114 protein-coding genes and 1 pseudogene (1 of these 115 only partly in view) are annotated in these 112,329 nt (G+C 57.7%); 19 read left to right on the top strand and 96 right to left on the bottom strand.

Going from position 1 to position 112,329, the window contains the following annotated elements; genetic code table 11:
- From AFK67_RS00555 to AFK67_RS00400, 32 genes are all read right to left on the bottom strand, one after another.
- Positions 1 to 216, bottom strand: partial view of a hypothetical protein gene (locus tag AFK67_RS00555; protein WP_038884255.1) — the 5' portion only. It extends 156 nt beyond the left edge of the window; 216 of the gene's 372 nt are visible here — the first part of the coding sequence; its start codon is at positions 214 to 216; its stop codon lies off the left edge, out of view.
- Positions 217 to 861: 645 nt separating this feature from the next.
- Positions 862 to 1,245, bottom strand: a complete 384-nt coding sequence (locus tag AFK67_RS00550; protein ID WP_038884259.1) for a DUF3592 domain-containing protein — start codon at positions 1,243 to 1,245, stop codon at positions 862 to 864.
- A 301-nt stretch (positions 1,246 to 1,546) separates the two neighbouring features.
- Positions 1,547 to 1,909, bottom strand: a complete 363-nt coding sequence (locus AFK67_RS00545; protein ID WP_032967406.1) for a hypothetical protein — start codon at positions 1,907 to 1,909, stop codon at positions 1,547 to 1,549.
- Between the two features lie 25 nt (positions 1,910 to 1,934).
- Positions 1,935 to 2,282, bottom strand: a complete 348-nt coding sequence (locus tag AFK67_RS00540; RefSeq protein WP_032967407.1) for a DUF3592 domain-containing protein — start codon at positions 2,280 to 2,282, stop codon at positions 1,935 to 1,937.
- A gap of 112 nt (positions 2,283 to 2,394) precedes the next feature.
- On the bottom strand, positions 2,395 to 2,760 hold the full coding sequence (locus AFK67_RS00535; RefSeq protein WP_032967408.1) for a DUF3592 domain-containing protein: 366 nt from the start codon (positions 2,758 to 2,760) through the stop codon (positions 2,395 to 2,397).
- Positions 2,761 to 2,778: 18 nt separating this feature from the next.
- Positions 2,779 to 4,974 carry a type VI secretion system Vgr family protein gene (locus AFK67_RS00530; RefSeq protein WP_167338458.1) on the bottom strand — a complete coding sequence of 732 codons (2,196 nt, stop codon included), beginning with the start codon at positions 4,972 to 4,974 and terminating at the stop codon, positions 2,779 to 2,781.
- Between the two features lie 141 nt (positions 4,975 to 5,115).
- On the bottom strand, positions 5,116 to 5,874 hold the full coding sequence (locus AFK67_RS00525; protein WP_007713439.1) for an ankyrin repeat domain-containing protein: 759 nt from the start codon (positions 5,872 to 5,874) through the stop codon (positions 5,116 to 5,118).
- On the bottom strand, positions 5,871 to 7,337 hold the full coding sequence (locus tag AFK67_RS00520; protein ID WP_007713441.1) for a Tle-like phospholipase domain-containing protein: 1,467 nt from the start codon (positions 7,335 to 7,337) through the stop codon (positions 5,871 to 5,873). The genes AFK67_RS00525 and AFK67_RS00520 overlap by 4 nt, the downstream gene beginning before the upstream one ends.
- Positions 7,338 to 7,460: 123 nt before the next feature.
- Positions 7,461 to 8,894: a serine/threonine protein kinase gene (locus AFK67_RS00515; RefSeq protein ID WP_007713444.1), complete on the bottom strand. Its 1,434-nt coding sequence runs from the start codon at positions 8,892 to 8,894 to the stop codon at positions 7,461 to 7,463.
- 30 nt (positions 8,895 to 8,924) lie between these two features.
- A complete protein-coding gene (gene tssH / locus AFK67_RS00510) occupies positions 8,925 to 11,540 on the bottom strand; it encodes a type VI secretion system ATPase TssH (RefSeq protein ID WP_038875648.1) in 2,616 nt (871 codons plus the stop codon).
- 218 nt (positions 11,541 to 11,758) lie between these two features.
- Positions 11,759 to 12,802 (bottom strand): type VI secretion system baseplate subunit TssG, encoded by a 1,044-nt coding sequence (gene tssG, locus AFK67_RS00505; RefSeq protein ID WP_007713450.1) that lies wholly within the window; start codon positions 12,800 to 12,802, stop codon positions 11,759 to 11,761.
- Positions 12,799 to 14,670: a type VI secretion system baseplate subunit TssF gene (tssF, locus tag AFK67_RS00500; RefSeq protein WP_038884269.1), complete on the bottom strand. Its 1,872-nt coding sequence runs from the start codon at positions 14,668 to 14,670 to the stop codon at positions 12,799 to 12,801. The genes tssG and tssF overlap by 4 nt, the downstream gene beginning before the upstream one ends.
- 2 nt (positions 14,671 to 14,672) lie before the next feature.
- Positions 14,673 to 15,242, bottom strand: coding sequence for a type VI secretion system baseplate subunit TssE (gene tssE, locus AFK67_RS00495; protein ID WP_007713455.1), 570 nt, complete (start codon positions 15,240 to 15,242; stop codon positions 14,673 to 14,675).
- Positions 15,235 to 16,074 carry a type VI secretion system accessory protein TagJ gene (locus AFK67_RS00490; RefSeq protein ID WP_007713457.1) on the bottom strand — a complete coding sequence of 280 codons (840 nt, stop codon included), beginning with the start codon at positions 16,072 to 16,074 and terminating at the stop codon, positions 15,235 to 15,237. Before AFK67_RS00490 ends, tssE begins: the two co-directional genes overlap by 8 nt.
- A 25-nt stretch (positions 16,075 to 16,099) precedes the next feature.
- Positions 16,100 to 17,104, bottom strand: coding sequence for a hypothetical protein (locus AFK67_RS00485; RefSeq protein ID WP_038884272.1), 1,005 nt, complete (start codon positions 17,102 to 17,104; stop codon positions 16,100 to 16,102).
- 18 nt (positions 17,105 to 17,122) lie between these two features.
- On the bottom strand, positions 17,123 to 17,917 hold the full coding sequence (locus tag AFK67_RS00480) for a PP2C family protein-serine/threonine phosphatase (protein ID WP_007713466.1): 795 nt from the start codon (positions 17,915 to 17,917) through the stop codon (positions 17,123 to 17,125).
- Complete coding sequence (gene tagH / locus AFK67_RS00475) at positions 17,914 to 19,851, bottom strand: type VI secretion system-associated FHA domain protein TagH (protein WP_038884274.1); 1,938 nt, start codon at positions 19,849 to 19,851, stop codon at positions 17,914 to 17,916. The genes AFK67_RS00480 and tagH overlap by 4 nt, the downstream gene beginning before the upstream one ends.
- Before the next feature lie 242 nt (positions 19,852 to 20,093).
- On the bottom strand, positions 20,094 to 20,474 hold the full coding sequence (locus AFK67_RS00470) for a T6SS amidase immunity protein Tai4 family protein (protein WP_007713471.1): 381 nt from the start codon (positions 20,472 to 20,474) through the stop codon (positions 20,094 to 20,096).
- 25 nt (positions 20,475 to 20,499) lie between these two features.
- A complete protein-coding gene (locus tag AFK67_RS00465) occupies positions 20,500 to 20,637 on the bottom strand; it encodes a hypothetical protein (protein ID WP_007713483.1) in 138 nt (45 codons plus the stop codon).
- Positions 20,638 to 20,685: 48 nt separating this feature from the next.
- Positions 20,686 to 21,168, bottom strand: coding sequence for an Hcp family type VI secretion system effector (locus AFK67_RS00460; protein WP_007713486.1), 483 nt, complete (start codon positions 21,166 to 21,168; stop codon positions 20,686 to 20,688).
- A 205-nt stretch (positions 21,169 to 21,373) separates the two neighbouring features.
- Positions 21,374 to 21,775 carry a Rap1a/Tai family immunity protein gene (locus AFK67_RS00455; RefSeq protein WP_007713489.1) on the bottom strand — a complete coding sequence of 134 codons (402 nt, stop codon included), beginning with the start codon at positions 21,773 to 21,775 and terminating at the stop codon, positions 21,374 to 21,376.
- Positions 21,776 to 21,815: 40 nt separating this feature from the next.
- The gene (locus AFK67_RS00450) at positions 21,816 to 22,250 is read right to left on the bottom strand and encodes a T6SS amidase immunity protein Tai4 family protein (protein WP_007713491.1); all 435 of its coding nucleotides are present in this window, start codon (positions 22,248 to 22,250) and stop codon (positions 21,816 to 21,818) included.
- Positions 22,251 to 22,256: 6 nt separating this feature from the next.
- Positions 22,257 to 22,676: a Rap1a/Tai family immunity protein gene (locus tag AFK67_RS00445; RefSeq protein WP_038884277.1), complete on the bottom strand. Its 420-nt coding sequence runs from the start codon at positions 22,674 to 22,676 to the stop codon at positions 22,257 to 22,259.
- 67 nt (positions 22,677 to 22,743) lie between these two features.
- Positions 22,744 to 24,243, bottom strand: coding sequence for a type VI secretion system contractile sheath large subunit (gene tssC / locus AFK67_RS00440; protein ID WP_007713493.1), 1,500 nt, complete (start codon positions 24,241 to 24,243; stop codon positions 22,744 to 22,746).
- 3 nt (positions 24,244 to 24,246) lie between these two features.
- Positions 24,247 to 24,771 (bottom strand): type VI secretion system contractile sheath small subunit, encoded by a 525-nt coding sequence (tssB, locus tag AFK67_RS00435; protein WP_007713494.1) that lies wholly within the window; start codon positions 24,769 to 24,771, stop codon positions 24,247 to 24,249.
- Between the two features lie 75 nt (positions 24,772 to 24,846).
- Positions 24,847 to 25,869 carry a type VI secretion system protein TssA gene (gene tssA, locus AFK67_RS00430; RefSeq protein WP_038884281.1) on the bottom strand — a complete coding sequence of 341 codons (1,023 nt, stop codon included), beginning with the start codon at positions 25,867 to 25,869 and terminating at the stop codon, positions 24,847 to 24,849.
- A 9-nt stretch (positions 25,870 to 25,878) separates the two neighbouring features.
- Complete coding sequence (tagF, locus tag AFK67_RS00425) at positions 25,879 to 26,589, bottom strand: type VI secretion system-associated protein TagF (protein ID WP_007729428.1); 711 nt, start codon at positions 26,587 to 26,589, stop codon at positions 25,879 to 25,881.
- Positions 26,590 to 26,605: 16 nt separating this feature from the next.
- The gene (tssM, locus tag AFK67_RS00420) at positions 26,606 to 30,223 is read right to left on the bottom strand and encodes a type VI secretion system membrane subunit TssM (protein ID WP_007729427.1); all 3,618 of its coding nucleotides are present in this window, start codon (positions 30,221 to 30,223) and stop codon (positions 26,606 to 26,608) included.
- A 2-nt stretch (positions 30,224 to 30,225) separates the two neighbouring features.
- Complete coding sequence (locus AFK67_RS00415) at positions 30,226 to 31,461, bottom strand: DotU family type VI secretion system protein (RefSeq protein ID WP_007729426.1); 1,236 nt, start codon at positions 31,459 to 31,461, stop codon at positions 30,226 to 30,228.
- 17 nt (positions 31,462 to 31,478) lie between these two features.
- The gene (gene tssK / locus AFK67_RS00410) at positions 31,479 to 32,822 is read right to left on the bottom strand and encodes a type VI secretion system baseplate subunit TssK (RefSeq protein WP_007729425.1); all 1,344 of its coding nucleotides are present in this window, start codon (positions 32,820 to 32,822) and stop codon (positions 31,479 to 31,481) included.
- 24 nt (positions 32,823 to 32,846) lie between these two features.
- On the bottom strand, positions 32,847 to 33,353 hold the full coding sequence (tssJ, locus tag AFK67_RS00405) for a type VI secretion system lipoprotein TssJ (RefSeq protein WP_007729424.1): 507 nt from the start codon (positions 33,351 to 33,353) through the stop codon (positions 32,847 to 32,849).
- 24 nt (positions 33,354 to 33,377) lie between these two features.
- Entirely contained in the window at positions 33,378 to 33,872 is a 495-nt protein-coding gene (locus AFK67_RS00400) for a YdgH/BhsA/McbA family protein (protein WP_007729423.1), read from the bottom strand.
- A 1,234-nt stretch (positions 33,873 to 35,106) separates the two neighbouring features.
- On the opposite strand from AFK67_RS00400, the gene tisB reads away from it, so the two are divergent.
- The 3 genes from tisB to emrD all read left to right on the top strand — a co-directional run bounded on the left by tisB (position 35,107) and on the right by emrD (position 37,116).
- Positions 35,107 to 35,196 carry a type I toxin-antitoxin system toxin TisB gene (gene tisB / locus AFK67_RS23595; protein ID WP_032803729.1) on the top strand — a complete coding sequence of 30 codons (90 nt, stop codon included), beginning with the start codon at positions 35,107 to 35,109 and terminating at the stop codon, positions 35,194 to 35,196.
- Positions 35,197 to 35,271: 75 nt separating this feature from the next.
- Positions 35,272 to 35,727 carry a GNAT family N-acetyltransferase gene (locus AFK67_RS00390; RefSeq protein WP_007729422.1) on the top strand — a complete coding sequence of 152 codons (456 nt, stop codon included), beginning with the start codon at positions 35,272 to 35,274 and terminating at the stop codon, positions 35,725 to 35,727.
- A gap of 204 nt (positions 35,728 to 35,931) precedes the next feature.
- Complete coding sequence (emrD, locus tag AFK67_RS00385; protein ID WP_071601011.1) at positions 35,932 to 37,116, top strand: multidrug efflux MFS transporter EmrD; 1,185 nt, start codon at positions 35,932 to 35,934, stop codon at positions 37,114 to 37,116.
- On the opposite strand, the gene AFK67_RS00380 is transcribed toward emrD, so the two are convergent.
- From AFK67_RS00380 to AFK67_RS00360, 5 genes are all read right to left on the bottom strand, one after another.
- The gene (locus AFK67_RS00380) at positions 37,019 to 38,116 is read right to left on the bottom strand and encodes a cellulase family glycosylhydrolase (RefSeq protein ID WP_032967554.1); all 1,098 of its coding nucleotides are present in this window, start codon (positions 38,114 to 38,116) and stop codon (positions 37,019 to 37,021) included. The two genes, emrD and AFK67_RS00380, sit on opposite strands and share 98 nt — an antisense overlap.
- 71 nt (positions 38,117 to 38,187) lie before the next feature.
- Positions 38,188 to 38,529 (bottom strand): DUF202 domain-containing protein, encoded by a 342-nt coding sequence (locus AFK67_RS00375; protein WP_007729410.1) that lies wholly within the window; start codon positions 38,527 to 38,529, stop codon positions 38,188 to 38,190.
- Complete coding sequence (locus AFK67_RS00370) at positions 38,519 to 38,866, bottom strand: YidH family protein (RefSeq protein WP_007729407.1); 348 nt, start codon at positions 38,864 to 38,866, stop codon at positions 38,519 to 38,521. The genes AFK67_RS00375 and AFK67_RS00370 overlap by 11 nt, the downstream gene beginning before the upstream one ends.
- A gap of 102 nt (positions 38,867 to 38,968) precedes the next feature.
- Positions 38,969 to 40,291: a 6-phospho-alpha-glucosidase gene (locus AFK67_RS00365; RefSeq protein ID WP_007729404.1), complete on the bottom strand. Its 1,323-nt coding sequence runs from the start codon at positions 40,289 to 40,291 to the stop codon at positions 38,969 to 38,971.
- On the bottom strand, positions 40,288 to 41,904 hold the full coding sequence (locus AFK67_RS00360; protein WP_007729402.1) for an alpha-glucoside-specific PTS transporter subunit IIBC: 1,617 nt from the start codon (positions 41,902 to 41,904) through the stop codon (positions 40,288 to 40,290). Before AFK67_RS00360 ends, AFK67_RS00365 begins: the two co-directional genes overlap by 4 nt.
- A 222-nt stretch (positions 41,905 to 42,126) precedes the next feature.
- Here AFK67_RS00360 and AFK67_RS00355 point away from each other — a divergent pair, with 222 nt between their 5' ends.
- Complete coding sequence (locus tag AFK67_RS00355; RefSeq protein WP_007729399.1) at positions 42,127 to 42,843, top strand: GntR family transcriptional regulator; 717 nt, start codon at positions 42,127 to 42,129, stop codon at positions 42,841 to 42,843.
- Between the two features lie 58 nt (positions 42,844 to 42,901).
- Here the strand turns inward: AFK67_RS00355 and ibpB are convergent, their stop codons facing one another.
- Positions 42,902 to 43,393, bottom strand: coding sequence for a small heat shock chaperone IbpB (gene ibpB, locus AFK67_RS00350; RefSeq protein ID WP_007729396.1), 492 nt, complete (start codon positions 43,391 to 43,393; stop codon positions 42,902 to 42,904).
- Positions 43,394 to 43,503: 110 nt separating this feature from the next.
- Complete coding sequence (ibpA, locus tag AFK67_RS00345) at positions 43,504 to 43,920, bottom strand: small heat shock chaperone IbpA (protein WP_007729390.1); 417 nt, start codon at positions 43,918 to 43,920, stop codon at positions 43,504 to 43,506.
- A 305-nt stretch (positions 43,921 to 44,225) separates the two neighbouring features.
- On the opposite strand from ibpA, the gene AFK67_RS00340 reads away from it, so the two are divergent.
- Positions 44,226 to 44,552 (top strand): YceK/YidQ family lipoprotein, encoded by a 327-nt coding sequence (locus AFK67_RS00340; protein ID WP_032967553.1) that lies wholly within the window; start codon positions 44,226 to 44,228, stop codon positions 44,550 to 44,552.
- Here AFK67_RS00340 and AFK67_RS00335 read toward each other — a convergent pair whose 3' ends face one another.
- The 8 genes and pseudogenes from AFK67_RS00335 to dgoR all read right to left on the bottom strand — a co-directional run bounded on the left by AFK67_RS00335 (position 44,553) and on the right by dgoR (position 53,109).
- Positions 44,553 to 45,803 carry a DUF3748 domain-containing protein gene (locus AFK67_RS00335; RefSeq protein WP_007729386.1) on the bottom strand — a complete coding sequence of 417 codons (1,251 nt, stop codon included), beginning with the start codon at positions 45,801 to 45,803 and terminating at the stop codon, positions 44,553 to 44,555.
- 61 nt (positions 45,804 to 45,864) lie between these two features.
- Positions 45,865 to 46,797, bottom strand: a complete 933-nt coding sequence (locus tag AFK67_RS00330) for a 2-hydroxyacid dehydrogenase (RefSeq protein ID WP_007729383.1) — start codon at positions 46,795 to 46,797, stop codon at positions 45,865 to 45,867.
- Positions 46,794 to 48,113, bottom strand: coding sequence for an MFS transporter (locus AFK67_RS00325; protein ID WP_007729380.1), 1,320 nt, complete (start codon positions 48,111 to 48,113; stop codon positions 46,794 to 46,796). Before AFK67_RS00325 ends, AFK67_RS00330 begins: the two co-directional genes overlap by 4 nt.
- A 133-nt stretch (positions 48,114 to 48,246) precedes the next feature.
- A pseudogene (locus AFK67_RS00320) lies at positions 48,247 to 49,583 on the bottom strand (MFS transporter).
- Positions 49,584 to 49,798: 215 nt separating this feature from the next.
- Positions 49,799 to 50,947 (bottom strand): galactonate dehydratase, encoded by a 1,149-nt coding sequence (gene dgoD / locus AFK67_RS00315; RefSeq protein WP_007729371.1) that lies wholly within the window; start codon positions 50,945 to 50,947, stop codon positions 49,799 to 49,801.
- A complete protein-coding gene (locus AFK67_RS00310) occupies positions 50,944 to 51,561 on the bottom strand; it encodes a 2-dehydro-3-deoxy-6-phosphogalactonate aldolase (protein ID WP_007729367.1) in 618 nt (205 codons plus the stop codon). Before AFK67_RS00310 ends, dgoD begins: the two co-directional genes overlap by 4 nt.
- Positions 51,545 to 52,429, bottom strand: a complete 885-nt coding sequence (locus AFK67_RS00305; protein ID WP_007729365.1) for a 2-dehydro-3-deoxygalactonokinase — start codon at positions 52,427 to 52,429, stop codon at positions 51,545 to 51,547. The genes AFK67_RS00310 and AFK67_RS00305 overlap by 17 nt, the downstream gene beginning before the upstream one ends.
- Positions 52,426 to 53,109 carry a D-galactonate utilization transcriptional regulator DgoR gene (dgoR, locus tag AFK67_RS00300; protein ID WP_007729362.1) on the bottom strand — a complete coding sequence of 228 codons (684 nt, stop codon included), beginning with the start codon at positions 53,107 to 53,109 and terminating at the stop codon, positions 52,426 to 52,428. Before dgoR ends, AFK67_RS00305 begins: the two co-directional genes overlap by 4 nt.
- A gap of 323 nt (positions 53,110 to 53,432) precedes the next feature.
- Between dgoR and AFK67_RS23040 the strand changes: the two genes are divergently transcribed.
- Complete coding sequence (locus AFK67_RS23040) at positions 53,433 to 53,606, top strand: DUF5431 family protein (protein WP_007729359.1); 174 nt, start codon at positions 53,433 to 53,435, stop codon at positions 53,604 to 53,606.
- A 19-nt stretch (positions 53,607 to 53,625) separates the two neighbouring features.
- Here the strand turns inward: AFK67_RS23040 and yidA are convergent, their stop codons facing one another.
- The 5 genes from yidA to dnaA form a co-directional block, all read right to left on the bottom strand.
- Positions 53,626 to 54,438, bottom strand: a complete 813-nt coding sequence (yidA, locus tag AFK67_RS00295) for a sugar-phosphatase (protein ID WP_007729357.1) — start codon at positions 54,436 to 54,438, stop codon at positions 53,626 to 53,628.
- A gap of 320 nt (positions 54,439 to 54,758) precedes the next feature.
- Entirely contained in the window at positions 54,759 to 57,173 is a 2,415-nt protein-coding gene (gyrB, locus tag AFK67_RS00290; RefSeq protein WP_032967657.1) for a DNA topoisomerase (ATP-hydrolyzing) subunit B, read from the bottom strand.
- Positions 57,174 to 57,201: 28 nt separating this feature from the next.
- On the bottom strand, positions 57,202 to 58,275 hold the full coding sequence (gene recF, locus AFK67_RS00285; protein WP_007732847.1) for a DNA replication/repair protein RecF: 1,074 nt from the start codon (positions 58,273 to 58,275) through the stop codon (positions 57,202 to 57,204).
- A gap of 173 nt (positions 58,276 to 58,448) precedes the next feature.
- Complete coding sequence (gene dnaN, locus AFK67_RS00280) at positions 58,449 to 59,549, bottom strand: DNA polymerase III subunit beta (protein ID WP_007732851.1); 1,101 nt, start codon at positions 59,547 to 59,549, stop codon at positions 58,449 to 58,451.
- A gap of 4 nt (positions 59,550 to 59,553) precedes the next feature.
- Complete coding sequence (gene dnaA, locus AFK67_RS00275; protein ID WP_038866323.1) at positions 59,554 to 60,939, bottom strand: chromosomal replication initiator protein DnaA; 1,386 nt, start codon at positions 60,937 to 60,939, stop codon at positions 59,554 to 59,556.
- Between the two features lie 299 nt (positions 60,940 to 61,238).
- Between dnaA and AFK67_RS23690 the strand changes: the two genes are divergently transcribed.
- The 8 genes from AFK67_RS23690 (at position 61,239) to AFK67_RS00250 (ending at position 66,751) form a co-directional block, all read left to right on the top strand.
- Positions 61,239 to 61,319: a hypothetical protein gene (locus AFK67_RS23690; RefSeq protein WP_418884790.1), complete on the top strand. Its 81-nt coding sequence runs from the start codon at positions 61,239 to 61,241 to the stop codon at positions 61,317 to 61,319.
- A gap of 229 nt (positions 61,320 to 61,548) precedes the next feature.
- Positions 61,549 to 61,689, top strand: a complete 141-nt coding sequence (rpmH, locus tag AFK67_RS21355) for a 50S ribosomal protein L34 (protein WP_000831330.1) — start codon at positions 61,549 to 61,551, stop codon at positions 61,687 to 61,689.
- 14 nt (positions 61,690 to 61,703) lie between these two features.
- Positions 61,704 to 62,063: a ribonuclease P protein component gene (gene rnpA, locus AFK67_RS00270; RefSeq protein WP_004386002.1), complete on the top strand. Its 360-nt coding sequence runs from the start codon at positions 61,704 to 61,706 to the stop codon at positions 62,061 to 62,063.
- Positions 62,027 to 62,284, top strand: a complete 258-nt coding sequence (gene yidD / locus AFK67_RS21350; protein WP_004386003.1) for a membrane protein insertion efficiency factor YidD — start codon at positions 62,027 to 62,029, stop codon at positions 62,282 to 62,284. The genes rnpA and yidD overlap by 37 nt, the downstream gene beginning before the upstream one ends.
- Before the next feature lie 2 nt (positions 62,285 to 62,286).
- A complete protein-coding gene (yidC, locus tag AFK67_RS00265) occupies positions 62,287 to 63,936 on the top strand; it encodes a membrane protein insertase YidC (RefSeq protein WP_007732862.1) in 1,650 nt (549 codons plus the stop codon).
- Positions 63,937 to 64,042: 106 nt separating this feature from the next.
- Positions 64,043 to 65,407 carry a tRNA uridine-5-carboxymethylaminomethyl(34) synthesis GTPase MnmE gene (mnmE, locus tag AFK67_RS00260; protein ID WP_007732866.1) on the top strand — a complete coding sequence of 455 codons (1,365 nt, stop codon included), beginning with the start codon at positions 64,043 to 64,045 and terminating at the stop codon, positions 65,405 to 65,407.
- A 211-nt stretch (positions 65,408 to 65,618) separates the two neighbouring features.
- Positions 65,619 to 66,320: a hypothetical protein gene (locus AFK67_RS00255; RefSeq protein WP_032967658.1), complete on the top strand. Its 702-nt coding sequence runs from the start codon at positions 65,619 to 65,621 to the stop codon at positions 66,318 to 66,320.
- Positions 66,317 to 66,751 (top strand): hypothetical protein, encoded by a 435-nt coding sequence (locus AFK67_RS00250; RefSeq protein WP_032967659.1) that lies wholly within the window; start codon positions 66,317 to 66,319, stop codon positions 66,749 to 66,751. The genes AFK67_RS00255 and AFK67_RS00250 overlap by 4 nt, the downstream gene beginning before the upstream one ends.
- Positions 66,752 to 66,933: 182 nt before the next feature.
- On the opposite strand, the gene AFK67_RS00245 is transcribed toward AFK67_RS00250, so the two are convergent.
- The 22 genes from AFK67_RS00245 to AFK67_RS00140 form a co-directional block, all read right to left on the bottom strand.
- Positions 66,934 to 67,359, bottom strand: coding sequence for a hypothetical protein (locus AFK67_RS00245; protein ID WP_007732884.1), 426 nt, complete (start codon positions 67,357 to 67,359; stop codon positions 66,934 to 66,936).
- A 289-nt stretch (positions 67,360 to 67,648) separates the two neighbouring features.
- The gene (locus AFK67_RS00240) at positions 67,649 to 68,926 is read right to left on the bottom strand and encodes an MFS transporter (protein ID WP_007732893.1); all 1,278 of its coding nucleotides are present in this window, start codon (positions 68,924 to 68,926) and stop codon (positions 67,649 to 67,651) included.
- 1 nt (position 68,927) lies between these two features.
- A complete protein-coding gene (locus AFK67_RS00235; RefSeq protein WP_007732897.1) occupies positions 68,928 to 69,881 on the bottom strand; it encodes a cysteine peptidase family C39 domain-containing protein in 954 nt (317 codons plus the stop codon).
- A 1-nt stretch (position 69,882) separates the two neighbouring features.
- Positions 69,883 to 70,146: an acyl carrier protein gene (locus AFK67_RS00230; protein WP_007677858.1), complete on the bottom strand. Its 264-nt coding sequence runs from the start codon at positions 70,144 to 70,146 to the stop codon at positions 69,883 to 69,885.
- A gap of 9 nt (positions 70,147 to 70,155) precedes the next feature.
- Positions 70,156 to 71,370, bottom strand: a complete 1,215-nt coding sequence (locus AFK67_RS00225; RefSeq protein ID WP_007732899.1) for an NAD(P)/FAD-dependent oxidoreductase — start codon at positions 71,368 to 71,370, stop codon at positions 70,156 to 70,158.
- A 10-nt stretch (positions 71,371 to 71,380) separates the two neighbouring features.
- Positions 71,381 to 72,673 carry a diaminobutyrate--2-oxoglutarate transaminase gene (gene ectB / locus AFK67_RS00220; protein WP_038884290.1) on the bottom strand — a complete coding sequence of 431 codons (1,293 nt, stop codon included), beginning with the start codon at positions 72,671 to 72,673 and terminating at the stop codon, positions 71,381 to 71,383.
- A gap of 33 nt (positions 72,674 to 72,706) precedes the next feature.
- Positions 72,707 to 74,047 (bottom strand): SidA/IucD/PvdA family monooxygenase, encoded by a 1,341-nt coding sequence (locus tag AFK67_RS00215; protein WP_007732904.1) that lies wholly within the window; start codon positions 74,045 to 74,047, stop codon positions 72,707 to 72,709.
- Positions 74,048 to 74,059: 12 nt separating this feature from the next.
- The gene (locus tag AFK67_RS00210; RefSeq protein WP_007732906.1) at positions 74,060 to 74,437 is read right to left on the bottom strand and encodes a nuclear transport factor 2 family protein; all 378 of its coding nucleotides are present in this window, start codon (positions 74,435 to 74,437) and stop codon (positions 74,060 to 74,062) included.
- A gap of 92 nt (positions 74,438 to 74,529) precedes the next feature.
- Complete coding sequence (locus tag AFK67_RS00205) at positions 74,530 to 74,928, bottom strand: rhodanese-like domain-containing protein (protein WP_007732908.1); 399 nt, start codon at positions 74,926 to 74,928, stop codon at positions 74,530 to 74,532.
- Positions 74,929 to 74,935: 7 nt separating this feature from the next.
- Entirely contained in the window at positions 74,936 to 75,811 is an 876-nt protein-coding gene (locus tag AFK67_RS00200; RefSeq protein WP_038884293.1) for an alpha/beta hydrolase fold domain-containing protein, read from the bottom strand.
- Positions 75,808 to 76,722 (bottom strand): type 1 periplasmic-binding domain-containing protein, encoded by a 915-nt coding sequence (locus AFK67_RS00195; protein WP_007732912.1) that lies wholly within the window; start codon positions 76,720 to 76,722, stop codon positions 75,808 to 75,810. The genes AFK67_RS00200 and AFK67_RS00195 overlap by 4 nt, the downstream gene beginning before the upstream one ends.
- The gene (locus AFK67_RS00190; protein ID WP_038884295.1) at positions 76,719 to 77,768 is read right to left on the bottom strand and encodes an NAD(P)/FAD-dependent oxidoreductase; all 1,050 of its coding nucleotides are present in this window, start codon (positions 77,766 to 77,768) and stop codon (positions 76,719 to 76,721) included. The genes AFK67_RS00195 and AFK67_RS00190 overlap by 4 nt, the downstream gene beginning before the upstream one ends.
- Positions 77,768 to 78,415: a cupin domain-containing protein gene (locus AFK67_RS00185; protein WP_038884298.1), complete on the bottom strand. Its 648-nt coding sequence runs from the start codon at positions 78,413 to 78,415 to the stop codon at positions 77,768 to 77,770. The genes AFK67_RS00190 and AFK67_RS00185 overlap by 1 nt, the downstream gene beginning before the upstream one ends.
- Positions 78,393 to 80,030 carry an amino acid adenylation domain-containing protein gene (locus AFK67_RS00180; protein ID WP_007732922.1) on the bottom strand — a complete coding sequence of 546 codons (1,638 nt, stop codon included), beginning with the start codon at positions 80,028 to 80,030 and terminating at the stop codon, positions 78,393 to 78,395. The genes AFK67_RS00185 and AFK67_RS00180 overlap by 23 nt, the downstream gene beginning before the upstream one ends.
- Positions 80,031 to 80,034: 4 nt before the next feature.
- Entirely contained in the window at positions 80,035 to 81,288 is a 1,254-nt protein-coding gene (locus AFK67_RS00175; protein WP_007732923.1) for an alpha/beta hydrolase, read from the bottom strand.
- A complete protein-coding gene (locus AFK67_RS00170) occupies positions 81,276 to 81,746 on the bottom strand; it encodes a GNAT family N-acetyltransferase (protein WP_007732925.1) in 471 nt (156 codons plus the stop codon). The genes AFK67_RS00175 and AFK67_RS00170 overlap by 13 nt, the downstream gene beginning before the upstream one ends.
- Complete coding sequence (locus AFK67_RS00165) at positions 81,737 to 82,201, bottom strand: hypothetical protein (RefSeq protein WP_007732927.1); 465 nt, start codon at positions 82,199 to 82,201, stop codon at positions 81,737 to 81,739. The genes AFK67_RS00170 and AFK67_RS00165 overlap by 10 nt, the downstream gene beginning before the upstream one ends.
- Positions 82,198 to 83,634, bottom strand: coding sequence for a methionine--tRNA ligase (locus AFK67_RS00160; RefSeq protein WP_007677817.1), 1,437 nt, complete (start codon positions 83,632 to 83,634; stop codon positions 82,198 to 82,200). Before AFK67_RS00160 ends, AFK67_RS00165 begins: the two co-directional genes overlap by 4 nt.
- Positions 83,635 to 83,727: 93 nt before the next feature.
- Positions 83,728 to 84,054 carry an AzlD domain-containing protein gene (locus AFK67_RS00155; protein WP_007677815.1) on the bottom strand — a complete coding sequence of 109 codons (327 nt, stop codon included), beginning with the start codon at positions 84,052 to 84,054 and terminating at the stop codon, positions 83,728 to 83,730.
- Entirely contained in the window at positions 84,030 to 84,752 is a 723-nt protein-coding gene (locus AFK67_RS00150) for an AzlC family ABC transporter permease (RefSeq protein WP_007732930.1), read from the bottom strand. The genes AFK67_RS00155 and AFK67_RS00150 overlap by 25 nt, the downstream gene beginning before the upstream one ends.
- Positions 84,734 to 85,216 carry a GNAT family N-acetyltransferase gene (locus AFK67_RS00145; RefSeq protein WP_007732933.1) on the bottom strand — a complete coding sequence of 161 codons (483 nt, stop codon included), beginning with the start codon at positions 85,214 to 85,216 and terminating at the stop codon, positions 84,734 to 84,736. The genes AFK67_RS00150 and AFK67_RS00145 overlap by 19 nt, the downstream gene beginning before the upstream one ends.
- Positions 85,200 to 85,946 carry a 2OG-Fe dioxygenase family protein gene (locus AFK67_RS00140; protein ID WP_007677810.1) on the bottom strand — a complete coding sequence of 249 codons (747 nt, stop codon included), beginning with the start codon at positions 85,944 to 85,946 and terminating at the stop codon, positions 85,200 to 85,202. Before AFK67_RS00140 ends, AFK67_RS00145 begins: the two co-directional genes overlap by 17 nt.
- A gap of 242 nt (positions 85,947 to 86,188) precedes the next feature.
- Between AFK67_RS00140 and AFK67_RS00135 the strand changes: the two genes are divergently transcribed.
- From AFK67_RS00135 to AFK67_RS00125, 3 genes are all read left to right on the top strand, one after another.
- Complete coding sequence (locus tag AFK67_RS00135) at positions 86,189 to 87,049, top strand: LysR family transcriptional regulator (RefSeq protein ID WP_007732936.1); 861 nt, start codon at positions 86,189 to 86,191, stop codon at positions 87,047 to 87,049.
- A 227-nt stretch (positions 87,050 to 87,276) separates the two neighbouring features.
- On the top strand, positions 87,277 to 88,026 hold the full coding sequence (locus tag AFK67_RS00130) for a 4'-phosphopantetheinyl transferase family protein (protein WP_007732939.1): 750 nt from the start codon (positions 87,277 to 87,279) through the stop codon (positions 88,024 to 88,026).
- Between the two features lie 30 nt (positions 88,027 to 88,056).
- On the top strand, positions 88,057 to 88,623 hold the full coding sequence (locus AFK67_RS00125) for an NADPH-dependent FMN reductase (RefSeq protein ID WP_007732942.1): 567 nt from the start codon (positions 88,057 to 88,059) through the stop codon (positions 88,621 to 88,623).
- A gap of 35 nt (positions 88,624 to 88,658) precedes the next feature.
- On the opposite strand, the gene AFK67_RS00120 is transcribed toward AFK67_RS00125, so the two are convergent.
- The gene (locus tag AFK67_RS00120; RefSeq protein WP_007732944.1) at positions 88,659 to 89,996 is read right to left on the bottom strand and encodes an NCS2 family permease; all 1,338 of its coding nucleotides are present in this window, start codon (positions 89,994 to 89,996) and stop codon (positions 88,659 to 88,661) included.
- Between the two features lie 169 nt (positions 89,997 to 90,165).
- Here AFK67_RS00120 and yieH point away from each other — a divergent pair, with 169 nt between their 5' ends.
- Entirely contained in the window at positions 90,166 to 90,831 is a 666-nt protein-coding gene (yieH, locus tag AFK67_RS00115; protein ID WP_038875797.1) for a 6-phosphogluconate phosphatase, read from the top strand.
- Positions 90,832 to 90,931: 100 nt separating this feature from the next.
- Here yieH and AFK67_RS00110 read toward each other — a convergent pair whose 3' ends face one another.
- The 6 genes from AFK67_RS00110 to pstS all read right to left on the bottom strand — a co-directional run bounded on the left by AFK67_RS00110 (position 90,932) and on the right by pstS (position 96,849).
- The gene (locus AFK67_RS00110; protein ID WP_081591135.1) at positions 90,932 to 92,098 is read right to left on the bottom strand and encodes an alpha/beta hydrolase-fold protein; all 1,167 of its coding nucleotides are present in this window, start codon (positions 92,096 to 92,098) and stop codon (positions 90,932 to 90,934) included.
- 113 nt (positions 92,099 to 92,211) lie between these two features.
- Positions 92,212 to 92,937 carry a phosphate signaling complex protein PhoU gene (phoU, locus tag AFK67_RS00105; protein WP_007754112.1) on the bottom strand — a complete coding sequence of 242 codons (726 nt, stop codon included), beginning with the start codon at positions 92,935 to 92,937 and terminating at the stop codon, positions 92,212 to 92,214.
- A 58-nt stretch (positions 92,938 to 92,995) separates the two neighbouring features.
- Positions 92,996 to 93,769, bottom strand: a complete 774-nt coding sequence (pstB, locus tag AFK67_RS00100; protein WP_007734335.1) for a phosphate ABC transporter ATP-binding protein PstB — start codon at positions 93,767 to 93,769, stop codon at positions 92,996 to 92,998.
- A 50-nt stretch (positions 93,770 to 93,819) separates the two neighbouring features.
- Complete coding sequence (gene pstA, locus AFK67_RS00095; protein ID WP_007734333.1) at positions 93,820 to 94,710, bottom strand: phosphate ABC transporter permease PstA; 891 nt, start codon at positions 94,708 to 94,710, stop codon at positions 93,820 to 93,822.
- On the bottom strand, positions 94,710 to 95,669 hold the full coding sequence (pstC, locus tag AFK67_RS00090) for a phosphate ABC transporter permease PstC (protein ID WP_007734331.1): 960 nt from the start codon (positions 95,667 to 95,669) through the stop codon (positions 94,710 to 94,712). Before pstC ends, pstA begins: the two co-directional genes overlap by 1 nt.
- Before the next feature lie 139 nt (positions 95,670 to 95,808).
- The gene (gene pstS / locus AFK67_RS00085; RefSeq protein ID WP_007734329.1) at positions 95,809 to 96,849 is read right to left on the bottom strand and encodes a phosphate ABC transporter substrate-binding protein PstS; all 1,041 of its coding nucleotides are present in this window, start codon (positions 96,847 to 96,849) and stop codon (positions 95,809 to 95,811) included.
- Positions 96,850 to 97,047: 198 nt separating this feature from the next.
- On the opposite strand from pstS, the gene AFK67_RS00080 reads away from it, so the two are divergent.
- On the top strand, positions 97,048 to 97,374 hold the full coding sequence (locus tag AFK67_RS00080) for a hypothetical protein (protein ID WP_007734327.1): 327 nt from the start codon (positions 97,048 to 97,050) through the stop codon (positions 97,372 to 97,374).
- An 88-nt stretch (positions 97,375 to 97,462) separates the two neighbouring features.
- Here the strand turns inward: AFK67_RS00080 and AFK67_RS00075 are convergent, their stop codons facing one another.
- The 15 genes from AFK67_RS00075 to mnmG all read right to left on the bottom strand — a co-directional run bounded on the left by AFK67_RS00075 (position 97,463) and on the right by mnmG (position 112,312).
- Entirely contained in the window at positions 97,463 to 98,080 is a 618-nt protein-coding gene (locus AFK67_RS00075) for a hypothetical protein (protein ID WP_007734323.1), read from the bottom strand.
- Between the two features lie 83 nt (positions 98,081 to 98,163).
- Positions 98,164 to 99,993 (bottom strand): glutamine--fructose-6-phosphate transaminase (isomerizing), encoded by a 1,830-nt coding sequence (gene glmS, locus AFK67_RS00070; protein WP_007734321.1) that lies wholly within the window; start codon positions 99,991 to 99,993, stop codon positions 98,164 to 98,166.
- A gap of 226 nt (positions 99,994 to 100,219) precedes the next feature.
- Complete coding sequence (gene glmU, locus AFK67_RS00065; protein WP_032967708.1) at positions 100,220 to 101,590, bottom strand: bifunctional UDP-N-acetylglucosamine diphosphorylase/glucosamine-1-phosphate N-acetyltransferase GlmU; 1,371 nt, start codon at positions 101,588 to 101,590, stop codon at positions 100,220 to 100,222.
- Between the two features lie 54 nt (positions 101,591 to 101,644).
- On the bottom strand, positions 101,645 to 101,941 hold the full coding sequence (locus AFK67_RS00060) for a hypothetical protein (protein WP_235047936.1): 297 nt from the start codon (positions 101,939 to 101,941) through the stop codon (positions 101,645 to 101,647).
- 292 nt (positions 101,942 to 102,233) lie between these two features.
- Complete coding sequence (locus AFK67_RS00055) at positions 102,234 to 102,653, bottom strand: F0F1 ATP synthase subunit epsilon (protein WP_032967707.1); 420 nt, start codon at positions 102,651 to 102,653, stop codon at positions 102,234 to 102,236.
- A 20-nt stretch (positions 102,654 to 102,673) separates the two neighbouring features.
- Complete coding sequence (atpD, locus tag AFK67_RS00050) at positions 102,674 to 104,056, bottom strand: F0F1 ATP synthase subunit beta (protein WP_004386167.1); 1,383 nt, start codon at positions 104,054 to 104,056, stop codon at positions 102,674 to 102,676.
- A gap of 26 nt (positions 104,057 to 104,082) precedes the next feature.
- Complete coding sequence (gene atpG, locus AFK67_RS00045; protein ID WP_007734312.1) at positions 104,083 to 104,946, bottom strand: F0F1 ATP synthase subunit gamma; 864 nt, start codon at positions 104,944 to 104,946, stop codon at positions 104,083 to 104,085.
- Positions 104,947 to 104,996: 50 nt separating this feature from the next.
- A complete protein-coding gene (atpA, locus tag AFK67_RS00040) occupies positions 104,997 to 106,538 on the bottom strand; it encodes a F0F1 ATP synthase subunit alpha (RefSeq protein WP_007734311.1) in 1,542 nt (513 codons plus the stop codon).
- Between the two features lie 12 nt (positions 106,539 to 106,550).
- A complete protein-coding gene (atpH, locus tag AFK67_RS00035) occupies positions 106,551 to 107,084 on the bottom strand; it encodes a F0F1 ATP synthase subunit delta (protein ID WP_007734310.1) in 534 nt (177 codons plus the stop codon).
- Positions 107,085 to 107,098: 14 nt separating this feature from the next.
- Positions 107,099 to 107,569, bottom strand: coding sequence for a F0F1 ATP synthase subunit B (gene atpF / locus AFK67_RS00030; protein ID WP_007734305.1), 471 nt, complete (start codon positions 107,567 to 107,569; stop codon positions 107,099 to 107,101).
- A 64-nt stretch (positions 107,570 to 107,633) separates the two neighbouring features.
- Positions 107,634 to 107,873 carry a F0F1 ATP synthase subunit C gene (gene atpE / locus AFK67_RS00025; RefSeq protein WP_000429386.1) on the bottom strand — a complete coding sequence of 80 codons (240 nt, stop codon included), beginning with the start codon at positions 107,871 to 107,873 and terminating at the stop codon, positions 107,634 to 107,636.
- 50 nt (positions 107,874 to 107,923) lie between these two features.
- Entirely contained in the window at positions 107,924 to 108,742 is an 819-nt protein-coding gene (gene atpB / locus AFK67_RS00020; RefSeq protein ID WP_007734303.1) for a F0F1 ATP synthase subunit A, read from the bottom strand.
- Positions 108,743 to 108,750: 8 nt separating this feature from the next.
- Entirely contained in the window at positions 108,751 to 109,131 is a 381-nt protein-coding gene (gene atpI / locus AFK67_RS00015; protein WP_007734302.1) for a F0F1 ATP synthase subunit I, read from the bottom strand.
- Positions 109,132 to 109,741: 610 nt separating this feature from the next.
- The gene (rsmG, locus tag AFK67_RS00010) at positions 109,742 to 110,365 is read right to left on the bottom strand and encodes a 16S rRNA (guanine(527)-N(7))-methyltransferase RsmG (RefSeq protein WP_007734300.1); all 624 of its coding nucleotides are present in this window, start codon (positions 110,363 to 110,365) and stop codon (positions 109,742 to 109,744) included.
- Positions 110,366 to 110,422: 57 nt separating this feature from the next.
- Positions 110,423 to 112,312, bottom strand: a complete 1,890-nt coding sequence (gene mnmG, locus AFK67_RS00005) for a tRNA uridine-5-carboxymethylaminomethyl(34) synthesis enzyme MnmG (RefSeq protein ID WP_032991329.1) — start codon at positions 112,310 to 112,312, stop codon at positions 110,423 to 110,425.
- Positions 112,313 to 112,329 lie beyond the last annotated feature (17 nt).

Genomic DNA, 112,329 nt, shown 5'->3' with positions numbered 1-112,329 from the left:
CACTGTAATTACAGCAACTATTTTATTATTTATTCTTTGAGCAGCGTCGGGCTTGATCACTGTCATCGTCGCCTCAACATCGACACCGTTTTCTTTTATATAGTCATCAAGTTTATCTGACTCTCTATTTTTAATAAAAACATAGGCAACAAACATCAAAATAAATAAAGGAATAATCCATGCAAGCTTAGGCATGATATAAGATAAAGTATTCATAATCCTTCGATTAACTAAAATTGGTTAAAACAGCAACATATTATGCGAGAATGGGGAATTTTTCTGTATCTCACATATGCACTTGAAATTTACCACCTATGCATTTCAATGCGGCGGCTCCACTCTTAACTTCGGACTATTAACTGAGACTCTCAATATGTCTGCCTACCCTGCCCATAATGTCCACTTTTTACTTTCGCTCTTAGTCAAAAATGAAATAAGCTTTTATCTTATCACCTTTATCTAAATACCTTACCTGAACCACGCACCCAGGCTGGATACGAGAAGCATAAAGTTGCGGATAGTAGATTTGAACCTGATTGTTTCCTCTCCCATATCAGCAGTATCAAATTTCACGATAAAATCACCGTTTATACTACCGGTTTCATTACTGCTTAGCTGTACAGATTTTAAAACCACTGCCGTAACAGTCGTTCCTTTTTTTCTATCGATGCATTATCATAAAAGGACTTTCCAACAGTATAAATAGCAATCCCAACCAACAGTATCCCGACAATAATTTCCTTTGGCATATTAACTCTTGTGATTTAACTGCGCGCATCTAACTCATCGCCTCAATTTAAAAACTCATGACATTTCTTGCCCTGATGTTATAGAGTAATCAACCATCCTTCACAGTAAACCTTACTTCATTTTGATAGAGGGGTTTTCAATTTCAATGATGACCAACTCTGGATTATCTTTGCTATATACAATAGGGAAGGTCTCGCCAAGGCTATATTTTTTCAAATCAGAAGTAAATATCACCGCAGTACCCTCATTTAAAATATCGCGTCCTTGATAAGTTTTATAACGGTAATGTAATTTAATATTTGTATACTGTGAAATCTTTCCAGTATAGCTTTCTACGTTAATGATTTCAGCCAATACATGAATACCATTACGACGAATATTATCTTTGTTTTTTTTGCTTCTAATATCCTTAACAATTACAGTTAATATTATTATCGCAATAACAGACAGAAATACAATCGCATAGCCTTTAGCAAAAGAAGACGAATCAAACATAATAAAAGATCACAGCAAGAATTAAACCACAAAAGAAGAGTGAACCGATGCAAAGTCAATGAATCCTTTACTGTATTCTTAGCAAGAGATTAAAGGCATTTATTTTTTATTTCATTTACTTAAAATCATCTTATTCTCGGCGTGAATGCACGTTTGGATACACCATAAAAGATAAAGCATCGGTTATTACCAGCCATCCAATATGTTCTATCACATCATTTAAATCACCATCTCATTAAAATTTTTCATTTCAAAAGGCCTCCATAAAGTTATTATGGATGTCCTTAAGTTTAATATTAATTTATAGTCCGCGCTCTTTTTCTTCGCTTAAAATCATCCATACCTTGTTTGGATCGCTTTCTTTATAATAAATCTCGACCTTCCGCTCTCTCTCAAGGACAGTAAGATCCAAAACTGAAACGAACTCAGTATGATCAGTGTTGATTTCAATATTATTTTTTGTAAAGAATTTTAGTGAAAAAATGCATTTTGGAGAACCAGCCCCTGATGAGCCTATTTGCCTGATATTAGTCACTAACGCCTCAGTTTTAATACCATTTCTTTTGAAGTCATCATGTACTGCGCCTGTATGAAAAACCAAATATACAATAAACCCTGTAACTCCCAGCGTAATAATAAGACCAAAATATTCAGTGAAATCCATTCACAAGCCCTTCATTTATAAACAATCATTCCATTTCAAACGGAACCAGGAAAACTTGCCTAGGATCTTTTGGCATGTAATATATAAATATTGTATTATTCCGCATAATTTTTATCAGGTTTTGTGGAGATATATATTCTTTCGCTGTCACTGTTACGGGACCTTGTTCTGATTCAAACTGAAGCTTCATTTTCATCTTTGTATTACCTGTTCCACTAGCACCGATTTTCTCCATGCTGAGTATTTTAGCTTCTGTGCGAATACCTTCTTTTTGGAACTTCTCATAAGAAACGCCAGTGTTATACACGTAAAGGAACATGCCGACTATTACAGCCACCATGACGATTATGGTAATTTCAAATGAGCCAGACATACAACTCCTTTTTTATCTAAACAAAGCCACAGCCTTTTTAAAATGCATCTTTATATTTTAATAAAAGACCATTTTCTAATTTAGAACATCCTATAATTTAACCCCCCAACCATTAAAGATATTTACTATCTTTTTCACTCTGAAAAATAAGCCATACCTTTTTAGGGTTCTCTTTTTTATAATAAATATCTACAACCTTATCCCGCTCAACCGGCATAAGATCCAGTGCTGAAACAACCTGAGTTTTTTGCGTTACAACCTCTTGACCACTTACATCTTTAAAGGTCAATGAGATAACGCACTTTGGTGAACCGGCACCAGACGAACCGACCTGTTTTATTTTGGTAACGGTTGCTACAGTTCTTATTCCGTTTTCTTTAAAATCAGATTGCTCTCGGTATGATTGGACACCTACATAAACCATAAAGCACAAAGCGCCAGCCATAACCAGTAATCCAAAATGCTCCGTGATAACCATATTTATTTCCTTGTTAAATCATAAGAAAGTTGAAAGCCGTGCTGCATGCAGCATAATACCATGCATCATTATTTTTGCGCCTGCTATATGTTCACCCCTTACTACAGAGTTTGCCCAATCGAATTTCTTACCGCTATACTCGGTAATACTATAACCAATGTTAGTTAAATTCAGACCCAAATTAAAAATATTAAAGGCGGTTGAAGCAGCGCTATATGTCTCCTGATGAAAGTGCGCATTACTTGATAAATAAGGCGAATCAACATTAACTTCCGTATCGCTTTTGATAGTGATTTTATCAGGAGATGAAATATGAATATGACCATTAGTAATTTTCTGGACCCAATTACCATCAATATTAACGTTGACATTCCCTTTGATGCTTTGCTCTTGCCCACCATCATTGATGGTTAAATAGTCACCCGTATCAATGGTAGTTGAGCGATTCCCATGAATAATATCTTTTTTAAGATCGGTTATCTCACTTTTGAACCCACCGCTAGTGACCATTAACGTCTTACCATTAGTTATAGTGGTTTCTTCGCCATTATTAAACGTCCTGGTTTCACGCTGATCGACTACAGTCGTACGCTTTTGCTTATAGTAAAACGAAGCATCGCCCGTCACTTCATCTTTTTGATCGCGTCCGATAGTGGTGGTGCGACAGCCATCAATCGCGACCGTTTTGTCGTTTTCTACCGAGATATTCATGTTTTTCTCGGCATGCATATCCAGCAACTCATCGCCCATCTTGTCTTCAAAGAAAAGATAGCTGGCATTGTCGCGATGCCCGTCTTTACTGCGTGTCATAAAGCCCATGCGTGTGGCATCACCGGGTAACTCCCACGGCGGCATGCTCGCCTCGTTGTACACGCGCCCCGTTATCAGCGGACGGTCCGGGTCGCCGTTGATGAAGTCCACCACCACTTCATCACCCACGCGCGGTATCTGCACGCCACCGAACCCCTGGCCCGCCCACGCGCTGGAGACACGCACCCAGCCCGAGCTGGTGTCGTCGCCCTTCGACAGACGGTCCCAGTGGAATTTCACCTTCACACGGCCGTATTTGTCCGTCCAGATACTCTCGCCCTGCGGACCCACCACCTTCGCCGTCTGCGGGCCGTACGTGCGCGGCCACGGCGTCTTCTGCGACGGGCGGTACGGCACGTCCGCCGGTATCACCTCAAAGCGCGTCTCGTGGATGGTGTTGCTGTCCGCCCCGCTCGCGTAGCGGTTCTCCTCGAAGTGGTAGTGCGCAACGGTAGTCAGGTACTCGCCGTTGTCGCCGAAGAACGGCGCGTTGCGCAGCACAAACGTGTGCCCCGGCGCGATGCCCAGCGCCGTCCCGCTGCCCTGCGTCTGGCGGTGCTCCACCTGCCACCGCTCCTGGCGGATGCGGGCGTAGAACTCCCCGTGGCCGTGCTCCACAAACCGGCCCGGCCAGTCGTAGACGTCGATGCTTCCCGGCTGCGGCGATTTCGGGTTCTGGCGTGCCTGGAACAGCCACGCGTTCGGCTTGCGGAAGTCGTAGTCGTCCAGGCTGTAGATGCCCGGCGTCACGCTGTCTTCCAGCGCCCACTGGCTGATGCCCTCTTCATCCGTGGTGCCGCCCGACGGCGTCACGTGGTACGGAATCGTCTCGTAGCCGGGGAACGGCTCGTACTGGCCCGGCGCGTCGGTGAGAATCAGCGTGTGGCGGTCCTGCTCGTGGCGGAAGTGGTAGGTGATGCCCTCCAGCTCCAGCAGGCGGCTCATGAAATCGAGGCTGCTCTCCTGGTACTGCACGCAGTACTCCCACACCCGGTAACTCCCCGACAGCCGCTCCTCGACGTTCACCCGGCTCTCGCCCAGCAGCGTCTTCACTATCTGCGGCACCGTCTGGCCCTGGAAAATACGCAGGTTGCGGTCGCGCTGCATCGGCCACAGGTCCGGCTCCACCGTCAGCTCATACGCCGCGTAGCGGGTGCCCGACATCTCCACGGCGGTCACCGCCACGCGGGTCACCTTGCCGTTGAGGTAGCGCGGCGTCATCAGCGCCTGCGTCGGGATGGTCACCGTCACCGGCTGGCCCAGCAGCGCGCTGCGCTCGGCGCGCGCATCCGTGCCGAGCAGCGTCAGGGTGAACATGAACGGCTCCGACAGCGACTCGCGCCCGGAGAGTTTCCAGAAAAGCAGCCCCTCGACCGGGAGCTGAACGGTGATTCGGTTAAGCATAATCTTCATTCCGTAATGTTTTATGCTATTGCGTAGGTAGCGGCAAAGCAGAAGGGATAAAACCCGCGCCATCAGAGACGACACCGCCTGCATGATCAGAAATCATGCAGGCGCGCGTCAGCGGGTAAGGCAGTGCGGGAATTATTTAACCGGCGCAGGCGGCCACTTCCCGCCATGCTCGATGAGCTTGTTTTTTATTTCGGTCAGTGTCTTATATTCGTCGCTGCCCGCTTTTGCCCGCTTCAGGAAACGCTCAAGCTGGTTGCCCATCGTCCAGCCGAATTTACCGTGGATCTCCGGGTCGGCGCCGCGTTCGAGCAGCAACATAACATGATCGTAGGCGTGAAAATCCAGCGCCTCGATAAGCACGGTATTGCCTAGCGAATCGGTGATGTTGATATTCGCGCCCGCATCCAGCATGGCTTTTAACGTTTCAGTGTTTTTGGCTTTGATGGTTTCAAAAATAATCGGCTCATGGAACGTTTTGTCTTTCGCATCCGGCGATAAACCGCCGTCAAGCATCGCCTTGATCCATTCACCGCTGTCCGCATTAAGAACAAATACCGCGGGGCTGCTTTGTCCCTTAGGACGCGGCTGAAGCGGATCGGCCCCCGCTTTAACCAGTGCGGTAATGATTTTTAACCGGGCAGAGGTTTTATCATCAATAGCATTTCCCAGTGCCCAGAACAGTAATGTCATTTCCTGCTGGCCGGGGGTATTCAGATCGGTTTGCGGCGCCTGTTTGTCCACTTCGCTGACATCGCCAGCTTCGATAGCCTTCGCAAGCGTCAGTTGCTGGCCGCTAAAATAATCCTGCGGATTTAAATCCATATCTTTCTTACACCCCTGAATCATGAAGGTAAAACACAGCGCGAGGCAGCCTACAAAAAGTTTTCTCACAGGCGACTCCCGATGATGGCGATATCTTCATCTTTTTGCTGCTCGATACAGTTAATAGCCTGGTCAATACCGTGGCGCTCCAGCGCGCTGCCGGTGCCACCGGGGAGATCATGCGGAATGCCCGCAGCGTTTGGACTGAGCGCAGAGACCCCTTCTTTGAGCAGAGTCGGTACGGGGAGGCCTTTCATTGTCTTAAGGTCTTCCCAGACATTCACTTCCTGCACTTTCGTCAGCAGCTCGCCCTCAACGCGATAGGCCTGGATATCATCAGCTTTACCAAGAACACTGCCGCCATATTTTTCCACGGTGCCGCTGTTGAGCCCTGCGGCGTTAAAGGTCCAGGCCGGTTTGCCGCTGGCCATGGCCGTGGCGGAGGCCAGACCGCCGCCGAGCGAGTGACCAGCGATATCCACGTTCTGGCCCGATTTCGCCAGCGTATCGCCAATGCCCACCGCACTCTGGTAATAGGTGGAATTTTTGCCCACCCCTTGCGCAAAGTTGTTTGACCAGTCCGCGCCGTTTTTGACGGGTGCCAGCTCACCTTTATTCCACAGCGAAGAGAGGTTATCGCCCACAGAGGCAAATTCCGGCTCCCTTGAGCCCCTGAAGACCACCGTCGGATTCATGTCGCTGCCAAAGACGGCAGGATCCGGCTTATAAACACGCGCCAGAAAATCCGGTGAAGCGGGATTGTCATACAGCATGCTGCTTTTCAGGCCGAGCTTATTCAGGGCCTCAGCGTCATTACTGATATCTGACCATCCCTCCGGCACACCGGGTGTGGCTTCCAGCGGGTTAACTGTCTTATAAACATTTCCCGCAAGCTTGGCTTTTTCGACGGCGATGTTGTTATCGGCAAGACGCTTCGCGGCAATCTGCGCATCGGGGTAGATACTGGCGTTGCCCTTGCTGATGAGATCCTTACGCGCCTGCCAGCGTTCCGCCTTGGTCATCGCTTTAAGCTGCGCGGCGGTCTGTTTCATGTCTTTGCCCGGCGTCGCCAGCTCAGGGCCCGCTGCAGCTTTCGATTTCACCACCTGCGCCGGTCTGACGGTCGGCGGCGGAAGCGTCCGATAGACACGCACCATCGAGCCATAACGAACGATGATACTGCCTAACGGGAACGACAGGGATCGCGGCGCGTAGGTGGGCGTCAGTTCCCCTTTCTGATTGATATAATAGAGTTCGGTCGTGGACGACCAGGGCCGCGAACTTTCATCAATCGCCACCAGGTTGCCATACCAGAACTCCTGCGCCACCAGCTTGCGCAGATCGCGTCCGGTTTGATACGGGCTGGAACGGGTCGTCGGTTGAAACTGATCGTAACGCGAAAACAACGAGCGCACGGTGTTATCCGGGACCGAGTTTACCCACTGCGCGGCGATATCAGGACGCATGATCCTTTCAAACTGCGCGGGAGGGACGTTTTCACGGAAAATAGAGACAATTTTGATGTGGTACATACGCTTTGTCCTGTAGCGGGTATTCGCCTGCCGGCATTAAGAGGAGAGAGCAAGCCGGAGTCAGGACGGGAGGCGTTGCGGGGAGGGCTGCGTAAGCGCAGCCCTGAACGCCTCCCGGCATCCTTATGGGTTCACAAGCCAGGTGCCTGGACGGGAAACATTAATCGTCTGGCTGCGCGACTGCCCGCGCCCTTTAATGACCAGCTGGAATTCGCCGGTCGGCAGTTGCAGCGAGGCGAAGCCGTTCTCGGCAGGCGTCACGGTCTGCGTTTTGCCGTTAAGCGACAGCTGTTCGCCGTCGTTCATGCGCACGTAGATCTGCGCCACCAGCGCGCCCTGCACCGGCGCGTTCTGCGCGGGCGCGGCTTCCTGTGTGGTCGTGGTCGCAGGCGCAGTCGTGGTGTTCTGCGCCGGCGGCGAAACCGGCTCCTGCTCGCGCGGAGCGCTGTCGTTGCTGGCCGTTTCCGGGGCCGGGTTATCCGCGCCGCCGCTGAACAGCAGTCCACCCGCAATCAGGCCCACCAGCACGCCCGCGGCAATCAGCCCCGGCACTTTATAGCGGCGCCAGCCGGTTTCAGCCGCAGGCTCCGCGGTGTCTTCTTCCACCGGCACCAGCATCGTGCCCGGCTTTTTCACGCTCATCACGTCGTCGAGCCCCGCGACCGACATTTCAATCAGCACGGCGAACTCGTCAATCGACTGCGGGCGGTCTTCCATTTTCAGCGACAGCGCGCGGTCAATAGCCTGCAACAGCGGCTGCGAATAGCCTTCCGGGCGCAGTTCGGCGAGCGGACGATAGCTGTCGGCGATGCTGCGCACCACGCTCACCGGCGGCGGCGAGCCCATGATCAGCGTATGCAGCACCGCGCCGAGCGCGTAGATATCCGTCCACGGGCCCTGCTCGCTTTCGTTGTCGTCGGTGTACTGCTCAATCGGCGCGAAGCCCGGACGCAGCATGGTCTCGGTCTCGTCGGAGATATTACCGATACTGCGGCGCGCGGAGCCGAAATCGAGCAGCACCGGCAGGCCGTTGTCCTGGATCTGGATGTTATCCAGGGAAATATCGCGGTGCAGGTAGCCTTCGTCATGAATCGTTTTGATAGCCCCGAACAGCATCGGCAGCATGCGGCGGATCCACGCCTCGTTGATCATCTCCGGATGCTGCTTGCTCAGGCGCGAGAGCGTCGTGCCGCTGTAGAACACGGTGCCCATGTAGGCGGTGTCGTTTTGCACCCAGAAGCGCAGCACGTGCAGCAGGTTCGGGTGGTTGAAGCGCGCCAGCAGGCGCGCCTCCTGGATAAAGCTGTTCAGGCCCGCGGTAAACGCCTTGCTGAAGCGGTCGCTGCGCAACACCAGACGCATGTCGTCATTACGCACCGCCAGCGACGACGGCATAAACTCTTTAATCGCAATGGTACGCTCAAGCTGATGGTCCCAGGCGCGATAGACAATGCCGAAACCGCCACCACCAATCACTTCCTTAATTTCAAACTCATTGAAACGGTAACCAATCGGCAGGGCGTTGGGTACAGTCCGGTTGTTTTCGTAATCCGTCATGTTTGGAAAACTCTCTGCTTGATGATGGCGTTACGCCGCAAACTGACACTGAAACTCACCCTGCTCAAAGGTGACGCGCAGACGGCGATATTTCTCGTCTTGCGCGCTGGCGGTGAGCAATATCTGGCTCATCTGCGGCAGCAGGGTGTTGGTAAGAATCGCATCGACCATACGGCCGCCGGACTCCACCTCGGTGCAACGCGCCACAATCTGGGTAATCACGCTGTCGTCGAATTCGGAAATAATACCGTGATTTTCCGAAAGACGACGCTGGATCCGCTTAAGCTGCAATTTCACAATCTCGGCCAGCATCGCGTCGCTTAACGGATAATACGGCACAACCAGCAATCGGCCCAGCAGTGCAGGCGGAAAAACCTGCAAAAGCGGCTGACGCAGCGCGCCGCTCAGCGCATCCGGCTCCGGCATCAGCTCCGGGTCGGCGCACATGGCGCTGATAAGATCGGTCCCGACGTTCGAGGTCAGAATGATAATCGTATTACGGAAGTCGATATGGCGGCCTTCGCCATCTTCCATCCAGCCTTTATCGAACACCTGGAAGAAAATCTCATGCACATCCGGGTGCGCTTTTTCGATTTCATCGAGCAGTACTACGCTGTAAGGACGACGACGAACTGCTTCGGTCAGTACACCGCCTTCGCCGTAACCCACGTAGCCCGGAGGCGCGCCTTTGAGCGTCGAGACGGTGTGCGCTTCCTGGAACTCGCTCATGTTGATGGTAATGACGTTCTGCTCACCGCCGTACAGCGACTCGGCCAGCGCCAGCGCGGTTTCGGTTTTACCGACGCCGGAAGGCCCGCAGAGCATAAACACGCCGACCGGTTTGTTCGGGTCATCGAGACGCGCGCGGGAGGTGCGCACGCGTTTAGCGATAAGCTCAAGCCCATGACGCTGGCCGATGACGCGCTGGTTCAGCGTGTCGGCGAGGTTCAGCACCGCGTCGATTTCGTTTTTCACCATGCGGCCCAGCGGGATGCCGGTCCAGTCGGAAACCACGGCCGCCACCACGTTGGCGTCCACCGCGGCGAACAGCAGCGGCGCGTCGCCCTGAACGGCTGCGAGCGCGTTCTGGCGCTCCGCCAGCGTCTCACGCAGCGCAGGCTGGGCTTCTTCATCAGCCATATGCAGCTCGGCGCGCAGGGCGATGATGGCATCCACCAGCGCACGCTCTTCTTCCCAGCGGGCGGTGAGCGCGTCGCGTTCGGCTTCCAGCGCGTCACGCTCGGCTTTCAGACGCGCCACGCGATCGCTGTCGCCCACGGCGACACGGGCTTCGCGCTCGGCGATTTCCGCTTCGACATCCAGCGCCGCGATACGGTGCAGGCAATCTTCTAACTGCGGCGGCGGCGCGCTCTGGCTGACGGCAACGCGGGCGCAGGCGGTATCCAGCAGCGCGACGGCTTTATCCGGCAGCTGACGCGCGGGGATGTAACGGTGAGACAGTTTCACCGCCGCGCTGACCGCTTCATCGAGCAGCAGCACGCGGTGATGTTTTTCGAGCGGTGATACGGTGCTGCGCAGCATCAGCACGGCTTTTTCTTCGTCCGGCTCGTGCACCTGCACGGTCTGGAAGCGGCGGGTCAGCGCCGGGTCTTTCTCAATGTATTTTTTATATTCCGCCCAGGTGGTCGCGCCGATGGTACGCAGCTGGCCGCGTGCCAGCGCCGGTTTCAGCAGGTTGGCGGCGTCGCCGGTACCCTGCTGGCCGCCTGCGCCGATAAGCGTGTGGATTTCATCGATAAACAGCACAATCGGCGTGGCGCTGGACTGCACTTCGTTAATCAGCCCCTGCAGGCGCGCTTCGAACTCGCCCTTCATGCCTGCGCCCGCCTGCAACATCCCGATATCCAGAAGCCACAGCTGAACGTTTTGCAGCGGCTCCGGTACGTCGCCTGCGGCGATACGCAGCGCGAGCCCTTCGACGACCGCGGTTTTACCCACGCCCGCCTCGCCGGTCAGCAGCGGGTTGTTCTGACGACGACGCATCAGGATATCCACCATCTGGCGGATCTCTTCATCACGCCCGACAACCGGGTCGATTTTGCCTTCGCGCGCACGCGCGGTGAGATCCTGGCCGTACTGCGCCAGCGTCCCCTGCTGCACCGGCGCGCTGCCGGCGGCGTCAGGGGCGGCCGCGACCGCCTGCTGGGCCTCTTTGCTGCCCGAGAAAATGGCGTCGAACTGCTCCACCAGCAGATCGGCGCTGATGCGGTTGAACTGGCTGGAGATGCCTTTCAGCACATTCGCGAGGTTAAAGGTTTTCAGAATGCCGATCAGCAGATGCCCGCCGCGAATGCGCGTCACGCCGAATTTCAGCGAGCCATACACCCACGCGCGCTCAACCGCGCTGTCGATATGCTCCGAGAGATCGGAAACGGAACTCGCGCCGCGCGGCAGGCGATCCAGCGCCGCCACGATATCCCGGCTCAGCGCCTCTTCATCCAGTGAAAAATGGCGGATCAGATGTTGTAAGTCGCCGTCCTGCTGCTGCATCAGCTGATGCAGCCAGTGCGCCAGCTCCACATACGGGTTGCCGCGCAGCTTGCAGAAGGAGGTGGCGCTTTCCAGCGAGGTAAACAACAGCGTATCCAGTTTGCCGAACAGTACGGCACGGCTGATTTCTGACATGATCGGTTCCGTTTGAAGATGATGAAGTGTGTGTCAGATAACAATGCCCTCCCCGGCCAGTTTCCGTTCAGGAAAAGGCGGATGACAGGACAGGCATGAATTCTGGTGTCTGGCTTACTTTACGCCCGGTTTTTTTCAGAAAAACGCAGGCGAACATGCGTTAAATTTTATTCCGCCTCACCCCGAAGATTTCAGAGAAAAAACGGGGCAAGGGGTGATTATCTTTCCGGGCGAAAAACCAGATCGCCGCGGGGTTGCGGCGTGGGCTGTTTGCCAAGCCAGGCGCTGTAGCCCAGGCGGCCAGTGCCGCCCGGCGTGACGCCTTTTACCGCGTCGGCGCGCAGGATGACGCGCACCTCCCACTCGTACTCAATGCCCATATACTGGCGCACCCAGTCGCGCAGCTCCGCGACCCACGGCTCGCCGGGCAGAAAACGCTGGTACGTCTCTTCATCCAGCGGGCCGATTTCAATGCGGAATTTATGCTGTACGTCGCGCACCGCCACGCCCAGAAACGCCGCTTCACCCAGACGCGGCAACCGGCGGCCCGCGCCGAGCCGCGCTTTTTCTCGCTCGGTCAGCGGCATCCACTGCGGGATGTTCTGCACAATGTTCACCGGCACGCGGAAGTAGTGGCGCAGGATCTTCTCAAGCCCCTCGGCGTCGCGCCCGTTGCGCGTCAGGTGGCCGAGCAGCGAATAGCGGGCGTGATGGCTCAGACTGCCCTTTTCCATCTGCCCCGGCTGGCCCATGCCGATAAGCGAGGCGAGATATTTTTCGATGCGCGGCCCGTCGGGGCGGTCGAGCGACGCGGTCGGCTGGGCGTCGGCCCAGGCGCGGTAAAACAGCAGCGTCAGGCGGTGGTGGAACAGGTCCGCGAAGGCGCTCATGCTGTCATCCTGATGATGATACAGCCGCTCGCGCGCATATTCGGTAAGGTGTACCGGCAGCGGGCCGTTCGGGCCAAACAGACCGAAACTTAAAATCGACACATCGTATAGCGGCGTATTCTCGCGCGGCTTTACGGTCGCAAGCGTGGACGGCGCGAACGCCATCGACGGTTGCTGACCGATACGCAGCGGCTCAAAACGCGGCAGCGGCGCGCGGCCTAAACGGTAACGCTCGCCGCCCTGCGCGTCGAGACGGCGCAGCATATGGAACAGGTCGTAGCGCCAGGGCGCCGCCATCATCTGTTGCCAGTAGCCCTCCGGCAGCCGGGACGCGCGTTTTACCGGCGCGTTCTGTGGCAGCGTCTCACTCATAACAACGCCCTTTTACCCATCCGCGGCCCCCAGTAGCCGACGTCGCCGCGCTGCTGGCTCTTGAGGGTGAATTCGGTAAAGCTGTTCATGGAGACCAGCCGCGCGAAGACGCGCTCCAGCACGCTGCCAAGCAGCCACGGGCTGGAGCCGGAAAACGCCTGTTCGTCGACGGTCATCGAAATCCCGACCCCGCGCGCGAAGACAATCGGCCCCGGCTCCGGTACGCGCCGGTGTACCGGCTCCAGCACGCAGTGGCGAATGCCGTCGATCTGGCGCGCCACGGGCGCCTCCGCAAGACGCGCGTACAGCCCGAGCAGCTGACGCAGCGCCGCGGCGCCCTCGCCGTCTTCGGCGTCCATCAGGCTTAAATAGTTCATTTGCAGCTGGCTGATAAGCCGCCAGGTGCTGAAGCCTTCCGCCAGCGCCGGGCGCGGCGGCGTCGGCCCTTTGCGCATGGTAAGCGCACGCACCGGCATGGAATCCGGCAGGACGAACTGGCCCATATCCTGCGCCAGCATCAGCGGCAGGTCACGGCTGGTGCACATCACTTCCGCGGTGATATAGCGCAGCTCGTCGCGCCACGGCGCGTGGCTTGCATCCACCAGCGAGACAAACGCCTCCGAGCCGACATAGCCGGTACGCGTGCCGTAGCGCAGCGCGTGTTCCGACAGCGCGCGCTGTTCGCGGCGCAGCGAGAAATACGCGCCGTAGTTGCCGCCGTCGCGGCTCCAGGTGCTCCAGAACGGGCGAAACACCTGATCGTCGCGCTGGCCGTCTTCGCTGGCGTAAATTTTACTGACCGAGAAAATCTCGTAATCGAGCGGGCGGATGTTATCCACCACCAGGTGATATTCGCTTAAGCCTTCAGTAAGTTTCTGACGCTCGGCGATTTTTGGGAACAGGTTGATAACCGGCGTGCAGTGCATCGCAAGGTGGCTTTTATCCACCACGCGCTCCAGCGGCGTGTCGGTTTTATCCAGCAGAATGATGATATCGAACGCGTTCGCCTGGCCGCTCTGGGCCAGCAGTTTCTTGATGCCGCTCAGGCTCAAGAACTGGAAGCGCGCCGGGAAGGCGAAATATTCCTGCAACAGGCGGTAGCCGTCGAAGTTGCGCAGATCGTCTGGCAACAGCGCCTGGTCGGCCTCAAAGCCCTCCTGACGCAGCGCGTCGTCGCCAAGCACCACGCGCGCCGGTTTCGGGCCGACGGTCTGGCAGAAGATGCCGACGCGGTGCTCCATCAGGAGCTCCAGCAATTGCAGCGCCTGAATATCCGGACCGCTCAGGAAGAAATCGAGGCGGTCAAAATCGAGATGGTTAAGCAATACCGGGCCGTCGCAGGCGATACGCACGCGCAGGGCGCTGACCGCGCCGCGCTGGCTTAACCCAAGCTGGCTTAACGGCGCATCCGCCGGTACGCCGCCAAGCTCCACCAGACTGATGTGCAGCGGCAGCAGCCGAACGTCGTGCGCCGTGGCGTAGCTACAGGTGACGCCGTTCTTTTTCAGAAGCTGGCTGTCCATCATGGTGCCGCGCGGCACCACGAACCCGTTGCTCAGATCCCCTTTGGCGCTGTCCGGGTGCAGCTCGGCGATGGCCATCGAGGGCGTCGGCGCCAGGTAGTTAGGCGCGAGCATCTCCAGCAGACGCTGGGAGAAACGCGGAAACTCGGCGTCCATTTTGAGTTGTACGCGGGAGGTGAGAAAGGCGAAGCCTTCCATCAGGCGCTCGACGTACGGGTCCGCGACTTCTATCCCGCGCATACCGAGCCTGCCCGCCACTTTCGGGTAGCGTTCGGCGAACTCCGCGCCCATTTCGCGCAGATACGCCAGCTCTCGGTTGTAGTATTCGAGCAGTTTACTGTCCATGTTTACCCCGCGTCTTTCAGCTCAAAATGGCCGTTTTCCAGATCCACATTGGTGCGGAACAGAAATTCCAGCGGCCAGGGCACGCACCACAGGCGGCCTTTGATCTCAATCGATAATACGTTGTGCAGGTCGAGCGATTTGGTATCGCAGACGCAGCGCACCTGTAAGCCCTGCGGCATGATGCGCGGCTCGAAGTTCAGAATCGCCTCGGTGAGCCGCTGCTGAATGTCGGTCCATTCGATTTCCGACATCCGCTGGCCCGCGAGCGGCGACACGCCGAAGTTCCAGACCGAGCGGCGCACGTGGTCCACCCGGCTGAGATCCTGCTGCGCTTCGTTGTTGATAGTGTTAAACAGCCACTGCAAATCGCGCAGAACATGGCGGCGCAGCGCGCTGTGGGAGACGAGATTGCTGTTCGCCGGCTCCTGGCGCTTGTCCGGCGCGTCGTCGGTCAGGCGGTCGAGCAGCGACGGCTGCATTTTGTCGCGCGCGCTGATGGTTGCGGCGTTGCGGCGCGAACGGTAGCCGTGGCGCAGTATATCGCCGCTGTCGTCCTGATACGGTTTATTCATGCGCGGCGTCGTCCGGCAGCCCGAATGCGAGCATATCCAGCGTCAGCAGCGCGAACTCCTGTTCGCCGCTCAGCCAGACTTTCTGACCCGCGCCGAGATAGTGAATGCCTTCGGCGTCCAGCGGCTGCCACTCGGTGGTGCGTGCCAGCAGGAAGCGATCTTCCGCGCCGGTTTCCAGCGGGTAACGCGCCGGGATCTGGCAGACCTGTTCGGTGCCGTCCACCAGCTGAACCATCGCGTGACGCCATACCAGATCGGTGACGCTCGCCGGAGCCTGGAAGCGAATGGAGGCGATAGCGCTGAACGGCACCCAGAAGTAGTTGCCGTTGACGATAAGCTCGCACACCGGCCCCAGACGGGCGTCGCCGTCCATCAGCCAGTCGAAGCGCACCGGTTCGCCCGGCTCGCTTTCATCACCCGTCGCAAGCGTCAGCTCGCCCGGATTGGCCTCGGCCTGTTCCAGCGCCTCGCTGCGCAATTCGCTGGCGCGCGCCGGGTCGGTTTCGGCCAGCGCCTGCAGCAGCAGATCCAGCCACGGCCACTGTTCGCCCGGCATACGCGGACGCGCGCGGCCCGCCATCACCTCGGCGCGCTGCTGCTCGCCTTCGATAGCCTGTTGCAGCAGCGTCACGGTAGGCTGCGCCTGCGGGGCCAGCGCGGCCCAGCTTTTCAGTTGCGTCAGCGCGCGGGTCCAGTTGGCGTTGAGGCAGAGAAACTGCACAAACGCGGCGCGGCGATCGGCGTTGCCCGGCTGGGCTTTGATATCGCCCTCAAGACGGGTCAGCGCGTCGCTGACGCTCGCGCCGGCCAGTTGTTGATACAGCGTATTCATAACGGCTCCTGGCGGTTAACGGTAATTACAGCGCGCGGTAAGCGCCCGCCGCAGGGTCGCGCAGCTGCGGGTGCAGCGCTTCGACCAGCAGAATATTGAGCGTAGCGCCCGGTGCCAGATACGCGGACCAGACTTTGCGAACTTCATCGAGGCGCGCGCGCAGACGCGCGTCGTCGCTGGCCTGCTCGCGGGAGATCTCTACCGCGACGGTGCCCTGCGCCTGCCAGACGTTCTGCTCGCTGTTATAAGGCAGGATCATCCAGCTCTGGGCGGAGCGGCCATCGCTGACCACCATGCGCTCGTTGTTAACGCTGGTGATAAGCAGGCGATCGGCGTCGACGCTGGCGTTAATGCCGACAATCGGGAAGCCGTGCACGAAGGTTACCGCGACTTTTTTCTCGCCCGCTTCGCCCATCTGGGTGACTTCGCTGCGGCCATTCAGCCAGCCGCCTTTTTCGCAGATGCCGTCGTCTTTTGCCGGAATAAACAGGGCCTGCGCGTCGGCACCACCTTTCCAGAAGGTGCGCAGGTGGCAGCCGTCCTGGAGGTTAAATTCCAGCCACGGGGTGCGGTCCGCAGGCGGCGAAAGGTCTTCCGGGCGGCCCTGCGGCAGCGTCTCGGCAGGCGTCGATGTCGCAGCGGTGGTGGTTTCAGTCAGGTTCTGCTCCGGCGCGGCGGCGGGCGTCACGACCGGGTTCCAGTCACCGCTTTTGGTGGCCGTGCCGTGCGCCAGCGGTTTGCCCTGGGTGTCTATCATCTGCCAGCGAACCGTTTTCAGTTTGCCGCACTGGCTTTCCAGCAGCGAACCCAGACGCGGCATAAAGTTTTCCAGCACCTTCGGCGTTTTGTCGCCGCTGCTGACGATGCGCAGCGGCAGCTCAGGGCCGCACCAGCTTTGCGGCGTGTTGTCTTTAATGTTGTCTACCCAGACATCCAGTTTCAGGGTATTTGACTGAACGATACGGTAATTATCTGCCCAGACGCTGGATGACGCCGCAAGCAGAGCCAGACCCGGAAGCCAAAGTTTCATAAAAGTCCTTGTTAGCCTTTAATCTCGAAGGGGGAAAAACTGCGCCGCGTCAGAGAGCGTATGCAGCAGCGTCGTCTCCTGGGGCGATCCTACCCAGACCGCAACGGCGCTGTAATTATCCTGCTTATCATGCCCCTGCTCACCATTTTTCAACAGTATTTGATTCATCAAAGTGAGCCATTCATCTGGAGTATTCACCATATGAAGGGATTTTTTCATCTGCTCTTCGCTCACACCGTGCCAGAAGCCGTCGGTGCAGAGTAAAAACGCGTCGCCGTCTTCAATGGGCACCACGTCGCTGTAGCTCGGCTCGCGGCCTTCATCGCCCATGCCGAGCGCGAAGTACAGCAGGTTGCCGTTCACCCCTTCCGTCTGGTGACCTGCGTCTTTCATCTGCTGCACCAGGCTGTGATCGGTGGTGACGTGATAGAGCCAGCCGCGACGAAACAGATACAGGCGGCTGTCGCCCGCGTGCGCCCAGTAGGCCAGATGATAATCGCGGTCGATAAACAGGCTCACCAGCGTCGTGCCCATGCGGTGATAATCCTGCACCGCCTTCTGCTCGGCGCGGATAGCCTTGTTGGCCTGGTTCACGTACTCGCGAATGTACTGCGCGTTGAGATGCTGCTCCCCGTCAAAACGCGAGAGAATGGCGTTGCGCGCAAGCGCCGCGGCGACGTCGCCACCCGGCAGGCCGGCTATCCCGTCGCACACCACGAAGCAGGCGGCGCGTTCGCCAACGCTCTCTCCCGTCTGATCCTGGTTGCTGGCGCGCTCTCCCTGTCTGGAGAGTGAAGCCGTGCTGATATTCATTCTTCTTCCGATCCGCTTTGTGAGTCTTTGTATTGATTCACTTCCATGTCATAAGCGTGCAGGAAGGCTTCGCCAAACAGCGTATGGAAATCGTCCTCGATTTCGCCCGCGGTATCGCTGTAGTGACGGACAAAATAGTCCCACAGCGCCGCTTTGCGGCTCGCCGGCAGCGCCAGGCGGGAGACCACGCCGTCGCGACGCGCCTCTTCTTCCAGCTGCTCCGGGTTAAAGGATTGCAGCATGGCGGCGATAATGGCGCGGATACCGGCTATCATCCCGAGCTGGTGCGCCTGGAGATCGATAAGCGCGTCGCGCACCGATTTTTTCGGCGGCATAAAGCCTGGCATACGGGTGCCGAACATCTGCATCAGCACGGTTTTACCGGACGGCAGCAGCTTGAACGGGTTGTTGGCGTCGTCGAGCACCATCGTCATATCGGCTTTCACGCCGCGCTTGAGAATGGAGCGCGAGGAGAGCAGCGCCACGGTGCCCTGCGAGAACATACTGAGCATCTGGCCGAGCTGGCGCATATTGTCGCGGTCGAACTGCGGCGTCGGTTGCAGCTCGCCAAGGCCCATGCCCTCAAGCAGCGCTTCCAGCAGTTCGCCGTTCAGCACGTCGCCGTTGGAGGCGGTTGGCACGCCACCCTGGCTCGGCGACTGCACCGGGTCGATGCGCAGGCGGCCTTTCGGCGTCTGCGCGGTACTGCGCGCCACGGTCTGCGGCGTCGGCAGCGTAATGCCCGCGTAATCCTGAACTTCCGGCGGCTCCGGCTGCACTTCCACCCGCGTGACCGGCGGTTCTTCCGGCACTTCCTCCGGGAACAGCGGCGAACCGGCGAGCGAGGCCAGATCCAGATTATCGTCCGCGTTCGGCGCCAGCGGCGAGGTCATCTCCGGCTGCGGTTTTTCCGGCGGCGTCTGCGGTTTTACAGGCTCCACGTCCGGTGTCACGGATGGCGGCGGCGTCAGCGGGGCCGCGCCTGCGGAGAGTTCATCCGGCGGCGTCAGCGGCACCGCGCCACCCATCATCAGGCCGAGCGGATCGTCGCTGCGGCTCTGAACCGGCGTCGAGCCCACGCCGCCGAACAGCGCCAGCGGATCGAGCTCTTCTTCGTTCTCTTCATGCGGCGCCTGCGGTTTCGCGGCCTGACGATTGTCAGACGGCGGCACCAGCGTGGTCGGCGTCACATCATTAAAAATGCTGTCTTTATCGAACGGCGTGTCGTCTTTGAACAGGCTGTCCGGGTTAACCCTTTCATTGCCGAACAGCGGCTCGTTGCCGCCGCCGGTGAAGTGCGCCAGCGGATCTTCCGGGTTGCGGTCCGCCTCTTTCGGGGCGTTGAACGGGTTGAACGGCTGCGCTTCCGGCGCTTTCGGGCGCGCGGTCTGGCTCTGGCTCTGCCCCTGGCTGATGCTGTCGGAGATTGAAAACTCCTCCATCAGGCTGTCCCAGATTTCGGTCGGCACCGCGGTCGGCTCCTGTGCGCCCGCGTTCGACGGCGACGACGGCTGCGCCTGCGCGGCTTTGGCTGGCTGAGCGGCCTGCGGTTGCACCTGCGGCTGCGGCGCGACGTTCGGTTTCGGCGCGGCCATGGCGATGACCGGCTGCGCGTTCAGCGCCAGATCGCTGACCTGCACGCGATATTCATCGATGCCCAGCACGTCGCCATCCTGTAACTCAACCTGACGGCCGCGCTCCAGGGGAATATCGTTCAGCACGACACGGGTGACGTTGCCGCGGTTGGTAATGCGGCACTCGCCGTCGGCGGAGATATGGACAATCGCCTGCAGTCGGGAAATCGTTCTTTCGTCGTCCGGCAGTACCAGATTATTATCCGTACCACGGCCAATCGTGCCGCCCGGCGGGTAGAAGTCACAGCTGCTCTGAGGAGGCTGGTGGCCGGGCTTATTGGTGATAATCGTGAATCGCATAGCGTATTCCTGCCTGGGGTTATTAGCGCTCAAACGTCGCGGGTCTCATCAGACGCCCGACGTTTGAGAGCTAAGGAACAGAGCCGCGCCTGCGCGCCGCCCGTGACTGCCTGTCGTTAAGCCTCGCGCCTCACAACCGGACGGGTTTATTCTATTGATAATAGGTATATCAGCGCTATTAACATCATCACTGCTTATGAAAGAATGTCGGGCGGGTAAGCTATCCTCACGCCCGCCGTGACTCACTGCGCCTTCTGCCGCGCGAATTGCTGATACAGCGCCTGGACATCCGTACTTTGCGCAATCAACGCGCATTTCAGCACGCGGTAATCGGTTTTCGCCGTTCCGCCGACGCGCGTTTTCAGCGCCTGCGCGATAACGGTATCCGCCGCGTTAAACGCCTCAACCGGTAACTCGCTCGCTTCCAGCCAGGCAGCGGCGCTGGCGTTAGCGTCCGCTTTCAGCGCGGCGCTGTCTGCGATACTGGCGATGCAGCGGCTTTGCACCCACTGGGTAAACCTCTGCGGCTGGGACACTTCGCTGATGGACGCCAGCGGCTGCGCCAGCGCGGCGTGGAAAGAGAACGCCAGAACGGACAACGCCGCGATGGATGTTTTTAACATGATGAGCGTCCTTCTCGCGGCCCGTTTACCTGTCCGGCTGACCTTTATAACGACGAATGAGCGCGGCCAGTTCGTCGCTATGAATAAAATCGATACCCTTTGCGAGGGTCATCGGCTCGCCTGACTGGCTGCCATACGGTGACAAGGTAAATCTCGTCGCCATCCCTGCGCCCTGTAAAAGGTAAAGTGAGCCCTTACGGGCTCACTATGATTACGCTTCTTTGTTTTCTTTGATGTTCCAGCCAGCGCTGGTTTCTGCGCCTTTACCACCAGAAGACGTCTGCTCCCAGTACTGCTGTTTCACTTTAGCAGCCTGGAATGCATAGGTAACACCTACGGTGTCGCCGTTGTCTGCGCCGGTGTACTGTACGGACGTTACCAGCACGTCTTCCAGGGTGATGCGCGCGTATTCAACCTGCTGGCCGCCAGCTTTGCAGACAGACAGCTCAACTTTGGTCAGGTGCTTACCGCTGGAGCAGTGCTTCAGGATAGCGGTGGTGGATTTGTCGATCAGCGCGTTAACGTGCAGATCGTTGAAATTCACTTTACCGGCACCGCCGCCGCCGCCCACGCTCATGTTACCCGGCTGGGATGCGCCCCAGGAAAAAGAGGTGATGTCGGTCCAGCCGGTGTGGTTGGAATCTTTAGATTCGCCGGTTACACCGTCTACTTTCAGGAACATATCAATAGCCATAATATCTACTCTTCGTTAATGACGATTATTGCTTTCGAAAAAGCGCTTAATATGGCAAACAGGAAAGCATGGGGCTGAATAAAACCATCCATATTTTACCTCTGCCTCTCAGCCTGACAGCATGTTTATTCCGTCAGGCGATCTCAGCGGCCCGCCCAACGCGAGCCGCTAAAATAGGTGATTGATTACTGCTGATATAACGGTCTTATTTGTCAGCGTTATTGCGACAAGGGAAATAGTGCTTTAGCGCTTCGAGCATCAGCACGCTGGCTTTCTCTTTAAGCCGTTCGGGCGGTAATTTTTTAAAGTAACCGTAAGTCCATTCGCGAAGCGCGGAAGGCATCGTGGTTTTACTTTTGCACCAGCCCATGCCTTCTGTCGCATCAAACAGACCCAGCAAATAGATTTGCGCCTGTAGCGAGGCTTCGTTATCTGCTCTGTCATTCCAGGCGTTTAAGAGTTGCTCGCCTGTCACGTTGCCTCTGTCTGGATCAAACCGGTTTTTCTGACTCTCGTCGGGGTCGATAACCCATACTCCTGCCAGCACCGGCGCACTCAGCATGACTGCACTCAGCACGCATGCCAGAACAAAAACAGAACCTTTCATGAATGTCCTTATTCGTTATTTCCTTAAAGGTCCGCTCGCGCTACCAGGAGGGATTGTCTTGCATCCAGCTCTGGCTCGAATCACCAATAAGGACTTCCTTACTTAACTGTTCCAGTGCCGGGCTGTGATAGAGGCGCAAACAGTTAAGCGTCACGCCCTTAATAGAACGCCCTGCTAATGCTTCCGGCGAAAAACCATTTCGCTGGTCGCGATATTTCAGGATGAGCGCATTGACCTTTTCATTCCCTGTGTCGATGTCTAAAGGGATCCATTGCATTAAGGCATAAGCGCTGAAGCCCGCATCGGTACTAAAAGCGCTGTCATCAGTGGAAACCTGCGCCAGACAGCGGGCCAGCACCATGTCTTTAAAAACCTGTTTATAAGGTAAGACCTTATAAAACGCGGCTGACTCCTGAGCAGAATTCGCTAACGCGCTTGTGCAGATAAACAGCAACAGCGAAAAAGGGATTTTCATGAGCGTTTACTTACAGGCATGATTTTCTTTTAACGCCTCAACGATAAGCGTTTTGGCTTGTGCGTTTTTAAGCCGCTCAGGCGATGCTTTATCAAAATAGTCGTAGGCGATACTGCGCAACGTGCCGGGTTTCGACGGTCGTTCAGGGCACCATAATATGCCTTCGGTCGCATCCATCACGCCGATGAAATACATATCGGCTTTGATACGCTCGCGCTCGTTCTGCCTGTTGCTCCATGCCGTAAAAAAACGCGCGGCGGACAGATGGTTGTCAAAGGCGTTTAGCAGCGCCGGGTCGCGCGTGAAAAACGTTATGCCGTCCTCGGGAAAATCCTCTGCCCGTGGATATTCATAGACGGTGGTCTGCGCGCCTGCCAGTGTCGACCACGCCAGCAAACCGACAGCCAGTATCTTAAGCATTTTCATCACGTCTCCCTGTGATTGCGAAGTCAGTGCCAGGCCGTAAGGAGCACCCTTACGGCCTGAACCAGACTTACGCCTCGTTGCTCTTCAGCGACGGCAGTTTGGAGACCAGACGCAGAGAAACAGTCAGGCCTTCCAGCTGGTAGTGCGGACGCAGGAAGAACTTGGCCGCGTAGTAACCCGGGTTGTCCTCGATCTCCTGAACCTGCACCTCGGCAGCCGCCAGCGGCTTACGGGATTTGGTTTCCTGAGAGGAGTTCGCCGGGTCGCCGTCCACGTAGTTCATGACCCAGTCGTTCAGCCAGCGTTCCATTTCGTCGCGCTCGCGGAAAGAACCAATCTTGTCGCGAACGATGCACTTGAGGTAGTGCGCGAAACGGCAGCAGGCGAACAGGTACGGCAGACGCGCCGCCAGACGGGCGTTCGCGGTAGCGTCCGGATCGTGGTACTCCGCCGGTTTTTGCAGCGACTGCGCGCCGATAAAGGCGGCGAAGTCGGAGTTTTTGCGGTGGATCAGCGGCATAAAGCCGTTTTTCGCCAGTTCCGCTTCACGACGGTCGCTGATGGCGATTTCGGTCGGGCACTTCATGTCCACGCCGCCGTCGTCGCTCGGGAAGGTGTGACACGGCAGGTTTTCCACCGCGCCGCCCGATTCCACGCCGCGAATCGAGGTACACCAGCCGTACTCTTTAAAGGAACGGTTGATGTTGGCCGCCATCGCGTAGGCCGCGTTGGACCAGTTGTAGTTGGCGTGGTTCGCGCCGTCGGTCTCTTCTTCGAAGTCGAAGCTGTCCACCGGGTTGGTGCGAATGCCATACGGCAGACGCGACAGGAAGCGCGGCATCACCAGGCCCAGGTAGCGCGCGTCTTCAGACTCGCGCAGGCTGCGCCAGGCAGCGTACTCGGTGTTCTGGAAGATTTTGGTCAGGTCGCGCGGGTTCGCCAGCTCCTGCCAGGATTCCATCTGCATCACGCTCGGCGCGGTGCCGGTGATGAACGGGCAGTGCGCCGCCGCGCCGATGCGCGCCATTTCGCTCAGCAGTTCAACATCCTGCGGGCTGTGGTCGAAGTAGTAGTCGCCCACCAGGCAGCCGAACGGCTCGCCGCCGAACTGGCCATACTCTTCTTCGTAGATTTTTTTGAAGATAGGGCTCTGGTCCCAGCCCACGCCCTTAAAGCGTTTCAGGGTGCGGCCCAGCTCCTGCTTGGTGATGCTCATAAAGCGGATTTTGAGCATCTCGTCCGTTTCAGTGTTGTTGACCAGATAGTTCAGGCCACGCCAGGCGCTTTCCAGCTTCTGGAACTCGTCGTGGTGAATAATCTGGTTAACCTGCTGAGACAGCTTCTCGTCGATACCGGCAATCAGGTTCTGAATGGTGCGGTAGGTGTCGTTCGAGAAGGTAACGGTGTTTTCCAGCGCCTGCTGCGCCAGGGTTTTCACCGCGTTTTCAACGGCCGAACGGGCCTGGTCGGTTTTCGGGCGGAACTCTTTGCTGAGCAGCGCGCTGAATTCGTCCTGGCTGAACGCCTGCTGCGATTGCAGCTCTTGCTGTTGAGAAGGATTGCTCATCGATTACTCCTCGTTACCTTTCGTGCCATCGTCATTTTTCGGCATCTGGCTCAGCGATTTGAGCAGCGTCGGATCCTGAAGCACTTTCGCGATAAGCTCTTCGGCGCCGTTTTTACCGTCCATGTAGGTCAGCAGGTTAGAGAGCTGGGTACGGGCTTCCAGCAGCTTGTTCAGCGGCTCGACCTTACGTGCGACGGCGTCCGGCAGGAAGTCGTCCATGCTGTCGAAAGTAAGATCGATGCTCAGTTTGCCTTCGCCGGTCAGGGTGTTGTCCACCTGGAATGCCACGCGCGGCTTGAGCGCTTTCATACGCTCATCGAAGTTATCGATGTCAATTTCAAGGAATTTACGCTCGTCTACCGCAGGCTGCGGATCGACCGGCTTCCCGACCAGGTCAGCAAACACGCCCATTACGAACGGGAGCTGAATTTTGCGTTCCGCGCCGTAGATTTCCACGTCGTACTCGATCTGCACGCGCGGCGCGCGGTTACGGGCGATAAATTTCTGCCCACTGTTACTCATTGGCATGATGTTCTCCATCAAAGATGCGCGGTGAATTTCGGGCGACGGGCCTCATGCCTGCCGCCGTATAGAGAAACGCCGTTAGTCGCGGCGTCCGATAATGTTTTCCACCTGATGCACGCCGTCGGGCGCCAGGTCGCGAATAAGATCCATGAAATTCATTTCAATCAGTCGCTGCACGCGCTCAATCATCAGCGGCGCGGGATGGCTCGGCTCATGCCGGGCAAAATATTGCTTCACTTTCTCAAGCATCAACTGGGCGTCGTCGCGCGTTTGCAGCTGCACGTTACGCCAGTCGGTTTCCACCACGCGCGCCGGCGCGCCTGCGCTGACGGCGGCAGGCGCGTTTTCCGCCTGCGTCTGGGTTTCTTCTACCGCCTGCGGCGCGGATGCGCCGCCGGGCTGACAGGCCAGCGCCACAATGCTGGTGAGCTTCTGGAGCTGCTCCATCTCCGGCACGCCGCTTTCGCCGAGGTGGCTGACCAGCGTGGTGCGAATGGTTTCCAGACGCTCATGAATTTGCAGTATCGCCTCGACGCCCGGCTGGTCGCCGCGCGCGAGTTCATCCACCAGCCGCGGACGGCCGCCCGGATAGCCTGCGCATTCGCTTTTGCTGTTATCCAGCAGCGACTGCGCGTCGCGCAGCGTAATTTCATCACCGCTGCTGCGCAGCAAGGTAGCGCCGCGCAGCGTGCTGGTCAGCGCGGATTTATCGCCGAGCCCCGCCAGCGCGTTAATACGGTAGAACGGATCTTTTTCGCCGTACTCTTCCAGCAGCGGATAGAGCGGCTCCCAGTAGCGCGCCAGCGCTTCCTGGATAAGCAACAGCCCGTCGGCGTAGCCCGGCAGCCCGCGGCGTTTGGTCCACGCGTGGGTGAGCGCCAGCATGACGCGCAAATCTTTGGTGCGCTCAAGCAGCGCCAGGGCCAGCTTTTCAACTTTAGTCCAGTCCGCCGGCTCTGCCGGAATAATGGTGTCGCCAAACTGCTGTTCCGCTTTGCCCTGACTTGCCTGTTCCATCGCCTGATAGTCGGCGTCGTACTCCAGGTTGTCGCCGCACGGCTGCTCCGGGCTCACCGGAGCGAGAAGGGTTTCAATATCCATCGAACTGCCTTATTCGAACATGGGCGGGTAGAGCCCGTGGCGACCCGGACGCGCACCGCCCGCCGGATCAAACAACAGCGAAAAGAGCTGCCCGGTAAAATTGCCGCTGTGAACGTGCGTGTAGAGCGGATAACCGTCGCTGCGGTTGGTCCACCAGAAGCTGGTCTGGCGCTGCGGGTCGAAACACTCCGCCGCCTGCCGCCAGCTCAGCGTCACCGGCGTCTCTTCATAGCCGATGACATCGAGAATTTCCGAGCGATTCTCCGGGGCCGGCAGCGCCGGTGACGGAATGGCCAGCACCGCCTGGTCGAGCTGCTCGGCGGAGAAGGCGTTACGCACCGCGTGATGCAGTATGCGCCCGAGTTGCTGATACCAGGCCTCCGCCATCGCCAGATGCTGCGGCGTCCACTCGGCGGGGCTGAACGCCACCGTCGCAAGAAGCGGATACTGACGCCCGACGCTGTCGCGCCCCGGCATCAGACAGCCCATCTGCACCTGCTGACTGCCGAGCATCGGAGGCACCACGAAGTTCCAGACCGGCGCGCTCGCAAACTGGCGGTTGCCCGTGTCGCGCTGTTCGTCCTCTTTTTGCCAGTTCAGCAGCCCGACCTGAAACCAGTGCGACCACTGGCGTTGCAGGGCATCCGGAAAACGGCGCTGGAGAAAGTCGCCGGCACTGGGCAGTTTCCCGTACCAGCTAATCGCAGGGTAATGACTCATTATCCGTTCCTTGCGGTTAAGGGCATGCGAAGCCAGGGAGCTGGAATGGGTTGCGGATACTGTTCGGCGTGAATTCCAGCGTCACGCTGTGTCCGTCAACCGAAAACGTCGCCTGGCGGCTCAGGCTTCCTGCGCCCGGCGCAATGCGGGCGCGATCGAAAAAGCGGTTCAGCGCCCAGGCACCGTTAGTGACAAGCGTCGAGGTGGTGCCATTGGCAAGACCAAGCTGCATGCGCACCTGATTCGTGCCGCCGCTGCCCGGCCAGCTCATCAGCTGCACCGCCTGCGGGCCGTGGCTGTAACGCAGCAGCTGACCATCAACGTCCAGCGACAGCGTCAGAATGTCGTTATCCATGCGCACGGTGCGCACCGTCACGCGGTAGGACGGTGTCGTCGCGCCATTGGCGAAGAACGCGTCGCGAATGTATTGCGCCTGCTGGAACGGACGCAGCACCCCTTCGCTGCCCGGCAGCGTTTTCCCGTCGATACCCGGCGTAAAGCGCCAGCGCTGCTGGGTGGTGTCGACTTTGTTGGTCAGGTTGTCGCGAAAGAAGCTGTCCATCAGGCCCGTGCCCGGCGCAAACATGCGCGCCAGATCGTCCGGCGTCACTTCGCTGCTGGCGGAGCGCACCAGCGGATAACGGCCCGCGATCGCCTGGCGGCAGAAGCTGCCAACTTCCACGCTGATACGCTTACGCACGTTTTCCAGTTCGCGCTGCTGGGTATCGCTGCTGGCACCGACGGCCATGCGGCTGAACATGTTTTGCAGCCCGCCCGGCAGACGCCCTGCGCTGGCCTGTAAGCGGCTAATTGCCTCGCCCCCCGGCGGCGGCATACCGCTGTTCGCGGCGTCCTGCACGGCGGTCAGGTAACGGTAGAGCTCATCGATCTGCTTGATAAAGTCATCAAACACGATGGCTTTGCCGCCTTTCTCCAGCGGCTGCGCCAGTTCGATGATTGGCGCGTAGTGATCGGTCACCACTTGTTCCGGCGTTTGCGGCGCGGCGGCGGCGGTCGTCGCCCCGCTTTCGCGGTCGCTGAATAGCGCTTCCAGCGTGCGGGTGGCGCGGTTGCCCTGCTCTTTCGCCTGCGCTTCGCCCGCCTGCGGCTCGGCGCGGGAGAGCGTCAGCACCTGGCTTAAGTTCATCACCAGGCGACGCAGCGGCGAGTTGCTGCTGGAGAGGACGCGCGCGGAGTTGATGCGCTGGTTCAGGTCGGCGCTGTTATTGAGCTGGATATCCGCCAGGTAGCTGTCCCACTGGCTGATAAAATCGCGCATATAGAGCTGGCGCACCGCGTTGTCGGTCTGCTCTTTATCTTCCTGCGCGGTGGTGAGGCCCAGCACCCAGGCGTCGTCGTCATGAAGCGAGGCGGTGACGTTATCTATCTGACCGTTAAAGCTTTCCCAGTAGCCTTTCGGGGTATAGAGCCCCGGCACGCCATCACTTACCGGCTTGCCGCTTTTACGCGAAAAGACCAGCTCGCTCTGCGGGCCGCCGAGGGTCGCCAGCGACACCGGCTTTAAGTTCTCGTCGCGCTCCAGCAGACGCTTAAGGCGGCCATACACGCGCAGCGACAGCGGCTTCTGGTTGATCATCGCCTGCTGGCGGCTAATCAGCGACTCGTCTTTGGCATACGGCGAGGTCTGGATTTGCGGCTCCAGCAACTGCGTCAGGTGCCATTCGAGCTGATTCAGCTGCGCCTGAGTGACGTTCTGCGGCAGGTTGCGCTCAAGGTTGAGCATCACCCAGGAGTGCAGGAATTTGCCGTCGTAATGCTTCGGCTGGTAGAGCATCTGGTACGCCTTCAGCGCTTCGTAGCTGTATTCCACGTCGCTGCCGTTATCGCTGCGCACCCAGCCGGTGATGAGCTGCGCCACGGCGGGCATCAGCATCTCCTGCAGCGCTTTCTGGTAGAGCGCCTGCGAGGCGTCGTTCACGTCATCGCCGCGATACAGCCCCATGCGATACGTCACCGGCGGCGAGTTCAGATCAAACGCTTTGCTCTTCGGCAGGTCAACCAAACTGTTGAAGAACGGCAGCATACTGAAGAGATCGCGCCCGGTCGTGGTTTGCAGCGCCTTGCTCTGACGCTCGACGCCCGGGACTTTGCCGTCCACTTCCGCGAGGTACTCTTTGTTGTTGCCGTAGCTGGTAAACCACAGGCCGCCGAGAACCACTAACAGCGCGGTGAGCGCCGCATAGCCAGACCAAATCACCGCGCGGTTGCGCAGTTCCCACCAGCGGTTCTGACCGGCGATGCCCGCTTCCTGGAAAATCACATTCTGGAGCAGGTTTTTAATAAAGAAGCTCTGCCCTTTGCCACCGGGGATCGGCGCCTCTTTGCTGACCGAATCCCAGTTGTCGCCTTCTTTACCGCCTGTCGGCAGCGACAGCGCGCGGTTGAGCTCGCCCATCACGCGGTCAAACGGCAGCCCTTCCTGGGTGCCGCTCGCGAGATAAATACCGCGCGGCGAGAATTCGGTTTCAAAGTTGGAGCGCGCAAACACGGTGCTGAGGTAATCCGCCAGCAGCGGACGCAGCGCCGCGAACTCCTGCGGGAACAGATAACATTCGGCGCGCGCTTTCGGGTCGCTTTCCGCCAGCAGGGTATCCGGCAGGCCCGCGTCCAGACGCTGTTGCAGCAGCGCGAACTCCTGCGTGAACGCCCCCAGCAGGTCGAAATCGGCCTGCTTTGAACGATCCCACGGGAACGTGAAGCCCCAGATCTGATCGCGCTGCGCTTTATCAAAGCGCCCGAAGTAAGAACGAAAGCCTTTCAGCAGGTCCGCTTTGGTGACGAGCACGTAAACCGGGAAGCGAATGCCGAGCTGCTCATGCAGCTCCGCCAGACGCTGGCGCAGGTTGACGGCCTGCTGTTGCGTCGCCTCGGCTGACTGGGTCAGCAGGTCGGAGACGCTGATCGTGATGATGACGCCGTTAATCGGCTGGCGACGACGATACTTACGCAGCAGATCGACAAAACGCAGCCATTCGCCCGCGTCCTGCGCCTGCTCGCTCTCCTGAGTGGTGTAACGGCCTGCGGTATCAAGCAGCACCGCCTCGTTAGTAAACCACCAGTCGCAGTTACGGGTGCCGCCGATGCCGCGCAGCGCTGTTTTACCGAAGCGATCCGCCAGCGGGAATTGCAGGCCGGAGTTAACCAGCGCCGTGGTTTTCCCGGAGCCGGGCGCGCCGATAATCACATACCACGGCAGCTGATAGAGATATTGCGTGCTGAAGCGCTGCGTCCACTGGCCGCGCTGGCCGGGCGCGTTGAAGTGCGCTTTTTTCAGGATCTGCGCGGCTTCGTCGAAACGGTCCGCCAGCACCTGATCGTCGTTGCCCAGGCGTTTGAAATCCCCGCCCTCTTCCGCCGGTTTCCCGTCGTTGAGTTTGTCCATCAGCTTGCGGTTCAGCCAGGCGTTGTAAAGCCGCGGCACGATGTGGCTATGCACCCAGATCAGGTAGATAAGCGCAATGCTGATGATACGGTTGGTTTCCGACTCCAGCGGGCGACTGTCGACGATGGACAGCAGCGGCCCTATCATCCAGACGACCGCCGACAGCGCGGTAACGCCCATGAACCCCCACAAGATGCGGTTGGTCACTATTGAAAGGAGAATATTCAGCATCCTTAGTTTCCTTGCGGCAATCCGTTCAGCTCGGCCAGGGTGTTATCCGGCGACACCAGCAGAGTAATCTCTACACGGCGGTTGCGGGCGCGGTTTTCCGGCGTATTGTTCGGAGCGATAGGGTCCATCTCACCGCGGCCCTGCGCTCTGACGCGGCTCGGGTCGGCGAGGTGCGCCTGGAGCATTTTCTGTACCGATTCGGCGCGCGAGAGCGACAGCTCGTAGTTCGAGGCGAAACGCGCGCTGCGGATAGGCACGTTGTCGCTGTAACCCACCACGAGGATTTTTCCGCTGACGTTGTTCATCGCCTGCGCCACGCGGTCGATAACCGATTCGTAACGGTCGCGCACCACGGTCGAGGCTGACGCGAACAGGCCGTCGCCTTTGAGGATAACGACGCTGCGATCGGCTTCGTCGCGCACCGCCACCAGGCCCGCGTCAATTTCCGGACGCAGGAACCCGCGCAGGTTAAGCACCGGCGGCGCCTGGCGCGCGGGCTGCTGGACGGTGACTTCCGGCAGCGGCGTCTGGTAAATCTTCGCCAGCACCGGGCTGGTGCTGTCGCCAAGCCGCCAGTTGAGCACGATAAAGAACAGGCAGGCCAGGAAACCGGCCAGCGCCACGCAGGCCCACAGCGGCACCACAGGACGCCAGAGCTTGCGCATGACCGGCTGATCTTCCGGGTGCGGCGAGAGCGGCGGCGGGTAGCTGCCGCGCACGCTGCGGATCATCTGCCACAGGCGCTGTTTGATGGTCTCAAGCTGTGTGCGGCCGTTGTCCATGACGCGGTAGCGCCCTTCAAAACCGAGCAGCAGGCAGTAGTTGATCATCTCCAGCAGGAAGATGTGCTCACGCGGGTTTTGCGACAGTCGCGCCAGCAGCTGGAAGAATTTCTCACCGCCCCAGGTTTCGTTGTGGAACGTCACCAGCAGACCGCTGCCAGACCAGACGCCGCGGCTCCCCCACGGGGTCAGCGCCGCGGCTTCATCGAGCGCCGTACACAGACAGTAGCGCGCGCCGACGATGACTTCGTAAGGCAGCGCCGCCTGCTGGCAGCGCACTTCAAAGCGGCGGATCTCGTCAATCAGACGCTGACGCAGCCCGGCCTGATCTTCATGCGATACAGAATGACGAATCTGCGGGATCGCGTTAAGCAGCGGGTTGGCCGCCGCGACCAGCGGATTATTACTGCTGGCGCCGGAAAGAATGGCATCGCTGCCGGTGGCTTGTGGTTCCATAGTGAGCGCTCGTCGTGTTATTCATTCGTACTGCGAATGGCCCAAAACTCCATATCAAGGCCCGGGAACTCACCGGCGAGATGCAGCGCAAAGGCGCCGGATTTTTCCATCTCTTTCCAGAGTTCGCCGCCCTTTTCCAGTTCGAAATAGCTGTAGCCGGCATGCCACGGGATCTGCGGCGGCGCAACCGGCATGGCGCGCAGCACCATGCCCGGCAGTTGCAGCTGCACCAGATCGCGAATTTTGGTGACCGGCGCGACTTTCATCTGCGCCGGGAAGTGCGTTTGCAGGGCCTCGCCCGGCACGTTGGCTTTGACCGCCAGCACGAAACCGAACTCGCGCACCATATTGCTTTCCGGCACGGTGGCGACGTTGAGCCCGTGGGAGCGCTCGGTCAGCGGCAGCTGAATGGCGCTCTCTTCCATCACCAGCGACAGGCCCTGGCGCAGCATCATCGTCAGTTTGCTAAAGCAGCCCGCCAGGTTGTCATGGTCATAGACCGGCAGCGTCGCGTCGGGCGCGCGCTGCGCAGTCCAGGTGGCGAGCTCGCAGGCGAAGGCGAGCCAGTCGCGCCACAGCGTTTCCGGGTGCAGCAACGGCAGCGTTTTTAAATGCGTGACGTGGCCCAGATGATGGTTAATCAGCGACAGGAGCATGAACTCCACCATCTCGGAGGTGTTAAAACGCCCCGGCTGGCGCAGACGCTGGCTTATCTGCTGGCTGCGCTGGCCAAGCAGGCCGTGCAGGTCGTTCAGCATGCTGTAGAGCTGCCCGCTGTTGATGGCGTTAAGCATCGGCGGAATGTAGCTGGTATCGAGACGCACCTGGTTGTCGTTGCGTTTTTCAATCACCTGCGCGACGCCAATCGCGGTCCATTCGGCGGTCAGTTCGCTCTCCAGCATCAGCTTAAGACGCAGGCGGCCAAACTGGACCGTCGCGGCGCCGACCGACATCGCGTTGTCATCTTCCACTTCTTCTTCAAACGTGGCGTAGCGGGCGAGCGAATCGGCCGCCTCGCTGAAAATGACCTCTTCACGTCCGGCGCGGCGGGCGGGCAGCGCGAGCACCACGCGCTCGTGCGTCAGGTTGTCGGGAATAGCGAGCGGCGCCGGGCCGTGGCGCGGGTCGCGAAAGGCGAACGGCGTGCCATCCGGCAGCAGACCGCTGGCGTAGCTCAGCGCCACGCGTCCCTGACGCAGCATCGCCTCGTCAAATTCCAGATCGAGAAACCCCCAGAGATACGGGCGTTGCAGTGAACCCCATTCGCGGATGTGGTTTTGCAGGAAACTTTCCGCGCGCTGGAAGTGATGCGGACGCAGGAACATCCCTTCGGTCCAGACCACTTTTTCTGCTTTGTTCATACTGGTGTCCTGTAAGGGCGCTGATTATTCGTTGATGACGCGGATCCCGTTGACGTCAAGAAACACTTTTGCCTCGAGTTCGTCGGATGACCATTTCCAGAATTTGTAAATGCTGGAGTCACTGGGTGCGGGGAGCGGGAGCGAGATACGCCACTTTTTACCGTCGAGCGCCTGATATTCCGCCATCACGCCGATATAGCGCGCGTCAAGCGAGCTCTGCCCGCTGAGGGTTTTATCCAGCTGGCCCGGCATCAGGAAGAACTCGTCGCTGTTGAGCAGGTTGGCTCCCAGCACGGTCTGAGCATTGTTTTGCAGCGAAAAGAAATCGGCGGACATAAAGTCAGCGTCGGATTTCAAAAGCAGCACCCGAACTTTTAGCGGTGCGGAATTATTGATTTGTGGGTGAGCCTGAAAATGCAGGCTGTACTGGGAAGGAACGCTGCGTGAAGATGATAAACAGCCGCTCAGCAAGGTGAGAGCGGCAAGCAAAAACGCCAGGAAGCCCTGGCGTAAAACGGTACGGTTTTTCATGAGGTGTGGCTCATTGAATCAGGATTAATCGATAACCCAGGTTCCGCTTTTGGTGTTTTTACAGGCTTTGCTGTTGCCATCCACCGTCACGCAGTTGGCTTTGGCTGTTTTACGGCGCAGTTTCGGGATCTGTTTATTGACGGTCGCGTCATAAAGATCGCTTTTCACTGCCGCACGCAGCGGAACATAACCAATCAGTTGCTCTTCGCCCTGATCGGCCAGCGCCAGCCAATGGCCTTCGACCTGGCCCAGTACGTTATAGGTTTTGCCGGTTTCCAGCTGACGAACGACTTTGCCGCCGAAATCAGGGCGGGTCATGACCGACGCCGGGTACATCGCGCGGTACTCTTCGTTAACAGGCTCGAACTCTTGTGGCGGAGTCACCGCGTGGCGGTGGGTGAGCGTGACGCCATTAACCACACTGGTCACGATAGTGTCATCCGTAACGGCAGGAGGCGGCGCTTTACAACCAGCTACGCCTAACACAAACAGCAGGGCTAATACGATTCGCATATTCATCGATGGTTTCCGTTGCAAATATATTCTGTATACAAAGAAATAACGGCTTCTGGATTCAGGCTATGACTAAAAGTCTGTCATTGCCAGGGAAGATTATGCCATTTCGGTGAAGGAATTTCATTTTCTTCAGAGATAGCTACCGCACGGGCTTTACCGAAGTAAACCCGGACGTTTTACGCATATTTCTGAGGCAGAGCGAGAAAATTCTACATAACCCTGATGACAATTCAACACCAGGTCTGGCGGGCATTCTGGTGAAAACGACCGCCTGTTTAATTGAATAGCGTACTTTTAGGAATTTTCCGCCCTTCAGAGCACGAAATAATCATGAAAAGAACGCATGAATTACGGGAAAAATATTTCCAGTAATTATATTAAACGATTGATTTACAATAACAATTAACAGGAAAGCGTAACGAGTTAACGGGCTTTCGAAGCGGGAAACAGCAGGGTTGTGATACATTAGGATTAATCTGAAAACAGATTATTAAGCGGGCATGTATATATCCAGCTACCATATTTAGTGGGTGTTAAATTTAACGCTAAAAATGACACTACAGGATCTTAAGTAAAATTTCTTTAATTAATGATGGCAGCGAATAGTGCTAATGCATTTGTGATTTTCAAAAATCATATTTGTTGAAAAGCATGATGGCAGTGGATTGCCCTTTTTTGTCATCAGATTTTCCTTACAAACAGTACGAATAATGGCGTATGTGTCGCTTTTTCAGCCTGCCGGTTTGCTACAGAAGTGAATATTATTTAGCGTGACTATTATGTTGTGCCGCGGCGCTGCGAAAAAGGCAGAGGCGCGGCAGGCGGGCGCAGAAACAAAAAAACCCCGCCAGGGGCGAGGTTTTTTTCAGCTACTGTTGCGGTTGGTAGCCGCAAAGCACACTGTGTTACGTCAACGCTGTAACTATACGACGAAATGCGCGCACCCGCAATTGGCGCGCGGCGCAGCAGTGGCTTTTAGTCAGTATGGTCCAGCCCTTCACTTCTTGTCCAGAAAATACTGTTCATTTATACAGTATCTCTCTATAATGATGTTGCTGTCACAGCGTGCGATACGGGGCCGCATTTAAACGGGCGCAATAAAGAGTCCTGGCTGAAACGGGTGGTGCCGTCAGTGCCTTAACCCCGAGAGAGCACACTGTGTTACGCCAACAAAACAACTGGCAACAGGCAGCGGAGAGGTACGCCAGTTGGTGCTCCTTTACCAGAGGAGACGCGTATGAGCGGAGTGGATTTGTTTATCCTTATCCTGAAACTCATTGTTGCAGTCCTGCAACTGCTTGATGCTGTCCTGAAGTTCCTTCGGTAACTCAGGTTCAGGCCGCACCAAAGAGGGGCGGGCAACCGCCCCTCTTTAACACGGTACATCCACCAGGAGGGAACGATGTCAGGAATCATCGCTATCAGGTCTGTTACCCCGGTCGGCATCGATTTTGACCGGCTGCGTGAAGAGAGTCAGGCGCTCGGCTTTGCTATGCTCGACAGGCTCGCCGTCCACTGGATGGACGGCAGCAACGCCTTCTCGGCCCCCGGCGAACGGCTGTTCGGCGCGTTTCTTGGCGAAGCGCTGGTCGGCGTCGGCGGGCTGAACCGCGACCCTTTTGATACCCATCCGCGCGCCGGACGCGTGCGCCATCTCTATGTCAGCCATGCGGTACGCCGCGTCGGCGTTGGCAATCAGCTGTTGAAAACCATCACGCATCACGCCCATCACGCGTTTGATTACCTCAACATTCGCGCGCCGGAATCCGCGTTCAGCTTTTATTTACAGGCGGGCTTTTTGCCGGTAACGCATGAACCGCACATCACGCACCGGCTGACGCTGCCTGCGCGGGCCTGAGCCGTATCGCGCAGCGTCGTGCGTCGGGCGTCACGAGTGGCAATAAATCTTTCCGAAAAGTGTCCGTAAAAGCTGCCTGCCGCCGTTTCCGATGACGTGATAGCTGACTGGATAATCCCTGCGCATGCGGTATATTTCTCTCGCATTTAATCTCCATGCAGAGATATATCCTGTTTCTTCACCTGTGCGTATCGAATAATCATGATGAGAATGTTGGCTAACCGTCATTTGTTAATGATGTTGATTCTGCTTGTCGCCGTCGGGCAGATGGCGCAGACGATTTATATTCCGGCTATCGCCGATATCGCGCTGGAGATGAACGTGCGCGAAGGGGCGGTGCAAAGCGTGATGGCGGCGTATCTGTTGACCTATGGCGTGTCGCAGCTGATTTACGGGCCGATATCTGACCGCATCGGCCGCCGTCCGGTGATCCTGACCGGGCTGGTCATTTTTATTCTCGCGACGCTGGTGGCGCTGGAGGCGCGCAGCCTGCCGGTGCTGATTCTGGCGGGTTGTTTACAGGGCATGGGCACCGGCGTGGGCGGCGTGATGGCGCGAACCCTGCCGCGCGATCTCTGTGAAGGCCCGGCGCTGCGCCAGGCCAACAGCCTGCTGAACATGGGGATTCTGGTAAGCCCGCTGGTGGCCCCGCTGCTCGGCGGCCTGCTGGATACCTGGTGGGGCTGGCGCGCCTGCTTCGCGTTTCTGCTGGCGCTGGCGGTCATCGTGCTGTTCTGCATGTTCCGCTGGATGCCAGAAACCCGGCCGGTGCAGGCGCAGCGCCCTCGCCTGCTCGCGAGCTACAAACTGCTGTTCGGCACCGCCAGCTTTAACTGCTACCTGATTATGCTGGTGGCCGCGCTCGCGGGCGTCGCGGTGTTTGAGGCGTGCTCCGGCGTGCTGATGGGCGCAGGCCTCGGGCTCAGCAGCCTCGCGGTGAGCGTGCTGTTTATCCTGCCTATCCCGGCGGCGTTTTTCGGGGCCTGGTTTGCAGGACGCACCCATAAGCGCTTTACCACGCTGATGTGGCAGGCGGTGCTGAGCTGTCTTTCGGCGGGCGTGCTGATGTGGCTGCCGGGCTGGCTTGGCATCATGAATATCTGGACGCTGCTTATCCCCGCCGCGCTCTTTTTCTTCGGGGCGGGAATGCTGTTCCCGCTCGCTACCAGCGGCGCGATGGAGCCGTTTCCGTTTCTGGCCGGCACCGCCGGCGCGCTGGTAGGCGGGCTGCAAAACTGCGGTTCCGGGCTGCTGGCGTGGTCGTCCGCGCTGCTGCCGCAGAACGGGCAGTTTAGCCTCGGGATGCTGATGACGGCGATGGGTGTGCTGATGCTGGCGTGCTGGCTGCCGCTGGCGCACCGTGAGCGGATGCCGGAGCAGACGGTTTAACGTGGCCGTGGCCCGGCGTGCTCTCGGTGACGCACGTCGGGTTGATCATGGCGTCAAGCAGCGGCGCCTGCACAGGGCGCCACGCGCCCTCTTCCCCATCGTAAAACTGATTCGCGGCGTTCAGCGCATACGGAATACCCGCTTTTTTCAGCTCGCAGGCCATAAAACTGGCGAACGCGAGCGTGGCCGCCGACGGCGTGGTTTTCAGCGTCTGCGCCGCCGACCATCCCCCGACCCAGCTTACATGCCCGGTCTTCTGCTGCCAGCGGCGCGCGCTGTTAATGCGCTCGCGAATGGCCGCCTTCTCCGCCGACGTGCCGGACGTCCACGGGTATTTGCCGTTGGCGCGCAGCGGCCCCCACGGGAAAATATGCCACTGCGCCAGCACGTAATGGCTGCTCTGCGGCGGCAGTTTCAGTATCGGCAGATCTTCCGGCACGGCGCGAAAGCGCGGCGCAATAAAAATCATCCGCTGCGCATCCGCGTGGTGAAGGGTTTTAATCACGTCGCTGTAGAGCCGGTTGAGCTGCTGCGGATTATGGTTGAGCCGCTCTGCAGGCTCGTAGATGACATCAAACCCCAGCAGCGGATGCTGCTCGCCGAAATAGTTGGCCACCGCGCTCCACCAGGCGACCACTTTGGCGGCGTTTTGCGCGCTCGGATCAGCCTTAAAGGCGTCCGCCTGGTAGGAGATTATCGGGATGATGTTGTAACGCTCGCACGCCTCGACGATTTTGCGCAAATGGATGAGCCGCTCCTCGGTGGCGTCACCCGCCACCCTCACCCGCACATGGCGAATGCCCCGCTGCTGAAAATCGCGTACCGCCAGCGGGTCGAACTCGCGGATGCCGCGATCGGTGCGCGCCCAGTCGACGTCCATCCCCACGCCGAGTTCGGCGGCATAGCGCTGGGCCGTTAGCGGCTCGTCAGCACGGGCAGGCGGCGCGGCGTGAGCGGTGGTAAAGATAAGCAAGAGAGCGAGCGCAGGCAGCTTGTTCATGGCTATCGTATCGGAAAGAAGAATCAGAAATATGTAGCACGGATTGACGCAGGCCGGGTAGGCCGCCGGTGTTATCCACAGAGCAATTGCGCGAGCGCGCGTACGTGCGTCACCACAAATAGCAGCGCCAGCGCGCAAACCGCCAGCGCGATAAGCAGTTTCGCGCGAACCTGGCCGGGCGCCGCGAAATCCTCACGCACAAGCGTGGTCAGGTGTCGTGTACGGGCATACGCGTAAATCACCCCGGTAACCAGAGCGAGGCAGCCTGCCGCCAGCCATAACAGCAGGCCCGCGTTGCTCCACGCGTGACGTAACGCCAGCGCCAGCAGCGCGCCGTAGCCGAGCAGCGTGCGCACCCACGCAAGCGACGTGCGCTCCGGTTGCAGGCCCGGATCGCGCGGGCTAACCGGCATAAAGCACCACCAGCATCACCGCCAGCGCGACGACTGCCATCACGCCGCTGATAAACGCCAGCATGCGCGTGTAGGGCAGCGTCTGTTTCAGGCGCATCGCCTTTTCGTTGCGCAACCAGCGCAGATAGCCGTAAATGGCGAGCGCGCCGGCGAAAAAGCACAGCAGCAGCGACACCGCTTCGCGCACGACGGGCGTCGCGAAATCCGGGGCCAGCTGATCAAGCCCGACGCCGGCCGCCAGAAACCCCAGCGCGGTGCGCACCCAGGCCAGAAACGTGCGTTCGTTAGCGAGTGAAAAGCGATAGTCCGGCGCTTCGCCGAGACGGGAAATTTTCATGAGGCCCTCTCTTTTCCTGCAGGCAGGCCCCAGCATAACGTAAAACGCGATAAACGGGAGAGACGCGGATGACCGGCACCCGGTGGATGCCGGTCGGGGGCGTTAATGCAGTTCCGGCCAGTAGTCTTTGTTGGCCTCAATCAGATCGTCGAGTATAGCGCTGGCGACCGACGCGCTGGGGACGGTTTTCGACAACGTGATAGCCTGCCACAGCTTCTGCCGGGAGCGATGTTCCCAGGCGTCCACCACCAGTTTTTCCACCGCCACCTGCTGGCTCATCAGCCCTTTCTGGAAGTGCGGAATATCACCGACGGTGAGCGGTTCCGGGCCGTTTTTACCGACCAGACACGGGATCTCGACCATCGCATCGGCGTCGAAGTTATGGATAGCCCCGTTATTCGGCACAATCAGCAGCATCCGCGCCTGGGTGTTAAAGGCGATGGCGGTCGCCAGATCGACGATATACGACGCATGTTCGTCAATCTCCAGCTCGCCTGCAGACGAGTGGCCTGCGGTGATAATGGCGCGGCACGCGTCGAACACCTGTTTTTCGCGGTGCTCCATGACTTCATTGGCGCGGGTGTGCGCCGGGTTGGAATGCGCCACGACGTAATCCGGAAAGAGATAGTATTTCAGGTAGGTGTTCGGCATGGTGTCCGGGTCCAGCGCCTGCACATCTTTCGCCTTCGCGAACGTGTCGTTCCAGCTGGCCTCGGTATGGCTGTCTTCTGAAGGCGGCACATAGCCATGCTTCGCCACATACTCGCGCAGCCGGGGCATCAGATCGTTCCCCTCCAGATCTTCAATCGAGGTCCACCAGCCGAAGTGGTTAAGCCCGTAATAGCGCACGCGCATCTCTTTGCGGTCTTTCAGGCCAACGATTTTCGCCATCCGCCCTTCAATGCCAATCGGCATATCGCAGATGTTGAGAATACGGGCGTTCGGACGCAGGCGACGCGTGGCCTCGGCCACAATGGCCGCCGGGTTGGAATAGTTGAGCATCCAGGCGTTGGGCGAATAGCGCTCCATATAATCCACCAGTTCGAGCACGCCGCCGATAGAGCGCATCCCGTAGGCGATCCCGCCCGGACCGCAGGTTTCCTGGCCCACCACGCCGTGACGCAGCGGGATTTTTTCATCCTGCTCACGCATCGGGTATTTGCCGACGCGAATATGCGCCATCACAAAATCGACATCGGTAAAGGCCGTTTGCGGGTCGGTGGTGTAGCTAAAATCGATCTCCGGCGCCTGCTCCTGAAGAATGACTTTGCAGGCTTCGGCGATAATCTCCTGACGCGCGCCGTCGTTGTCATAGAACTTCAGCGCGCGCAGCGGGAAGCGATCGCGGTTGGCCAGTAACATCAGAACGATACCAGGCGTAAAGGTGCTGCCGCCGCCGGCAATGACAACCGAGAATTTTTTCATGATACAGCCTCCGTCATGGGGGATAGTGGGGTCGTTGAAGGGGTTTTCATCAGTGATTCAAGCTGGTCGCGCACCAGCGGAACGTGCAGCCCGACAATCACCTGAATACTGTTGCCGTGACGCACCACGCCGTGCGCGCCGAGGGCTTTAAAGACGTCGTCGCTCTGGGTGTGCGCCATGTCGATGAGCGTGATGCGCAACCGGGTGGCGCAGTTGTTAATGCTGTCGATATTGCCCGCGCCGCCCAGCGCCTGAAGGAAGCCTGCGGCCTGGCCTGCCTGGGTGTCTGCCGCGACCGTGCCCTGCCCACGCGCGGCGCGGTAATCGGCTTTGCTGTAGAGCTTGATGTCGCTTTCCGCACGGCCCGGCGTTTTGAGGTCAAAGCGCAGGATGAGCGTTCTGAAAATCACGAAGTAGAGCGCGGTAAAGCACACGCCGATGCCAATCTGCGTGAACACCGTGCCGGCGTGGTTATGGAACATGGGGATCCAGTTCTGCGGCAGGAATTGATCGAGCAGACCGCCGCCCATGTTGCCCACGACGCCGAAGATATACATGACGGTCGCCATCGTGGCCGCCAGTACCGCATGCACCGCGAACAGCAGCGGCGAAATAAACAGGAAGGTGAACTCCAGCGGCTCGGTGATGCCGACCAGCACCGCCGTTAAGGTTGCCGGTATCAGCAAACCCGCCACTTTGACCCGATTTTCCGGCGCGGCGGTGCGCCAGATAGCCAGCGCGATACCGACGGAGCCAAACACTTTCGAGTTGCCGTGCAGCGCGAAACCGCCTTCCGGGAAGAGGGATTTCAGCGATGCCGTGCTTTGGCTGAACTCCTGTAAATGCTGCGCCCAGTAGACCTGAATGCCGCCTTCCACGACCGCCGGGCCGAAGATAAACGGACCGTAGACGAAGTGGTGCAGGCCGGTCGGGATCAGAATGCGTTCCAGGAAGGTGTAGAGCCAGACGCCCAGCGCCCCCGCAGAGCGTAAAAACGCCTGTAGTGATTCGATGCCCATCTGTACTTTCGGCCAGCCCAGCAGCGTGAGCCAGGCGCAGGGGATCATCACGAAGAACGCAATGATCACCACAAACGAGGTGCCCTGGAAAATCCCGAGAAAGACCGGCAACGGTTTTTCAAAGTAGCGGTTATGCAGGGCCGTCACGATCCCGGAGATAACAATCGCGCCGATGATGCTGGTATCGAGGGTTTTAATCCCGGCAATCAGGGTCAGGCCGCTGCCGGCGGCGGGCTCCGCGTTGAAATCGACGCCGAAGAAATGGCCCCAGGTCATTCCCATCGCGTTAATGAAATAGTTCCAGGTGAGAAAGCTAATCAGCACGGCGAGACAGGCCCGGCCCTGCGCCTGTTTCGCAAGGCCAATCGGTAAGCCGACCGCGAAAATCAGCGGCATATTGCGAAACACCGCCCAGCCGCCTTCTTCAATAATGTGAACAATCTGAGCGAAAAGGTTATCGGGCGCGGTTAACGCCTCGCCGACAAAAAGCGGATTGCGCAGCATGATGGCGATGCCTACCACGATGCCGGCGAAAGGGAACAGTAACACCGGGGTAAACATGGCACCGCCAAATCGTTGTATTTGACTGAGCATTTTTAAATCCTCATGTAACAACCTGTAGGGGTTTGAGGCCTTGATGTTTTTTTACTGGCCTGAGGCGAGAATAAAAATTAACCCTGGCGCGGACATGCCGCCGCGCTGCGATTCGTGATCGCTTTCATGGTTTTAATTTGCACAGTCAGGTCTACTTTTTGTCTTAAATATGGACATCTTCAGGGGCATTCCTCCTGGTAACAGGCGTAAAGAGGTCTACAGGTGATCTACAAATCCATTGCCGACAGGTTGCGTCTGCGCCTGAATTCGTCAGATTTCAGTGTCGGTAGCCCGCTGCCGGGCGAGATAGCGCTGGCGCGGGAATTTGGCGTGGCGCGAATGACTATTCGCAAAGCCATTGATCTGCTGGTCGCCTGGGGGTTGGTGATCCGCCGCCACGGCAGCGGCACCTATGTCGCGCGCAAGGACGTGCATCATGAAACCACCAGCCTGACCGGGCTGGTGGAGGTGTTACGCCAGCAAGGGAAAGAGGTGCAAAGCAAGGTGTTGCTGTTTGAGGTGATGCCCGCGCCGCCTGCCATCGCCAGCCAGTTGCGAATACAGATTAACGAGCGTATCTATTTCTCCCGCCGGGTGCGGTATGTCGAAGGAAAGCCGCTGATGCTGGAAGACAGCTATATGCCGGTGAAGCTGTTTCGCACCCTGTCGCTGGCGCATCTGGAAGGCTCGAAGTTTGACTATATCGAAAAGGAGTGCGGGATAACCATCAGCGGCAATTATGAAAGCCTGACGCCGGTGCTGGCCGATAAACAGATGGCCGCGCTGATGAACGTGCAGGAGCAGACGCCGCTGCTGCGCATTACCTCGCTCTCTTACAGCGACAACGGCGAATTCCTCAATTACTCCGTCATGTTTCGCAATACCAGCGATTATCAGGTGGACTACCACCTGCACCGCGTTCGCCCGTCCATGGTGTAATGCCCGCACGACAGGCATAAAAAAGGCCCCGCTGCGGGGGCCTTTTCTCGTCACGCCATTACTGGCTATCGGTGTTGCTGTCGCTGTGGCTCAGCGCCGGGCGTTCGCCCTCGATAACGCGTTCATCCTCCTGAGCACGCGGCTGGCCGATGGCGATACGCTGCGGGGCCAGGGCTTCCGGGATGTTGCGCACCAGATCGATGTGCAGCAGGCCGTTGGTGAAGCTGGCGCCGGACACTTCCATATGCTCAGCAAGCGTGAAGCTCAGGTTGAAAGGCTGGATAACCAGGCCCTGATGGAGCCATTTCGGTTCCGTTTCCGGTTTCACCGGCGTGCCTTTCACGCGCAGTACCGTGTGCTCCAGTTCGATCTCCAGATCTTCCTGACGGAACCCGGCTAACGCAAGCGTGATGCGATAGTGGTTATCGTCGCTTTTTTCGATGTTATAGGGCGGGAAGGTCTGGCTTTCGGCGGTGTTCATCAGCGCGTTGGCCAGTTTGTCAAAACCGATCCACTGACGGAAAAACGGGGATAAATCATAGTTACGCATAGTATCTCTCCTTCATTGAAGCGAGTGAAAACGCCAGTGCGTGTACTGGCTGTGCTCCCGTTCGGCGAGCACGAGACGACAGTTAAGGCCGCCGCAGCGGCCCCAGGAAATTAGTTACCGATTTCGATACGGCGCGGTTTTTTCGCTTCCGGGATCACGCGCTCAAGCTCGATGTAGAGCAGGCCGTTCACGAGGTTAGCGCCACGCACGAAGATGTTTTCGGCCAGCTGGAATTTGCGTTCGAAGTTGCGCTCGGCAATCCCCTGGTAGAGATAGGTACGCTCTTTCTGCTCAGGCGCATGGGAGCCTTTCACCACCAGCAGGTTGTCCTGTGCGGTGATCTCCAGCTCGCTTTCGGCAAAGCCTGCCACGGCAATGGCGATACGGTAGTGGTTTTCATCCACCAGCTCGACGTTGTACGGAGGGTAGCCGCCGTTGCTCTGGCTCTGGTTGTTCTCAAGCAGGTTGAAAAGACGGTCAAAACCGATGGCGGAACGATACAGCGGAGATAAATCAAAGTTACGCATACATACTCCTGAAATCAGCGAGGTTTAACATCGCCCTCCTCAAAGGACAGGCGGCTGTGGCGGAAGACCCGTTCGGCGTGCTTCCTGTCTCCACATTCCAAAAAATGGGTGCGGTCTGCGGCTTTTCAAGGGCCGAAATCGGCCTTTTTTTGGCGATTTACATTTCTTTGCGTAGACTGGGAATAACAGCAACTAATGCTAAACTGCGAGCGCTGCCACAGGACGGCTAAGGCGCGCTATTCATTCTGATTCAGGGGCGTTATATCTCATGGCTGACGCCTGCGGTGCGACAACATAAAAGAAGAATGAAAATGAACAATACTCTCGGGAAAGTGCTTTTTGGCGGCGGCGTAATGCTGCTTTGCGGCTGCTCCAGCGTCATGTCGCACACCGGCGGCGGCGAGCAGGGGTATTACCCCGGCACGCGCGCCAGCGCGACGATGCTGGGCGACGACGACACCAGTTGGGGCTTAAAGCCGCTGGTGGCGCTCGATCTCCCCTTCACGGCGGTGATGGATACGCTCCTGATCCCGTGGGATGCCTTCCGTACCGATAAATCGGTGAAATCGCAGGTGGAAGAGAGCGAAAAGAAGTCCTTCGCGATTAACGCCGTGATCCCGCCCGCGCCCTGATCAGCGCCCCGTTTCCGTCATCCACAGCTGGCGCAAGCCGTCTGTCTCCTGCATCCAGGCGATGCGCCTGCCGTCCGGCGATATCACCACGGCATCGGCGGAGATAGGGTCGGTTTGTGGCGGCGTCAGCGCCGTTAACGCCCCCGTTTGCGCATCGCACAGCACAATCCGGTTGCGCTGCATAAACCCGAGCGCGTCGCCCGACGGGTGCCAGCTAAACGCCGAGCCCACGCCATACGCGTCATGCGTCACCTGACGCGGCTCGCCGCCCTGCGGCGATATCAGCCACAGCTGCGCCACGCCGTTATCATCCTTCATCAGAAACGCAATCGCGGTGCCCTGCGGGTTGCTGCGCACCCAATGGCGCGGCGTGGTGGCAAGCCCCGGATAGCGGCGGTCATGGGTGAAGGTGAGTCGGCGCTGCGTAACGCCCGCTGGCGGCGCGGGCATGGTGGTTTCGCTGCCGGGAAATGCCTGCTTCCATACTGCCTCTTCTTGCGGTAAATCAACGATAAACAGCTCCGGCGCTTTGACACCCGCCAGCGTCAGCGTATCGCCAATAAACGCCAGCGCGCGCGGCTGCCAGCTGCCGTCCGCTTTTTGATAACCGTGATGGCCCACCCAGCCCTCTTCATAGGCGCGGTTGATCTCATCGCTGCCGGGGCGCGGCGCAGGCGTGGTGCGGCTCACCAGCGCGCACCAGTGGCTGCCAGCATATTCACGCGGATGATGTATTTCAGGCGTCACCGGGCCGAACGGCAGCGCCACGCCGACGTTGCGCAAATCGAGCGCCGGATCGCGTTCATGCAGCACGTGGTCGTTATAGGTAAAGCTCAGCCACGCGCCGTCCGGACTGAAGACATGCACATGGCTGCCGCCGCGCAGCGCGCCGGGGGTGAACGGCGGCGTAATCGCCATCGCATCGAGATTCCGCGCCACGCCGTTTTCCACCACCACGCCGCGACGATGGTGAAAATCGTAGCGCCAGGCGTCATCCGGGTTTTCCGGCCCGTGAATGAATACGTACCGCTCCGCCGTCGGGCTCACCGTCACCACGCCCACATGCGCGCCCTCGCGGCCGCGATAAATCACCTCGACTTCGCCGGTTTCCACATTGACGCGCTCAATGGTTTCGCCGGTAAACGACGCGCCGGACGGACGCACGTCAAAGGCGAGCCAGCGGCTGTCCGGGGTCCAGACGTTGATATTGGTGAGCTGATGGTGACGCGGGGCGAACGTGAGCTGTTTCATCAAGAGAAAACCCTGAAGCCAAAGAAGGCCTCAGGGTAAAAGATTCCGCGAAAAAAGCCTATCACGGCACCGGCGTAATGAGCGGCTCGCCGGCAAAACAGGCGTTGACGTTCTCCAGCACCAGCCGCGACATCTCCCGCCGCGTTTCCCACGTCGCGCTCGCCATATGCGGCGTGATGACCACGTTGTCGCGCTGTTGCAGGGCGGCGGGCACGTTCGGCTCATCCGTGAAGACATCCAGCCCCGCGCCCGCAATCGTGCCGCTGTCCAGCGCCGCCATCAGCGCGGTCTCATCCACCACGCTGCCGCGCCCAACGTTTATCAGCATGCCCTGCGGCCCGAGCGCCGCCAGCACCGCCGCATTGACCACGCCGCGTGTCGCGTCGCCGCCAGGCGCGCAGAGCATCAGGAAATCGCTCTCCTGCGCCAGCTCGCGTAAATCCGGCACAAAAGGGTACGGCAATGCAGGCTGCGCATGGCGGCTGGTATAGCGGATTGTCATATCGAACGCCTGCGCGCGACGGGCGATGGCCTGGCCGATGCGGCCCATGCCGAAGATACCGAGCCGCGCGCCGGAGACTTTGCGCGTCCACGGAAAACCGCCCTGCCGCCAGCCGCCCTGTTCGATAAACCGCTGCGCCGCCACGATCCGGCGCGACGTCGCCAGCATCAGGCCGATGGCGAGGTCGGCGACATCGTCAGTCAGCACGCCCGGCGTGTGGGTCACCTGCACGCCGCGATCGCGCGCCGCCGCCACGTCCACCCCGTCATAGCCGACGCCAAACACCGCAATCAGTCTGAGCGCAGGCAGCGTCGCGATAAACTCACGCGTCACCACGGCCTCGCCGTTGGTCACCAGTACCGTGACCTCCCCCGCTATCGTGGCAAATTCGCGGTTTGTCATGCTGGCGTACTCGCAAAGCGTATACCGCTCGCGCAATGCGTCGGTAAGCGCATCCGGCAGATAAGCGTGTTTCAGAACGGTCTGTTTCATCGTGACTCCTGTTTCAGTGAGGCCGGTTGCTGCGGCGCGCCGGGGCGGGCTGGGCGTGACACCAGCACACCGATAATGCCGCCCAGGATCAGCGCCACCGCCACAATCAACAGCCCGTAGTGGTAGCTGTCCGTCGCATCTTTGATTTTGCCAAGCACCGGCGGCAGGCCGAGACCGACGAAATTCGCCACGGTGTTGATAAACGCGATGGATGCCGCTGCCGCCACGCCCGCCAGTTTCTCGGTCGTTACCGCCCAGAAAATCGGCGTCAGCGCGAAATTAAAGCCCACGGTCAGCACCAGCAGGCCATACGCCACCAGCAGGTTGCTGGTGTAAATAGCGATGGCGAGCGACACGCCGGAGATAATCAACGGTAAGCCGAGATGCCAGGCGCGCTCACGCGTGGTGTCCGAATGGCGACCGTTGAGATACATAAACAGACAAGCGGCGATAAACGGTACGGCCGAGAGCAGGCTTATCACGATGTTGCTCTGCTCGCTCGCCATGCTTTTGATGATAAGCGGCAGAAACAGCGTAATGCCGATAGACCCGAACGCCTGCAGAAACCAGACCAGGCTCAGCAGCAGCACGGTTTTGTTTTTGAGCGCGCTAAGCCAGCTGTGATTACTGCCAACTTCCACACCAATGTTATCGCGCGCGAGCTGCGCCTTCAGCCAGCTTTTCTGCTCGCCGGAGAGCCACGGCGCGTGATCCGGCGACTGCGGCAGCCGCCACAGCACCATGATGCCGAGCACGATGGCCGGAATGCCTTCGATGGCGAAGAGCCAGCGCCAGCCCGCGATATCCGCGATGCCGTGCATGTTAAGGATAGAGCCGGAAATCGGCAGGCCGATTATCGAGGCCATCACCGAGCCCATATAGAAAAACGACATCGCCCGCGCGCGGTTGCTTTTGGGAAACCAGCAGGAGATGTAGTAGATGATGCCTGGCGTAAAGCCCGCCTCGGCCATGCCAAGCAAAAAGCGCATCACGTAAAGCTGCGTCGGCGTCTGCACCAGCGACATCCCGGCGCTGACGATGCCCCAGGTAATCATGATGCGTGCAATCCAGACGCGCGCGCCCACCTTCGTCATGATGACGTTGCTCGGGATTTCAAAAATGATGTAGGAGATGTAGAACATGCCGACGCCGAGGCCATACATGCTGGCGCTCAGGCCGAGGTCGGCGTTCATTTGCAGCGCCGCGATGGAGATGTTGGTTTTATCGAGATTAGCGACAAAGTAGCAGAGGATAATAAACGGGATTATCTTCGCGTTGAGCTGCCGCAGGGTGGTCGAGTACAGATCGGTATGCATAGCAGAACCCTCGTTTCCTGCCGTGGTAAACCCGGCAGGTTTATGATTGTTATCAGTCGATACTCTACGCGCCGGTGAAGGCGGCGCGCGCTGTGCATTCCGTCGCAGGCGTCCCTGCCCTCCATGACGGGCCTCAGCCCACGCGTTTCACTTCGCCCACCAGCAGGATGTAAGAGAGCGCGCCGATAAGCGCGACGACCGAGATGTATACCAGCGCCGGGCCGAAGCCGTAATCCTGCGCCAGATAGCCGATCACCAGCGGTACGGTGATGCCACCCAGCCCGCCCACGAAGTTAAACATGCCGCCGGTCAGGCCAATCAGGCGCATCGGGGCCAGCGACGAGACCAGCGACCAGGTGATCGATGCAAAACCGTTGCCGAAGAACGCCAGCGCCATCAGCACGACAATCCAGGTCGGATCGTTGGTGTAGTTGGCGCCCATGATGCAGGTGGAGATTAACAGGCCGCAGATAATCGGCGTTTTACGCGCCACGCCAAGCGAAAACCCTTTTTTCACCAGCTTATCCGCGAGCCAGCCTGAGAGCAGCACGCCGAAGAACGCGGCGAGGAACGGCACGGTGGTCATAAAGCCCGCCTTGAGCGCCGTGATGCCCTTTTCCTGGGTTAAATAGTTCGGAAACCAGGTGAGGAAGAACCAGAGCGTGGACGTGACTGCAAACTGGCCGAGGTAGACGCCAATCAGTTTGCGATGAAACACCAGTTTCCAGTCGGCGCGGGAGAGCGGCTGGCGTTCGGCTTTCGTTGCGGGCGCGTCGCCGTCCACGAGACCGCCGCCGTCGCGAATGTAATCGAGCTCCGCCTGGCTGATGCCTTTAGTAAGGCGCGGCGGCTGGTACACTTTAAACCAGACCAGCGACCAGAGGATCCCAATACCGCCGGTGACGATAAACACCCAGTGCCAGCTCAGCAGCTCCTGGATCCAGATAAGTAGCGGCGTGAGGAACGCGAGCCCGACGAACTGCCCGGAGGTATAAAAGCCAACCGCCGAGGCGCGCTCATGTTCCGGGAACCAGCTGGTGACCATGCGGTTATTGGTCGGGAATGCGGGCGCTTCGAACACGCCGGTGATGGCACGAAGACCAATCAGCGAGAGCAGTCCGGTCGCGAAGCCCTGAAAGAGCGTCGCCACTGACCAGCCGAAAATCGCGATGAAGTAGGTCAGGCGCGAGCCGATACGGTCTAAAAACCAGCCGCCGGGGATCTGGCAGAGCGTATAGAGCCAGGCGAAGGCGGAAAAGACGTAGCCCATTTCCGCTTTGCTGATGCCGAATTCTTCCTGAATATGCGCCGACGCTACCGCTAAATTAGCGCGGTCGACATAACAAATCACCACGGTAATAAATATCATCGCGAGCGTCAGATAACGACGACGTCCGGGTTTTGCAGCCGTTACAGAAATATCCATCACGTTCTGTCTCCAGAATAAGGCATAGCGAGGCACCTCACCATGCCCTGTAAAATACAGAGGGTGTGTTTTTATATTGGGTTTACCGCCCGGCGGCGCGTCGCTGACCGGGCCTACAACAGACTTTTTATTTAATGATTACGCGCAGCGCGCTAAATATTCACGTGGTAATAACGCGCGATGTCCTGAATAGTTCGTATTGCAACAAGACGGCGAATTAACGCAGCCAACGCCGTTGCAGCGCGAAATAGGACGGGCATTACCATTCGGCGACGGAGCCATCGGCATGCCGCCACAAAGGATTACGCCAGTCTGCGCACTGTTTGCTGCGCTCAACGACCTGCTCTTCATCGATCTCGACACCCAGGCCCGGCTTCATCAACGGCTGGAAGTAGCCGCCTTCCATTTTGAAATCGTCTTTATTTTTAACGAAATCAAGCAGCTCTGCGCCCTGGTTATAGTGGATGCCCATGCTCTGCTCCTGGAATACCGCGTTGCGCGAGATGAAATCCACATGCAGGCAGGCCGCCAGGGCAACAGGGCCCAACGGGCAGTGCGGCGCGAGGCCAACGTCATAGGCTTCCGCCATCGCGGCGATTTTCGCGCATTCGGTAATACCGCCCGCGTGCGATAAATCGGGCTGGAGAATGGCGAGGCCGCCTGCTTCGAGCACGCGTTTAAATTCAAAGCGCGAGAACATGCGTTCGCCTGCCGCGATCGGAATATGCGTTTGCGCGGCGAGACGCGGATAATATTCCGCCTGCTCGGCTAATACCGGCTCTTCAATAAATAAAGGACGATAAGGTTCAAGTTCTTTAATTAATATTTTCGCCATTGGCGCGCTGACGCGTCCGTGGAAATCCAGACCGAACTCGATTTCGCTGCCAAATTCCTCACGGATCTGCGCAACGGTATTTACCGCGGCGTCCACTTTGCGCGAGTCATCAATAATCCCTAACTCTTCGCAGCCATTTAATTTAAAGGTGTCGAAACCTATCTGGCGCAGCGTTTTAATACCGGCGATCACTTCCGCCGGACGGTCGCCGCCAACCCAGCTGTAGGCTTTAATTTTGTCGCGCACCAGGCCGCCCATCAGCTGCCAGACCGGCGCGTTCAGCACTTTACCTTTAATATCCCACAGCGCCTGGTCGATACCCGCGATGGCGCTCATCAGAATGGGGCCGCCGCGATAGAAACCGCCGCGATACATCACCTGCCATAAGTCGTTGATGCGGGCCGGATCCTGGCCAATCAGGTATTCGCCAAGCTCATGCACCGCCGCCTCGACCGTGCGGGCACGCCCCTCAATAACCGGCTCGCCCCATCCGACCACGCCTTCATCCGTCTCAATCTTGAGAAACATCCAGCGGGGCGGTAAACGGTACGTCGTTAGTTTGGTAATTTTCATTGCACTGCCTCTCGATACGCCTTAACAAATGCTTTCGCCTGCGCGGCCGTGCGCTCAACCGGCTGTCCGGCGCGGTAAAGATCGCTGCCAAGCCCGGCGCCCACGCAGCCCGCTTTCAGCCACACCGCCAGGTTTTCCGGCGTGACGCCGCCGACCGCGAAGACCGGGATGTCCGGCGGCAGTACGGCTTTTAACGCTTTGATGTAATCAGGGCCGAAGGCGGCGGACGGGAAGATTTTCAGCGCCTGCGCGCCTGCCTCAATGGCGGTGAACGCCTCGGTCGCCGTGGCGCAGCCGGGGCAGACGGTCATGCCGTAACCCACCGCGCGTTTGATGACGTCAGGCTGAATGTTCGGTGTGACGATAAGCTTGCAGCCCATTTGCGCCAGCTCGTCGACCTGCTCCGGCTTCAGCACCGTGCCCGCGCCAATCAGCGCACGCTCGCCGAATGCCTTCACCAGCATCGGCAAGCTCTCCTGCCACTGCGGCGAGTTAAGCGGGACCTCTACCGCGTCAAAACCAGCGTCGAGCACCGCGGCGACATGCGCTTCAGCTTCCGGCGGGGTAATGCCACGTAAGATTGCGATAAGAGGGAGATCAGTGTGCCACTGCATGAGCGAGACTCCTTATGCCTGCCTGAAATGCGTGGTCGCCCTCAAGCGTCCGGGCCGTGTACCCCAGCAGCGTCAGCGCGTGCTGGTAACGGCTCGCAAGCGAAGGACTGGCGACCAGCGTGAGAGGTTGCTTGCGGTCTGGCTGCCAGTGGCGAACCTGGCTTGCCACTTCATTGCCAATCAGCAACCCGGAAAGGAATTCAGAGACGTGTTCGCGCGCAAGCGTGCCCAGGACATGGGCGGCGCGCACTTCGAACAGGCGCGCCAGCGGCGCATCGGTAGCCACGCCCTGCTCAAGGCCCGCCTGAAAGGCGTCGGCGTCCGGCTGCTGTTCAGGCAGGCCCGCGCCGATAAGCGAATGGGTCAAGAGAAGATGGTGCAGTTCGCCGGTCATGACGGTGCGAAAGTCGCTGACCTGCGCGTTATCGGCCTGCACCCATTTGCAGTGCGTGCCGGGCATAATATAGAGCGGCGCGGGGGCAAGTTCGCGGGCACCCAGCAGTTGGGTTTCTTCGCCACGCATGACGTTGAGGTTATCGTCACGCGTCACGCACAGACCGGGAATGATAAAAACGTCGGGCGCGACGGTGGTGAGCTGGCTGGCGATATCGGCGAAACGCGCCGGGCAAGGGAGATAAGGAGCGATGATCCAGCCCGCGTTGCTGCCCACCATCCCGGCCATGACGACGGGCGTGGTGGCGTCGCGCCAGCCTTCGGTCACCTGCGCTAACACCGCGTCGGGGGTTCTGCCGTTAAGGCGGGTGACGCCCGCCTCCGATTGCCTGCTCTCCAGGCATTGCTCGTCCTGAAAAAGCCAGGCGCGAAGATTCGTGGAACCCCAGTCGATAGCGATGTAGCGAGATGTCATGTGATTTCCTTAAGCCTTTTTGTGGAGCTTGCGATCATGGTTAACGCCGCCTGCTCCGCCGCCTCGCCATCCTGATGCCGTATCGCATCGAACAGCGCCTTATGTTCCTGGAGCGTTTTCGGCATGTTGGCCTCATCGCCCATCCAGGTGCGCTCAAACACGGCCCGTTGCAAAGAGCTGATAGCCACGCTGAGCTGTTGCAACACCGGGTTGTGCACCGCCTCCAGCACCGCTTCGTGATAGCGGATGTCTGCTTCGTTAAACGCGTCACGATCCTGGTTGTTGGCAATCATGTCGTTGAGCGCCGCCTCAATGCGCGCCAGATCGTTTGAGGTGGCGCGCTCCGCCGCCCAGCGGGCAATGGCGGGTTCGACCAGATTGCGCACTTCGCTCATAGAGGCGATAAGACGCGGGTCGTCGTCGTGCTCCAGCACCCACTGCAACACCTCGGTGTCGAGGTAGTTCCACTGGTTACGCGGCGCAACAAAGGCCCCGCGATAGCGTTTCATCTCTATCAGCCGCTTCGCCATCAGCGAGCGATATACCTCGCGGATGATATTGCGCGAGGTTTCAAACTCTTCACACAGCTCCGCTTCGGCGGGGAGCGCGGCGCCCGGTACATATTTCCCGCCGACAATCTGGCGGCCCAGCGTAACGATGATGCGGTCGGTTTTGGTCATGCTTTGGGTTCCTTTCACGCGAGGTTTCTTCGCTTACTTTACCCTGACCGCCGAATTTCGCCGCATTTTTGAAGTACAACCGTGACGCGGGTGGCCGTGCTGATGGGTTCAATGTAGTACAATCTATATTCGTTGTACTACAATTTAGATCACAAAAACGACAAAAGGATATATCGGGAGTGATAGCTGAGCGGGATTCATCAAGTGAGCTGATAATGGTAGGAAATAACGCGAATGACAGAAAGGCAGCAGGGAAAAGGCGCAAAGATTCAGCAAAACGCCCGTAGGGTTTCGATAGGTTAGCGCAGAAAAGGCGATTTATAATGGCGGCGGCGCTTGAGGCTTTTTGCCTCCTGCGGTCAGCAGAAATGCAAAATGTGGTGAGGCAGAAAGAAGAAAGCCATGAAACTGCTGCGAAGTACCCTGTTCTGATGCGTATTAACGCTCTGTATCACGTTGTTAATGTTTACATTTCTGACGCGCCGTCCGCCGATTAACGTGCGGCGCGTCACCCTGTTAACGCAGTGCGAATTTCTCAATAGCGTATGCGACGCCATCTTCCAGGTTCGAGCGGGTCACGACGTTGGCGGCCTCTTTCACGGCATCGATGGCATTTTCCATCGCCACGCCGATGCCCGCATACTCCAGCATCGCAATGTCATTTTCCTGGTCCCCTATCGCCATCACCTCTTCCGGCTGAATGTTTAAGACCTCAGCCAGTGATTTGACGCCGGTGCCTTTGGTAACGCGTTTATCAAGAATTTCCAGGAAGTACGGCGCGCTTTTCAGCACCGTATATTTCTCTTTCACTTCCTGCGGAATGCGCGTGATGGCTTTATCGAGGATGTCCGGCTCGTCAATCATCATCACCTTCAGGAAGGTCATGTTCGGGTCCATTTTTTCCGCCTCACAGAACACCAGCGGAATAGTGGCGACAAAAGATTCATGAACGGTATAGCGGCTGATATCGCGGTTCGCGGTGTAGAGCGTGGTGCGGTCCAGCGCGTGGAAGTGCGAGCCGACTTCGCGGGAGAGCTGCTCCAGATAGCGGTAATCGTCATAGTTAAGCGGGGTTTGCGCCACGGTGCTACCGTCGCTCGCCTTTTGCACCAGCGCGCCGTTATAGGTGATGCAGTAATCGCCGGGTTTATCCATCTGCAGCTCGCGCAGATAGCTCTCCACGCCAGCATAAGGACGTCCAGTGGTCAGCACTACGTTGATGCCCTGTTCACGAGCCGCGGCGATGGCGTTTTTCACGCCCGGTGAAATGGTGTGATCGGGTAGCAGTAAAGTGCCATCCATGTCGATTGCGATAAGTTTGATAGCCATGAGTTCCCCTGCATAAATAAGCCTTTTGGCATGCTAACGCGATTCTGCTCAAAAAACAGTAGCAGCCGGGGCGAGAAAAGGGGATGGATCCGCAGGGAAAATGCCGGTTAATGCAGGCGCATGTCAGGGTGGATGCGCTGCGCTTATTCTCTACGACATAACATTCTACGTCGCATGCAGGCCGGATAAGCAAAGCGCCCCCCGCCGTCAGGGATGATTAAAAGAAAAGGTGGGTACGCTGCACGCACCCACCTTACAAAACGACATTCTGCGTCGTACGCCAGGCGGGTCAGCAACGCGCTACCCGCCATCAGGCGTTATCAGATATCGATATTCGCCGCTTTCAGGGCGTTTTCTTCGATAAAGGCGCGGCGCGGCTCAACGGCATCGCCCATCAGCGTGGTGAAAAGCTGGTCGGCGGCAATCGCGTCTTTGACGGTGACGCGCAGCATACGACGGCTTTCCGGATCCATTGTGGTTTCCCAAAGCTGCTCCGGGTTCATCTCGCCGAGACCTTTATAACGCTGGATAGCGAGACCACGACGGGACTCTTTCACCAGCCAGTCCAGCGCCTGCTCGAAGCTCGCCACCGGCTGACGACGTTCGCCGCGCTCGATAAACGCATCTTCTTCAATCAGGCCGCGCAGCTTCTCGCCGAGCGTGCAGAGACGACGGTATTCGCCGCCGGTCACGAACTCGTGATCAAGCACGTAATCGGTGTCGACGCCGTGGGTACGCACGCGCACTACCGGCTCGAAACGACGCGTTTCGGCGTTTTCGCGGATGTCGTATTTCCAGACGCTGCCATGCTGCTCGTTTTCATTGAGCGTGGTGATAAGCGCGGAAACCCAGCGGGTCACGTTCGCTTCATCGGCCAGCGTCTCTTCCGTCAGCGTCGGCTGATAGACCAGCTCTTTCAGCAGCGCGCGCGGGTAGCGACGCTCCATACGGTTGATCATCTTCTGCGCGCCGTTGTACTCAGACACCAGTTTCTCCAGCACTTCGCCGGCGATAGCTGGCGCGCTCGCATTCGTATGCAGCGTCGCGCCGTCCAGCGCGATGGCTATCTGATACTGATCCATCGCCTCGTCGTCTTTAATATACTGTTCCTGCTTGCCTTTCTTCACTTTATACAGCGGCGGCTGAGCGATATAGACGTGGCCGCGCTCGATGATTTCCGGCATCTGACGATAGAAGAAGGTCAACAGCAGCGTACGGATGTGCGAGCCGTCGACGTCCGCATCGGTCATGATGATGATGCTGTGATAGCGCAGCTTATCCGGGTTGTATTCGTCACGGCCGATGCCGCAGCCAAGCGCGGTAATCAGCGTCGCGACTTCCTGGGAAGAGAGCATTTTGTCAAAGCGCGCTTTCTCCACGTTCAGGATTTTCCCTTTCAGCGGCAGGATCGCCTGATTCTTACGGTTACGGCCCTGTTTTGCAGAACCGCCCGCGGAGTCCCCTTCCACCAGGTAGAGTTCAGAGTGAGCCGGGTCGCGCTCCTGGCAATCCGCTAGCTTGCCCGGCAGGCCGGCGAGATCCAGCGCGCCTTTACGACGGGTCATCTCACGGGCTTTGCGTGCCGCTTCACGGGCGCGCGCGGCGTCGATAATTTTGCCGACCACGATTTTCGCATCAGACGGGTTCTCCAGCAGGTATTCCGCCAGCAGTTCGTTCATCTGTTGCTCAACCGCCGATTTCACCTCGGAGGAGACCAGTTTGTCTTTGGTCTGGGAGGAGAATTTCGGGTCCGGCACTTTCACGGATACCACGGCAATCAGCCCTTCGCGCGCATCATCGCCGGTGGCGCTGACTTTCGCTTTTTTGCTGTAGCCTTCTTTATCCATATACGCGTTCAGCGTACGGGTCATCGCTGCGCGGAAACCCGCGAGGTGCGTACCGCCGTCGCGCTGCGGAATGTTGTTGGTAAAGCAGTAGATGTTTTCCTGGAAACCGTCATTCCACTGCAGCGCCACTTCCACGCCAATACCATCTTTCTCGGTGGAGAAATAGAAAATGTTCGGGTGGATAGGCGTTTTGTTCTTGTTGAGGTACTCAACAAACGCCTTGATGCCGCCTTCGTAATGGAAGTGATCCTGTTTGCCGTCGCGTTTATCCACAAGACGAATCGAGACGCCGGAGTTCAGGAACGAGAGCTCGCGCAGGCGCTTCGCCAGGATTTCATATTCAAATTCAGTGACGTTGGTAAAGGTTTCGTGGCTTGGCCAGAAGCGAACCTGCGTACCGGTCTGTTCGGTATCGCCGGTCACGGCCAGTGGCGCTTGCGGCACGCCGTGCACGTAAGTCTGCTGGTGGATCTTGCCTTCGCGGCGAATCACCAGTTCCAGTTTCTGCGACAGGGCGTTCACTACGGATACGCCTACGCCGTGCAGACCGCCGGAGACTTTATAGGAGTTATCGTCAAATTTACCGCCCGCGTGCAGAACGGTCATGATAACTTCCGCCGCCGAAACGCCTTCTTCCGGGTGAATACCGGTCGGAATGCCGCGCCCGTCATCCGATACCGAGACAGAGTTGTCGGCATGGATGGTCACGACGATATCTTTACAGTGACCCGCGAGCGCTTCGTCGATAGCGTTATCTACCACCTCGAATACCATGTGGTGCAGACCGGTGCCGTCATCCGTATCGCCGATATACATACCCGGGCGCTTACGCACCGCATCCAGCCCTTTCAGGACTTTGATACTGGAGGAGTCATAAGAATTCGACATCAACGTTTCTCGCTCATTTTAACTTGGGTTAATCCGTTATTTTACCCTGATCGACAGCGAACATCTTCGAATTTTTGTCCGTCATGTCGAGAATATGTTCGGCGCTAATCGCGCTAACAAAGACTTGCGACTGCGTGGCCTTCAGGCGCTGCGCCAGAAGCCCACGTCGGGCGTCGTCGAGTTCAGAGGCAAAATCATCTATCAGATAAAGACAGCGTCGTCCGCTTTCGCGGGTGAGAAACTCACCCTGCGCCAGACGCAGCGCGCACATCAGGAGCTTGAGCTGCCCGCGCGACAGCGTATCTTCCACCGGCGCGCCGTCGGCGCGAATGCGGAAATCGGCCTTGTGTGGGCCATGCGCGGTATAGGTCAGCATCCGGTCGCGTTCAAAGCCGCGCTCCAGCACGTCGGCGTAATCGCTCTCTTTCTCCCAGCCGCGCTGGAAAGAAAAGGTGAGCGTAAATTCCGGCAAAAACTGAGCGCAGGTATCGGCCATATCGCTGGCGATCGCCTCGCTGTAGCTGGCGCGCCACTGACTTATCTGTTCGGCCAGCGGAACCAGTTCACGGTCCCACGGGCGCAGTTGTTCATAGCGGGTCACCTGTCGCAGCGCGGCGTTGCGCTGTTTGAGCAGGCGCTTTAAGTTGCTCCAGGCGACAAAAAAGCCCGGTTCGTTATGGAAGCATCCCCAGTCGAGGAACGCTCTTCTGTATTTGGGGCCGCCGCCGAGCAAAGTAAACCCCTCAGGGGTAATTAATTGCATCGGCATCAGTTGCGCCAGTTCGGCCACTTTATGACCGTCGCTACCGTCGATACGCACCGTGCTGTCGCCGTTGCGATCTTTCGTCAAGCCGACCGAGACTTCGCGTTCGTCGCCCTGCAGCCGCCCATGAAGAATAAAGGCATCCTGTTCGTGGCGAATCACGCGCCCGATTTGCAGGCTGCGAAACGCGCGTCCGTGGCCCAGCGTGTAAATCGCTTCCAGCACGCTGGTTTTCCCGCTGCCGTTCGCGCCAACCAGAAAGTTGAAACCAGGAGAGAGCGCGAGATCCGCATTTTCAATATTGCGGAAATCTTTGATAAGGAGACGCGTCAGTGACATTAAGAACTTTTCCGGTCCAGGGCGTGCATACTCTCAGAGACAGGGGGGCGTTGGTGTCGCAGCCAGTTCGGCTACCGCCAGCGCGCAGAAAGCGGAGCGTACACATAGTACGTGAGCATTTCGAGCACTGCCGGGAGGCGAAATGGCAAGTAAACCAGCCCCTTTTGCAAACTCTACAGACGCATGGGCATAACAACATAGGCTGCGGAACTACTCGCCGCGTCTTCAATCTGCACGCTCGACACCGAATCCGTCAGCAGAATGCGCACGTTCTCGCACTTCAGCGCGTTAAGCACATCCAGCACGTAACTGACGTTAAAGCCGATTTCCATCTCCGTGCCCGCGTAGGTGACGTCGAGGATCTCTTCCGCTTCTTCCTGTTCCGGGTTATTGGCGGTGATTTTCAGCTGGTTTTCGCTCACATACAGACGCACGCCGCGGAATTTCTCATTCGAGAGGATCGCCGCGCGGGCAAAGGCCTGCTTGAGGATATCGCAGCCGGCTTCCAGCGTTTTGTCCGGGTTTTTCGGCAGGACGCGACGGTAATCCGGGAAGCGGCCATCGACCAGCTTCGAAGTAAAGATGAAATCACCGACATGCGCGCGAATATTGTTGCTGCCAATCTGAATACGCAGCGGGGCGTCGCCGCCGTCGAGCATACGCATCAGCTCCAGCACGCCTTTACGCGGCACGATCACCGAATGGTTCGGCAACGGCTGACCAACCGGCATCGAACAGACCGCCAGACGGTGGCCGTCGGTCGCGACGGTACGCAGATCTTCGCCTTCGGTTTCAAACAGCATGCCGTTTAAGTAGTAACGCACATCCTGATGCGCCATCGAAAATTGCGTGGCTTCAATCAGACGTTTCATAGTCGCCTGCGCAAGCGTAAATTCCACTTCGCTCTGCCAGTCGTCCAGGTTCGGGAAATCCGCCGCGGGCAGCGTAGAGAGCGAGAAGCGGCTGCGTCCCGAGCTCACGCGCATGCGGTCGCCATCCAGCTGAACGGCGATTTCCGCGCCTTCCGGCAGGCCGCGGCAGATATCAAAGAATTTACGGGCCGGTACGGTGGTGGCACCCGGCTCATGCGGTTGCACTAACGCGACGCGCGCCACCATCTCCATTTCCAGATCGGTGCCGGTCAGCGACAGCGCGCCGTCCGCGACCTGGAGCAACAGGTTGCCGAGAATAGGCAGCGTCGGACGGCCACCCAGCGGGCCGCTGACCTGCTGGAGCGGCTTTAATAAATGTTCACGTTCAACGGTAAATTTCATAGCGTCACGAAGATAATGTTCTGATTAAATTGGAGAAATCTTCTTTGATATCGTGGCTTTCCTCACGCAGCTGCTCTATCTTGCGACAGGCGTGCAGCACCGTGGTGTGGTCGCGGCCGCCAAACGCATCGCCGATTTCCGGCAGGCTGTGGTTGGTCAGCTCTTTGGCGAGCGCCATCGCCATCTGGCGCGGACGCGCAACCGAGCGGGAACGCCGCTTGGAGAGCAAATCCGCCACCTTGATCTTGTAGTACTCCGCCACCGTCTTTTGAATATTGTCGATAGTGACCAGTTTTTCCTGGAGCGCCAGCAGATCGCGCAGCGCCTCGCGCACGAAATCAATAGTAATGGCGCGACCGGTAAAGTTGGCGTTGGCTATCACGCGGTTCAGCGCGCCTTCCAGCTCACGCACGTTGGATCGCAGACGCTTGGCAATAAAAAAGGCAACTTCGCCTGGCAGGCGGATATCGTTTTCATCCGCCTTTTTCATCAGGATCGCCACGCGAGTTTCTAACTCCGGCGGCTCAATGGCTACCGTGAGACCCCAGCCGAAGCGCGATTTCAGACGATCCTCAACCCCGTTGATCTCTTTCGGGTAACGATCCGACGTCAGGATGATCTGCTGATTGCCTTCCAGCAGGGCGTTGAAGGTGTGGAAAAACTCTTCCTGGGATCGCTCTTTATTGGCGAAGAACTGGATATCGTCAATAAGCAGCGCATCCACCGAACGGTAGTAGCGTTTGAACTCTTCAATGGCGTTGTTTTGCAGCGCTTTGACCATGTCCTGCACGAACCGCTCAGAGTGCATATAGACGACTTTGGCATTCGGCTTGCGCGCCATGATGCCGTTGCCGACCGCATGCAGCAGGTGCGTTTTACCAAGGCCGGTGCCGCCATAAAGGAAAAGCGGGTTATAGGCACCGCCGGGGTTATCCGCCACCTGACGCGCCGCCGCGCGGGCCAGCTGGTTGGATTTACCCTCAACGAAGTTATCAAAGGTGTGTTTGACGTTGACGTTAGAGCGGTAGGACGGCTCCGCAGGCGCGGGCACGTTGTCCCACGCCGGGCGCACGGGCGCCGCAGCGGGCGCCGCCTGCGCAGGCTTTACCGCCTGGCTTGCGGGCGCGGGCGTCGTTTGCGTCAGCGGTTTAGTACCGACTTCAAAGCGCAGCAACGGCGCGTCAGAGCCGCAGAAATCATTCAGTAATCCGTTAATATTATTGAGGTATTTGTCCCTTACCCAATCGAGCACAAACCGGTTTGGCGCATACAAAGCCAGCGTGTTATCGCTCAGTTCCGCCTGTAGGGGGCGTATCCACATGCTGAATTCAGTGGCTGGTAACTCATCCTGCAATCGGGCAAGACACTGCTGCCAAAGCGAAAGTGACACGGCGGACTCCACTCGAACAAAAGTCGATAAAAGACGAAGACTGAAACATTCATGATTGTTGACACACGCCGACAAGCCCCGAGCCGGGAGGCGTGCGAACCGCTATTTGCGGTTTTATACCCGATGCCTGAGATCAGGGATCCCGATCGGGACCGCGGATCATAGCCTAAAGCGAGACAGAGATCTCCTGTTTCTCACAGATTCTTCCCGATTTATCCACAGGCCTGCGTCAGGACGCTTAAGTGTAATCGATCCTTACCTGGCTGCGGCACGATTTGACCGGCATATCGGAAAAATTAATGACGATCGCGAAAATTTCGCTTTATCGATCTAACGAAGATCCCGCTCGATCCTTGCGCTTTGTTGGCGAGCCCGTATAATTCCCCACCCGGTGCGTAAAGCGCGGTTTATCGCCTCAATTTTGCGTGTTTTTTATCCTCGAACTGAGGTGAAAAGCGCGGGAAATAAGGAAAGTGAATTGACTCCGGAGTGTACAATTATTACAATCCGGCCTCTTTAATCGTCGATTACTTTGGCGTAAGTCGTCCGGCAGGCCGTTCGCGCATACGCAAAGTCAGTGAATTTATTCAAGTTTAGGTAGAAATCGCCATGAAACGCACTTTTCAACCGTCTGTACTGAAGCGCAACCGTTCTCACGGCTTCCGTGCTCGTATGGCTACTAAAAATGGTCGTCAGGTTCTGGCACGTCGTCGTGCTAAAGGCCGCGCTCGTCTGACCGTTTCCAAGTAATAGCTAACCCCTTAGTGGTTAAGCTCGCATTTCCCAGGGAGTTACGTTTGTTAACTCCCGCTCATTTCACCTTCGTCTTCCAGCAGCCACAACGGGCTGGCACGCCGCAAATCACCATCCTCGGCCGCCTTAATTCGCTGGGGCATCCCCGCATCGGTCTCACAGTCGCCAAGAAAAACGTCAAACGCGCCCATGAACGCAATCGGATTAAACGTCTGACGCGTGAAAGCTTCCGTTTACGTCAGCATGAACTTCCGCCTATGGATTTCGTGGTGGTGGCGAAGCGCGGGATTGCCGACCTCGATAACCGGGAGCTTTCGGAAGCTTTGGAAAAATTATGGCGTCGTCATTGTCGCCTGGTTCGCGGCTCCTGATAGCCCTCATCCGGGTCTATCAACGCTTCATTAGTCCGCTTCTCGGGCCGCATTGCCGTTTTCACCCCACCTGTTCGCAGTACGGAATTGAGGCATTGCGCAGGTTTGGGGTGTTAAAAGGCAGTTGGTTGACAGTGAAACGCGTATTAAAATGCCACCCTTTGAACCCGGGTGGAGACGACCCCGTCCCGCCAGGACCTTTTGATACCAGAGAACACTAACGATGGATTCGCAACGCAATCTTTTTGTCATCGCTTTGTTGTTCGTGTCTTTCATGATCTGGCAAGCCTGGGAGCAAGATAAAGCTCCAAAACCCCAGGTTCAGCAGACCACGCAGACTACGACCACCGCAGCGGGTAGCGCCGCAAGCCAGGGCGTACCGGCCAGTGGCCAGGGGAAACTCATTACCGTTAAGACCGATGTCCTTTCTCTTACCATCAACACCCGTGGTGGCGACATCGAGCAGGCGCTTCTGCTGGCATACCCGAAAGAGCTGGGCTCCAGCGAACCTTTCCAGCTGCTGGAAACGACGCCGAACTTCGTTTATCAGGCACAGAGCGGCCTGACCGGTCGTAACGGCCCGGACAACCCGAATAACAACGAGGGTCGCCCGCTTTATAATGTCGATAGCGACACCTACGTCCTGGCTGACGGTCAGAATGAACTGCTGATCCCGATGACCTTCACCGATGCGGCTGGCAACACCTTCACCAAAACGTTCGCCCTGAAACGCGGTCAGTACGCTGTGTATGTGGGTTACAACGTGAAGAACGCCGGCACGCAGCCGCTTGAAGTCGCCACGTTCGGCCAGCTGAAGCAGACTATCGATCTGCCGAGCCATCGCGATACCGGCAGCAACAACTTTGCTCTGCATACTTTCCGCGGCGCGGCGTACTCCACGCCGGACGAGAAGTATGAGAAATATAAGTTCGATACTATCGCCGATGATGAAAACCTGAACGTGAGCGCCAAAGGCGGCTGGGTCGCAATGCTCCAGCAGTATTTCGCGACCGCGTGGGTTCCGGCCAACAACGGCACCAACAACTTCTATACCGCGAACCTGGGTAACGGTGTGGCCGCTATCGGCTACAAATCCGCGCCGGTTCAGGTACAGCCAGGCCAGACGGCGGCGCTTGCGAGCACCCTGTGGGTCGGCCCGGAGATTCAGGACAAAATGGCCGCCGTTGCGCCGCACCTTGACCTGACCGTTGACTACGGCTGGTTGTGGTTCATCTCTCAGCCGCTGTTCAAGCTGCTGAAATGGATCCACAGCTTCCTCGGCAACTGGGGCTTCTCTATCATCGCTATCACCTTTATCGTTCGTGGCGTGATGTACCCGCTGACCAAAGCCCAGTACACCTCCATGGCGAAAATGCGCCTGCTGCAGCCGAAGATTCAGGCAATGCGCGAGCGTCTGGGTGACGATAAACAGCGTATGAGCCAGGAGATGATGGCGCTGTACAAAGCGGAGAAAGTGAACCCGCTGGGCGGCTGCTTCCCGCTGCTGATTCAGATGCCAATCTTCCTTGCGCTGTATTACATGCTGATGGGCTCTGTGGAACTGCGTCACGCGCCGTTCGCGCTGTGGATCCACGACCTTTCCGCGCAGGACCCGTACTACATTCTGCCGATCCTGATGGGCGCGACCATGTTCTTCATTCAGAAGATGTCGCCGACCACCGTGACCGACCCGATGCAGCAGAAGATTATGACCTTTATGCCGGTCATCTTTACGGTCTTCTTCCTGTGGTTCCCGTCCGGTCTGGTGCTGTACTATATCGTCAGCAACCTGGTCACCATCCTTCAGCAGCAGCTGATCTACCGTGGTCTGGAAAAACGCGGTCTGCACAGCCGCGAGAAGAAAAAGTCCTGATTCGGTAGTTAACCGGATGAGGCGAAGCCGCCATCCGGCAAAGGAAACATCACGTTAAGGGCGGTCTGATGACCGCCCTTTTTATTGGTATGACACGAGACAAACCATGAGCCATAACGACACCATTGTCGCCCAGGCGACGCCTCCCGGACGCGGCGGCGTAGGCATTCTGCGCGTCTCCGGCCAGCAGGCGCGGGACGTGGCGCAGGCGGTGCTGGGCAAACTGCCGAAAGCGCGCTATGCCGATTATCTGCCGTTTAAAGATGCCGACGGCACGGCGCTCGATCAGGGGATCGCGCTGTGGTTCCCGGGCCCCAACTCCTTTACCGGCGAAGACGTGCTGGAATTGCAGGGCCACGGCGGCCCGGTGATTCTGGATCTGCTGTTAAAGCGCATCCTCACCCTGCCTGGCGTGCGTATCGCAAGGCCTGGCGAATTCTCCGAGCGGGCGTTTCTTAACGACAAGCTCGATCTCGCGCAGGCGGAAGCCATCGCCGATCTGATTGACGCCAGCTCTGAACAGGCGGCGCGCTCGGCGCTGAACTCGCTACAGGGCGCGTTCTCCGCGCGCGTGAACCATCTGGTCGAGGCGCTGACGCACCTGCGCATTTTTGTCGAAGCGGCTATCGATTTCCCCGATGAAGAGATCGACTTTCTCTCCGACGGCAAAATCGAGGCGCAGCTTAACGAGGTCATCGGCGATCTCGACGCGGTACGCGCCGAAGCGCGTCAGGGCAGCCTGCTGCGCGAAGGGATGAAAGTGGTGATTGCCGGTCGTCCAAACGCGGGCAAATCGAGCCTGCTGAACGCGCTGGCGGGCCGCGAGGCGGCAATTGTGACGGATATCGCGGGCACGACCCGTGACGTGCTGCGCGAGCATATTCACATCGACGGCATGCCGTTGCATATCATCGACACCGCCGGTCTGCGCGAGGCGAGCGATGAAGTGGAACGCATCGGCATTGAGCGCGCCTGGCAGGAAATCGAACAGGCCGACCGCGTACTGTTTATGGTTGACGGCACCACGACCGACGCCACCGACCCGGCGCAAATCTGGCCCGATTTTATCGCCCGTCTGCCCGCGAAACTGCCGATCACCGTGGTGCGTAATAAAGCAGACGTTACCGGCGAGCAGCCAGGCATAAGCGAAGTGAATGGTCACTCACTTATCCGCCTTTCGGCGCGCACGAATGAGGGCGTGGACGTGCTGCGCAACCACCTGAAGCAAAGCATGGGGTTTGATACCAGCATGGAAGGCGGCTTCCTGGCCCGCCGACGCCATCTGCAGGCGCTGGAAACGGCGGCCAACCACTTACAACAGGGCAAAGCGCAGCTGCTGGGCGCCTGGGCTGGCGAACTGCTGGCCGAAGAGCTGCGTCTGGCGCAGCAGGCGTTAAGCGAGATAACCGGTGAATTCACCTCCGACGATCTGCTGGGCCGTATTTTCTCAAGCTTCTGCATCGGTAAATAACGCCGCACCACCGTTGTCAGTAAGCCTCCACTAACCCGCATTAATCACCTGTTAATGCGGGTTTTTTATATGTTATTGAGGTAAGAGATAACCCTGCTTAATAGCTTTAGGGCTCAGCTTCCTTGAACGATGTTTGAAGCTGCATCCTGGCTGGATCGGTTTAAAAAACAGCTATAACATTAACACTCACTTTTAATAGGGATATTAAAGCGTGAGTACCAGAAATGAAATAAAGGACGGGACCTTATTTGACGTGTTGGACAGAGGTATAGTCTACACCGAGGTATTAGGCTGGCTTGATATGGGACATTCCCGAGGCAATGATGTCGCTGCGCTTAGACATCAATTTCTTAAGGGGGAGCGTAGCGGTAAACCATCTTACCGGGTTATGTATCGGCAGGATATGGGGATCATCAAGTTCAAATCGCGCGTTGGCATAGGCAAATTCTCTCACTGGGAAATTAAACGCGGCAGAAGCACTGAAGATATCAACAGAATAATGCTGGCGATGATGATGAACACTGCGTCTGTATTTGAAGGCTTACAAAGCCTTCGGTCATTTTCCTGGTACACTGATAGCGGTTTTAGTGGAGAAGATTTGGTTTCCGATCTGTTTGGATTCTATCGGGCTATCATTCCGGGTCGATATGGTTATCGCCTCAGACCCGTCAGTTATAGCGCAGCTATTCGGCGATGGGATTACTACGGAGCTATAGGCTCCTATAAGAACCGCGGGTTCCGCCCTATTCTTTTTCCTGATCCGGATGATCCGTGCGTCCGACACCAGCCATATACAGTAAATTTACCCCACTTCATGAGATGGATGAGGCCCTGGGACGATTTTACATCTGGTGTGGTTAAGGTGATGACCAATGCAGGTACATCGCTTTCGTTCATGGGAGCGAAGAAATGAACGTTCTGTTAAAAGCCGTCAAGGGGTACGCCCTGCTGGTTATCACGATATTTATCCTCGGATGGCTTTTTATAGGGTTCGTCGCATCTGGCAGTAACGAAACGACGACTTACTCTGAAAGCGACGTTTTCAAGTATCACACGCTTACAGACAAGGATATTGAAAACGCACCGCGTATCACCAATAACTACCATTTCGAAGCGCATCCTGGCGATGGTTACGCACCTTCAAATAGTATTATTTTTAAAGGGGTGAGTGAGGTAGCGCCGCTGCGCGCTTATCTGGAGCAGCTCGGATATACAAAGGAAAAGCGTCATCTTGGAGATAAGGAAATCTGGTCAAAGCCAGGCCACCCCGAGGGGGATCTTTTCTATTTGTACTTCAATACAGTCACGAAAGAAGCTGAGTTGACGAAGGTTCTGAATAACTGAGCCTCGCAGCTTCAGTCTTAATTGAAAGCCCCGGTCAAAGGCAGTCTGAATGTTGTTTGAGCTGCCATTAAATGGATGTAGTGATGAAAACGCATTGATCATAACCCGCATTAACCAACTGTTAATGCGGGTTTTTATTGTCAGCCGGGATGCCAGAGAGCCCTGCGGGTTCGCTGTAGAGATTAGCTTTCATTTATCGCTTCAGAGGCCGCTGCGGCAATTTTTTTGCAAAGCGCGGCGTGCCCCGATGGGCATTGCGTTTTAGCGTTATCCTCTGTCTGTTGCAGAGAGTCAGAATCGAGCGTCGAATCAATATGGCTGAGCACCCACTGCTCAAATGCGGGCTGGCGTTTTACGAGGGCATCTAAAGCCGGCAACGTGCGCCACTGGTCAGCTAAAAGACGGATAACGGCTTCCGACTGCCCTTCGCCAGGACTGCCCTCATCACATGACGAGTAACGCACATAACTTTCGTATACCGCAGCCCAGGTATTGAGATGATCGACGGCATTTTCTGCGGCTTGCGCTTTCTCTTTCGTGCATTCACTGGCCTGCGTGACAGGGCAAAAAAAGGCAAAAACGAGGCAAAACAGGAGAGATTTGTTCATAGTCCGATACACGCCCATCATACATTCGGGATGCCGCCTCTGAGAGGCGTATTCGTCCACGCATTGTTCCCTAAAAACATCACATTACCGCTTACCGGCTTTACAAAAAAGCCTTTCATATTGTGCCTGTTAGCGTCATTACCAACGTTTCAGGAAAAGCTGAAGGGAGCGAAAGCAATGAGTCCTGCTTTTACGCTCGTCTTTCGCTGCTGATGTTCGCCATCCCTGGCTTTGTGTAGTAAGCATCCACTCACTCATCTAACCCGTTGTTAATTGAGCTTTAACGCCCTTATACCACCACGTCCACGCTGCGTTCTTCAATAAACGTATTGCGCTTTTGCGCCCAGCTATAGAACGCCAGGCCAATAAACAGGCACACCGCGCCGGTTATCACAATACCGCTGCTGACAGGCACTAGCTCAAACAGCATTCCCAGCAGCAAAGACCCTGCCGCGCCGCCGCACGAGCCGATAGTAAACCAGTAGCTGATCACCTTCCCGACATGTTCCGCCGGGATCTGCTTCTGAATCACCGTCAGCAGCGGGATATCAATGGTCGCGGCCGCGACGCCAATCAGAATCACCGCCGAGAACAGCCAGAGGTAAGTGAACGGCAGCCACAGGCTCAGCGCCAGCAGCAGCAGGCCGCTTCCGAGCAGCACTTCGCAGGAATAGGTAAACAGCAGCGGACGCTGGAAGAACCGCTTCCCGACCCACAAATTCGCCAGCAGCTCCGCAAGCCCGTTGGCAAACATCAGCGCGCCGTAGAGCCACGGCGGGCTTTCCAGCGTGCGCAGGATAAGGATCGGGATGCAAATTTGCAGGCTGCCGCGCCAGAAGAACGTAAACGCGCCATACAGCCAGACGCGGGTGCGCATCACCGGGTCAACATGCAACACCTGATAACCGTTGCGCAGCTCCTGGAAAAACACGCCGGGCGTCAGGCGGTTCGTGGGGGCGGTGCGCGGTGCGCTCTTCGGCATCGTCCACAACAGCAGGCCGGAGACGCCGAAGACCACGCCGGTCACCACAAACAGCATCTGAGAAGGAATGCGGTCCTGGAGTACCGCCAGCAGGCCGGAGCCGAGGAAAAACGCGGGCCAGGTAACGGTCTGGATCAGTCCGTTCGCCAGCTGCAGGCGTTCCGTCCCGGCAAGCGTCGGGATCAGCGCTTTGGCCGCCGGTACGGAAATCGCAAACAGCGTGGAGATAAACACGCCGATAGCCGACAGCCCGTAAATATTCAGCAAGCCCGCATAATAGAGCGCGGGGATCGCCAGTACGCTCAGGGTGCGCAACACTTCAAGGCAAATTACGTAGCGGCGGCGGTCGAGCCGGTCGCTAATGACGCCGCCCAGCGGGCCGAGCAGGCCGCGCGTCAGCGTAATAGCAAACACGATGGCCCCAAGCGTCGCCGAAGACGAGCCAATCTTCAGCGCGTAATAGATAAGCGAAACGGAAAACAGCCCGTCGCCCAGGTTCGTCAGGATCTGGCTGTAAAAGAACGGAAAGAAGCGTTTTTCGCGCAGCAGCGCCCCGTAGCCTTTTTTCTGTACCGTTGTGGTCATCTCAATGTCCTCGCAGCAGAGTGCGTAATGCCTGTAACAAAGCGCTTTCCTGCTCCTGAAACTGTCGGGCGCGCGTCGCCAGGTCGGCAATATCCAGCCGCTGGGTAATGCGCGCTTTCACCACCAGGCTTTTCAGAATAAAGGCCTGCTGGCCGAGCTGGCGCGCCAGTTCAGTCATGGCGTCCTGGTCGGGATGCTGAAGCGATAAATAGTGAGCGAACAGCGTTCGCGATCCTGATAGTAAACTGAATCCGTCATGTAATAACTGCAATTTAATTTCACGTGCTTCAAAATTATCTTTCAGGTAGTCCTCAATGCCGGATAAAAATTGCTGGCTGTCCTGATAATGGGTGAGGTAATCGCGCAGCGCCTGATGGAAATAGCGTGTTGCATCGTCGCTGTTGTAATGATCAAGCGTAAACCAGCGCGCCAGCCGGTCGCCGTTATTATCAAAAAAGCCCGCTACCTCCTGTAATCCATACTGATACTGGCACAGCACGCTGGCCGGGTTATCATCCGCGACCTGATAACGGTCACGCGCCTCATCCACGCCGTTCAGCACTACCAGATGATGCAAATGTTTCTGCCGGTATTCCGGACAGTGCGGGAAATAAAAGACCGAACCGGAAATAAGCACAAATCCATACTGGCGAATAAGCGCATCGACATCCGGCTTAATTTGCGCAAAATCGTCGCCCCGTAATTCGTGGGGATAAATGCCCAGCGCGTTTAAGTCCGGCTCGTTAAAGCAGCCATTCACAAAATTATATTTCGGCTTTTTTTGCTGAATGATCTGGCGAAAAATCTCATCGCTGCTTACCAGCGCGCGGTAAAAAAGCAGATCGGTTTGTGCGCGGCGTTCTTTAAGAAACACCACGGCGTGACGCTCGGCGCAATTCATAAAGCGGCGATCGTAGAGCTGCGCATCGTGCGGATAGAGAATATCCGTCATCATGTCACTCTCCTGTGAGCTGATATTTACTGTGCAACAGCGAGGCGAGACGCCCGGCATGCGTAAAGTGGGTCATATCCAGGTCAGCCGGGTCGAAAACGAAATCCAGCTCGCTCTCAAGTTCCGCCACGAGGATCACCACGCCTATCGAATCCACACCCAGCGACGCGAAGGGGGTCTGCGCGCCGAGCGGCCCTTTATCGGGCAGCTGTAGCGCCAGCTTTTCCAGAATGACCGCCTCCAGCGCGGCGACAGATTGCTCAGACATCTTCTCTCCTTATGCGCCTGCCCGCGCCGTGGCGGTACGCTGGCGCGCTTTACTCACCAGATACGCATTCTGAAACGCCGGCGGCGACAGCAGACGACCGGTCAGATCGCGGTACTGCCGTTGCAGCATCGGATCCGCAAGAATCGCCTGATACAGCTGCTGCTGGCGGGCTTCGTCTTTGGTTATCAGCGAATCGGCGATAATGCCGCGCGCGTGGGCCGGGAAATAGCCGTTGAAGCGCTGCGCGTAAGCCTTCAGCGCCGCAGGCAGGCTCGCCTGCTCGCCCAGCGCTGCCGCAAGCATCGACGCCGCCTGGAGCGCAAAGCTGCATCCCACGCCGCTCATCGGGTCGAGCGAAAGCGCCGCGTCGCCGATAAAGGCGATATCCGCGTGCACCGGCTGACGCACCAGGCTTGGATAATCCTGATAACCGTAAACCGGCGTCTCAAAGCGCGCGTTTCGCACGTCCGGCATCTGCGGCACGGTCGTGAAGTAGCGCAGCAACGCCTGTTCTGCGCCCTCCTCCTGCCAGCGTTTCGCCGTCTCTTTATCCACATAAGCCGACAGCAGCGTGCGTCCGCCCGTTAACGGATAAAGAAATGCCATGCCGCCCGCGCTGTGGGCAAAGAGCGAGCGCCCCTGCTCCGGCGCGGTGATGCCCGCGCAATATGCGAAGAACGTCGCCCGCTGGTTTTCATGCGCCACAGCCTCGTTACCCGTCAGTCGGGCGATGGCGGAGGTGCGACCGTCGGCGGCCACCAGCACCCGGCCCTGCACCAACCGCGTCTGCGCGTCTTTCTCAATGGTCAGCGTCCAGCCGTCCGGCGTGCGTTCAAGCGCCGTGACATGCTCGCCAAACCCGCTCTCCACGCCCGCGTTTTCCGCCTGCTGGCGCAGCGCCGGGTCCAGCACCGACCGCTCAAGATTCAGCGCGTACCCTTCGCTCGCTGGGCCGTAGCCGCCTTCCGGGTCGATATACCCGGCGGCGGTAATAAACGCCGCTTTGGTGCGCACGCTGTAAGGCGGGCTGGCAAGCGCCGCCATGTTGAGCTGCTCCAGCACCGGTATCGCGGCGGGCTGGATAAAATGGGTGCAAAGCTTTTTATAGCGCTGCGCGTCCGGCATTTTTTCGATAAGCCGCACCGTCATGCCCCGCTGGCGCAGCAGGATGGCGCAGGCGCTTCCGCCCACGCCGCTGCCGACAATTAACACGTCATACGTCATGATCGGCTCCTTATACGGCGATCGGCTGGTCAAGCAGCGCGTCGGCCAGCACGCCTTCGATCGCACGCTGCAGGATGTCGAGCCCGTCGCGCAGCTGCGCCTCGCTGATGGTCAGCGCGGGCATCAGTTTCACCACCTGATCGCGATCGCCTGCCCGTTCGATAATCATCTTCTGCTCAAAACAGGCGCGCGATATGGCGCGGGCGTGTTCCGGCTGGTGGAACTCAATACCGTAAAACAGGCCGCGGCCACGGGTCGCTTTGATAAAGGGCGCAAAGCGCAGATGGATTTCCGCCAGCCACTGTTTCACCACGCTTTCAAGCTGAAACACATGCTGGCTCAGCGCGTCGTCGGCCCAGAACGCGGTCAGCGCGGCGCGGGCGGTGACGAATGCCGTGGTGTTGCCGCGAAAGGTGCCGTTGTCTTCGCCAGGGCTCCACTGATCCAGCTCCGGTTTATAGAGCAGCAGCGAAAACGGCAGGCCGTAGCCGCTTAACGATTTAGACAGGCAGACGATATCCGGCTCGATACCCGCGAACTCAAAACTGAAAAACTCGCCGGTACGCCCGCAACCCGCCTGAATATCATCCACGATCAGCAAAATATTGTGGCGACGGGTCAGCTCGCGCAGCCGTTGCAGCCACCCGGCAGAGGCGACATTCACGCCCCCTTCGCCCTGTACGGTCTCCAGGATAACCGCCGCGGGCACGTCGAGCCCGGAACTGTTATCCGTCAGCAGTTTTTCCAGATACGCGACAGAATCCAGGCCATCGAGATAGCCCTCATACGGCAGACGAAAGACATGCGCATCGGCCCACGGCTGGCGGTTATCGCGATTGCCGGTCAGCCCCAGCGCCGTTGACGACATGCCGTGAAAGCCATTGGTAAACGCCACGATGGTGGCGCGCTCGCGCGTTTTGCGGGCAAGCTTGATAGCCGACTCCACCACGCTGGTGCCGGTCGGGGAGGTAAACTGCATCCGGTAATCCAGCGCGCGCGGCGCCAGGATCAGCCGGTGAAAGTCGAGGATAAACGCCATCTTGGCTTCGGAATGCAGATCCAGCGCGGCCTGGATGCCGTCATTAGCGACATATTCCAGCAGCGCCTGCTTCAGGGCGTCGGGGTTATGGCCGTAGTTCACCGCCCCGGCGCAGCTTAAAAAGTCGAGCCAGGCGTTATTTTGCGCGTCATACAGATAGCTTCCGCTCGCACGCTGAAACACCACCGGAAAGTTGCGGCAATAGCTGCGCGCCGAGGACTCATGGCGGGCGAAAACCTCGAAAACCGTGTCATGCGTAGTCATATTTTTTACCGTTTCCAGAGAGAAAAGAGAGAGTCAGACCGGCACTTCCTGCTCCTGCAGCAGCGGCGAGAGCGACATCCAGATATCCTTCGCACGCAGCGACAACAGGCTGAAAGACCCCGCATCGCCATAACCGTGAGAGGACTCACACAGGCCGTTCAGGAACAGCGGCGGCAGCGCGCAACCGGGCCGGGAACTCAGGCTGTAGTCGCGGTTGATTTTCAAAAAGCCGCTCTCCTGGGTTTCAATCATCGGGTAAAGCTCGCTTAACAGCGGCGGGCACAGCTCTTCGCTCTCGCCGTTGCCGAGATTGCGAAAACCGGTCGCCAGCACGACGCCGTCCAGGTCGCTTATGGTTTGCTGGCGGTGAGTGTGGCTGTCGGTCAGGTGCAGCGTGCAGCCCGAGGCCGTTTCGCGATAGCCGGTTATCTGCTGGTTCGCGAGGATCTGCACCCGTTGCTGGCCGGCGAGTTTGTCTTCGTACAGGCCCACATAAAGCTGGTGAATGACGTCTTTATCCGCCGAGGAGTAGTTGGTGTAATGCAGATGGCGGTTGATGTTTTGCTTCGCCGCCGCAGAGCTGGAAAAGTAGTAATCCACGAACTCCGGGAAATAAACATGTTCGCTAAACGGGCTGGTGTCCTTCAGGCGAAACCCATAGCCGCGCTGAATATTGATAACCTCCACCTGCGGCCAGCTCTGGCGCAGATGCAGCAGAATTTCCACCGCGCTCTGGCTGCCGCCGACGACCGCAATCCGGCGCAGCGGACGACGCGCATTGAGTTTCTCCAGGCTTTCCAGATAGGACGTCAGATGGAAAACCCGCTCGCGGCTGGCGCGGGTAAATACCTCCGGGATAAGCGGCGTGCGCCCCGGCGCCACCACCAGCGCGCGGGCGCGCCACACGGCGCCATCGGCGGTTTCAATCTGATAACGCTGCGGCGTCGCGCTTTTATCAAGGCTGATTCTGGTGACGTTCTGCCCGTATTTCACCTGATGTGAAAACGCCTGCGCCACCCAGGTGACATATTCCGCAAACTCCCGGCGCAGCGGGAATTCCAGCCCGAGGTTGAGATGCTCAAACAGACGGTTCTTCTCAAACAAAAAGTTGAGAAAGGTATAGCGGCTGCGCGGGTTGCGCGGCGTCACCAGATCGCGCGCCGGATGGTTCTGGATATCGCTGCCCGACAGCAGCATTTGCGGCTGCCAGCAGGGGCCGTCGCGACGCTCCAGAAACAGGCATTTTCCTTTAAAGCCAAACTCTTCTAAGGCAATCGCCAGCGCTATATTCGCCGGGCCAAAACCGATGCCGATAATATCGTATTCCGTTTCATTACCAGGAATATCCCCGGCGTAATGCATTTGCGTGGTCATCTGCGCGCTCCATTAAATTGACCAGGAAATAACTTCTTCGCTGTGGCCGATATAATCCCAGTGGGAAATAAGATTTTCTTCAAACACCAGAATTTCAAAAATACGACTCTGAAAAGCGACCTGCGTATTTTTATTCACATAGCTCGCGCGCACTTCAACGCAGACGCGATCGCCTTCTTCCATAACGATTTTTTTATCAAGCTGATAATCGCCAAGTATCCGGTAGCGCGGCGTCAGGAATTCATTTAACGCCGCTTTGCCGCGCAGCGTATCCAGCTGGTTATAATTCACCGTCACATCCTTCGTAAAACACGACATAATGATTTCCATATCCAGCGTGCGGAATTTTTCACATACCGCAGCAACCCGCTGAGCATTATTTGCGGACATAGCAACCCCGTCAGAATTAGTCATTAATTCCTGAGAAAAGCGTTATTTTTTAATGAGGCGGAAAAGCGAGGCTTATCCGCCTTGAGAGATTATCAGCAGCCGCAGCTTACCGGTGTGCCGTCGCGGCCCTGATGGCCTTCAGTGGCGTAACCGTCGCGTTTCCACCAGTCCAGCCCGCCGATAAGCTCTTTCACCTGGAAACCCAGCGTCAGCAGCTTCATCGCGGTCTTGGTCGAGCCGTTACAGCCGATCCCGTCGCAGTAGCAGATGTAGACTTTGGATTTATCCAACTCAGTGGTGTTGTTAAAGCACAGCGCTTTATGCGGCAGGTTAATCGCGCCCGGAATATGCTCGCGCTGGTACGCCTCTTCGCTACGGCCATCCACGACCACGATATTTTCCCCGGCTTTGAGCGCGAGATAGAGATCCCATGAATCGGCTTCAAAGGAGAGTTTTTTCTGGTAATACGCCAGCTGTTCAAGGTTTGACATGGCTTTCTTACTCCGTTCGGTTGGTTAGCGCGTCTGCGATAACATCCACAGCACGCTGTGCGCTTGGTAGTTTCCCCGCATACAGACAGAAATCATGCGGCATCGCGGGATGGTGATAATGCGTCAGCGAACATCCCTGCTCGCGGGCCTTCGCGACAAACGCCAGGCCTTCATCCTTCAGAACATCATATCCGGCGGTATGCACCGTACAGGGCGGCAGCGCGCGCCAGGCGAAGCCCGTATCCAGCGGATCGAACCGCTTCGCGTCGCACCACGGCAGCCAGTGGCGGGCGAATCCGCGCATCGTCTGCGCGTCCAGCAGATAGCCCTGGCCGAACGCGTCAAACGACGCGAAATCGTGGTGGCGGGCCAGCACCGGATAAATCAAATGCAGGCTAGAAAATGCGCCGGCGAACGGGCCGCTGGCGAACCAGAGCGCCAGCAGGCCGCCGACGCTGTCACCCACCAGCGCCGGAGGGCGCGCAGGGGTTATCCACTCTGCCAGTTGCCTTTCCAGCGCGTCAACGCAATCCTGCATCGGCGTTTCCGGGGCTTTCGGGTAATCGAACGCATAAATCTCGCGCCCGGTTTGCTGGCACAGCGCGCTTAAAAAAGGCGCGAAAATTGCCGTTGAGTAATAGACCAGCCCGCCGCCGTGCAGATAGAAAATCGGCTGCGGATCGCGCACCACATCCGGATAAAAGCGCCGTACTCCCGCCTCTTCCCGCATGTCGCAGGCAAGCGGCGCGGACAGGCCCGAAATCCAGCGCGCCACGCGCGCGCGGTCATCATCGGCGTCATTCGCCACGCGGGCCGACATCATCATGTTGCGCACGGCCAGCAGGTTGGCGAAATCTTTCGCCAGCGGTTGCGTCTGCGTCATACCGCCTCCGTGGCAGGCTGCCAGGCGACAAGCCCGTGGCGCGTCACGCGCCAGAGCCGGAAACTGGACGGACGGCTTTCCCGCTGCTCGTCGAAGCGCAGCGGCCCCAGCACTGTCCGGGCAGGCAGTTCCGGGTAGCGCGCCGCGGTCTGCAGCGCCGCCAGCGTTTCCCACAGATACGTCCCCGGCTCGCCGCCCCAGCGTCGCCGCCATGCCTGACGAACGTGACGCGCGGTTTCGCCTGCCGGGTGCGGACAAATGCCTGCAATCAGAATGTCGTGCCGGTCCGGGTCGACGCCGTGCGCCAGCAGATCCGGCACCAGCGCCGTCGAGCCCGCGTCATCGGTGAGGATAAGCCTGCCCGGCAGGTCGGAGTGCGCCCAGCGAATGGCGTAGCGAACCGAGGCCGCGTAGCGCCCGGAAAAAATGCGGGTCGCGCCGTAAGGCGTCAGATCAAGCCAGTCCGCCAGCTGCTCTGCGACGCTGATGCCGTGCAGCGAACCGTCATGCTCCGGCGGCGCGACCGCCCACTGCGCCTGCGTCATCAGCTCGCCAAGCCAGGCCACGTAATCCGCGTCGTTGTCGCATAACCGCCAGGTGGTGGCGTTACGCGTCAGATGACTGGCGGTCGCGGCCGGTAAAAACAGCGGCACACCGCGCGCAGCGTATAGCGGCGCGGCAGCGTCAGCCGCCGAAGACGCGAAATGGCCGACAACCGCATCCGGCGCCCATGCCAGCACCTCACGCGCCGCGCGTAACGCGCCCTCCCGGCTGGCGCTGTCGTCAAACAGCCGGAGCTGTACGTGCGGCCCCAGCAGGCAGTGACGCGCCAGCACCACCGCGCGTAAAAACGTGTGCGTATGGATGGAGAATTTCGGGTCGAGACAGGCCACGCAGGCGATACGTTTCATGGATAGAGTCGCTCCTTTAACCGTTCGCTAAAGCGGCGGGCGGCGGCGGGAATGTATTTCGCGCCGCGCCCGGAAAAGCCGCAAAACAGCGCAATGGCCTCGCCTTTTTCAAGGCGCATCTCCGGCAGCAGATCCTGGGTATAGCCGTCATAACCATCACGCCCGTCGACCACGCTCAACGCGCTGCCGGGCAGCAGACGCTGCGTCAGCTTCTGGTGGTAGCGCTGGTTCGCTTTACTCCATTGCAGTTGCTCCGGCCTCGCGGCGTCATGCTGCGGCGCGCCGCCGACAAACGCGACGTCGCGGCCATCCGGACGAATATACCCGCCGCTGCGCTCATCCAGCAGACAGACGCCGGGCGCGTCGCCCGTGGCGCTGTACAGACTGCTGAGCGGAATGGTGCGGCTGAACACCGCGCTGTTGGCGGCGAGCGTCACGCTGCTGGCGCCTGCCGCCACCACGGCCAGGCGCGCGCTAAAGGTCTGGCTCCCTGCCGTTACGCTCGCGCCGTCCCGGGTCTGGCTGACTGCGCTGACGCTGGTGCCTTCCAGCACCTGCGCGCCCTGCTGGCGCGCCTCGGCGATAAATGCCTGACAGGCGAAGCGCGGATTCACATACCCGCCCAGCGGCTCCCATAAAATGACGTCGCCCGCCTCTGGCGTCAGCGCAGGCAGCATGTGTCGCGCGCGCGCCGGTTCGATAAGCGCCATCGGGTAGTCGTCGCCGGAAAAATCCTCAATGGCGCTGCGGGCGTTGTCGCGGTGTTCCTCTTTCAGCAGATAGAGCACGCCGCAGCGGGTAAAGACGCCAGGCCAGCGCTGCGCCGTGCGCGCCCACTCCGCCACGCCGTCACGGTTCATCTCCATCAGCACCGGATGCTGATCGTAGACGCGCACAATGCCCCGCGAATGCGCCGTGGCCCCGCCTGCGCCCGGCGTGGTGGCATCAAGCACCAGCACGCGCAGGCCGAGACGGCTGGCGTTCGCCGCAAGCGCACTGCCCGCAAGCCCCGCGCCGATGATGATGAGATCCCGCGTCGGACTCATCAACGCGCCCCCGCGCCGGTTTCGCGATCCAGGTAAGCCCGCGCGCCTGCCTGGTTCCACCAGATGGTGAAGAAATGGAACGGCGCGTCGCCCTCGTTACGCACAAAATGGCTGCTGCCGCGCGGGATGAAAATCTGATCGCCTTTGGTCATCGGATACTCCTGATCATCGATAATCACCGTGGCGCGCCCCTCGATGCCGATAAACAGCTCATCTTCATCGGCGGGCTGATTCACATGACGCAGCGTTTCGGTCATTGGCCGCACGATGCAGTACCCGGAGCCTATCGGCGTGTTGACGCCCTCCCACGGAAACGTGCGTATACCGTCAAGGCCATATTCGTAATGCAGCGTTTGCTCGTGAAAAAACTTCGCCTGCGCGCCCGGCGCGGGCGTCGCCGCCGCCGCGAACTTTCCGGCGAGCGCGGTTAAATCGCCGACCGTCGCCAGCGTGCCGATATCATCGACAAACTGTTCCAGCGACACCTGGTACGTTTCGGCGAGCGCCAGCAGAATGTTGATGGTAGTGAGCGAGTCGACGCCCAGCGTGTAAAGCTCGGTATGCGCCTGCAGCGGAACGGCTGGCAGCGCGGCGACGCTTGCGCGGATCGCCTGCTCGACATGTTCAAAGGGGGATTGCGGATTCATAGCCCACTCCGTTTAACGGGATAAAAGTATCGCCCTCCGGGCGCTGAAAATAGCGGCAGGGGGTCGCGTTCGCCGCGTTGAAAAGCTGATCGAGCAGAGTACGTTCATCGGTTTTACCCGTTGAACTGAGGTTGACGTCATCCGCCCAGCCCCAGATAGCGGGCAGCATGTAAGGCGGCAGCTCGCTTCGCAGGTACTCTTCAATATGCGGTAGCCGCGCCACGTTTTTGCCGGTCAGCACCACCGCGATATGCGCTTTGCCGCGCACTTCCATCACGCGCACGGCGGCGCGCTCGACGCCAGCGCTTGAGAGGCATTTCTGGCGGATTTCGCCAAGGTGGATGCGCCGCCCGGCGATTTTCACCTCGTCATCTCGCCGCCCGATATAGCGCACGTTGCCATCCGCCTGCATCAGACAGATGTCGCCGGTGCGGTAGTAGCGCACGCCGTCGCGCACGAAAATTACCTTATCGGTTTCCTGCGGCTGCCCGAGATAGCCCTTCATCACCAGCGGACCGCCGATGCACAGTTCGCCAGGCGTTTCTGGCGGCGCAGGTTCGCCGTCGTCGCCCAGCACCAGGCCGTCGACATCCCGCAGCGGTTTACCGATAGGCCAGCTGGTGAGGCGCTGCGGATCCGCCTGCTCAATGGTGTAACAGAGGCAGACGATCGTGGTTTCCGTCGGGCCGTAAGCATTGATAAGGCGAATTCCCGGCAGATTTTGCTTCCAGAGATTAATGATTTTCGGATCGCAGACTTCCGCGCCGGTCATGACCATTTGCAGCGACGCGAAATGCGCGGATGAAATCTGTTTTCCGCCTTCGGTGATAAGCGTCAGCAGCGTCGAGACGGCAATCAGATGGGTTATCTGCTCGCGGGCGATCGCCGCGCGCATGACCGGCCCGGCGTGCAGGCTGGCGAACTGGTAAACATACGCGCCAAGCGAGAGCGGCAGCAGCGTATCTTCAATGGAGACGTCGAAATGAAACGGCGACAAGCTGAAGACGCGCGAGTCCGGCGTAAAACGCAGTACCTCGTTATGCGCGCGGAAATAGGTCTTCATGCTGCCGACGCTGATTTCAACGCCTTTCGGTTCGCCGGTGGAGCCGGAGGTGAAGATGATATAGGCCGTGTCGTCGTCCTGCGGAACAACGCAGGCAAGCGCTGCCACCGTCCCGGTTTCGCACACGTTCATCAGCGCCTCGCCGCTAAGCCAGGTGCCGGTGTCGGCCAGCGGCGCGCGGCTCAGCGAAAGCACGACGCGCCCGGAAAGCCTCGCCAGCAGCTTGCGCAGGCGGTTTTCCGGCAGCTGACCGTCGAGCGGCACATAAACCGCGCCGAGCTTCCAGCAGGCCGCGGCGATAACCGGCATCAGCGCGTGTTTCTCCGACAGCACCGGCACTCGCCCACCAGCGCTGACACCCTGCGCCGCCAGCCAGTGGGCGAGGCGCGTCGCCATCGCCTCCAGCTGGGCAAAGGTGTAGTGGCGTTTGCCGTCGTTAATCGCGAGCTTATCGGGGTGCAGGGCAACGCCGTAAGCGAACAGCTCGCCGGGCGCGTAGTCGCGCGTCTGCGCGGCATCCGCCTGATAAGCCCAGTAAGGGGAAACTGGCATCGTCTTAATGCTCTCCATGATAGTGAATAACGCGGCGCGGTAGCGGCGAGCGCTGGCCCTGCCGGGCGTGGTTCAGTAGCGCCATCAGCCAGGGGAACTGCAAATCCTGCGGAACATGACCGGCGCCGGTTATCTGATACGTGTCGAATGTCGTCAGCCGCTCACGCAGCCAGCGCCGCGCCTGCGCGTTGGATACCACCGGATCATCCGCGCCCTGGATCAGGTAAACCGGCATCGGCAGATGGTGATAATCACCGCCGCTGGCGAAGGCTTCGTCTTTGGCGGTGCGCCTGGCGTAATTAAGAAGCGCCCCGGCATCCTGCATCGGCACGCTGAGCGCGCCTGCCATCGCCCGGCGCGGCAAACCGCGCAGCGCCGCCAGATAATCCGCGCCGTGCAGGCGCGAGGTGTCCGGGGCGGCCAGTAATTTGCTGGCCATGACCGCGACCGAGGGCGCCATTTTCGGGTTGCCGAGTACCAGGCTGAACAGCTGTTGAAGTTTGTTCTCATACGCGCTGCCCTCTTCCGGCGCGCTGGCGTCGCGAAGCGTCGGGCAGAGCAGAACCAGCCCTTCGACGCGCTCGCGCAGGCGGCGCGCCAGCTCCAGCGCGATGCGCCCGCCGTTGCACCAGCCGAGCAGCCAGGGCCGCGCGGGAAGCGTCAGAGCGGCGAGCTGTTCCGTGAGGATATCGGCATATTCATGCACGTCCGCCTCGCTGCGCATCCCGCCTTCCAGCAGCGTGCCGCACGGCAGCTCTGGCAGGATCAGCCGCCAGCTTTGCGGCTGTGCGACCAGCCGCTGCCAGGCCTGTAGCGGAATCCCCAGCGCGCCAATCACCACCAGCGGCGTTCCCTGCTGCTTGCTGACATATATCGCGCCGCGAGGCGTCTCATGGCGCTCGAACGCGGTTTCCAGTACATGCGGCAGGGAGATACCGGCGACGTCCGGCGCGGGTTTCAGCGTCGTGATCCCGGCTTGCGCCAGCAGCGCGTCGGCAAGGCCGTCCAATAGCAGCGTAAACAGCGGCGTATCGGCAATCTCCTCGCCGTACGGCCCCTGAAGCGACAGACGCAGGCGCTCAATACTTTCCCTGCGCGTCGGCGCAGGCAGTTTGCGCATGACCGGGCTGCGCGCCAGCAGCGCCGCATCGATATCCTCCGGCGACAGCGACAGACGCAGTCGGCTTAACGCCTGCTCGTCACGGGCGGTCAGCTCTTCCAGCAGGTTGTCGATAAGCGACGCGCTTAGCGTTCCCATAATCCGACGCCCTGATTAAGATGAAACCGGCGTTTCGGCAGCGACTGCGCGCCGATAGCCTGATAAAACCCGATGCCCGACAGATTGTCCGGCGGCGTTTGCCACTGGATCTGGCGGCAGCCGTTTTCACCGGCGAATGCCGCAAGCGTCGCTAACAGCTTGCGGCCCCACCCCTGGCCGCGCATCGGCTCCTGCAAATAGAGGCAATCCATATAGGCAAACGGCGCTGCCGACCAGGTGGAGTAATCGAGCGTGGCGGAGAGATAACCGCGCAACTGCTGCCCGTCGGCCACCACCCAGACATACAGCCGCGCCGGTTCGCCGAACACGGCCTGCTGCAGCCGCTCCGCCTGGTTGTCCGGCACATAGTCGAGCTTTTCGTAGGCGGCATGGTCGGCGCACAGCGCCACCAGCTGCGTTAAATCTTCCGGCTGCAACCGGCGAATCATCAGACCCATCCTTCATATCCTTGCGTGAGGTAGCGCTGGACGCCGGCTGCGCTGTACGCCGTCTGTGCCATCGCCTCCTGGATCCAGAGGTTGCGCTCGTGCCAGACGATCGCGAGCTCCCAGACGCAGGCGATGATGCGGCTGGCGTCCAGCGGCTCAAGGCGGCCTTGAGGCGAGATCATAAACACGCGGTGGCGCAGCATATTGGCGTCGCACCAGCTGCTGACCAGCAGGTAAGCGCCATCGTTGGCGAAGTGAAAAATCGCAAAACCAATCTGATGATCGGTCGGCCAGCGGTCTTCGCGCAGCGCCTCGCGTAACAGCGCGCGCTGACGATCGCGTTCGGGCAGTGGCACACCTGCCTGTTCCTGGCTCGCGATGCGATAGATTTTCAGCCGCCGGTCGTCGATCTCCAGCACGCCGTGAAACACAGCGCTGCGCGGTTGATAGAGAAACGGGTTCATGCCGCGATACTCCGCTTAACCGAATGCTGCATGTTTTGCGCAAGCCCCGGACAGAGCGGCGAGGCCATCTCCGCCAGCATTTCCCACGCCTGCGCGGACGCGGCGAACGCCGGTGTCGTCTGGATAAACGCCGTCAGTTCCAGCAGCGCTTCCGCCATCGCGGAAATGGAAAACGCGTTCAGCGTCGACGCCTCAAGCCACTTCAGGCGTGCCGGATGGTCACGCAACTGCGCCTCCTGCGCTGGCGTCAGCGACGCGCTGAACGGCGCGGCATCGGCGATATGCGCCGCCAGCGGCAGAAACTGCGTCTGATACCAGTGCTGGAAATCAGCGCGGCTGAAGTTTTTCACTTCGGTTTCCGGCGCGTAGCGCGCGCAATAGAGGCGGATCGCATCGGCGGGATAGAGGCCCGTCAGATCTTTTATCCAGATGGCGTGCCCGCGGCTGGTGGAGAAATCTTCGCCGTCCAGCTTCAGGAAGCGGTTAGTCAGAAACGCGCCGGGACGCGGCCCGGTGTCATCGGCCAGCAGCTGGCTGCTGTAAGCGACCGCATGGCTGTATGAGCAGTCGAACCCCAGGAAGTGCACCAGCTCCGTCTGCGGCGACCACCACTCGGCAAAGCTGCCGCGCGCCGGGTTTTCTTCAAGATAAGACATCACGCTCGCGCGATAGCCCGCCATGCCTAAAAACCAGGTGTGGAGCGGGTAATAGTCGAGCGCGGCGACCGGCAGACCCGCGTCGCCAGGGCGCGTGATATGCCACTGCGCGCGGGTGTCGGCCAGTACCTCGTCAAGGAACTGAGTCAGGCACGCACGCTGCGGACGCGGGCGCAGCGCCGCGGCGACCGCCGGATAGTTCTGCCCGATATCCCAGACGTGCAGTTTCACGCGCACGGGCGTCATCGGCCCCTGGCAGGACATACACGTCATGCTCTCAATCTGTTCGACATCCGGCACGCGGGCGCAATGTTCGCACTGGCTGGTGTCGGACGAGGTGCCGCACCAGTTGCAGTGGGTGCGGCCAAAGCCTTCATAGCCATAGCGATCGCAGGCTGCGCAGTGAAACGTTTTCGCCGGGCGCAGCGAGACCTGATGCGACACGCAGGCAGCGTAGTGCTCGCCGGAAAGCCGGTAAGCGCTGCTGTCGGCGGCCTGCATAAAGTGATCGAGGTGAATATCCGCAAGCTCGAGCGAAAGGCTCATGGCGCGGCGCATCAGGCGGCCATAATCAAACGGCTGGCGCATTAGCACGCTGGTTTTGCGGGGTAAATAACTCTGGTAATCATCGCTGTAGCAGACAAATAAGACGTCGTGCCCGCGGTCGCGCAGCGTTCTGCGCATCACATCCGCCGCCAGAAACGGCCCGGAAAGATGCCCCAGATGCAGATCGCCATTCGGCGTAGGCGGGGTGATTGTCACAATGTATTTCGCCATCGGGAATTATCCTGAATCCGTGGTAAAGCAAGCCTGAGCCCGTCGCCCGTTAATACCTGGCGACAACGTAATCACTGCTAAAAAAACGCTGAATTATCCAAAGAGAAAATGGCTGGCGAGTACCTGACAGATAACGCCCACCACCACACTGACAATTAAGTTTTTGGTAAACCACGCGGTTAATACGACCGGGACCGCCGCCAGAACGCTGGCGTTATACAGACTGAACCCGCCGCTTTGTGGAAAGAACAGCGCCGGGATCGTAATGCTGGAAATAACCGCCGCCGGAATGTACTCAATTACCGCATTAATAAAGCGCGGCGTGCGCTCCGGGCTCAGGTGCAGCGGAATCAACCGGATAGCGAACGTCACCGCCATCATTGAGAAGATGACAATCAGGAGGAAGATTTCTTGAGACATACGCCCACTCCGCAGCCGACCGCCGTCGCCACAAAGACGTTAAGCGGTGAAATATGGATAAAATTCATGCCGATGGTGGTCGCGATGGAGACCAGCGCAACGATGCGCTTACCGGTGGTGTTGCACAGCGCCACCAGCACAAACAGCATCATGGCCGTCAGCGCGTAATCGAGCTTGAAGCTGATAAATTTCGCCAGATATTCCGAGGCCACGGCACCCGCGAATCCGCCCGCTATCCACGACAGATGGCAAAAGGCGTTAAAGCTCAGCAGATAGCTCGCCGTGGTGGCGATGCGGCTTTCCAGGCGCTGGCTGTGCATCGCGAAGGATTCATCCGTCAGCCCGAACGCGTAGAGCGATTTTTTCACGCCTGACATGCCGACCGGGCCGAGTTTCTTCGACATATACATCGACATTAAAATATGGCGGGAATTAATAAGCAGCGTCGAGAGCACGATGGGCAGCAGCGAGGCGCCCGCGGTGAGCAGCGCCAGCGCGGCGAACTGCGCCGTGCCCGCGTACACAAACAGGCACATCGCCGCCGGGAACCAGACCGGCAGCCCGGCATTCAGGCACATCACGCCGAAAACAAACGCGACGACGAAATACCCCGCCATAATGGGCGAGGCGTTAATCAGGCTCTCTTTAAAATCGCTACGCTCGGCGTAATTCAGGTTTTTTAAAGATCCAGTTCGCACGTCGTTTCTCCTGTGGTCGGTTGAAACCCCTGGGAGCGCCAGAAATTGAACGCGACCTGGTTTTTATCTTCAATAAACAGAAAGACACGTTTAATACCGCTAAGATAAAAATCATTCAGAATGGTTTTCGTCAGCACGGTGCCAATCTTGTTTTTGCGGAAAATCGGCGAAATAGCGATGTGATTTAACGTCGCGCGGGTGCCGAGCATACCGCCGATAATGGCGCCCACCAGAGCGCCGCTTTCATCTTTGGCTAAATAACAGCGTGCGTTTTCCGCCGCGACGATTTTGCGAATATGCTCTTCATCCTGCCATTCGCAAAACGCCACTTCTTTAAAGAATTTTAAAAAGCTGACGATATCGCAGGCATCATTTAATGTGGCTTTGGAAATAACCAGCCCTTCCGGCGCGGCGGTTTTATCTGCGTCAGAGGAAATAAGCTGGAGATTATTTGATGATATCATATTCCGTCCCCGGTCTTGAAAACGACACCGCGATAATCTGGCGAAAGCCCATTGCATTCTCGGTTGGGTTAAACGCCGTCGTGACGTAATGCAGCATTTCGCGATCGAGGAAGAACGTGGTATCCAGAATATTGCGGTACGTCCCGGAATCCACCAGCGTGCCGTCTTTCTTAAAGACCTGGCTCATGGCGCCTTCGACGTTATACCGGCCCCAGAAATGCACGCCGCTGAACGGATAACCGTCGCAGTGGATGCCTTCTGGCGTTATCTCAAGCTCACAGCCCGGCTTAATTTCAATACGGATTTGGTGGATCTGGCACTGCCAGATTTCATTATGCAGTTCCGGCGGCAGCACTTCTTTATAAACGTTGAAATCCAGCTCCACCAGCGAACGTAATACCGGAGAATGTAATACCTCAGTGGTAATATCATCAAAGTGACGTTCAATACCGCCGACATATTTATTGTGCTCGACCGACTGCTCATAGGCGCGATGCCCAAGCGGCGTTAATGTTTTGGTGACCGGGTTATAGTCAAAGTCGCTGTAGCGGCGATAACGTGTACCGCGATCGGCCTGCCCGTAGAATTTATCCACGCCCATAGTTTCCCAGCTTTGGGTGAATTTAACGAAATCGCTAAATCCGCCGGAAAGTGAAAAATCAGAACCCAGAACATTTACCGCTTTATTTTTTCTCAGGTCGTCGCCAATGTTTTTATTGAGCTGTAACATATATTCTATATTCATCCGAGGGGTTAGGTTGGTTTCGATTTAACCTACCAGCTAATTAAGTTATTTATATTCAATTCTTTTTCAGGCGCCTTAATAACCATTTTAATCAGGGGTGTTTGAGGACTATCCGACCAAAAAAAGCGGATAAGCTGGTGTTTTCAACCAGCGTAACGGCGGGCCATCAATTGATAATTCTTATAGCCGTTGATATAAAGGAAAGACCGGCATGTCAGGAGGTGGTCATGGATATTAAAGTATTGAGAAATCTGCTAAAAACCGCGCAGCTCGGATCGTTAACCTGCGCCGCAGAAGAGGCCAGCCTGACCATTCAGGCGCTAGCGGCGCAGCTCAACAAAGCGGAAGAATATTTCGGATTTAAAATATTCAACCGCACCAATAAAGGCGCCGTATTGACGCCAGAAGGGAAACATCTGCTGCCCTATATTATGAATGTCGTCAAAACCTCCGAACATTTGCGCCTGAAAGCCGAACAGCTGAAAAAGAGTACGTCCACGCCGATTCGCATCGCCTTAAACAGCACCTTTTCTGTCGATACCAACAAGAAAATCATCAACTTTATGATCGACAAACTGAGCGATTACAGCGTGATTTTCAGTACGTCGGAGTCGCCGGAAAACCTGGTGAAAATCGCCAAAGACGAGACGGATATCGCGGTGGTATTGGGCGCAAATGTGCCGCCGGGTTTTTACAGCATTAAATTGACCGGCCTGCATATTAAAGTGATTGCCGCCTGCTCGGCAGAAAGCGCGGCGGCGGCCTCCACGCTGGTTCAGCCGCTGGCGGAGTGCCCGTATTCAGCGAGCTTCGATAAATTCACCGCCCGGCATAAACCGCTGCTTCAGGAGGCGAGCGTGATTTTCTCCGGGAGCGAGCTGATTACCGTCTCGCTGATGAAAAGCTTCAGCAGCATCGGGATAATCTCTCAGGACCTGGCGCAGGCGAACGGCCTCACCATTCTGCCAGGCTTTGAAGATATTCTGGATGTGCACCTGATCATGAAAGAACCGATCCTGACCGAGCACGATCTGGAGTCGTTCTATAACAATGTCGTGCATCTGCCGGAGATCCCCCTCACCGCGTAAGCGGGGCTGCCGGCTGGCCTCGTCAGCCTTTCCGGCGGCCCGGCATGACCGCTTTTTGCCAGGGCGTGGCCTGCCTTGTGCAAGAGTTTTGTAAATGTCCGCGCCACCCTCTTTTCAGCATCCGAATTAGGCATTAAAACCTAAACATTATCGGACTGATTAGTTGCAGATTACGCATTCGTAATTTCCATAGCTAACAGTCACTGACCATTATCACGGAGCGAAAAATGGCAACGCATTTTGCAAGAGGGACGCTTGGCCCCGAACTCAGCCTCTCCCCCCGGCTCTCCGCCGACGCGCTGAAAACCGCGCAGCACCTGCCCGAACACCGCCGCAGCCGCTTCCTGGCGTCGCGCTCGCTGCTGGCCGAGCTGGTTTTCATGCTTTATGGCATTCCCGTGCTGCCCGATGTGGTAGTCAATGCGCAGGGACGTCCGCGTTTCGCCGACGCCGGGCTCGCCGATTTCTCCCTTGCCTATACCGGCAATATGCTGGGTGTGGCGATAACGACGGAAGGCTGTTGCGGGCTCGATATGGAACTCCAGCCCGCCACCCGCACCTTTACGCACCCGCTCGCGCCGCAAACCGGACACACGCTCAGTAAAAATGAAACGATCTGGATAGATAATCAACATGACCCGATGGAGGCGCGCACCCAGCTGGTGACGCTGCGCCGCAGCCTGCTGAAGCTGACGGGCCAGCAGAATGACGACGGGCATCAGTTCCAGCTCCTGCCGGGCTCCGGCAGACTGCGCGTGGCCCAGTTCCCGCTGGTGGAAGCGGCCTGCGACGCCGAAGACGTGCTGATCTGGACCGTCGCGGTGTCGCCCGCCATCGAAAAACTCTACCTGTGGGAATATGACAGCGCGCACGGCTGGCACAGCCTGCCGGATATGCGTAAACGCAGCACCAGCCCGGATACGCGTCTGATGCGCTTTACCAGTCTGCCCTCGGAAAAGGCGATGATTATCAACTAATCTGCTTTAACATTTCCCCGGAGGTTTTCTATGTCTGAAACGTTAAACATCGTGACGCTGATTGGCAGCCTGCGTAAAGGCTCCTTCAACGCGATGGTGGCGCGCTCGCTGCCGTCACTGGCCCCTGCCGGCATGGCGGTCGCCGAGCTGCCGTCCATTCGTGATATCCCGATTTACGACGCCGATATCCAGCAGGATGAAGGATTCCCGCAGACGGTGGAAGCGATAGCCGAGCAGATCCGCCAGGCGGACGGCGTGGTGATTGTGACGCCGGAGTATAACTATTCGGTGCCGGGTGGGCTTAAGAATGCCATCGACTGGCTGTCGCGCCTGCCGGACCAGCCGCTCGCCGGTAAACCGGTGCTTATCCAGACCAGCTCAATGGGCGCTATCGGCGGCGCGCGCTGCCAGTATCATCTGCGCCAGATCCTGGTCTTCCTCGATGCGATGGTGATGAACAAGCCGGAGTTTATGGGCGGGGCGATTCAGAACAAAGTCGACACCCAGACGGGCGAAGTGGTGGACCAGAGCACGCGGGATCACCTTACCGGACAGCTGACCGCGTTCGCGGAGTACATCCGGCGGGTGCGCCGCTAACAGAAAAAAGGCCAGCGATTCGCTGGCCTTTTTGATTAGTGCGCGTCGATAAAGACGATTTTCAGCAGGAACAGCAGCGCCACGACCAGCACGCAGGCGTTCAGATCGCGCAGGCGACCGGTGAAAATTTTCATCACGCAGTAGGAGATGAAGCCGAGCGCGATGCCTTCGGTGATGGAGAAGCTGAACGGCATCATAACGGCGGTGATAAACGCCGGCACGGCTTCGGTCAGGTCGTCCCACTTCACGCGCGACAGGCTGGAGGTCATCAGCACGCCGACATAAATCAGCGCGCCTGCAGCGGCGTAAGGCGGCACCATGCCCGCGAGCGGCGACAGGAAAATCACCAGCAGGAACAGCAGACCGACAACGACGGCGGTCAGGCCGGTGCGCCCGCCAATGGAGACGCCGGAGGAGGATTCGATATACGCGGTCACGGAAGAGGTGCCGATAAACGAGCCCGCGACGGACGAAATGCTGTCCACGTACAGCGCCTGCTTCATGCGCGGGAACTTGCCGCTTTCATCCGCGAGCCCGGCTTTATCGGTCACGCCAATCAGCGTGCCGGAGGAGTCGAACAGGTTCACCAGCATAAACGAGAAAATCACGCCCGCGAGGCCGATATCGAGCGAACCTGCGAGGTCAACATGGCCGAGTACCGTCATAACGCTCGGCGGCTCTGACACGACGCCTTTGAAATGGACGTCGCCAAACGCCAGGCCCAGCAGCGTGGTCACCACGATAGAAACCAGCACCGCCGCGTGAATATTGCGCGAGGCGAGAATGGCGATGATAAAGAAGCCCAGCACGCCCAGTAGCGTGGTGTGGGAAGTGAGGTTGCCAATAGTGACCAGCGTCTCCGGGTTCGCGACGATAACGCCCGCGTTTTTAAGCCCCATCATGCCGATAAACAGGCCGATACCGCTGGTGATGCCGATACGCAGGCTTACCGGAATATTCGCGATCATCCAGTAGCGCACGCGGAAAATCGTCAGCAACAGCAGGCCGACCGCGCCCCAGAAAATCGCGCCCATGCCTACCTGCCAGGAGAGGCCCATCGCGCCAACCACCACAAACGCGAAGAAGGCGTTCAGGCCCATCGCAGGCGCCAGCGCCACTGGCAGGTTCGCCAGCAGGCCCATCAGAATGCTGCCGAAAGCGGCGATAAGACAGGTGGTTACAAAGACAGCGCTGGTATCCATCCCAGCCGCGCCGAGGATCTGCGGGTTAACAAAAACGATATACACCATCGTCAGGAAGGTGGTTACCCCGGCAATGACCTCGGTGCGGGCCGTAGTGCCGTGCGCGCGTAATTTGAACACGCGCTCAAGCAATCCCTGCCCTTCGGCCTGGGACGTCGGTTGTTGGCTCATTCTTTAATTCCGTACAAGGAGGGGAAAAATTCGTCGCTATCCTATACCAAAACGCAGCGATGTTGATGGTCGTCACACACTTTTTTTCATTGAATTTGCTTATACGGCATCGATTGCGTGACGCAAAGCGCTTAGAGTAAACGTTCAACTTGCAACAACAGGAAACGGCATGTCCCGAATTGAAGCGGTATTTTTCGACTGCGACGGCACGCTGGTGGATAGCGAAGTTATCTGCTCCCGCGCTTATGTGCATATGTTCGCCCGGGCTGGCATCACCCTTGAGCTCGACGACGTGTTTAAGCGTTTTAAAGGCGTGAAGCTCTACGAAATCATTGACACGATCAATGACGAATATGGCGTGAACCTGCAAAAAGCTGAACTCGAACCGGTCTACCGCGCGGAAGTGGCGCGACTTTTTGACGCGGAGCTTGCGGAGATCCCAGGCGCAGCGGCGCTTTTGGCCCGGATGAATGTGCCGATGTGCATCGTTTCGAACGGCCCGGTGAGCAAAATGCAGCAGTCCCTCGGCAAAACGGGCATGTTGCGCTATTTCACCGATAAACTCTTTAGCGGCTACGATATCCAGCGCTGGAAGCCCGACCCGGCGTTAATGCATTTCGCCGCCGACGCGATGCAGGTAAATGTGGAGCGCTGCATCCTGGTGGATGATTCCGCCGCGGGCGCGAAAGCAGGCATCGCCGCCGGAATGCAGGTGTTTTATTTTTGCGCCGACCCGCATAACCCGCCGCTTGAGCACCCGAATGTGACGGTATTTACCGATTTAGCGCAGTTGCCCGCCTTGTGGCGGGCGCGCGGCTGGGAGATAACGCGTTAATGTTGATGGCGGGTGCGCTTCGCTTACCACGCCCTACGGGGCCCCGGCATTTGCGTAGGGTGGGTAAGCGAAGCGCACCCACCACGGCTGACGGCCCTCGTTAAAAGATCTTCTGCACCCATTCGGCATAGGCCGGACGCCATACTGCCATCTCATGACCGAGCCCGGGATAGACGTGATAATCGAATTTCACGCCGTCGCGCTCAAGCTCGGTTTTGAGCCCGGCGATATCCCGCCCCGTCACGCTGTCTTTATCGCCTACTACCAGCGTAAAGTTACGCAGTTGACTGTTCACGTCGTCCGCGCGGGACAGCTGCTTCGTCACGTCGTCGTTCGGCACCGTCGCGGTGGTGACACCGCTCAGCGACGCCAGCCAGCCGAAACTCTGCAGATGCGTCATCCCCGACACCAGCGCCTGATAGCCGCCCTGCGACAGCCCGGCCAGCGCGCGCCCCTGCGCGTCCTGGCGAACGTTAAATCGCTGCCCGATCAGCGGAATGATGTCGTTCATCAGCTCTTTATCCGCCGCGCGGGCGTTACGCGGGTAAAAGTCTTTGCGTCGCTCGGCGGGCGGGAAATTCTCCGGCACGGCGTCGGCGATATCCGTTTCGGTATCCGGGATAACCACCAGCATCGGCTTGATTTTGCCCTCCGCCAGCAGATTATCCATCATCTGCGGAATACGGCCCTGGGTGACGGCAGAAAGCCCGGTATCGCCAAAACCGTGATAGAAGTAGAGCACCGGCAGCGGCTCGCTGTCGTGGCTGTAGCCCGGCGGCGTCCAGACATACACCCGGCGCTCCGATTTCAGCGCGCCGGAGTGGTAGGTCAGCGTGCGCATCTCGCCGTGCGGCACCGCCCGGTCATCAATAATACTGCCCGGCACCAGAATCAGCGACGTATTGGGCTGGCGCTGCGGCTTCACATACGGGTTGCCGGTATCGATGGAGCGAAAACCGTCGACGTTAAAGAAATACTCATGCAGATCCGGTGTTAACGGCGCGCTTTTCCAACTCCAGACGCCGTTGGCCTCTTTGCGCATCTCGTGCGATACCTGGCTGTCCGCCGTCGCGCCGATCACCACCGCGACGCGCTGCGCCTCAGGGGCGAACAGGCGGAAGGTGATCGATTTATCGGGGTTCACCTGCGTGATGTAATGGCTGACCGGAATGGACGGGTCGGGCGTTGCCAGCGGCAGCGCGCTGAAAGCGGGTAAACTGGCGCAGCCTAGCAGGGCGGCGAGAGCGGTACGGGAAGGTAATTTCACGGATTTATCCTTTTTATAACGGGCTCGGTAACCCCTTATAGTATTGAGTAAAATCCGCAAAAGGGGCGACATGCGCCCCAAAAATGCCCTCGCGCGCGGCGAGGGCGACAGGCTTATTCTTTCGGATCTTTCCCGGCGAGCAGTTTATCCAGCTCGTCGCCGCCGACGTGGCGGAAATCCTGGCCTTTCACGAAATAGAAAATGTATTCGCAAATATTCTGGCAGCGGTCGCCGATACGCTCGATAGAGCGGGCGCAGAACAGCGCGGTCAGCACGCTCGGGATGGTGCGCGAATCTTCCATCATGTAGGTCATCAGCTGACGCACGATGCCTTCATACTCTTGATCCACTTTTTTATCTTCGCGATAAATACGCACCGCTTCGTCGAGATCCATACGCGCGAAAGCGTCCAGCACGTCGTGAAGCATCTGTACGGTATGACGGCCCAGCGATTCAAGGCTGACCAGCAGCGGCTGATGCTGCTGGGAGAATTTCTCAAGCGCGGTGCGGCAGATTTTATCCGCCACGTCGCCGATGCGCTCCAGCTCGGCGATGGTTTTGATGATGGCCATCACCAGACGCAGATCGCTCGCCGTCGGCTGGCGCTTGGCGATGATGCGCACGCACGCTTCATCGATCGCCACTTCCATCATGTTGACCTTTTTGTCGCCGTCGATGACGCGTTTGGCCAGTTCGCTGTCCTGGTTGTGCATGGCGGTGATCGCATCGGAGAGCTGCTGCTCCACCAGCCCGCCCATGGTCATCACCTGGGTGCGAATGTATTCCAGCTCAGCGTTGAACTGACCGGAAATATGTTTGTTCAGATTCAGATTATCCATTTAGCACTCCACATGCCCGATAAATTCAAAAGCGGCCCACATGAGATATCAGGGCATATCAACCGTAGCGACCGGTAATATAGTCTTCGGTTTGTTTCATTTTCGGCTTGGTGAAGAGATCGTCTGTGTTACTGAACTCGATCAGCTCGCCGAGGTACATAAACGCCGTGTGATCGGAACAGCGCGCCGCCTGCTGCATGTTGTGCGTCACGATAACCACGGTGTAATCCTGCTTAAGCTCGGTGATGAGCTCTTCGATACGGCCCGTGGAGATTGGGTCCAGCGCGGAGCACGGCTCATCAAGCAAAAGCACTTCCGGGCGGATCGCGATACCGCGCGCGATGCACAGACGCTGCTGCTGACCGCCGGAGAGAGAGTAGCCGCTCTGGTGCAGCTTATCTTTGGTTTCGTTCCATAATGCGGCTTTGGTCAGCGCCCACTGCACGCGCTCGTCCATATCGGCGCGGGAGAGTTTCTCAAACAGGCGCACGCCAAAGGCGATGTTGTCATAAATCGACATCGGGAACGGCGTCGGCTTCTGGAACACCATGCCCACTTTGGCGCGCAGCAGCGCGATATCCTGGGCGTGGTTGAGAATGTTTTCGCCATCCAGCAGGATTTCGCCTTCCGCGCGTTGCTCCGGGTAGAGCTCGAACATTTTGTTGAAGGTACGCAGCAGCGTGGATTTACCGCAGCCAGACGGACCGATAAACGCGGTCACTTCGTTTTTGGCAATATCCAGGCTGATGTTTTTCAGGGCATGGAATTTCCCGTAGTAGAAGTTCAAATCGCGAACCTGAATCTTGCTCGGGGTCGTATTAACCATACTCATCTCAATCGTTTTCCTTATCCGGCGTCGCGATGCGCCACGCCGTCAAAAAATTAACCGTGTTTACGTTTGGCGAACAGCACGCGCGCCAGGATATTCAGCAGCAGTACGCAAAGGGTGATAATCAGTACGCCTGCCCAGGCCAATTGTTGCCACTCGGCGAACGGGCTCATGGCGAATTTGAAAATCGTCACCGGCAGGTTGGCGATAGGCTGCATCATATCCGTGCTCCAGAACTGGTTAGAGAGCGCGGTAAAGAGCAGCGGGGCGGTTTCGCCCGCGATACGCGCCACCGCCAGCAGCACGCCGGTCAGAATGCCTGACACCGAGGCTTTAAGCGTAATAGCGGAGATCATCTTCCACTTCGGCGTGCCGAGCGCGTAAGCCGCTTCACGCAGGCTGTCCGGCACCAGCTTGAGCATGTTCTCAGTGGTGCGGATAACAATCGGCACCTGCAGCAGCGCCAGCGCGATGACGCCCGCCCAGCCGGAGAAGTGCTCCATCTGCGCCACCACGATGGTGTAGACGAACAGGCCCACCACGATAGACGGCGCGGAGAGCAGAATGTCGTTGATAAAGCGGATGACTTCGGCGATGAACGACTTGCGACCATATTCCGCGAGATAAATCCCCGCCATGATGCCAAGCGGCGTACCGATAACCGTCGCCCAGAGGATCAGCAGGCCGCTGCCCGCAAGCGCGTTCGCAAGCCCGCCGCCCGCGGTGTTCGGCGGCGGCGTCATCTCGGTAAAGAGCGCCAGCGACATGCCGTCGAAACCGCGCGATACCGTGGAGAATAAGATCCAGATAAGCCAGAACAGGCCGAACGCCATCGTCGCCATCGAGAGCGTCAGGGCGATGCGGTTTTTCATGCGCCGCTTCGCCTGCATTTTACGGCGCGACTGCGCAAGTTGAGCGGGGTTTTGCAGTTCGATAGTCGCCATTAGCGCGCCCCCTCGTTTTTCGCCAGACGCATAATCATGAGTCGGGAGATAGCCAGCACGATAAAGGTGATCACAAAGAGGATCAGGCCGAGCTCCATCAGGGCGGCGACATGCAGACCCGATTCCGCTTCGGCGAACTCATTCGCCAGCGCAGATGTAATGCTGTTGCCCGGCATATAAAGGGAAGCGCTGTCGAGCTGGTAGGTGTTGCCGATGATAAAGGTGACCGCCATGGTTTCGCCGAGCGCACGGCCAAGCCCCAGCATAACGCCGCCGATGACGCCGTTTTTGGTGAACGGCAGCACGATGCGCCAGATAACTTCCCAGGTGGTGCAGCCGATACCGTAGGCCGACTCTTTCATCATCACCGGGGTCTGTTCGAACACATCGCGCATTACGGCCGCGATATAAGGAATTATCATGATAGCGAGGATCACACCCGCCGCCAGAATGCCGATACCGAACGCCGGGCCGGAGAAGAGCGCGCCGACAAACGGAATAGCCGACAGCACGTTGCCGACCGGCTCCTGGAAATACGTCGCGAACAGCGGGGCGAAGATAAACAGGCCCCACATGCCGTAGACGATACTCGGAATCGCCGCCAGCAGCTCAATAGCGATGCCCAGCGGGCGCTTCAGCCAGCCGGGAGCCAGTTCGGTCAGGAACAGCGCGATGCCGAAGCTCACAGGAACCGCGATCAGCAACGCAATAAAGGAGGTCACCAGGGTGCCGTAAATCGGTACCAGCGCGCCAAAGTTTTCATTCGGCGCATCCCATTCCTTGTTCCAGAGGAAGGAAAAACCAAATTTTTCCATGCTCGGCCAGGAAGAGAAAATCAGCGACACGATAATTCCGCCCAGCAGCAATAGCACAATCAGCGCAGCCAGTCGGACCAGCGCGCTGAAAATCATATCGCCCTTTTTACCTGGGGGGTTAAATACAGGCTTGGTGGCAGCCATATTTCACTCTTCAGTTAAACTCTGTTTTGAATGATGCCCGGCAGCGTGATGCGTACCGGGCCTACAAAAAACAGCATGTTACCGGATTTTTGTAGGGCGGATAAGCGAAGCGCCATCCGCCATCTTCGGTAAATCTCTATCAATACAGCGCTTTACCACTGCTGTCTTTTACGTTGGTCTTCCATGCGGCGCGAACCTGCTCAACCACGCTGTCCGGCAGAGAGGCGTAATCCAGGTCGTTAGCCTGTTTCGCGCCTGACTTGTACGCCCAGTCGAAGAACTTCAGCACTTCGGCGCCCTGCTCAGGTTTCTTCTGCTCTTTGTGAACCAGAATGAACGTGGTAGAGGTGATAGGCCATGCGTCGTCGCCTTTCTGGTTGGTCAGGTCCTGAGCGAAAGATTTGCTCCAGTCCACGCCTTTAGCGGCGTTAGAGAAGCTCTCTTCCGTCGGGGCGACCGGCTTGCCGTCAGCGGAAACCAGTTTGGTGTAGGTCAGGTTGTTCTGCTTGGCGTAGGCGTATTCCACGTAGCCGATAGAGCCCGGCAGACGCTGTACGAACGCGGCGATACCGTCGTTGCCTTTACCGCCGAGACCGGTCGGCCAGTTAACGGTAGAGCCGGAGCCGATTTTCGATTTCCACTCGTCGTTCACTTTCGCCAGGTAGCTGGTGAACACGAAAGACGTACCGGAACCGTCAGCGCGACGTACCACGGCGATGTTCTGCGACGGCAGTTTTTTGCCTGGGTTCAGTTTGGCGATAGCCTCGTCATCCCACTTCTTGATTTTGCCAAGGTAGATGTCGCCGAGGGTTTTGCCATCGAGCACCAGCTCGCCAGACTTGAAGCCCGGCAGGTTAACCGCCAGCACCACGCCGCCGATCACGGTCGGGAACTGGAAAAGACCTTCTTGCTGTAATTTTTCGTCAGAAAGCGGCGCGTCAGAAGCACCAAAATCAACAGTGTTAGCAATGATTTGTTTCACGCCACCGGAGGAGCCGATACCCTGATAGTTCACCTTGTTACCGGTTTCTTTCTGGTAGGTATCCGCCCATTTGGCATACACCGGCGCCGGGAATGTTGCGCCCGCGCCAGTCAGACTTGCTGCCGCGAAAGCGGAAAAAGCGCTCAGAGATAAGGTCGCGGCGACAACAGTTGCGACGGTGGTACGCATAACTTTCATAATGTCTCCTGCTGGTGTTCGTAATTTATTGTTTCGTGGCTACGGTGAGCAAAGTAGGACAGTTTGGTGACAGATAAATGTACGAATTATGACAGTTTTATGACAATGAAAAAGATGCAGAAATCTCTTACTTAACTTTATGAATAATAATGCTTTTATAATTCCGCAACCCGCCCGACATTTATAAGGATAGCCGTAATGATAAAAAAACTGTCATTTTTCTCCGTCGCGTCACTGTTCCTTGTTACGTCAACAAGTTATGCCGCGCCAGCTCAACTGGATGCGCACAGTGGCCGCGTTCACGGCGCGCCTGTCACGATTTTTACCAGCGAAGGCGTTATCGCACCTTCTAACGTCGATATTTCGGATGTGGAAAAAGCCGTTGACGCGTACAAACGTAAAGAACAAAACCGTTATTCAGACGACAGAAAGGACAGCGATCTGGAAAGCCGGGTGAGGTCGCTGGAGCAGGAAAACGATAAGTTGTCCCGTGAACTGGAAGATTTAAAACGCAAGATTAAATAAGCGATGGGCTCCCTGTAGGTATAAGACAGGGAGCTGATCCATGTGCCCGGCTATCAAGGGCGCCAGACGGCTCACGCGTATCCGTTACTTATCGGTCTGGCTTATCGCGATTTTTTGCCCGTTTTAATGCCCGTTTTTTCGACGGGCGCTGAAGCGCTGTGGTATGGAAGCGGCGCATTTTGTTCGCGAGACACCAGCGGCCCAGTCTGAACATCTCCTCACTGTTCATCATTCGCCACGCAGCCCACACCAGTAGCGCGCCCGCGCTCCAGCAGAGCCAGAACGCGCCGGAAAGGGGACACGCTATCAATCCGGCAATCAGTGTCGCCAGACTTAACGCCGCATGAAAAAACTCGCTATACAGAAACAGCCGCAAACCGCGGTGCCGCCCTTTTTCTATCATCAGCGTCACGAGGATCAGCAGGACCAGCCAGATAACCCCTGAGAGTATCCACAGCACAGAAAAAGCGGGCCGCAGCGCGACGAGATTGAGTACGGCGCTTAATACCATGGCATAGACGCACCCCACCGGTACGCGCCAGAAACGGCGCGAGCCGATAATGCGAACATTTGGCAAGTCGTGACGCTCAGCCATTCTAAGTTTGAGCTTATGCAGCCTGCGGTGGGCGATATCATCATCCACCTCGGCGCTGTAAGCGATGAGCTGATAAAACCGTGTGTCAGCGAGGCGCTGCATAAACGACATAACCTATCCGTTTCATGACGTTGTGAAAAAAAAGAGGCTGCCTCCCGGCAACCTCTTCAGAGCATAACACGTGCGCAAAGGGCTTATTCCACGGTGACGGACTTCGCCAGGTTACGCGGCTGGTCAACGTCGGTGCCTTTGATGAGCGCGACGTGATAAGCCAGCAGTTGCAGCGGCACCGTGTAGAAAATCGGCGCGATAACGTCTTCAACATGCGGCATCGGGATGATGTTCATGTTGTCGCTGCTGCTGAAACCGGCGTCCTGATCGGCGAAGACGTAGAGCACGCCGCCACGGGCGCGGACTTCTTCGATGTTGGATTTCAGTTTTTCCAGCAGTTCGTTGTTCGGCGCCACGACGATAACCGGCATATCGGCGTCAATGAGCGCCAGCGGGCCGTGCTTGAGCTCGCCTGCCGCGTAAGCTTCGGCGTGGATGTAAGAGATCTCTTTGAGCTTCAGCGCGCCTTCCAGCGCAATCGGATACTGATCGCCGCGGCCCAGGAACAGTGCGTGGTGCTTGTCGGAGAAATCCTCTGCCAGCGCCTCGATGCGTTTGTCCTGCGAGAGCATTTGCTCGATACGGCTCGGCAGCGCCTGCAGGCCGTGAACGATATCGTGCTCAATGGACGCGTCCGCGCCTTTCAGGCGGCTCAGTTTCGCCACCAGCATCAGCAGAACGGTCAGCTGCGTGGTGAACGCTTTAGTGGACGCCACGCCGATTTCCGTACCGGCTTTGGTCATGAGCGCCAGCGAAGACTCACGCACCAGCGACGAGCCGGGCACGTTACAGATGGCCAGCGAGCCGAGATAGCCCAGCTCTTTGGACAGACGCAGCGCCGCCAGCGTATCCGCGGTTTCGCCGGACTGCGACAGCGTGATCATCAGGCTGTTGCGGCGCACGGCGGATTTGCGATAGCGGAATTCCGAGGCGATTTCGACATCGCACGGTACGCCTGCCAGCGCTTCAAACCAGTAGCGGGAGACCATGCCGGAGTTGTACGAGGTGCCGCAGGCGACAATCTGGATATGCTCAACCTGAGACAGCAGTTCATCGGCATTCGGGCCAAGCTCGTTTAAATCCACTTCACCGTGGCTGATGCGCCCGGCGAGCGTGTTTTTAATCGCGTTCGGCTGCTCGTAGATCTCTTTTTGCATGTAGTGACGGTAGATGCCTTTATCGCCGGCGTCATACTGCACGTTAGATTCGATTTCCGGGCGGGAAACGCTTTCGCCCTGGGTATTAAAGATAGCGACGGAGCGGCGGGTGACTTCGGCGATATCGCCCTCTTCCAGGAAGATAAAGCGGCGGGTCACCGGCAGCAGCGCCAGCTGATCGGAGGCGATAAAGTTTTCGCCCATGCCAAGGCCAATCACCAGCGGGCTGCCAGAACGGGCGGCCAGCAGGACGCTCGGATCGCGGTTATCCATGATGACGGTGCCGTAAGCGCCGCGCAGCTGAGGAATGGCGCGCAGTACCGCTTCACGCAGCGTGCCGCCCTGCTCCAGCTCCCAGTGCACCAGGTGCGCGATCACTTCGGTGTCAGTTTCGGTGACAAATTCGTAGCCGCGCGTTTTCAGCAGTTCGCGCAGCGGTTCGTGGTTTTCGATAATGCCGTTATGCACCACCACGATATGCCCGGAGACATGCGGGTGCGCATTGCCTTCAGAAGGTTCGCCGTGGGTCGCCCAGCGGGTGTGAGCAATACCGGTGCCGCCATGCAGCGGATGTTCTTCCGCCGCCTGAACCAGCATCTGGACTTTGCCGAGACGGCGCAGGCGGGTCATATGCCCGGCGCTGTCCACGACCGCGAGACCAGCGGAGTCATAACCGCGGTACTCAAGACGACGTAAACCTTCGAGAAGGATTTCAGCAATATCACGTTGCGCGACTGCGCCAACAATTCCACACATAATTAAGTTCCTGACAATGGCATTTCGCCATGCGTTGTCGACGACCTGTGTTTACCCGTTTTCCGGGCGCCCCGAGCCTTGTAGAGAGTGGGGTTATCGTTATAGGTACTGCTAGTGGGGGGAAATATATCTTTATCTCCTCACCCGGGTCTGCCTGATGAGCGCGATGCGTTATCCGGCGGACTCAATAGTGGGGCGGGTGAACGTAACGCCACCCGCCGCGTGGTTACTTTTTCTTCACCGGGCGACGCCAGCCCTGTTTGTGGACCTGCGGCACGCGGGTGAGCACCAGCTCGTTTTCCGCGATGTTGCGCGTGACGGTCGTCCCTGCGGCGATGGTCGCGCCTCTGGCTACCGTCACCGGCGCCACCAGCTGGGTGTCGGAGCCGACAAACACGTCGTCGCCGATAATGGTTTTGTGTTTGTTCGCGCCGTCATAGTTGCAGGTAATAGTGCCCGCGCCGATGTTGACGTTATCACCAATCTCCGCGTCACCCAGATAGGTCAGGTGGCCCGCTTTTGAGCCTTTACCCAGCCGCGCTTTTTTTATCTCAACGAAGTTACCAACGTGCGCGCCTTCCAGCAGTTCGGCCCCCGGACGCAGACGCGCAAACGGCCCAATGGTGCAGGCGGCGTCAAGACGCGCGTCTTCCACAACGCTGTACGGGCTTAGCTCGCAGTCATCGCCAATAACGCTGTTTTTTATCACGCAGCCTGCGCCAATCTTCACGCGATCGCCCAGCACGACATCGCCTTCAATAATCACGTTAGCGTCGATTTCGACATCGCGCCCGTGTTTCAGCGTGCCGCGCAGGTCGAAACGCGCCGGGTCGCGCAGCATCACGCCCGCCAGCAGCAGTTTTTCCGCCTGCTCGGCCTGATAAACGCGCTCAAGACGCGACAGCTGGAGACGGTTGTTCACCCCTTCCACTTCGCTTAAACGCTGCGGATGCACAGCGGCTATTTCACGGCCTTCGTTCCAGGCCATCGCGATGATGTCGGTGATGTAGAACTCGCCCTGCGCATTGTTGTTGTCGAGCTGGCCCAGCCAGCGTTTCAGATCCGCGCCGTTGGCGACCAGAATGCCGGTATTGATTTCAGTGATCTGACGCTGCGCGTCGCTGGCGTCTTTATGCTCAACGATGCCGGAAACCTTGCCGTTTTCACGGGTGATGCGGCCATAGCCGGTCGGATCGTCGAGATTCACGGTCAACAGACCGATGCCGCCCTGCGGTTTCGCCGCGCAGAGCTGTTGCAGGGTCTCGACCGAGATCAGCGGCACATCGCCGTAGAGCATCAGCACGTCTTCGTCGTCGCTGAAGAACGGCGCGGCCTGCTGCATCGCGTGACCGGTGCCAAGCTGTTCTGCCTGCAACACCCAGTTAAGCGAGGCGTCTTTCAGGGTGTTTTGCAGCAGATCGCCGCCATGGCCATAAACCAGATGAATATTTTGCGCGCCGACATGTTTCGCGGCGTCAATGACATGCTGCACCATCGGCTTCCCGGCCAGAGTGTGCAGCACTTTTGGAAGATCGGAGTACATGCGCGTGCCTTTGCCGGCGGCAAGGATCACAACGCTCATAGCATGGCTAGACATAGTCGTCCTGTCTTATGAAAGTGAGTGAAGTAAAGCGATTTAGCGCCCGAAATTCTACATATTTTTCAGCATAAAACGGGCTGTGGGCAAATTGCCGCTTTTCGCCTGTTTTACCATGTTATGCAGGCGCTGAATGTATGTCTGAACGCCGAAAAGGGCGCGCAGAATGTCTTGTGTGATTTTATCGCTTAAGAAAACAAAGGGATGCTGTTTTTTTGCGTCTGGAATAAAGCGTAGCGAAAACGAGCGTAAATTCATCCTTTCCGGACAGCTGAGCGCAAAAAACAGCGACAAGAAGACGGGGGCTTTTGAAAAAAACAAAAAAGGCCGCGCTGTGGCGACCCTTTTCATGCTCGCCACGCGCTGAAAGGCGCGGGCAACGCAGGAATATTACAGATTGAAAGTACCGAAAGATACGCTCATGTTGTTGAAATAAGAGATGATTTTATTGATAAGTTTCATGTGTCCTCCGCACTTAAATGTGATCTCATTCACAAAATCAAGTCTACGCGGCTTTTATCAACCGATCAATATTTTGTGATGATAATCACAAAAATAATAAAACAGCTTTTCACATCGTAGATAGCGGACATAAAAAAGCCAGCCGGGTCGCCCAGGCTGGCTTTTCACTTTCAAGCCGGTGTTACATCGCTTTCTTGGTCAACTCGATAACGCGCAGTTTGGCGATCGCCTTGGCCAGCTCAGCGGAAGCCTGAGCGTAGTCCACGTCACCGTGGGAGCTACGGATATGGTCTTCCGCTTTACGCTTCGCTTCCAGGGCTCGCGCTTCGTCGAGATCCTGGCCGCGAATCGCGGTGTCAGCCAGCACGGTTACGTTGCCCGGCTGCACTTCCATCACGCCGCCGGAGAGATAAATGTACTCTTCGTGGCCGTGCTGTTTCACGATGCGGATCATACCAGGCTTAATGGCGGTGAGCAGCGGCGCGTGGCCCGGGTAAATCCCCAGCTCGCCTTCGCTACCCGTAACCTGGATTTTCTCGACCAGACCAGAGAACATCTGTTTCTCTGCGCTGACGACATCCAGGTGGTAAGTCATTGCCATGTCACCCTCCGATTAAGGCGTTAAAGTTTTTTGGCTTTTTCCACGGCTTCATCAATGGAGCCAACCATGTAGAACGCCTGCTCCGGCAGATGATCGTATTCGCCTTCCATGATGCCTTTAAAGCCACGGATGGTGTCTTTCAGCGACACGTATTTGCCCGGCGCACCGGTAAAGACTTCTGCCACGAAGAACGGCTGGGACAGGAAGCGCTGGATCTTACGCGCGCGAGCTACCACCAGTTTGTCTTCTTCAGACAGTTCGTCCATACCGAGGATGGCGATGATGTCTTTCAGTTCCTGGTAACGCTGCAGAATAGACTGCACGCCACGCGCGGTGTCGTAGTGCTCCTGACCAACAACCAGCGGGTCCAGCTGACGGCTGGTGGAATCCAGCGGGTCAACTGCCGGGTAGATACCCAGAGAAGCAATCTGACGGCTCAGTACCACGGTGGCGTCAAGGTGCGCAAAGGTGGTGGCTGGTGACGGGTCAGTCAAGTCATCCGCCGGTACGTATACCGCCTGTACGGAGGTGATAGAACCGGTTTTGGTGGAGGTGATACGCTCCTGCAGAACGCCCATCTCTTCCGCCAGCGTCGGCTGATAACCTACCGCTGAAGGCATACGGCCCAGCAGTGCGGATACTTCAGTACCGGCCAGGGTGTAACGGTAGATGTTGTCGACAAACAGCAGAACGTCACGACCTTCGTCACGGAATTTCTCTGCCATGGTCAGACCGGTCAGCGCAACGCGCAGACGGTTTCCCGGCGGCTCGTTCATCTGGCCGTAAACCAGGGATACTTTATCCAGAACGTTGGAGTCGGTCATTTCGTGGTAGAAGTCGTTACCTTCACGGGTACGCTCGCCCACGCCTGCAAACACGGAGTAACCGGAGTGCTCGATCGCGATGTTACGGATGAGCTCCATCATGTTTACGGTTTTACCCACGCCCGCACCACCGAACAGACCGACTTTACCGCCCTTCGCGAACGGACACATCAGGTCGATTACTTTGATGCCGGTTTCCAGCAGTTCCTGAGAGCTGGACAGCTCTTCATAGGACGGCGCCGCGCGGTGAATCGCCCAACGCTCTTCTTCGCCGATATCGCCTTTCATGTCGATAGGCTGACCCAGGACGTTCATGATACGACCCAGCGTCGCTTTACCTACCGGCACTTCGATCGGGTGCTCAAGGTCTGCAACAGGCAGACCACGACGCAGACCGTCGGAAGAACCCATCGCGATGGTACGTACGATACCGCCGCCGAGCTGCTGCTGGACTTCCAGCACCAGACGCTCATTACCATTCGTTACCTCAAGGGCATCGTACACTTTCGGTACGGCATCCTGAGGGAACTCGACGTCCACCACGGCGCCGATTACCTGGACAATCTTTCCAGTAGCCATCTTGAATCCTCTACGAAATAACCTGGTTAAACCGCGGCGGCCCCCGAGACGATCTCGGTGAGTTCCTGAGTAATGCTGGCCTGACGAGCTTTGTTGTACACCAACTGCAGCTCTTTAATCAGGCTGCCGCCATTATCGGTCGCGGCTTTCATCGCCACCATTCGTGCGGCCTGCTCGCTGGCCAGGTTTTCAACCACACCCTGATAAACCTGCGATTCGACATAGCGACGCAGCAGGGTATCCAGCAGCGCCTTCGGATCGGGTTCGTACAGGTAATCCCAGGATTTGTGCTTCAACTCATCGTCTTCTGATGCCGGCAGCGGCAGCAGCTGAGTGATGGTCGGAGCCTGAGACATGGTATTAATAAATTTGTTGCTGACCACGTAAAGCTTGTCCAGACGGCCTTCATCATAAGCCTGCAGCATCACTTTTACCGGGCCAATCAGATCTGACAGGGAAGGGTTATCTCCCATGCCGGTGACCTGCGCCACGATGTTGCCGCCTACTGAATTGAAGAAAGAAACGCCTTTGGAGCCGATCATTGCGATATCGCACTGAACGCCTTTATCGGACCATGCTTTCATATCTGCCAGCACTTTCTTGAACAGGTTGATGTTCAAGCCGCCGCACAGACCACGGTCAGTCGACACCACCAGGTAGCCCACGCGTTTAACGTCGCGTTCTTCCAGGTAAGGGTGTTTATATTCCAGATTACCGGTAGCAAGGTGACCAATCACTTTGCGCATGGTATCTGCATAAGGACGGCTGGCCGCCATGCGATCCTGCGATTTACGCATTTTGGAAGCGGCGACCATCTCCATCGCTTTAGTGATCTTTTGCGTGTTCTGGACGCTTGCGATCTTACTACGTATCTCTTTTGCGCCGGCCATGAGCTTCTCCTCAATGCCTTGCGGCTTGCCTTACAGCAAGCCGCCAGACGTTACCAGGACTGGGTTGCTTTGAAGGAGTCGAGGAGGCTTTTCAGCTTGCCTTCGATCTCATCGTTATAGCCACCGTTCTGGTTGATCTCTTGCATCAGCGGAGCGTGGTCACGGTCAGCGTAAGCCAGCAGAGCGGCTTCGAAGCTACCGATTTTCGCCAGTTCCACATCTTCGAGGTAACCGCGTTCAGCCGCGAACAGCACCAGACCCTGCTGTGCAACAGACATCGGCGCGTACTGTTTCTGCTTCAGCAGTTCAGTGACTTTCTGGCCGTGGCTCAGCTGTTTACGGGTTGCTTCGTCCAGATCGGATGCGAACTGAGAGAACGCCGCCAGTTCACGATACTGCGCCAGCGCGGTACGAATACCACCGGACAGTTTCTTGATGATCTTGGTCTGAGCAGCACCGCCCACACGGGATACGGAGATACCCGGGTTAACCGCCGGACGAATACCGGAGTTAAACAGGTTGGTTTCCAGGAAGATCTGACCATCGGTAATGGAGATTACGTTGGTCGGAACGAACGCGGAAACGTCACCCGCCTGGGTTTCGATGATCGGCAGCGCGGTCAGGGAGCCGGTTTTACCTTTCACTGCACCTTTGGTGAAGTTCTCAACGTATTCCGCGTTAACGCGGGATGCGCGCTCCAGCAGACGGGAGTGGAGGTAGAACACGTCGCCCGGGAACGCTTCACGTCCTGGCGGACGACGGAGCAGCAGGGAAACCTGACGGTAAGCGACAGCCTGTTTAGACAGGTCATCGTAAACGATCAGCGCGTCTTCGCCGCGGTCACGGAAGTATTCGCCCATGGCGCAACCGGCATACGGCGCAAGATATTGCAGCGCTGCGGATTCAGACGCGGTCGCGACCACAACGATGGTGTTGGACAGCGCGCCGTGCTCTTCCAGCTTACGAACCACGTTAGAAATGGTGGACGCTTTCTGGCCGATAGCCACGTACACGCATTTGATACCGGAATCGCGCTGGTTGATGATGGCGTCGATAGCCATCGCGGTTTTACCGGTCTGACGGTCGCCGATGATAAGTTCACGCTGACCACGACCGATTGGGATCATGGCATCGACGGACTTATAACCGGTCTGTACAGGCTGGTCTACGGACTGACGGTCGATAACGCCCGGTGCGATAACTTCGATTGGCGAGAAGCCATCGTTGTCTACCGGACCTTTACCGTCGATCGGCGCGCCGAGGGTGTTAACGACGCGACCCAGCAGGCCACGGCCAACCGGCACTTCCAGAATACGGCCAGTACATTTGACCTTCATGCCTTCGGCGAGGTCAGAGTACGGACCCATAACAACCGCACCTACGGAGTCGCGCTCCAGGTTCAGTGCGATAGCGTAACGGTTACCCGGCAGGGAGATCATTTCACCCTGCATACAATCGGCCAGGCCGTGGATACGGATAACACCGTCACTTACAGAAACGATAGTACCTTCGTTGTGAGCTTCACTCACAACATTGAACTGAGCAATGCGCTGCTTGATCAGTTCGCTGATTTCGGTGGAATTCAGTTGCATGCTCCAGTCCCCTTAAGACTGCAAGACGTCTGCGAGGCGTTCAAGACGGCCGCGCACGCTGCCGTCAATGACCGTATCACCCGCACGGATGATAACGCCTGCCATTACAGACTTATCAATTTTGCAATTCAGCTTCACTTTGCGTGACAGACGTTTTTCCATCGCGGCGCTGATTTTCGCAAGCTGTTCATCGCTCAGCGCGCTGGCAGAAGTCACTTCGACTTCAACGGTAGCCTCAAGGGCTGCGCGTAACTGAATGAACTGCTCAAGAACATCAGGAAGCACCTTCAGACGGCCATTTTCCGCCATCACCTGAATCAGGTTCTGGCCATTGGCGTCTAACTGGTCACCACAGATTGCGATAAACGACTTAGCGAGCGATTCTGGCGCCAGGGCGCCAGAGAGAAGCTCAGCCATCTGTTCGTTTTTGGCCACTTCGGCGGCAAACGCCAGCATATCCTGCCAGCGGTCGAGGCTTTGGTGTTCGACGGCAAAGTCAAAAGCTGCTTTGGCGTAGGGGCGAGCTACCGTTACAAATTCAGACATCAGCCCCTCCCTCCTTACAGTTCAGCGACCAGTTTATTCACGATGTCGCTGTTAGCAGCTTCATCCACGGAACGTTCAATGATCTTCTCGGCGCCAGCAACAGCCAGGATAGCAACCTGCTTGCGCAGCTCTTCACGGGCACGTTTACGCTCGGCTTCGATTTCGGCCTGGGCCTGCGCCACGATTTTGTTACGTTCCTGTTCTGCTTCAGCTTTCGCTTCGTCCAGGATCTGAGCGCGACGTTTGTTCGCCTGCTCAACAATCACCTGGGCTTCCGCTTTCGCTTTTTTCAGCTGGTCGGTCGCGTTGGACTGTGCAAGCTCCAGATCCTTTTTAGCGCGTTCTGCAGAAGACAGACCGTCAGCAATTTCTTTCTGACGTTTTTCGATGGCAGCCATAATTGGCGGCCATACGTACTTCATACAGAACAGAACGAACAGGACAAACGCGATGGCCTGGCCGAGGATTGTTGCGTTAAGATTCACAGCACAATGCCTCTTATCTGGTTAATGTTCTGATATTGCCTGTTAAGTCAGACAATTTCGTTTACTACGCGACGGCGAACATCACGTACAGACCCAGACCCACAGCGATCATCGGGATAGCATCCACCAGACCCATTACGATAAAGAACTGAGTACGCAGCAGAGGAATCAGATCAGGCTGGCGCGCAGCGCCTTCCAGGAATTTGCCCCCGAGGATGCCGATACCGATCGCAGCACCGATTGCCGCCAGACCCATCATCACAGCGGCAGCCATGTACAGCAGATCCATATTCAGGTTTTCCATGACAGTCTCCAGTTTGTTTCAGTTAAAACGCAGTAGTGTTGAGTAAAAAATCAATGCTCTTCAGATGCCATCGACAGATAGACAATCGTCAGAACCATGAAAATGAAGGCCTGCAACGTAATGATCAGGATGTGGAAAATGGCCCACGGCACATTCAAAATCCACTGTGACCACCACGGCAGAAGACCCGCAATCAGAATGAAAATCAGCTCACCGGCATACATGTTGCCGAACAGTCGCAGACCGAGAGAAACCGGTTTGGACAGCAGGCTAACACCTTCCAGGATCAGGTTGACCGGAATAAATACCGGGTGATTGAACGGCTGCAGCGTCAGCTCTTTAGTAAAGCCGCCAACGCCTTTCATTTTGATGCTGTAGAAAAGAATGAGGATAAACACGCCCAGCGCCATGGAGAGGGTGATGTTCACGTCAGCAGACGGCACCACGCGCAGAGCAGGCAGACCAAATACGTGCTCGCCGATGTACGGCAGCAGGTCGATAGGCAGCAAATCCATCAGGTTCATCAGGAATACCCAGACGAAAATCGTCAGGGCCAGCGGCGCAATAAGCTTGCTTTTGCCATGGTACATGTCTTTCACGCTACCATGCACAAAGCCGATGACCAGCTCTACCGCTGTCTGGAATTTGCCCGGAACGCCACTGGTCGCGTGCTTCGCGACTTTACGGAACAGAACCAGGAATAACAGGCCCAGCACCACCGAGAAGAACATGGAGTCGATATTGAGCGTCCAGAAGGTGGCCGGGGGGTTATGCGGATCCACCAGCGAGAATGTACGCAGGTCAATCTGAAGGTTATTCAGATGGTGGCCTATGTAATCCTGCGGCGTCGAGATTTCTCCTGCAGACATGATGCCTCTTACCCTTTGTTGTTAATTACAGCTGGCGCCAGTATCTGCACAACCAGCACCGAAACCCACGTCACGATCAGCGGCAAAAAAACCGCCTTCAAACACGCCAGCGCCACCACCAGCAAGGTAAAGGTCGCAACCACCTTAAACGCTTCGCCGAGGGCGAAAGACCAGGCCACGCGGCCTTTAGCGGGTGTATGCGCCTGATGACGCCAGGCAAAATTCACAAACAGCACATTCGGCAGCCACACTGCCAGCCCCCCGCATATCGCAGAGAGGCCCCAGAAAGGGTCTTTGAGGCAAAACAGCAACCCTGCCGCCAGCACCGCGATAAACTGGATGAGCAGGAGCTTGCGGGCCACTTTTTTACTCATAAGCGACGCAGACATTTTCGCTACTGCTCCCTTTGAGGTATGTCGCGTGTCGTATAAAACGTTCTTTGACGCTCTGAGTCAAGCCTCAAAAAGCGCTCAAATTATACGGGGCGAGCACGTGATTTCAAACTATAAGTAGCCAAAAGGTGAATAAATGTTTAAATAATTTTCAGGGCCGCGTTTTTGCAACTTTTGTGCAAACCTCAAAGCAAAAGCGAAAAACGCGAATTGCGCGCGAAGCTTGCGAATAAAGCGTGCACGAGATCACATTATAAACAATTCCTGCTCAAGGTTTGTCACCTCCTTTAGGAATGCGCACCTGATAACCCTTTGTATTTAAAAACCTTTAAAGCTTAATCTTTTTAAAACACCCCGAAACACGATAAAAACCTTTCATTGACATCTACGGGAAACAATTTACGTCCCGTTATCACGCTTCGCGCTCAATATAGCACCCTTATATTTTCATACGTGACTATTTGTTTTTTGGTGCAAAGGGTGCTTCGTTATGTTTAAGCTGCGAACAAGTTAATAAAAAGTGAAATAAGCGGTTGTTATTACGATCGTGTCTGGTTTTTTTACCGGCGCATCAATCGCGTCTTATTTCTACTTTTTTTGATAAATATTAAGTTCTGTTTGCTTTAAGGATAACCAGATGGCGTTCGCCGTCGAGACGAGGAACCGACAGCCTGACGATTTCTTCAACAGCAAAACCTGCCGGCAGCGCGGTGATTTCATCATCCGGACGCTGGCCTTTCAGCGCATAAAAACGGCCCTGCTCTCCTGGCAAGTGATGACACCAGTTCACCATATCGGAGAGCGAGGCGAACGCGCGGCTGATAACGCCGTCAAACGGCGGCTCGGCAGGGAACGTCTCAACGCGACTTTGCACAGGCGTGATGTTTTCGAGCTTCAGCTCATGCTGCACCTGACGCAAAAAGCGCACGCGCTTACCGAGGCTGTCCAGCAGGGTGAAATGGCTGTCAGGGCGCACGATCGCCAGCGGCACGCCAGGCAGGCCAGGCCCCGTGCCGACATCGATAAAACGCGAGCCGTTCAGATGCGGCTCCACCACGATGCTGTCCATGATGTGGCGTACCAGCATCTCGTTCGGGTCACGTACAGACGTGAGATTATAGGCCTTGTTCCACTTGTTCAGCATATCGACATAGGCCACCAGCTGCGCTTTCTGGTGTTCGGGCAGCGAAATCCCTGCGTCATCCAGCAGGCGGGTCAGTGTATTCAGCACGACGGTTTTTCCATATAAAAAGGGCCAGACATAGGCTGGCCCGAAAAGAGACGGTACTCAGGCACTGCGGCGCAGTAGCCCCTGTTTCTTCAGCCAGACCAGCAAAATGGAAATGGCGGCAGGCGTGATCCCGGAGATACGGGACGCCTGGCCAATCGACGCCGGTTTATGATCGTTAAGTTTGGCGATCACCTCATTGGAGAGGCCATTCACCTGGCGATAATCAAGCGTCGCCGGCAGCAGCGTGCTTTCGTTGCGCTGCTGTTTTTCGATCTCATCCTGCTGGCGGGCGATATAGCCTTCGTATTTCACCTGAATTTCAACCTGCTCCGCCGCCTGCGCGTCTTCCAGCGCCGGGGCGAAAGCCTCAAGCGTGGTCAACTGAGCATAGGTCATTTCCGGGCGGCGCAGCAGATCTTCGCCGCTGGCCTCGCGAGAGAGCGGCGCGGTGAGGGTCGCATTGATCGCTTCTACGGTGGCCGAGGTCGGCGTCACCCAGGTGCTTCTCAGACGCTGGCGCTCGCGCTCGATGTTTTCCAGCTTCTCGTTGAAACGTGCCCAGCGCGCGTCGTCAACCAGGCCCATTTCGCGACCGGCTTCGGTCAGACGCAAATCGGCGTTGTCTTCACGCAGCATCAGGCGATATTCGGCACGCGAGGTAAACATGCGGTACGGCTCTTTGGTGCCGAGCGTGCAGAGATCATCCACCAGCACGCCAAGATAAGCCTGAGAACGGCCCGGCGCCCAGCCTTCTTTATCGGCGGAGTAACGCCCGGCGTTCAGGCCTGCCAGCAGCCCCTGGGCCGCAGCTTCTTCGTAACCGGTGGTGCCATTGATCTGGCCGGCGAAGAACAGTCCCTGGATGTATTTGCTCTCAAGCGTCGGTTTCAGGTCGCGTGGGTCGAAGAAATCGTACTCAATGGCATAGCCCGGACGCACAATTTTCGCGTTCTCCATTCCCTTCATGGAACGGACGATTTGCATCTGCACGTCAAACGGCAGGCTGGTCGAGATGCCGTTCGGATAAATTTCGTTACTGGTGAGCCCTTCAGGCTCAAGGAAGATCTGGTGCGCGTTGCGATCGGCGAAGCGCATCACTTTATCTTCGATCGACGGGCAGTAGCGCGGCCCGATCCCCTCGATAACGCCTGCGTACATCGGGCTGCGATCGAGGTTATTGCGGATCACGTCATGGGTTTTTTCGTTGGTGTGCGTGACGTAGCACGGCACCTGGCGCGGATGTTGACTCGCAGACCCCATGAACGAAAAGACCGGCATTGGGTTGTCGCCATGCTGCTGATCGAGCACGCTGAAATCGATAGTGCGCGCATCGATACGCGGCGGCGTCCCGGTTTTCAGGCGACTGACGCGCAGCGGCAGTTCACGCAGTCGACGCGCCAGCGGTACGGAAGGCGGATCGCCTGCACGGCCGCCGCTGTAGTTATCAAGCCCGATATGAATTTTGCCGTCGAGGAAAGTACCGACCGTCAGCACCACTGCTTTGGCGCGGAATTTAAGGCCCATCTGCGTGACGGCGCCCACGACGCGATCGTTTTCCACGATCAGGTCATCCACGGCCTGCTGGAAGATCATCAGGTTCGGCTGATTTTCCAGCGCGGTACGCACGGCCTGTTTGTACAGCACGCGATCCGCCTGAGCGCGGGTAGCGCGCACGGCCGGGCCTTTGCTGGCGTTTAGTATCCTAAACTGAATACCGGCCTGATCGATCGCCTTCGCCATCAGCCCGCCGAGAGCATCCACTTCCTTAACCAGATGTCCTTTACCAATACCGCCGATCGCCGGGTTACAGGACATCTGTCCCAGCGTGTCGATATTGTGTGTCAAAAGCAGGGTCTGCTGACCCATGCGTGCAGCGGCCATTGCGGCCTCGGTACCTGCATGACCCCCGCCAATGATAATGACGTCAAAAGGATCCGGATAAAACATGTTGGTATGACCTCGCG

Source organism: Cronobacter dublinensis subsp. dublinensis LMG 23823 (assembly GCF_001277235.1).
In the GTDB taxonomy this organism is placed as follows: domain Bacteria; phylum Pseudomonadota; class Gammaproteobacteria; order Enterobacterales; family Enterobacteriaceae; genus Cronobacter; species Cronobacter dublinensis.
The sequence above is the reverse complement of the archived record's forward strand: the minus strand, read 5'-3'. Positions and strand labels throughout refer to the sequence as shown.

Excerpts from the sequence above, each read along its gene's own strand:
- AFK67_RS00550 (WP_038884259.1), bottom strand. The coding sequence starts at position 1,245 with ATGTTTGATTCGTCTTCTTTTGCTAAAGGCTATGCGATTGTATTTCTG.
- AFK67_RS00160 (WP_007677817.1), bottom strand. The coding sequence starts at position 83,634 with ATGGCGAAATACATTGTGACAATCACCCCGCCTACGCCGAATGGCGAT.
- AFK67_RS00080 (WP_007734327.1), top strand. The coding sequence starts at position 97,048 with ATGATAAAAAAACTGTCATTTTTCTCCGTCGCGTCACTGTTCCTTGTT.
- AFK67_RS00450 (WP_007713491.1), bottom strand. The coding sequence starts at position 22,250 with ATGAAAATCCCTTTTTCGCTGTTGCTGTTTATCTGCACAAGCGCGTTA.
- AFK67_RS00390 (WP_007729422.1), top strand. The coding sequence starts at position 35,272 with ATGTCAGGAATCATCGCTATCAGGTCTGTTACCCCGGTCGGCATCGAT.
- AFK67_RS00400 (WP_007729423.1), bottom strand. The coding sequence starts at position 33,872 with ATGAATATGCGAATCGTATTAGCCCTGCTGTTTGTGTTAGGCGTAGCT.
- AFK67_RS00380 (WP_032967554.1), bottom strand. The coding sequence starts at position 38,116 with ATGAACAAGCTGCCTGCGCTCGCTCTCTTGCTTATCTTTACCACCGCT.
- tssC (WP_007713493.1), bottom strand. The coding sequence starts at position 24,243 with ATGAGCAATCCTTCTCAACAGCAAGAGCTGCAATCGCAGCAGGCGTTC.
- pstS (WP_007734329.1), bottom strand. The coding sequence starts at position 96,849 with ATGAAAGTTATGCGTACCACCGTCGCAACTGTTGTCGCCGCGACCTTA.
- mnmG (WP_032991329.1), bottom strand. The coding sequence starts at position 112,312 with ATGTTTTATCCGGATCCTTTTGACGTCATTATCATTGGCGGGGGTCAT.
- pstA (WP_007734333.1), bottom strand. The coding sequence starts at position 94,710 with ATGGCGACTATCGAACTGCAAAACCCCGCTCAACTTGCGCAGTCGCGC.
- tssJ (WP_007729424.1), bottom strand. The coding sequence starts at position 33,353 with ATGAAAAACCGTACCGTTTTACGCCAGGGCTTCCTGGCGTTTTTGCTT.
- AFK67_RS00375 (WP_007729410.1), bottom strand. The coding sequence starts at position 38,529 with ATGCCGGTTAGCCCGCGCGATCCGGGCCTGCAACCGGAGCGCACGTCG.
- AFK67_RS00470 (WP_007713471.1), bottom strand. The coding sequence starts at position 20,474 with ATGTTAAAAACATCCATCGCGGCGTTGTCCGTTCTGGCGTTCTCTTTC.
- emrD (WP_071601011.1), top strand. The coding sequence starts at position 35,932 with ATGAGAATGTTGGCTAACCGTCATTTGTTAATGATGTTGATTCTGCTT.
- AFK67_RS00310 (WP_007729367.1), bottom strand. The coding sequence starts at position 51,561 with ATGCAGTGGCACACTGATCTCCCTCTTATCGCAATCTTACGTGGCATT.
- AFK67_RS00240 (WP_007732893.1), bottom strand. The coding sequence starts at position 68,926 with ATGACCACAACGGTACAGAAAAAAGGCTACGGGGCGCTGCTGCGCGAA.
- AFK67_RS00340 (WP_032967553.1), top strand. The coding sequence starts at position 44,226 with ATGAAAATGAACAATACTCTCGGGAAAGTGCTTTTTGGCGGCGGCGTA.
- atpE (WP_000429386.1), bottom strand. The coding sequence starts at position 107,873 with ATGGAAAACCTGAATATGGATCTGCTGTACATGGCTGCCGCTGTGATG.
- pstB (WP_007734335.1), bottom strand. The coding sequence starts at position 93,769 with ATGAGTATGGTTAATACGACCCCGAGCAAGATTCAGGTTCGCGATTTG.
- atpG (WP_007734312.1), bottom strand. The coding sequence starts at position 104,946 with ATGGCCGGCGCAAAAGAGATACGTAGTAAGATCGCAAGCGTCCAGAAC.
- AFK67_RS00165 (WP_007732927.1), bottom strand. The coding sequence starts at position 82,201 with ATGAACCCGTTTCTCTATCAACCGCGCAGCGCTGTGTTTCACGGCGTG.
- AFK67_RS00530 (WP_167338458.1), bottom strand. The coding sequence starts at position 4,974 with ATGCTTAACCGAATCACCGTTCAGCTCCCGGTCGAGGGGCTGCTTTTC.
- ibpB (WP_007729396.1), bottom strand. The coding sequence starts at position 43,393 with ATGCGTAACTATGATTTATCCCCGTTTTTCCGTCAGTGGATCGGTTTT.
- AFK67_RS00305 (WP_007729365.1), bottom strand. The coding sequence starts at position 52,429 with ATGACATCTCGCTACATCGCTATCGACTGGGGTTCCACGAATCTTCGC.
- AFK67_RS00175 (WP_007732923.1), bottom strand. The coding sequence starts at position 81,288 with ATGGGAACGCTAAGCGCGTCGCTTATCGACAACCTGCTGGAAGAGCTG.
- AFK67_RS00515 (WP_007713444.1), bottom strand. The coding sequence starts at position 8,894 with ATGACGGATTACGAAAACAACCGGACTGTACCCAACGCCCTGCCGATT.
- AFK67_RS00460 (WP_007713486.1), bottom strand. The coding sequence starts at position 21,168 with ATGGCTATTGATATGTTCCTGAAAGTAGACGGTGTAACCGGCGAATCT.
- yidA (WP_007729357.1), bottom strand. The coding sequence starts at position 54,438 with ATGGCTATCAAACTTATCGCAATCGACATGGATGGCACTTTACTGCTA.
- AFK67_RS00360 (WP_007729402.1), bottom strand. The coding sequence starts at position 41,904 with ATGCTCAGTCAAATACAACGATTTGGCGGTGCCATGTTTACCCCGGTG.
- AFK67_RS00365 (WP_007729404.1), bottom strand. The coding sequence starts at position 40,291 with ATGAAAAAATTCTCGGTTGTCATTGCCGGCGGCGGCAGCACCTTTACG.
- ibpA (WP_007729390.1), bottom strand. The coding sequence starts at position 43,920 with ATGCGTAACTTTGATTTATCTCCGCTGTATCGTTCCGCCATCGGTTTT.
- AFK67_RS23040 (WP_007729359.1), top strand. The coding sequence starts at position 53,433 with ATGGCGGCGGCGCTTGAGGCTTTTTGCCTCCTGCGGTCAGCAGAAATG.
- AFK67_RS00075 (WP_007734323.1), bottom strand. The coding sequence starts at position 98,080 with ATGTCGTTTATGCAGCGCCTCGCTGACACACGGTTTTATCAGCTCATC.
- tssB (WP_007713494.1), bottom strand. The coding sequence starts at position 24,771 with ATGCCAATGAGTAACAGTGGGCAGAAATTTATCGCCCGTAACCGCGCG.
- AFK67_RS00325 (WP_007729380.1), bottom strand. The coding sequence starts at position 48,113 with ATGCATACCGATCTGTACTCGACCACCCTGCGGCAGCTCAACGCGAAG.
- yieH (WP_038875797.1), top strand. The coding sequence starts at position 90,166 with ATGTCCCGAATTGAAGCGGTATTTTTCGACTGCGACGGCACGCTGGTG.
- AFK67_RS23690 (WP_418884790.1), top strand. The coding sequence starts at position 61,239 with ATGACGATCGCGAAAATTTCGCTTTATCGATCTAACGAAGATCCCGCT.
- yidC (WP_007732862.1), top strand. The coding sequence starts at position 62,287 with ATGGATTCGCAACGCAATCTTTTTGTCATCGCTTTGTTGTTCGTGTCT.
- AFK67_RS00485 (WP_038884272.1), bottom strand. The coding sequence starts at position 17,104 with ATGAAACTTTGGCTTCCGGGTCTGGCTCTGCTTGCGGCGTCATCCAGC.
- AFK67_RS00330 (WP_007729383.1), bottom strand. The coding sequence starts at position 46,797 with ATGAAACAGACCGTTCTGAAACACGCTTATCTGCCGGATGCGCTTACC.
- tssF (WP_038884269.1), bottom strand. The coding sequence starts at position 14,670 with ATGGACAGTAAACTGCTCGAATACTACAACCGAGAGCTGGCGTATCTG.
- rpmH (WP_000831330.1), top strand. The coding sequence starts at position 61,549 with ATGAAACGCACTTTTCAACCGTCTGTACTGAAGCGCAACCGTTCTCAC.
- AFK67_RS00545 (WP_032967406.1), bottom strand. The coding sequence starts at position 1,909 with ATGGATTTCACTGAATATTTTGGTCTTATTATTACGCTGGGAGTTACA.
- tssH (WP_038875648.1), bottom strand. The coding sequence starts at position 11,540 with ATGTCAGAAATCAGCCGTGCCGTACTGTTCGGCAAACTGGATACGCTG.
- phoU (WP_007754112.1), bottom strand. The coding sequence starts at position 92,937 with ATGGATAATCTGAATCTGAACAAACATATTTCCGGTCAGTTCAACGCT.
- glmS (WP_007734321.1), bottom strand. The coding sequence starts at position 99,993 with ATGTGTGGAATTGTTGGCGCAGTCGCGCAACGTGATATTGCTGAAATC.
- AFK67_RS00195 (WP_007732912.1), bottom strand. The coding sequence starts at position 76,722 with ATGAAACGTATCGCCTGCGTGGCCTGTCTCGACCCGAAATTCTCCATC.
- AFK67_RS00230 (WP_007677858.1), bottom strand. The coding sequence starts at position 70,146 with ATGTCTGAGCAATCTGTCGCCGCGCTGGAGGCGGTCATTCTGGAAAAG.
- tssE (WP_007713455.1), bottom strand. The coding sequence starts at position 15,242 with ATGAATAAACCGTATCAGGACGACAGCGGCGATATACTGCGCCACGGC.
- AFK67_RS00335 (WP_007729386.1), bottom strand. The coding sequence starts at position 45,803 with ATGAAACAGCTCACGTTCGCCCCGCGTCACCATCAGCTCACCAATATC.
- tagF (WP_007729428.1), bottom strand. The coding sequence starts at position 26,589 with ATGAGTCATTACCCTGCGATTAGCTGGTACGGGAAACTGCCCAGTGCC.
- AFK67_RS00125 (WP_007732942.1), top strand. The coding sequence starts at position 88,057 with ATGTCTGAAACGTTAAACATCGTGACGCTGATTGGCAGCCTGCGTAAA.
- AFK67_RS00250 (WP_032967659.1), top strand. The coding sequence starts at position 66,317 with ATGAACGTTCTGTTAAAAGCCGTCAAGGGGTACGCCCTGCTGGTTATC.
- dgoD (WP_007729371.1), bottom strand. The coding sequence starts at position 50,947 with ATGAAAATTACCAAACTAACGACGTACCGTTTACCGCCCCGCTGGATG.
- AFK67_RS00170 (WP_007732925.1), bottom strand. The coding sequence starts at position 81,746 with ATGGGTCTGATGATTCGCCGGTTGCAGCCGGAAGATTTAACGCAGCTG.
- AFK67_RS00200 (WP_038884293.1), bottom strand. The coding sequence starts at position 75,811 with ATGACGCAGACGCAACCGCTGGCGAAAGATTTCGCCAACCTGCTGGCC.
- AFK67_RS00120 (WP_007732944.1), bottom strand. The coding sequence starts at position 89,996 with ATGAGCCAACAACCGACGTCCCAGGCCGAAGGGCAGGGATTGCTTGAG.
- AFK67_RS00145 (WP_007732933.1), bottom strand. The coding sequence starts at position 85,216 with ATGATATCATCAAATAATCTCCAGCTTATTTCCTCTGACGCAGATAAA.
- AFK67_RS00540 (WP_032967407.1), bottom strand. The coding sequence starts at position 2,282 with ATGTCTGGCTCATTTGAAATTACCATAATCGTCATGGTGGCTGTAATA.
- AFK67_RS00155 (WP_007677815.1), bottom strand. The coding sequence starts at position 84,054 with ATGTCTCAAGAAATCTTCCTCCTGATTGTCATCTTCTCAATGATGGCG.
- AFK67_RS00185 (WP_038884298.1), bottom strand. The coding sequence starts at position 78,415 with ATGAATCCGCAATCCCCCTTTGAACATGTCGAGCAGGCGATCCGCGCA.
- atpB (WP_007734303.1), bottom strand. The coding sequence starts at position 108,742 with ATGTCTGCAGGAGAAATCTCGACGCCGCAGGATTACATAGGCCACCAT.
- glmU (WP_032967708.1), bottom strand. The coding sequence starts at position 101,590 with ATGTCTAGCCATGCTATGAGCGTTGTGATCCTTGCCGCCGGCAAAGGC.
- AFK67_RS00060 (WP_235047936.1), bottom strand. The coding sequence starts at position 101,941 with ATGAAAAGGGTCGCCACAGCGCGGCCTTTTTTGTTTTTTTCAAAAGCC.
- tssK (WP_007729425.1), bottom strand. The coding sequence starts at position 32,822 with ATGAACAAAGCAGAAAAAGTGGTCTGGACCGAAGGGATGTTCCTGCGT.
- AFK67_RS00520 (WP_007713441.1), bottom strand. The coding sequence starts at position 7,337 with ATGTACCACATCAAAATTGTCTCTATTTTCCGTGAAAACGTCCCTCCC.
- AFK67_RS00055 (WP_032967707.1), bottom strand. The coding sequence starts at position 102,653 with ATGGCAATGACTTACCACCTGGATGTCGTCAGCGCAGAGAAACAGATG.
- AFK67_RS00535 (WP_032967408.1), bottom strand. The coding sequence starts at position 2,760 with ATGGTTATCACGGAGCATTTTGGATTACTGGTTATGGCTGGCGCTTTG.
- AFK67_RS00215 (WP_007732904.1), bottom strand. The coding sequence starts at position 74,047 with ATGACCACGCAAATGCATTACGCCGGGGATATTCCTGGTAATGAAACG.
- recF (WP_007732847.1), bottom strand. The coding sequence starts at position 58,275 with ATGTCACTGACGCGTCTCCTTATCAAAGATTTCCGCAATATTGAAAAT.
- AFK67_RS00415 (WP_007729426.1), bottom strand. The coding sequence starts at position 31,461 with ATGGAACCACAAGCCACCGGCAGCGATGCCATTCTTTCCGGCGCCAGC.
- AFK67_RS00180 (WP_007732922.1), bottom strand. The coding sequence starts at position 80,030 with ATGCCAGTTTCCCCTTACTGGGCTTATCAGGCGGATGCCGCGCAGACG.
- AFK67_RS00445 (WP_038884277.1), bottom strand. The coding sequence starts at position 22,676 with ATGAAAATGCTTAAGATACTGGCTGTCGGTTTGCTGGCGTGGTCGACA.
- dgoR (WP_007729362.1), bottom strand. The coding sequence starts at position 53,109 with ATGACCAAAACCGACCGCATCATCGTTACGCTGGGCCGCCAGATTGTC.
- AFK67_RS00455 (WP_007713489.1), bottom strand. The coding sequence starts at position 21,775 with ATGAAAGGTTCTGTTTTTGTTCTGGCATGCGTGCTGAGTGCAGTCATG.
- gyrB (WP_032967657.1), bottom strand. The coding sequence starts at position 57,173 with ATGTCGAATTCTTATGACTCCTCCAGTATCAAAGTCCTGAAAGGGCTG.
- tssG (WP_007713450.1), bottom strand. The coding sequence starts at position 12,802 with ATGAGTGAGACGCTGCCACAGAACGCGCCGGTAAAACGCGCGTCCCGG.
- AFK67_RS00235 (WP_007732897.1), bottom strand. The coding sequence starts at position 69,881 with ATGATGACGGATATTCTCTATCCGCACGATGCGCAGCTCTACGATCGC.
- AFK67_RS00130 (WP_007732939.1), top strand. The coding sequence starts at position 87,277 with ATGGCAACGCATTTTGCAAGAGGGACGCTTGGCCCCGAACTCAGCCTC.
- AFK67_RS00245 (WP_007732884.1), bottom strand. The coding sequence starts at position 67,359 with ATGAACAAATCTCTCCTGTTTTGCCTCGTTTTTGCCTTTTTTTGCCCT.
- AFK67_RS00135 (WP_007732936.1), top strand. The coding sequence starts at position 86,189 with ATGGATATTAAAGTATTGAGAAATCTGCTAAAAACCGCGCAGCTCGGA.
- AFK67_RS00480 (WP_007713466.1), bottom strand. The coding sequence starts at position 17,917 with ATGAATATCAGCACGGCTTCACTCTCCAGACAGGGAGAGCGCGCCAGC.
- AFK67_RS00490 (WP_007713457.1), bottom strand. The coding sequence starts at position 16,074 with ATGAATACGCTGTATCAACAACTGGCCGGCGCGAGCGTCAGCGACGCG.
- dnaN (WP_007732851.1), bottom strand. The coding sequence starts at position 59,549 with ATGAAATTTACCGTTGAACGTGAACATTTATTAAAGCCGCTCCAGCAG.
- AFK67_RS00465 (WP_007713483.1), bottom strand. The coding sequence starts at position 20,637 with ATGGCGACGAGATTTACCTTGTCACCGTATGGCAGCCAGTCAGGCGAG.
- AFK67_RS00190 (WP_038884295.1), bottom strand. The coding sequence starts at position 77,768 with ATGAGTCCGACGCGGGATCTCATCATCATCGGCGCGGGGCTTGCGGGC.
- AFK67_RS00225 (WP_007732899.1), bottom strand. The coding sequence starts at position 71,370 with ATGACGTATGACGTGTTAATTGTCGGCAGCGGCGTGGGCGGAAGCGCC.
- AFK67_RS00205 (WP_007732908.1), bottom strand. The coding sequence starts at position 74,928 with ATGTCAAACCTTGAACAGCTGGCGTATTACCAGAAAAAACTCTCCTTT.
- atpD (WP_004386167.1), bottom strand. The coding sequence starts at position 104,056 with ATGGCTACTGGAAAGATTGTCCAGGTAATCGGCGCCGTGGTGGACGTC.
- tssM (WP_007729427.1), bottom strand. The coding sequence starts at position 30,223 with ATGCTGAATATTCTCCTTTCAATAGTGACCAACCGCATCTTGTGGGGG.
- atpI (WP_007734302.1), bottom strand. The coding sequence starts at position 109,131 with ATGTCTGCGTCGCTTATGAGTAAAAAAGTGGCCCGCAAGCTCCTGCTC.
- ectB (WP_038884290.1), bottom strand. The coding sequence starts at position 72,673 with ATGACTACGCATGACACGGTTTTCGAGGTTTTCGCCCGCCATGAGTCC.
- pstC (WP_007734331.1), bottom strand. The coding sequence starts at position 95,669 with ATGGCTGCCACCAAGCCTGTATTTAACCCCCCAGGTAAAAAGGGCGAT.
- tssA (WP_038884281.1), bottom strand. The coding sequence starts at position 25,869 with ATGGATATTGAAACCCTTCTCGCTCCGGTGAGCCCGGAGCAGCCGTGC.
- tagH (WP_038884274.1), bottom strand. The coding sequence starts at position 19,851 with ATGCGATTCACGATTATCACCAATAAGCCCGGCCACCAGCCTCCTCAG.
- atpH (WP_007734310.1), bottom strand. The coding sequence starts at position 107,084 with ATGTCTGAATTTGTAACGGTAGCTCGCCCCTACGCCAAAGCAGCTTTT.
- tisB (WP_032803729.1), top strand. The coding sequence starts at position 35,107 with ATGAGCGGAGTGGATTTGTTTATCCTTATCCTGAAACTCATTGTTGCA.
- yidD (WP_004386003.1), top strand. The coding sequence starts at position 62,027 with ATGGCGTCGTCATTGTCGCCTGGTTCGCGGCTCCTGATAGCCCTCATC.
- mnmE (WP_007732866.1), top strand. The coding sequence starts at position 64,043 with ATGAGCCATAACGACACCATTGTCGCCCAGGCGACGCCTCCCGGACGC.
- atpA (WP_007734311.1), bottom strand. The coding sequence starts at position 106,538 with ATGCAACTGAATTCCACCGAAATCAGCGAACTGATCAAGCAGCGCATT.
- AFK67_RS00210 (WP_007732906.1), bottom strand. The coding sequence starts at position 74,437 with ATGTCCGCAAATAATGCTCAGCGGGTTGCTGCGGTATGTGAAAAATTC.
- AFK67_RS00370 (WP_007729407.1), bottom strand. The coding sequence starts at position 38,866 with ATGAAAATTTCCCGTCTCGGCGAAGCGCCGGACTATCGCTTTTCACTC.
- AFK67_RS00140 (WP_007677810.1), bottom strand. The coding sequence starts at position 85,946 with ATGTTACAGCTCAATAAAAACATTGGCGACGACCTGAGAAAAAATAAA.